The sequence below is a fragment of the Streptomyces sp. bgisy027 genome (genome assembly GCF_057710365.1).
In genome coordinates, this window is record NZ_JBYIVZ010000012.1 from 112,376 (window position 1) to 196,207 (window position 83,832).

76 protein-coding genes, 3 tRNA genes and 3 pseudogenes (1 of these 82 running past the window's edge) are annotated in these 83,832 nt (G+C 70.5%); 58 read left to right on the forward strand and 24 right to left on the reverse strand.

Going from position 1 to position 83,832, the window contains the following annotated elements:
• The 3 genes in view from AC3ETA_RS14895 to AC3ETA_RS14905 are tightly spaced (each overlapping or abutting the next) and all read left to right on the forward strand, a layout consistent with a single transcriptional unit that may run on beyond the window.
• Positions 1-1,048: the final stretch of a bifunctional polysaccharide deacetylase/glycosyltransferase family 2 protein gene (locus AC3ETA_RS14895; RefSeq protein ID WP_432193360.1), read on the forward strand. Its footprint begins 1,232 nt before the window's first position; only the last 1,048 of its 2,280 coding nucleotides appear in the window; its start codon lies off the left edge, out of view; its stop codon occupies positions 1,046-1,048.
• Positions 1,045-2,502, forward strand: coding sequence for an acyltransferase family protein (locus AC3ETA_RS14900; RefSeq protein ID WP_432193361.1), 1,458 nt, complete (start codon positions 1,045-1,047; stop codon positions 2,500-2,502). Before AC3ETA_RS14895 ends, AC3ETA_RS14900 begins: the two co-directional genes overlap by 4 nt.
• Positions 2,499-3,194: a demethylmenaquinone methyltransferase gene (locus AC3ETA_RS14905; RefSeq protein WP_432193362.1), complete on the forward strand. Its 696-nt coding sequence runs from the start codon at positions 2,499-2,501 to the stop codon at positions 3,192-3,194. The genes AC3ETA_RS14900 and AC3ETA_RS14905 overlap by 4 nt, the downstream gene beginning before the upstream one ends.
• Positions 3,195-3,203: 9 nt before the next feature.
• Here the strand turns inward: AC3ETA_RS14905 and AC3ETA_RS14910 are convergent, their stop codons facing one another.
• Together AC3ETA_RS14910 and AC3ETA_RS14915 are read right to left on the reverse strand one after the other, a co-directional pair.
• Complete coding sequence (locus AC3ETA_RS14910; protein ID WP_432193363.1) at positions 3,204-3,518, reverse strand: PASTA domain-containing protein; 315 nt, start codon at positions 3,516-3,518, stop codon at positions 3,204-3,206.
• 155 nt (positions 3,519-3,673) lie between these two features.
• Positions 3,674-4,207 carry a GNAT family N-acetyltransferase gene (locus tag AC3ETA_RS14915; RefSeq protein WP_432193364.1) on the reverse strand — a complete coding sequence of 178 codons (534 nt, stop codon included), beginning with the start codon at positions 4,205-4,207 and terminating at the stop codon, positions 3,674-3,676.
• A 71-nt stretch (positions 4,208-4,278) separates the two neighbouring features.
• Here AC3ETA_RS14915 and AC3ETA_RS14920 point away from each other — a divergent pair, with 71 nt between their 5' ends.
• The 3 genes from AC3ETA_RS14920 (at position 4,279) to AC3ETA_RS14930 (ending at position 9,402) form a co-directional block, all read left to right on the forward strand.
• Positions 4,279-5,583: a geranylgeranyl reductase family protein gene (locus AC3ETA_RS14920; protein WP_432193365.1), complete on the forward strand. Its 1,305-nt coding sequence runs from the start codon at positions 4,279-4,281 to the stop codon at positions 5,581-5,583.
• 135 nt (positions 5,584-5,718) lie between these two features.
• Positions 5,719-7,407 (forward strand): hypothetical protein, encoded by a 1,689-nt coding sequence (locus AC3ETA_RS14925; RefSeq protein WP_432193366.1) that lies wholly within the window; start codon positions 5,719-5,721, stop codon positions 7,405-7,407.
• Between the two features lie 168 nt (positions 7,408-7,575).
• Positions 7,576-9,402, forward strand: coding sequence for a hydroxysqualene dehydroxylase (locus tag AC3ETA_RS14930; protein WP_432193367.1), 1,827 nt, complete (start codon positions 7,576-7,578; stop codon positions 9,400-9,402).
• A 90-nt stretch (positions 9,403-9,492) separates the two neighbouring features.
• Here AC3ETA_RS14930 and AC3ETA_RS14935 read toward each other — a convergent pair whose 3' ends face one another.
• Entirely contained in the window at positions 9,493-10,326 is an 834-nt protein-coding gene (locus tag AC3ETA_RS14935) for a C40 family peptidase (protein ID WP_432193368.1), read from the reverse strand.
• A gap of 713 nt (positions 10,327-11,039) precedes the next feature.
• Between AC3ETA_RS14935 and AC3ETA_RS14940 the strand changes: the two genes are divergently transcribed.
• The 15 genes from AC3ETA_RS14940 (at position 11,040) to recQ (ending at position 29,226) form a co-directional block, all read left to right on the forward strand.
• Entirely contained in the window at positions 11,040-11,399 is a 360-nt protein-coding gene (locus tag AC3ETA_RS14940; RefSeq protein WP_030950624.1) for an NADH-quinone oxidoreductase subunit A, read from the forward strand.
• Between the two features lie 14 nt (positions 11,400-11,413).
• Positions 11,414-11,968 carry a NuoB/complex I 20 kDa subunit family protein gene (locus tag AC3ETA_RS14945; RefSeq protein WP_010041554.1) on the forward strand — a complete coding sequence of 185 codons (555 nt, stop codon included), beginning with the start codon at positions 11,414-11,416 and terminating at the stop codon, positions 11,966-11,968.
• Complete coding sequence (locus AC3ETA_RS14950; protein ID WP_381516788.1) at positions 11,965-12,726, forward strand: NADH-quinone oxidoreductase subunit C; 762 nt, start codon at positions 11,965-11,967, stop codon at positions 12,724-12,726. Before AC3ETA_RS14945 ends, AC3ETA_RS14950 begins: the two co-directional genes overlap by 4 nt.
• Positions 12,723-14,045: an NADH-quinone oxidoreductase subunit D gene (locus AC3ETA_RS14955; protein WP_432193369.1), complete on the forward strand. Its 1,323-nt coding sequence runs from the start codon at positions 12,723-12,725 to the stop codon at positions 14,043-14,045. The genes AC3ETA_RS14950 and AC3ETA_RS14955 overlap by 4 nt, the downstream gene beginning before the upstream one ends.
• On the forward strand, positions 14,042-14,914 hold the full coding sequence (gene nuoE / locus AC3ETA_RS14960; protein WP_432193370.1) for an NADH-quinone oxidoreductase subunit NuoE: 873 nt from the start codon (positions 14,042-14,044) through the stop codon (positions 14,912-14,914). The genes AC3ETA_RS14955 and nuoE overlap by 4 nt, the downstream gene beginning before the upstream one ends.
• Complete coding sequence (nuoF, locus tag AC3ETA_RS14965) at positions 14,914-16,263, forward strand: NADH-quinone oxidoreductase subunit NuoF (protein WP_432193371.1); 1,350 nt, start codon at positions 14,914-14,916, stop codon at positions 16,261-16,263. The genes nuoE and nuoF overlap by 1 nt, the downstream gene beginning before the upstream one ends.
• Positions 16,260-18,764 (forward strand): NADH-quinone oxidoreductase subunit G, encoded by a 2,505-nt coding sequence (locus AC3ETA_RS14970; protein ID WP_432193372.1) that lies wholly within the window; start codon positions 16,260-16,262, stop codon positions 18,762-18,764. The genes nuoF and AC3ETA_RS14970 overlap by 4 nt, the downstream gene beginning before the upstream one ends.
• Positions 18,761-20,125 (forward strand): NADH-quinone oxidoreductase subunit NuoH, encoded by a 1,365-nt coding sequence (gene nuoH / locus AC3ETA_RS14975; RefSeq protein ID WP_432193373.1) that lies wholly within the window; start codon positions 18,761-18,763, stop codon positions 20,123-20,125. The genes AC3ETA_RS14970 and nuoH overlap by 4 nt, the downstream gene beginning before the upstream one ends.
• Complete coding sequence (gene nuoI, locus AC3ETA_RS14980) at positions 20,118-20,747, forward strand: NADH-quinone oxidoreductase subunit NuoI (RefSeq protein ID WP_432193374.1); 630 nt, start codon at positions 20,118-20,120, stop codon at positions 20,745-20,747. Before nuoH ends, nuoI begins: the two co-directional genes overlap by 8 nt.
• Positions 20,744-21,586: an NADH-quinone oxidoreductase subunit J gene (locus AC3ETA_RS14985; protein ID WP_432193375.1), complete on the forward strand. Its 843-nt coding sequence runs from the start codon at positions 20,744-20,746 to the stop codon at positions 21,584-21,586. Before nuoI ends, AC3ETA_RS14985 begins: the two co-directional genes overlap by 4 nt.
• Positions 21,583-21,882: an NADH-quinone oxidoreductase subunit NuoK gene (nuoK, locus tag AC3ETA_RS14990; RefSeq protein ID WP_030946392.1), complete on the forward strand. Its 300-nt coding sequence runs from the start codon at positions 21,583-21,585 to the stop codon at positions 21,880-21,882. The genes AC3ETA_RS14985 and nuoK (AC3ETA_RS14990) overlap by 4 nt, the downstream gene beginning before the upstream one ends.
• 15 nt (positions 21,883-21,897) lie before the next feature.
• Positions 21,898-23,811: an NADH-quinone oxidoreductase subunit L gene (gene nuoL / locus AC3ETA_RS14995; RefSeq protein WP_432193376.1), complete on the forward strand. Its 1,914-nt coding sequence runs from the start codon at positions 21,898-21,900 to the stop codon at positions 23,809-23,811.
• Positions 23,812-23,816: 5 nt separating this feature from the next.
• A complete protein-coding gene (locus AC3ETA_RS15000; RefSeq protein ID WP_432193377.1) occupies positions 23,817-25,388 on the forward strand; it encodes an NADH-quinone oxidoreductase subunit M in 1,572 nt (523 codons plus the stop codon).
• Positions 25,385-27,034: an NADH-quinone oxidoreductase subunit NuoN gene (gene nuoN, locus AC3ETA_RS15005; protein WP_432193378.1), complete on the forward strand. Its 1,650-nt coding sequence runs from the start codon at positions 25,385-25,387 to the stop codon at positions 27,032-27,034. The genes AC3ETA_RS15000 and nuoN overlap by 4 nt, the downstream gene beginning before the upstream one ends.
• Positions 27,035-27,201: 167 nt before the next feature.
• Positions 27,202-29,226: a DNA helicase RecQ gene (recQ, locus tag AC3ETA_RS15010; RefSeq protein ID WP_432193426.1), complete on the forward strand. Its 2,025-nt coding sequence runs from the start codon at positions 27,202-27,204 to the stop codon at positions 29,224-29,226.
• Between the two features lie 152 nt (positions 29,227-29,378).
• Here recQ and AC3ETA_RS15015 read toward each other — a convergent pair whose 3' ends face one another.
• Both AC3ETA_RS15015 and fahA read right to left on the reverse strand, forming a co-directional pair.
• A complete protein-coding gene (locus tag AC3ETA_RS15015) occupies positions 29,379-30,317 on the reverse strand; it encodes a M56 family metallopeptidase (RefSeq protein ID WP_432193379.1) in 939 nt (312 codons plus the stop codon).
• 318 nt (positions 30,318-30,635) lie between these two features.
• Positions 30,636-31,856 (reverse strand): fumarylacetoacetase, encoded by a 1,221-nt coding sequence (gene fahA, locus AC3ETA_RS15020; protein WP_432193380.1) that lies wholly within the window; start codon positions 31,854-31,856, stop codon positions 30,636-30,638.
• A gap of 308 nt (positions 31,857-32,164) precedes the next feature.
• On the opposite strand from fahA, the gene AC3ETA_RS15025 reads away from it, so the two are divergent.
• On the forward strand, positions 32,165-32,995 hold the full coding sequence (locus AC3ETA_RS15025; RefSeq protein WP_432193381.1) for an HAD family hydrolase: 831 nt from the start codon (positions 32,165-32,167) through the stop codon (positions 32,993-32,995).
• Between the two features lie 66 nt (positions 32,996-33,061).
• Here the strand turns inward: AC3ETA_RS15025 and AC3ETA_RS15030 are convergent, their stop codons facing one another.
• Positions 33,062-33,790 (reverse strand): LysM peptidoglycan-binding domain-containing protein, encoded by a 729-nt coding sequence (locus AC3ETA_RS15030; RefSeq protein WP_432193382.1) that lies wholly within the window; start codon positions 33,788-33,790, stop codon positions 33,062-33,064.
• 993 nt (positions 33,791-34,783) lie between these two features.
• On the opposite strand from AC3ETA_RS15030, the gene AC3ETA_RS15035 reads away from it, so the two are divergent.
• From AC3ETA_RS15035 to AC3ETA_RS15055, 5 genes are all read left to right on the forward strand, one after another.
• Positions 34,784-35,794 carry a polyprenyl synthetase family protein gene (locus AC3ETA_RS15035; protein WP_432193383.1) on the forward strand — a complete coding sequence of 337 codons (1,011 nt, stop codon included), beginning with the start codon at positions 34,784-34,786 and terminating at the stop codon, positions 35,792-35,794.
• Between the two features lie 156 nt (positions 35,795-35,950).
• Complete coding sequence (locus AC3ETA_RS15040) at positions 35,951-36,970, forward strand: CHRD domain-containing protein (RefSeq protein ID WP_432193384.1); 1,020 nt, start codon at positions 35,951-35,953, stop codon at positions 36,968-36,970.
• A gap of 302 nt (positions 36,971-37,272) precedes the next feature.
• A complete protein-coding gene (locus AC3ETA_RS15045; protein WP_432193385.1) occupies positions 37,273-38,541 on the forward strand; it encodes a LolA family protein in 1,269 nt (422 codons plus the stop codon).
• 52 nt (positions 38,542-38,593) lie between these two features.
• Complete coding sequence (locus tag AC3ETA_RS15050; RefSeq protein WP_432193386.1) at positions 38,594-39,775, forward strand: ABC transporter ATP-binding protein; 1,182 nt, start codon at positions 38,594-38,596, stop codon at positions 39,773-39,775.
• Positions 39,762-40,664: an ABC transporter permease gene (locus AC3ETA_RS15055; protein WP_432193387.1), complete on the forward strand. Its 903-nt coding sequence runs from the start codon at positions 39,762-39,764 to the stop codon at positions 40,662-40,664. Before AC3ETA_RS15050 ends, AC3ETA_RS15055 begins: the two co-directional genes overlap by 14 nt.
• Positions 40,665-40,727: 63 nt before the next feature.
• On the opposite strand, the gene AC3ETA_RS15060 is transcribed toward AC3ETA_RS15055, so the two are convergent.
• Positions 40,728-41,312 carry a flavodoxin family protein gene (locus tag AC3ETA_RS15060; protein ID WP_432193388.1) on the reverse strand — a complete coding sequence of 195 codons (585 nt, stop codon included), beginning with the start codon at positions 41,310-41,312 and terminating at the stop codon, positions 40,728-40,730.
• Between the two features lie 164 nt (positions 41,313-41,476).
• Entirely contained in the window at positions 41,477-42,970 is a 1,494-nt protein-coding gene (locus tag AC3ETA_RS15065; RefSeq protein WP_432193389.1) for an amidase family protein, read from the reverse strand.
• Between the two features lie 58 nt (positions 42,971-43,028).
• Between AC3ETA_RS15065 and AC3ETA_RS15070 the strand changes: the two are divergent.
• Positions 43,029-43,118, forward strand: a pseudogene (locus tag AC3ETA_RS15070) (GNAT family N-acetyltransferase); the annotation flags it as partial.
• 34 nt (positions 43,119-43,152) lie between these two features.
• Here the strand turns inward: AC3ETA_RS15070 and AC3ETA_RS15075 are convergent.
• The gene (locus tag AC3ETA_RS15075) at positions 43,153-43,674 is read right to left on the reverse strand and encodes a DUF6668 family protein (RefSeq protein WP_432193390.1); all 522 of its coding nucleotides are present in this window, start codon (positions 43,672-43,674) and stop codon (positions 43,153-43,155) included.
• Between the two features lie 270 nt (positions 43,675-43,944).
• Between AC3ETA_RS15075 and AC3ETA_RS15080 the strand changes: the two genes are divergently transcribed.
• Positions 43,945-45,585 carry a tetratricopeptide repeat protein gene (locus AC3ETA_RS15080; protein ID WP_432193391.1) on the forward strand — a complete coding sequence of 547 codons (1,641 nt, stop codon included), beginning with the start codon at positions 43,945-43,947 and terminating at the stop codon, positions 45,583-45,585.
• A gap of 33 nt (positions 45,586-45,618) precedes the next feature.
• Here the strand turns inward: AC3ETA_RS15080 and AC3ETA_RS15085 are convergent, their stop codons facing one another.
• The 4 genes from AC3ETA_RS15085 to AC3ETA_RS15100 form a co-directional block, all read right to left on the reverse strand.
• Positions 45,619-46,566 (reverse strand): M28 family metallopeptidase, encoded by a 948-nt coding sequence (locus AC3ETA_RS15085; RefSeq protein WP_432193392.1) that lies wholly within the window; start codon positions 46,564-46,566, stop codon positions 45,619-45,621.
• Between the two features lie 146 nt (positions 46,567-46,712).
• Positions 46,713-47,189, reverse strand: a complete 477-nt coding sequence (locus AC3ETA_RS15090) for a VOC family protein (protein WP_432193393.1) — start codon at positions 47,187-47,189, stop codon at positions 46,713-46,715.
• Between the two features lie 160 nt (positions 47,190-47,349).
• Positions 47,350-48,303, reverse strand: coding sequence for an EamA family transporter RarD (rarD, locus tag AC3ETA_RS15095; RefSeq protein WP_432193394.1), 954 nt, complete (start codon positions 48,301-48,303; stop codon positions 47,350-47,352).
• Positions 48,304-48,504: 201 nt separating this feature from the next.
• Positions 48,505-49,359: an SDR family oxidoreductase gene (locus tag AC3ETA_RS15100; protein ID WP_432193395.1), complete on the reverse strand. Its 855-nt coding sequence runs from the start codon at positions 49,357-49,359 to the stop codon at positions 48,505-48,507.
• A gap of 89 nt (positions 49,360-49,448) precedes the next feature.
• Between AC3ETA_RS15100 and AC3ETA_RS15105 the strand changes: the two genes are divergently transcribed.
• Together AC3ETA_RS15105 and AC3ETA_RS15110 are read left to right on the forward strand one after the other, a co-directional pair.
• Complete coding sequence (locus AC3ETA_RS15105) at positions 49,449-49,856, forward strand: winged helix-turn-helix transcriptional regulator (RefSeq protein WP_432193396.1); 408 nt, start codon at positions 49,449-49,451, stop codon at positions 49,854-49,856.
• Positions 49,857-50,081: 225 nt separating this feature from the next.
• The gene (locus AC3ETA_RS15110) at positions 50,082-50,639 is read left to right on the forward strand and encodes a DUF6082 family protein (RefSeq protein WP_432193397.1); all 558 of its coding nucleotides are present in this window, start codon (positions 50,082-50,084) and stop codon (positions 50,637-50,639) included.
• 81 nt (positions 50,640-50,720) lie between these two features.
• Here AC3ETA_RS15110 and AC3ETA_RS15115 read toward each other — a convergent pair whose 3' ends face one another.
• Entirely contained in the window at positions 50,721-50,921 is a 201-nt protein-coding gene (locus AC3ETA_RS15115) for a hypothetical protein (RefSeq protein WP_432193398.1), read from the reverse strand.
• Positions 50,922-51,320: 399 nt separating this feature from the next.
• Here AC3ETA_RS15115 and AC3ETA_RS15120 point away from each other — a divergent pair, with 399 nt between their 5' ends.
• Positions 51,321-51,746: a DUF6082 family protein gene (locus tag AC3ETA_RS15120; protein WP_432193399.1), complete on the forward strand. Its 426-nt coding sequence runs from the start codon at positions 51,321-51,323 to the stop codon at positions 51,744-51,746.
• A gap of 59 nt (positions 51,747-51,805) precedes the next feature.
• On the opposite strand, the gene AC3ETA_RS15125 is transcribed toward AC3ETA_RS15120, so the two are convergent.
• The 5 genes from AC3ETA_RS15125 to AC3ETA_RS15145 form a co-directional block, all read right to left on the reverse strand.
• Complete coding sequence (locus AC3ETA_RS15125; protein WP_432193400.1) at positions 51,806-52,885, reverse strand: 2-oxoacid:ferredoxin oxidoreductase subunit beta; 1,080 nt, start codon at positions 52,883-52,885, stop codon at positions 51,806-51,808.
• Positions 52,878-54,806 carry a 2-oxoacid:acceptor oxidoreductase subunit alpha gene (locus AC3ETA_RS15130; protein ID WP_432193401.1) on the reverse strand — a complete coding sequence of 643 codons (1,929 nt, stop codon included), beginning with the start codon at positions 54,804-54,806 and terminating at the stop codon, positions 52,878-52,880. The genes AC3ETA_RS15125 and AC3ETA_RS15130 overlap by 8 nt, the downstream gene beginning before the upstream one ends.
• 272 nt (positions 54,807-55,078) lie before the next feature.
• A complete protein-coding gene (locus AC3ETA_RS15135; RefSeq protein WP_432193427.1) occupies positions 55,079-55,738 on the reverse strand; it encodes a LuxR C-terminal-related transcriptional regulator in 660 nt (219 codons plus the stop codon).
• An 833-nt stretch (positions 55,739-56,571) separates the two neighbouring features.
• On the reverse strand, positions 56,572-57,936 hold the full coding sequence (locus AC3ETA_RS15140) for a sensor histidine kinase (protein ID WP_432193402.1): 1,365 nt from the start codon (positions 57,934-57,936) through the stop codon (positions 56,572-56,574).
• A gap of 173 nt (positions 57,937-58,109) precedes the next feature.
• Positions 58,110-59,318, reverse strand: a complete 1,209-nt coding sequence (locus AC3ETA_RS15145; RefSeq protein ID WP_432193403.1) for a sensor histidine kinase — start codon at positions 59,316-59,318, stop codon at positions 58,110-58,112.
• A 302-nt stretch (positions 59,319-59,620) separates the two neighbouring features.
• Here AC3ETA_RS15145 and AC3ETA_RS15150 point away from each other — a divergent pair, with 302 nt between their 5' ends.
• The 13 genes from AC3ETA_RS15150 to AC3ETA_RS15210 all read left to right on the forward strand — a co-directional run bounded on the left by AC3ETA_RS15150 (position 59,621) and on the right by AC3ETA_RS15210 (position 72,066).
• A complete protein-coding gene (locus AC3ETA_RS15150) occupies positions 59,621-60,043 on the forward strand; it encodes an NADH-quinone oxidoreductase subunit A (protein ID WP_107904177.1) in 423 nt (140 codons plus the stop codon).
• Complete coding sequence (locus AC3ETA_RS15155; RefSeq protein WP_432193404.1) at positions 60,034-60,792, forward strand: NADH-quinone oxidoreductase subunit B; 759 nt, start codon at positions 60,034-60,036, stop codon at positions 60,790-60,792. The genes AC3ETA_RS15150 and AC3ETA_RS15155 overlap by 10 nt, the downstream gene beginning before the upstream one ends.
• Entirely contained in the window at positions 60,789-62,111 is a 1,323-nt protein-coding gene (locus AC3ETA_RS15160) for an NADH-quinone oxidoreductase subunit C (RefSeq protein WP_432193405.1), read from the forward strand. The genes AC3ETA_RS15155 and AC3ETA_RS15160 overlap by 4 nt, the downstream gene beginning before the upstream one ends.
• A complete protein-coding gene (locus tag AC3ETA_RS15165) occupies positions 62,108-63,076 on the forward strand; it encodes a complex I subunit 1/NuoH family protein (protein WP_030947592.1) in 969 nt (322 codons plus the stop codon). The genes AC3ETA_RS15160 and AC3ETA_RS15165 overlap by 4 nt, the downstream gene beginning before the upstream one ends.
• Before the next feature lie 113 nt (positions 63,077-63,189).
• Positions 63,190-63,684, forward strand: coding sequence for a 4Fe-4S binding protein (locus tag AC3ETA_RS15170; RefSeq protein WP_432193406.1), 495 nt, complete (start codon positions 63,190-63,192; stop codon positions 63,682-63,684).
• Positions 63,681-64,301 carry an NADH-quinone oxidoreductase subunit J family protein gene (locus tag AC3ETA_RS15175; protein WP_432193407.1) on the forward strand — a complete coding sequence of 207 codons (621 nt, stop codon included), beginning with the start codon at positions 63,681-63,683 and terminating at the stop codon, positions 64,299-64,301. The genes AC3ETA_RS15170 and AC3ETA_RS15175 overlap by 4 nt, the downstream gene beginning before the upstream one ends.
• A complete protein-coding gene (gene nuoK / locus AC3ETA_RS15180; protein ID WP_432193408.1) occupies positions 64,301-64,690 on the forward strand; it encodes an NADH-quinone oxidoreductase subunit NuoK in 390 nt (129 codons plus the stop codon). Before AC3ETA_RS15175 ends, nuoK (AC3ETA_RS15180) begins: the two co-directional genes overlap by 1 nt.
• Entirely contained in the window at positions 64,687-66,681 is a 1,995-nt protein-coding gene (locus tag AC3ETA_RS15185; protein WP_432193409.1) for an NADH-quinone oxidoreductase subunit 5 family protein, read from the forward strand. Before nuoK (AC3ETA_RS15180) ends, AC3ETA_RS15185 begins: the two co-directional genes overlap by 4 nt.
• 6 nt (positions 66,682-66,687) lie before the next feature.
• Positions 66,688-68,262 carry a complex I subunit 4 family protein gene (locus tag AC3ETA_RS15190; protein WP_432193410.1) on the forward strand — a complete coding sequence of 525 codons (1,575 nt, stop codon included), beginning with the start codon at positions 66,688-66,690 and terminating at the stop codon, positions 68,260-68,262.
• Entirely contained in the window at positions 68,259-69,782 is a 1,524-nt protein-coding gene (locus tag AC3ETA_RS15195; RefSeq protein WP_432193411.1) for an NADH-quinone oxidoreductase subunit N, read from the forward strand. The genes AC3ETA_RS15190 and AC3ETA_RS15195 overlap by 4 nt, the downstream gene beginning before the upstream one ends.
• A 241-nt stretch (positions 69,783-70,023) precedes the next feature.
• On the forward strand, positions 70,024-70,884 hold the full coding sequence (gene htpX / locus AC3ETA_RS15200) for a zinc metalloprotease HtpX (protein ID WP_030947608.1): 861 nt from the start codon (positions 70,024-70,026) through the stop codon (positions 70,882-70,884).
• Positions 70,881-71,276, forward strand: a complete 396-nt coding sequence (locus tag AC3ETA_RS15205) for a YccF domain-containing protein (RefSeq protein ID WP_432193412.1) — start codon at positions 70,881-70,883, stop codon at positions 71,274-71,276. The genes htpX and AC3ETA_RS15205 overlap by 4 nt, the downstream gene beginning before the upstream one ends.
• Positions 71,277-71,499: 223 nt before the next feature.
• A complete protein-coding gene (locus AC3ETA_RS15210) occupies positions 71,500-72,066 on the forward strand; it encodes an SMI1/KNR4 family protein (RefSeq protein WP_432193413.1) in 567 nt (188 codons plus the stop codon).
• A gap of 391 nt (positions 72,067-72,457) precedes the next feature.
• Here the strand turns inward: AC3ETA_RS15210 and AC3ETA_RS15215 are convergent, their stop codons facing one another.
• On the reverse strand, positions 72,458-73,729 hold the full coding sequence (locus AC3ETA_RS15215) for an APC family permease (protein WP_432193414.1): 1,272 nt from the start codon (positions 73,727-73,729) through the stop codon (positions 72,458-72,460).
• A gap of 136 nt (positions 73,730-73,865) precedes the next feature.
• Between AC3ETA_RS15215 and AC3ETA_RS15220 the strand changes: the two genes are divergently transcribed.
• Positions 73,866-74,132, forward strand: coding sequence for a GlsB/YeaQ/YmgE family stress response membrane protein (locus AC3ETA_RS15220; RefSeq protein WP_030947618.1), 267 nt, complete (start codon positions 73,866-73,868; stop codon positions 74,130-74,132).
• 103 nt (positions 74,133-74,235) lie between these two features.
• Here the strand turns inward: AC3ETA_RS15220 and AC3ETA_RS15225 are convergent, their stop codons facing one another.
• A complete protein-coding gene (locus tag AC3ETA_RS15225; RefSeq protein ID WP_380853588.1) occupies positions 74,236-74,724 on the reverse strand; it encodes a YajQ family cyclic di-GMP-binding protein in 489 nt (162 codons plus the stop codon).
• A 227-nt stretch (positions 74,725-74,951) separates the two neighbouring features.
• On the opposite strand from AC3ETA_RS15225, the gene AC3ETA_RS15230 reads away from it, so the two are divergent.
• Together AC3ETA_RS15230 and AC3ETA_RS15235 are read left to right on the forward strand one after the other, a co-directional pair.
• Positions 74,952-75,033: transfer RNA gene (locus tag AC3ETA_RS15230), tRNA-Tyr, on the forward strand.
• An 86-nt stretch (positions 75,034-75,119) separates the two neighbouring features.
• A complete protein-coding gene (locus tag AC3ETA_RS15235) occupies positions 75,120-75,332 on the forward strand; it encodes a hypothetical protein (RefSeq protein WP_150500370.1) in 213 nt (70 codons plus the stop codon).
• Between the two features lie 128 nt (positions 75,333-75,460).
• On the opposite strand, the gene AC3ETA_RS15240 is transcribed toward AC3ETA_RS15235, so the two are convergent.
• On the reverse strand, positions 75,461-76,117 hold the full coding sequence (locus AC3ETA_RS15240; protein ID WP_432193415.1) for an SDR family oxidoreductase: 657 nt from the start codon (positions 76,115-76,117) through the stop codon (positions 75,461-75,463).
• A 237-nt stretch (positions 76,118-76,354) separates the two neighbouring features.
• Positions 76,355-77,617: an amidohydrolase family protein gene (locus AC3ETA_RS15245; protein ID WP_432193416.1), complete on the reverse strand. Its 1,263-nt coding sequence runs from the start codon at positions 77,615-77,617 to the stop codon at positions 76,355-76,357.
• A 230-nt stretch (positions 77,618-77,847) separates the two neighbouring features.
• On the opposite strand from AC3ETA_RS15245, the gene AC3ETA_RS15250 reads away from it, so the two are divergent.
• The 9 genes from AC3ETA_RS15250 (at position 77,848) to AC3ETA_RS15290 (ending at position 83,298) form a co-directional block, all read left to right on the forward strand.
• Positions 77,848-77,920 (forward strand) — tRNA-Thr (locus AC3ETA_RS15250).
• 46 nt (positions 77,921-77,966) lie between these two features.
• Positions 77,967-78,039: transfer RNA gene (locus tag AC3ETA_RS15255), tRNA-Met, on the forward strand.
• A gap of 89 nt (positions 78,040-78,128) precedes the next feature.
• The gene (gene rpmG / locus AC3ETA_RS15260) at positions 78,129-78,293 is read left to right on the forward strand and encodes a 50S ribosomal protein L33 (protein WP_003948671.1); all 165 of its coding nucleotides are present in this window, start codon (positions 78,129-78,131) and stop codon (positions 78,291-78,293) included.
• Positions 78,294-78,482: 189 nt separating this feature from the next.
• Entirely contained in the window at positions 78,483-78,947 is a 465-nt protein-coding gene (locus AC3ETA_RS15265; RefSeq protein WP_147995129.1) for a MaoC family dehydratase N-terminal domain-containing protein, read from the forward strand.
• Between the two features lie 5 nt (positions 78,948-78,952).
• A complete protein-coding gene (locus AC3ETA_RS15270; protein ID WP_432193417.1) occupies positions 78,953-79,381 on the forward strand; it encodes a MaoC family dehydratase in 429 nt (142 codons plus the stop codon).
• Between the two features lie 188 nt (positions 79,382-79,569).
• A complete protein-coding gene (locus AC3ETA_RS15275; RefSeq protein WP_432193418.1) occupies positions 79,570-80,133 on the forward strand; it encodes a TetR/AcrR family transcriptional regulator in 564 nt (187 codons plus the stop codon).
• A gap of 97 nt (positions 80,134-80,230) precedes the next feature.
• Positions 80,231-81,691 (forward strand): MFS transporter, encoded by a 1,461-nt coding sequence (locus tag AC3ETA_RS15280; protein WP_432193419.1) that lies wholly within the window; start codon positions 80,231-80,233, stop codon positions 81,689-81,691.
• A gap of 84 nt (positions 81,692-81,775) precedes the next feature.
• Positions 81,776-82,156 carry a DUF3291 domain-containing protein gene (locus AC3ETA_RS15285; protein ID WP_432193420.1) on the forward strand — a complete coding sequence of 127 codons (381 nt, stop codon included), beginning with the start codon at positions 81,776-81,778 and terminating at the stop codon, positions 82,154-82,156.
• Positions 82,157-82,242: 86 nt separating this feature from the next.
• Entirely contained in the window at positions 82,243-83,298 is a 1,056-nt protein-coding gene (locus AC3ETA_RS15290; protein ID WP_432193421.1) for a UDP-N-acetylmuramate dehydrogenase, read from the forward strand.
• Between the two features lie 36 nt (positions 83,299-83,334).
• On the opposite strand, the pseudogene AC3ETA_RS15295 reads toward AC3ETA_RS15290, so the two are convergent.
• Positions 83,335-83,508: pseudogene (locus AC3ETA_RS15295) on the reverse strand (epimerase); the annotation flags it as partial.
• Between AC3ETA_RS15295 and AC3ETA_RS15300 the strand changes: the two are divergent.
• Positions 83,502-83,812, forward strand: a pseudogene (locus AC3ETA_RS15300) (TetR/AcrR family transcriptional regulator); the annotation flags it as partial. The pseudogenes AC3ETA_RS15295 and AC3ETA_RS15300 sit on opposite strands and share 7 nt — an antisense overlap.
• Between the last annotated feature and the right edge of the window lie 20 nt (positions 83,813-83,832).

Genomic DNA, 83,832 nt, shown 5'->3' on the forward strand with positions numbered 1-83,832 from the left:
GTGCATCGCCAACACCCTCAAGTCGCTGGCGCGCAGCACCCATCCGATCGAGATCGTCGTGGTCGACGACGGCTCGACGGACGGCACGTCCGAGATCGCCCGCGCCGCCGCCCGTGAGCTCGGCATGACCAACGTCCGCGTCATCCGCCAGGAGAACGCGGGCAAGCCCGCCGCGCTGAACAACGGTGTGCGCAGCGCCAGTCACGACATCGTCGTGATGATGGACGGCGACACGGTCTTCGAGCCGGACACCGTACGGCAGCTGGTGCAGCCCTTCGCCGACCCCGGGGTCGGCGCGGTCGCCGGCAACGCCAAGGTCGGCAACCGCAACACCGTGATCGGTGCCTGGCAGCACATCGAGTACGTGATGGGCTTCAACCTCGACCGGCGCATGTACGACCTGCTGCGCTGTATGCCGACCATCCCCGGCGCGATCGGCGCGTTCCGCCGCGAGGCGGTCCTGGAGGTCGGCGGCATGAGCGAGGACACCCTCGCCGAGGACACCGACATCACCATCGCGATGCACCGGGCGGGCTGGCGGGTCGTCTACCAGGAGCACGCGCGCGCCTGGACCGAGGCACCCGGCTCGCCGGCGCAGCTGTGGTCGCAGCGCTACCGGTGGTCGTACGGCACCATGCAGGCGCTGTGGAAGCACCGCGGGTCGCTGACGGACAAGGGGCCCTCGGGGCGCTTCGGCCGGGTCGGCATGCCGCTCGTGGTGATCTTCCAGATCGTCACGCCGGTCTTCGCTCCGCTCATCGACGTCTTCACCGTCTACTCGATGATCTTCGTCGACTTCCGTGCGGCGCTGCTGGCCTGGCTCGCGGTGCTGGCGGTGCAACTGCTGTGCGCGGCGTATGCCTTCCGCCTGGACCGCGAGAAGTACCGCTATCTGCTGATGATGCCGCTCCAGCAGCTGGCCTACCGCCAGATGATGTACCTCGTACTGATCCACTCCTGCATCACGGCGCTGACGGGCGGCCGGCTGCGCTGGCAGAAGCTGAAGCGCACCGGCGAGGTCGGAACGCCGACGGGGGCGGGCCGATGAGCTGGGAGCGGCAGCCGGGTTATCCGCGGCAGCCGGGATACTGGCAGGAACCCTGCGCGCAGCCTGCGTATCCGCAGCCGTACGGGCCGGTGCCCGCGTACCCGCAGCCGTACGGGCCGGTGCCCGCGGATCCGCAGCCGTACGGGCCGGTGCCCGCGGATCCGCAGCCGTACGGGCCGGTGCCCGCGGATCCGCAGCCGTACGGGCCGGTGCCCGCGGATCCGCAGCCGTACGAGCAGCCGACGTACCGGCAGGGGTACGGTCAGGAGTACGGGTACCCGGCCGACGCGCAGCAGGAACCGGCGCCGCAGCCCCTGGCTCCGGCGCCTCCCGCAGCCGCCGAGGCGGAGGAGGAGAAGCCTCCGCCTCGGCCCCCGGGCCGCGACCGCTACTTCGACTCCCTGCGTGCCGTCGCCCTGATCCGCGTCGTCACCTACCACACCTTCGGGTGGCCCTGGGCGGGCATGGTCTTTCCCTCGATGGGGATCATGTTCGCCCTCGCCGGCACCCTCATGGCGAAGTCCCTGGAGCGCCCCGCGCCGAAGGTGGTCCGCGGCCGGCTGCGCCGGCTGCTGCCGCCCTTCTGGTTCTGGGGCTTCTTCGTGGTCGTGGCGATGCTGATCCACGGCTGGATGCCGGGCCGGCAGATCGTCTACTGGATCGTGCCGCTGGGCGACCCGCCGGGCAGCGCGTGGGCCGAGCAGGCCTGGGAGATCCTCTGGTACCTGCGGACGTACCTGTGGTTCGTACTGCTCTCCCCGCTGCTGCTGAAGATCTTCCGGCTGGCCCCGGTGCCGGTGCTGCTGCTCTCCCTGGCCCCGGTCCTCGTCCTCCACTTCCTGTGGGAGCCGCCGGACGACCGCCTCGGCAGCGCGCTGACCGACCTGGCCACCTTCCTGTTCTGCTGGATCCTCGGCTTCGCGCACCGCGACGGGGTACTGGCCCGCCTGAGGCCATTCGCCGTGGCCGTCCTGTCGCTCGCCGCCATCGGCTTCGCCGGCTGGTACGCCTGCACGCACCGGGCCGGGACCGGCTCGTACGACCTGGACGACATCCCGCTCGCGCAGGCCCTGTGGTCGGCCGGGTACGTGACGCTCCTGATGTGGGCGAAGTCGTACTTCGGGATCGACTTCGCATGGCTGACCCGCTTCCGGCGGACCGACCGGATCGTCACGATCTTCAACGCCCGCGCGGTGACGATCTATCTGTGGCACGAGATCGCCCTGATCCTCGCCGTCCCGCTGATCGACCGGTTCTGGAACGTGCCCGCGTTCGCGACCTACCTGCCGCTGGAGAGCCAGTGGTTCCTGTTCGGCGTCGGCTGGATCCTGATCGCCGTCTTCGTGCTGCTGTGCGGCTGGGTGGAGGACGTGGCCGGGAAGAAGAAGCCGACGCTCCTCCCCGGAGGCCGTCCTGCGAGCCCGTGGGGCCGTACTGCCACAATGGGCCCGTGACCCGCGCATCCCTGGACAAGCAGCCGCACGAAGTCGCCTCGATGTTCGACAACGTGGCGGAACGGTACGACCTGACCAACGACGTGCTGTCGCTCGGCCAGGACCGCAGATGGCGGGGGGAGGTCGCGAAGGCCGTCGACGCCCGCCCGGCGCAGAAGATCCTCGACCTGGCCGCCGGCACGGCCACCTCCTCGCTGCCGTTCGCGCGGACCGGAGCCTACGTCGTCCCCTGCGACTTCTCGCTCGGCATGCTCCAGGTCGGCAAGCGCAAGCACACCTGGCTGCCGTTCACCGCGGGGGACGCGACGAGGCTGCCGTTCAAGGACGACACCTTCGACGCCGTGACGATCTCCTTCGGGCTGCGCAACGTCCAGGACTTCGACGCCGCGCTGCGTGAGATGTACCGGGTGACGAAGCCCGGCGGCCGGGTCGTGATCTGCGAGTTCTCGCACCCGACCTGGGCGCCCTTCCGCACGGTCTACACCGAGTACCTGATGCGCGCCCTGCCGGCGGTCGCGCGCTCGGTGTCCTCGAACCCCGACGCGTACGTCTACCTCGCCGAGTCCATCCGCGCCTGGCCCGACCAGCCGGCCCTGGCCGAGCGGCTGCGCAAGGCGGGCTGGTCGAAGGTGGCGTGGCGGAACCTGACGGGCGGGGTCGTGGCCCTGCACCGGGGCTTCAAGCAGGACTGAACGCCGGGTTCAGGCCGAGCTGACCACGGGGTACGAGTCCTCTCCGGGCTCGTCGAGCTCGCGCCTGAGTCCACCCGAGGGCGGTCGCGGTATGCGCGGCTCGCGTATGCCTCCGCCGCCCTCGCCCTCGCCGAAGTCGAACCAGATGTAGACCATCGAGTCCCGCGGCACCTCGGCTCCGGGCTGGGGATACTGGCGTACGACGTAGTCGACGACGGTGAGATGGAAGTCCGGCCGGTCCGGTGTGTTCAGGACGAGGCCGTGCGACTTCGCTGCCTCGCGCGCATCCATGGCCATCAGTCCGACGAGTCTCGGAACTCGCACCTCGGGCGTTTTGGGTGTTATACGCACAGATGTCACCCCCAGCGGTACTGGAAGGGTAACCGCCTGGGGGTGCCGTCCGGAAGCTTCAAGTACCTTTCTGTAACAGTCGGTTACTCGGTGTGACGCATCCGGAATTCCTCCTCCCGGTTACCGGCTCACAGGCCGAGCCGGTAGCAGTGCGCCGTCCGCCCGGCGTCCGGGCCGGTGAACTGCTCCGCCGGCCGCATCCCCAGCCGCCGCGTCACCGCGATCGACCGCGCGTTGCCGGCGTCGACCATGGCGACCACCTCTGGCACCCCGGCCGCCCGCACCCGCTCCAGCGTCAACCGCGCGGCGGCGGTGACGTACCCCTGCCCCCAGTGCTCCCGCCCGAGCCGCCAGCCGATCTCTATCTCGCCCGTCGGACCCCACGGCCGCTCCCAGGGCTGGGCGCCCGTGAAGCCGAGGACCCGCTCCTGCTCGTCGAGCAGGGTCCACAGACAGAATCCCCGCTCGGCGTCGTGCCGGCGCTGGCGGGCGGTGAGCTCCTCGTAGACGGACAGCTCGGCGGCCCGGCCGCCGTGGAACTCCATGACGTCCGGGTGGGCGAACACCCGGTGCCACGCGAGCGCGTCCTCGTCGGTGGGCACACGCAGCCGTACTACGGGGAGAGCTCGGTTCACAGGGCAGCCCTTCAGCCGGGTGATCAATTCTGCTGAATAGACTGCCCATGTCCAGTGCCGGTCGGCACGCAGATTTCGAACCCTGGGGAGATCCAGCCGTGACCGTCGTGACCGAGCCCCACTCCTCCCCATTCACCGAGAACACCGCCGATGTGATCGTCGTGGGCGCGGGGCCGGCCGGCTCCACGACGGCGTACCACCTCGCCAAGTCCGGCCTCGACGTACTCCTGCTGGAGAAGACCGAGTTCCCGCGGGAGAAGGTCTGCGGCGACGGCCTCACCCCGCGCGCCACGAAACAGCTCGTGGCCATGGGCATCGACATCTCCGAAGAGGCCGGCTGGCTGCGCAACAAGGGACTGCGCATCATCGGCGGCGGCGTCCGCCTCCAGCTGGACTGGCCGGATCTCGCCTCCTTCCCCGACTACGGACTCGTCCGCAAGCGCGACGACTTCGACGAGCAGCTCGCCCGCCAGGCCCAGAAGGCCGGCGCCCGGCTCTACGAGCGCTGCAACGTCGGCGCCCCGATCATCGACGACCGCACCGGCCGCATCACCGGCGTCCACGCCAAGCTCGGCGAGGACAAGCGTGAGGTCACCTTCCACGCGCCCCTGGTGGTCGCCGCCGACGGCAACTCCACCCGCCTCTCCCTGGCGATGGGGCTGCACCGCCGCGAGGACCGCCCGATGGGCGTCGCGGTGCGCACGTACTTCGAGTCGCCGCGCCACGACGACGACTACCTGGAGTCCTGGCTGGAGCTGTGGGACCGCCGCGGCGCCGAGGACCGTCTGCTGCCGGGCTACGGCTGGATCTTCGGCATGGGCGACGGCACCTCGAACGTGGGCCTCGGCGTGCTCAACACCTCCGACTCCTTCAAGGAGCTGGACTGGCGCGAGGTCCTCAAGGCCTGGTGCGCCTCCATGCCGGAGGACTGGGGCTACACGCCGGAGAACATGACCGGCCCGATCCGCGGCGCCGCCCTGCCCATGGCCTTCAACCGGCAGCCGCACTACACCAAGGGCCTGCTGCTGGTCGGCGACGCCGGCGGCCTGGTGAACCCCTTCAACGGCGAAGGCATCGCCTACGCGATGGAGTCCGGCCAGATCGCCGCCGACGTCATCGTCCAGGCCCACGCCCGCCCGACCCCCGCGAGCCGCGAACTCGCCCTCCAGCGCTACCCGCGCGTCCTGAAGGACACCTACGGCGGCTACTACACGCTGGGCCGCGCCTTCGTGAAGCTCATCGGCAACCCGAAGGTCATGAAGATCGCGACCCAGCGCGGCCTGACCCACCCGATGCTGATGAAGTTCACGCTGAAGCTGCTCGCGAACCTCACGGACCCGACCGGCGGCGACGCGATGGACCGCATCATCAACGGCCTCAGTAAGGTGGCCCCGAAGGCCTGAGAGGCGGTCGGCGTCGAGGGCGTCCACAAAAATGTGATCTTGCTGTGATCCGCCTGTGGGCAACTGGCGGGCACCGGGTCAGGTCGAAGGGTGTGTGCCCGCCCGGGCACACACCCTTCGACGAGAGAGCACTCGATGACCCTCCAGTCAGTACGGCGGACCTGGCCGCTCAGATCCGTGGGGCTGCTGGCCGCCACGGGGCTGGCCGCCGTCGGTCTCGCGGGCACCGCCCTGGCCGCGGACGCGCCCCTGCCCGTGACGATCACCGGTGAGAACCGGGTCGACCTCTCGCTCGACTCCGACAACGGAGACGTCACGGAGCCCCAGGTCCAGCTGCGGTTGAACGTCCCCGGTGAGGAGTTCGAGGGCGACGGCGAGGTCCCGACCGTCTTCACCGGCGACTACAAGATCCGCATCGACGCCTCCGAACTCGCCGGCGTCGCCTCCGTGAAACTGCCCTGCGACGCCGACGGCCTCGTCGCGGTCTGCGACGGCTACGAGCTGTACGCCGGCCAGACGTACAACCGCGTCGGCGACATCCGGGTCGATGTCGACGACGACAGCGCGGCCGGCGACTTCGGCACCATCAAGGTCACCGGCGAGGGCGAGGGGCTGGACTTCACGCCGCTCGACATCGACGTGCTGGTGGGCGGCGCCGAGTTCGTCAACCGCGAGCTGTCTCTGCCCAAGGGTCTCAAGGCCGGCGGCACCTACGCGGCACCCGTGGGCCTGCGCAACAAGGGCGCCATGGACTCCGAGGGCGCGGTGCTGCGCTTCCACGGCTCCCGCGGCCTGTCCTTCCCCGACTCGTACGGCAACTGCGCCTACGCCGAAGTCACCACCGGACCCCTGCTTCAGCAGGGCACGGAGGCGATCTGCACCTTCTCCGACACCATCAAGGCGGGCACCGCGTACGCGCTGACCGAGCCCCTGAAGGTGAAGACCGCCGACTTCGCGCTGTACGACATCTTCAACTACGGCTTCAGCGCGGTCAGCCCCACCGAGGCGAAGAGCCTGCGCGAGGCCAAGGACTACCGGCCCGGCAGCGGCCCGGACCTGCAGCTGAAGGAGGTCCCCGGCGTAGACCCGGCGGACTACACGCGCTACGCCGAGCTCGACCTGCCCGCGACGAACAAGTACGACCTGGAGCTGACCGGCGCGTCGCTCAAGGGCGCGAAGGGCGACACCGTCACGGCGAAGCTCGGCTTCCGCAACAACGGCCCGGCCTGGATCAGCGCCCTGCGCTCCGGCGGCGAGCCGATCGGCTTCACGGTGGAGATCCCCGAGGGGGCCGAGGTCACCAAGGCTCCCGACGCCTGCCGGGCGACCCAGATCGCCGAGGGCACCAAGGGCTACCTCTGCTTCGTCGACACCCCGCTGCTGGAGGACGCCCGGCTGAGCTTCCCGTTCGACCTGCGCATCGAGCGGGTCGTGGAGAACGCCAAGGCGAAGGTGGCGCTGCCCGACTGGGACAACCCGTCCGAGTCCGACAAGTCCAACGACTCCGCGTGGATCGTGCTCAACGGCACCGGTCAGTCCACGAGCGGCGGCACCGGCACGTCCGACGGCGGCACGTCGAACGGCGGTACGACGGGCGGCGGTTCCTCGTCCGGCACGGACGGCGGCTCCGGCTCCTCCTCCGGCGCCACGGGGGGCGACACCTCCGGCGGTGACACGGGAACCGACACCGACGGCGGTCTGGCCCTCACCGGCGCCGGCGGCGTGACGCTGATCGCCGGTGGCGCGGTCCTCGCGCTCGGCCTGGGCGCGGGCCTCGTGTACCTGCGCCGCCGGGCCGGGCAGGGCGGCGGCACCGCCGTCTGACCCCACGCGAGTGTGCCGAAGGGTGCCGCCCCGAAGGGGGCGGCACCCTTCACGCGTCCAGAGCGCCGTGACCGTTGCGCCCTTCCGCCGTCGCGGGTTGTGAGGATGCTGTGGCGGGCGCGAAACGGCCTTCCGGCCTTGGCGGCCCCTCCCTACCCTCCGGGTCTCATGACAACAGAACACACGCACGAGCCCCAGGAGCAGACACGTCACACACCGTCCGGCCGCACCCGCAGACGCTTCCTGGCAGGCGCCGGCGCGATGGCCGGTGCCGTCGCCTTATGGCCCGCCGACAGTGCCCGGGCGGCCACGGGCAAACGCGTCGCCGTCCTCGGCGGGGGAGTCTCCGGCCTGAGCGCCGCCCACGAACTCGCCGAACGCGGCTACGCCGTCACCGTCCACGAGTACTACGACGCCCTCGGCGGCAAGGCCCGCTCGATGCCCGTCCCGGGGACGGCGGCCGGTGGCCGCGCCGACCTCCCCGCCGAACACGGCTTCCGGTTCTTCCCCGGCTTCTACCGGAACCTGCCGGACACCATGCGCCGCATCCCCGTCCCCGGCAACGCGCACGGCGTCCACGACAACCTGGTCAGCGGCACCGAGGCCCTGTTCGCCCGCTCCGGCGGCCGAGCCGACCTGCACTTCCCGCTGCGCCGCGCCACCACCCCGCCGCGCCCCGGCGACCTCACCCCCGGCTGGATCCGCGACCAGCTCCTGTCGGTGCTGGAGCTCGGCACCCGCCTGCCCGCCCACGAGGCCGCCTACTTCGCCGACCGCGTCCTGGTCCACCTCACCAGCTGCGACGCCCGCCGCGAGGAGCAGTGGGAGAAGGTCTCGTGGTGGGACTTCATCCGCGCCGAGGAGATGAGCGAGGAGTACCGGACCGTCCTCGGCATCGGCCAGACCCGCAACCTCGTCGCCACCCGCGCGGAGGTCGCCTCCACCCGGACCGTCGGCCGCGTCATCATCGAGGCCCTGCTCCTGTGGGGCCTGCTCGGCCGCGGCATGGACGGCGACGCCGACATCGACCGCGTCCTCAACGCCCCCACCAGCGAGGCCTGGATCGACCCCTGGGAGACCCACCTGCGCTCCCTCGGCGTCGAGTTCGCCCTCGGCACCCAGGTCCGCGAGGTCCAATGCGCCGACGGCCGCGTGAGCGGCGTCCGCGTCTCGGACCGCGACGGCGGCGAGGAACGTACCGTCACCGCCGACCACTACGTCTGCGCCCTCCCCGTCGAGCACGCGCGCGGCACCTGGGGCCCCGCCCTGCGCGCGGCCGACCCGCAGCTGGCACGCTGCGACGCCCTCCAGGCCGACTGGATGACCGGCGTGATGTTCTACCTCCGCACACCCACCCCGGTCGTGCACGGCCACATCAACTGCCTCGACTCGCCCTGGTCGGTGACCGGCGTCGGCCAGGCCCAGTTCTGGCCCGGACGGGACTTCTCCCGCGACTACGGCGACGGACGCGCCCAGGACTGCCTCTCCGCCATCATCTCGGAGTGGGACAAGCCGGGCATCCTGTACGGCAAGACGGCCAAGGAATGCACCGAGGAGGAGGTCGTCGCCGAACTCTGGGCCCAGTTGAAGGACGGCCTCAACGACGCCGGCAAGACGGTGCTGCGGGACGAGGACCGCCTCGGCTGGTTCATGGACCCGGCGGTGACGGGCCTGGGCGGCCCGGACCCGCAGAACCGCGAACAGCTCCTCATCCACCCCACGGGCACGCTCTACAACCGCCCCACGGCCCGTACGAGGGTCCCGAACTTCTTCCTCGCCGGCGACTACGTCCGCACCGACGTCGACCTCGCGACGATGGAGGGCGCCAACGAGTCGGCCCGCCTGGCGGTCAACGCGCTCCTGGACGCGGACCATTCGGACGCCGAGCGCTGTGAGATCCGGGAGCTGTACCGGCCCCCGGAGATGGAGCCCCTCAAACGGATCGACGCGGTGCGCCACAGGCTGGGCCTGCCCAACACCTTCGACCTCGGCTAGACATCGCGAGGGCCCCGCGAACAGGACGGAGGGGCCGCTGCCCCCGAGCGGCTGCGGCCCCATCCGTACGCCTGTGCTGTACGGCTCGTGTCAGAGCACGCGCACCGCACCCGACGCCGGGTAGCCGGACAGGTCCTGGATGACGACGCCCTTGGAAGGGTTGGCCGCGTCCAGGTACTGGCCGTTACCGATGTAGACGCCCACATGGTAGGCGGAACCCTTGCCACCCCAGTAGAGGATGTCGCCGACCTGGACCTGCGAGAGCGGAATGTCGGTGCCGGACATCGACTGGTCCTGCGAGACCCGCGGCAGGTCGACGCCGACCTGCTTGTACGCGGCCTGGACCAGGCTGGAGCAGTCCCACGCGTTGGGCCCTGTGGCACCCAGGACGTACGCGTCGCCCAGCTGCGCCTTCAGGAACGCGATGACCGTGCCGACGCTGCCGCTCGCGGGAGCGGACACGTCCGTGCCGGTGCTTGCGGAGGCGGACAGGGTGGTCCGCTCGGCGCTGCGGGAGGCGGCCTCCTCGGCGGCGGCCCGGCGGGCCTCCTCGGCCTTCTTCTTCGCCTCGGCCTTCTTCTTGGCCTCGGCGAGGTCCTTCTTGGCCTCCTTGGCGGCCGCGGCGGCGGCCGCGTCACGCTCGGCGTCGAGCTCGTAGTTCGCCGCCGCCAGCTGCGTGGCGTCGGCGGACTGGGCGAGCTGGTCCGCCAGGTCACCCGTGAGGGTGGGCAGTTCGATGGTCTGCGCCACGGGCTCGGCGGCGTGCGCCGTGGCCGCTGCGCCTGCCGCTGCCATGCTGAGGACGCCACCGGCAACTCCGGCGCGCATCGCGATCGTCGACGACGCGGTGCGGCGGGGCTTCCGGTGGCTGCGTATGTGAGCGGTGTGGGACATGAGAACAACGGGTATCAGGGGCTCCTCCATACCTTCAAGAAACGTGGGCTGCGCCACAGTTGTTCAATCGGCGGCCCGAAATTCGCCCGCGTCACCCTTTATTGACGCCGTAACGGACATTGCGGGCGCTCGCCGTCTGCCCGTGATCACGGACTTTCATCATTAAGTCCGAATTGCTCTCCGCCTACCACCTATTGGGACCGGTGGCCAAGCCCGGTTCTCATGGGTCTCTCATCGATGTGGCGGAGGTCACGCAACGGTTACGGGGTCGTGCGCGTCCGGTGCGTGAATCGCGACCACCGCCGCTCGTGAACGCGTGCACGCGTCCACATCGGCTCCCCGCTCTCCCCCTGATGTGTGAACGGGGTCCTCTAGCAACACATCCGGTCCAACGCCAATTTGCATGCAAGAGAACCCTCTTGATATTGAGACGCCCCCTCCGAGCTGCGCCGATGAGCGAAAATGTCACCTCTGGTGATCACTCGGACGCTTCTCGTGCGAAGATCACCGCTCATCCGTGTTCATGATCCTTCGTCAGGTGGTGGAGATCACAAAGCTTGTGCAATACCCCGTGTCGCAGATCACAGAGCGGCGGGCATAGGATGCGAGGCAGTTGGGCTTGTGACCTGCTTCACATGTTCTCGATCTTCGCCGGGACGAGCGGGGTTCGTGGGACCGGTGGGGCGGCTGGGAGCCCAGTGCAACCGCCAGCAGTCAGTGCCGACTGAGAGGAGCGAGGAGCGGTGAACGCCTATGCGCCCATCCTCGTACTGGGAGCCCTCGGGGCAGGCTTTGCGATCTTCTCCGTGGTCATGGCCACGCTGATCGGTCCGAAGCGGTACAACCGGGCCAAGCTCGAGGCCTATGAGTGCGGAATCGAGCCGACCCCCACGCCGGCCGGCGGCGGGCGCTTCCCGATCAAGTACTACCTGACGGCGATGCTCTTCATCATCTTCGATATCGAGATCGTCTTCCTCTACCCCTGGGCCGTCACCTTCGACTCCCTGGGGATCTTCGGGCTCGTGGAGATGTTGCTCTTCGTGCTCACCGTCTTCGTCGCGTACGCGTACGTCTGGCGGCGCGGCGGCCTGGAATGGGACTGAGGGGCCTTTAAGACATGGGACTCGAAGAAAAGCTGCCGAGCGGATTCCTGCTGACCACCGTCGAGCAGGCCGCGGGCTGGGTGCGCAAGTCGTCCGTCTTCCCGGCCACGTTCGGACTCGCCTGCTGTGCCATCGAGATGATGACCACCGGCGCCGGCCGTTACGACCTGGCGCGCTTCGGCATGGAGGTCTTCCGCGGTTCGCCCCGCCAGGCGGACCTGATGATCGTCGCCGGCCGGGTCAGCCAGAAGATGGCGCCGGTGCTCAGGCAGGTCTACGACCAGATGCCGAACCCCAAGTGGGTGATCTCCATGGGGGTCTGCGCCTCCTCGGGCGGCATGTTCAACAACTACGCGATCGTGCAGGGCGTCGACCACATCGTCCCGGTCGACATCTATCTGCCGGGCTGCCCGCCGCGGCCCGAGATGCTGATGGACGCCATTCTCAAGCTCCACCAGAAGATCCAGACCTCCAAGCTCGGCGTGAACGCCGAGGAGGCGGCCCGCGAGGCGGAGGAAGCGGCGCTCAAGGCTCTGCCCACGATCGAGATGAAGGGGCTGCTGCGGTGAGCGACGCCAACGGCACCAACGGGGCGAACGGGTCGAACGGGGTCAACCCCGAGAAGGACCTCTCCGCCTCCAACCTCCCGGGCCAGCGCGGCCAGGGCGGCGAGGAGATCCGCGTCCAGCGCGGCATGTTCGGCGCCGAGAACGGCGGCGACACCTCCGGCTACGGCGGCCTCGTCCGCTCGATCCGGCTCCCCGGCCCGGCGAGCCGCCCCTACGGAGGCTGGTTCGACGAAGTCGCCGACGAACTCGAGGGTGCGCTGGAGGAGCAGGGCCTCCTGCCCGACAACGCCATCGAGAAGACGGTCGTCGACCGGGACGAGATCACCTTCCACATCGAACGCGAGCACCTGGTCCGCGTCGCCCGCACCCTGCGCGACGACCCGGCCCTGCGCTTCGAACTGTGCACCGGGGTCAGCGGCGTCCACTACCCGAGCGACAAGGGCCGGGAACTGCACGCCGTCTACCACCTGCGCTCGATCACCCACAACCGGCTGATCCGCCTCGAAGTCAGCGCCCCCGACAGCGACCCGCACATCCCGTCGCTGGTCTCCGTCTATCCGACCAACGACTGGCACGAGCGCGAGACCTACGACTTCTTCGGCATCGTCTTCGACGGTCACCCCGCCCTGACGCGGATCATGATGCCGGACGACTGGCAGGGCCACCCGCAGCGCAAGGACTACCCCCTCGGCGGCATCCCCGTCGAGTACAAGGGCGCCCAGATCCCGGCTCCGGACCAGCGGAGGTCGTACTCGTGAGCACGCAGTCAGCATCTGCCCGTGAGACCACCGAGGGCACCGTATACACGGTCACCGGTGGCGACTGGGACGAGGTCGTCGAGGCCGCGGCCCGTGCCGACGACGAGCGCATCGTCCTCAACATGGGCCCCCAGCACCCCTCCACGCACGGAGTGCTCCGCCTGATCCTGGAGATCGACGGCGAGACCGTCACCGAAGCCCGCTGCGGCATCGGCTACCTCCACACCGGTATCGAGAAGAACCTCGAGTACCGGACCTGGACGCAGGGCACCACGTTCGTGACGCGCATGGACTACCTGACGTCCTTCTTCAACGAGACCGCCTACTGTCTCGCCGTCGAGAAGCTCCTCGGCATCGAGGACCAGATCACCGAGCGCGCCAAGATCATCCGGGTGCTCCTGATGGAGCTGAACCGGCTCTCCTCCCACCTGGTGTGCATCGCCACCGGCGGCATGGAGCTCGGCGCCACCACGATCATGATCTACGGATTCCGCGATCGTGAAATGATTCTCGACATCTACGAGCTCATCACGGGCCTGCGGATGAACCACGCGTACATCCGCCCCGGCGGACTCGCCCAGGACCTGCCGCCCGGCGCGGTGGACCAGATCCGCGAGTTCGTGAAGAAGATGAAGAAGAACCTCCCGGAGTACGACAAGCTCGCCACCGGGAACCCCATCTTCAAGGCCCGTATGCAGGACATCGGCTACCTCGACCTGGCCGGCTGCATGGCCCTCGGCGCGACGGGCCCGATCCTGCGCTCCACCGGTCTCCCGCACGACCTGCGCAAGTCGCAGCCGTACTGCGACTACGAGACCTACGACTTCGAGGTCCCGACCGCCGACACCTGCGACTCCTACGGGCGCTTCCTGATCCGCCTGGAGGAGATGCGCCAGTCGCTCGGGATCGTCGAGCAGTGCCTGGACCGGCTGCAGCCCGGCCCGGTCATGGTCGCCGACAAGAAGATCGCCTGGCCCGCCCAGCTCGCCCTGGGCCCCGACGGACTCGGCAACTCCCTCGACCACATCAAGAAGATCATGGGCACCTCCATGGAGGCCCTGATCCACCACTTCAAGCTGGTCACCGAGGGCTTCCGCGTGCCGGCGGGACAGGCGTACGCGGCCGTCGAGTCGCCCAAGGGCGAGCTCGGCGTGCACGTCGTGTCCGACGGCGGCACCCGCCCCTTCCGGGTCCACTTCCGCGACCCGTCCTTCACCAACCTGCAGGCCATGGCGGCGATGTGCGAGGGCGGCCAGGTCGCCGACGTCATCGTCGCCGTGGCGTCCATCGACCCCGTGATGGGAGGCGTCGACCGGTGACCACCTCTTCTTCCGAGCGGGGCGTCAGCCTGGGCATGCCCGCACTGCCCGCGCCCGGCTACCCGGACGACGTCCGGGCCCGGCTGGAGACCGACGCGCGCGAGATCATCGCCCGCTACCCGGACTCCCGTTCCGCCCTCCTGCCGTTGCTGCACCTCGTGCAGTCGGAGGAGGGACACGTCACGCGCACCGGCATGCAGTTCTGCGCGGACGTACTGGAACTGACCACGGCCGAGGTCACCGCGGTCGCCACCTTCTACACCATGTACCGGCGCAAGCCGAGCGGTGACTACCAGGTCGGCGTCTGCACCAACACGCTGTGCGCGGTCATGGGCGGCGACACGATCTTCGAGGAACTCCAGGAGCACCTGGGCGTCGGCAACGGCGAGACCACGGGCGACGGCAAGGTCACCCTGGAGCACATCGAGTGCAACGCCGCCTGCGACTTCGCGCCCGTCGTGATGGTCAACTGGGAGTTCTTCGACAACCAGACCCCCGAGAGCGCCAAGCGCCTCGTCGACGACCTGCGCGAGGGGCGGGAAGTGGAGCCGACGCGCGGGGCGCGGCTGTGCACCTTCAAGGAGACCGCGCGGATCCTGGCCGGCTTCCCCGACGAGCGGCCCGGGGCCGTCGAGGAGAGCGGCAGTGCGGGACCGGCCTCGCTGGTGGGTCTCCGCCTGGCCAAGGGGGAGGCCGCACCCGCGCGCGTGGTCCATCCGCGCGACGGCGGCCCGCACGACGAGCCGCAGGACAGGGCACCGCACGAGCCCTCGCCGACCGAGCACCTCAGTTCGCACGACGCGCCGCATGAGACGTCGGCATCCGACCCCGCCCACCCGGCAGGGCCTGTCGCCGAGGAGGGGGAGTGATGACATTGGCACCAGAGCTGAAGGAAAACAGCCCCGAGAAGCTGCTCGCACCCGTGCTGTCGGCCTTCTGGGACGAGGACAGGTCCTGGACGCTGGACGTCTACCGCAGGCACGAAGGGTACGAGGGGCTCCGCAAGGCGCTCGCCATGTCGCCGGACGACCTGATCGCGTACGTCAAGGACTCCGGTCTGCGCGGGCGCGGCGGCGCGGGATTCCCGACGGGAATGAAATGGCAGTTCATTCCCCAGGGTGATGGAAAACCGCACTATCTAGTTGTCAACGCCGACGAATCGGAGCCCGGAACCTGCAAGGACATTCCGCTCCTCTTCGCGAACCCGCACAGCCTCATCGAGGGCATCGTCATCGCGTGTTACGCCATCAGGTCTTCGCATGCCTTCATCTATCTGCGTGGTGAAGTCGTCCCCGTTCTGCGGCGGTTGCACGAGGCCGTGCGCGAGGCCTACGCGGCCGGCTTCCTCGGCGAGAACATCCTCGGCAGTGGGCTGAATCTCGAACTCACCGTGCACGCCGGCGCCGGCGCGTACATCTGCGGTGAGGAGACAGCACTGCTCGACTCGCTCGAAGGCCGCCGTGGACAACCGCGGCTGCGTCCCCCCTTCCCCGCGGTGGCAGGTCTCTACGCCTGCCCGACTGTTGTGAACAACGTCGAGTCGATCGCGTCGGTTCCCGCGATCCTGCACCGCGGCAAAGAATGGTTCCGCTCGATGGGCAGCGAGAAGTCCCCGGGCTTCACGCTCTACTCGCTCAGCGGCCACGTCGCCAGCCCCGGCCAGTACGAGGCCCCGCTCGGCGTCACCCTGCGCCAGCTCCTTGAGATGAGCGGCGGCATGCGCCCCGGCCACCGCCTGAAGTTCTGGACGCCGGGCGGCTCCTCGACGCCGATGTTCACCGACGAGCACCTCGACGTCCCCCTCGACTACGAGGGCGTCGGCGCCGCCGGCTCCATGCTCGGCACCAAGGCGCTCCAGTGCTTCGACGAGACGACCTGCGTCGTCCGCGCCGTCACCCGCTGGACCGAGTTCTACGCCCACGAGTCCTGCGGCAAGTGCACGCCCTGCCGCGAGGGCACGTACTGGCTCGTGCAGTTGCTGCGCGACATCGAGGCCGGCAAGGGCGTCATGAGCGACCTCGACAAGCTGAACGACATCGCCGACAACATCAACGGCAAGTCCTTCTGCGCCCTCGGCGACGGCGCCGCCTCGCCGATCTTCTCCTCGCTGAAGTACTTCCGCGAGGAGTACGAGCAGCACATCACGGGCCGTGGCTGCCCCTTCGACCCGGCCAAGTCGACGGTCTGGGCCGACTCCCGCACGGAGGTGAACGCATGACCGTGACCACCAACGCTCCCTCGGGCGGGGGAGAGGCGGCGGTCCCGCCGGAAGATCTCGTCTCGCTGACCATCGACGGCGTCGAGATCAGCGTGCCCAAGGGCACCCTGGTCATCCGCGCCGCCGAACAGCTCGGCATCGAGATCCCCCGCTTCTGCGACCACCCCCTCCTGGACCCGGCCGGCGCCTGCCGGCAGTGCATCGTCGAGGTCGAGGGCCAGCGCAAGCCGATGGCGTCCTGCACGATCACGTGCACCGACGGCATGGTCGTCAAGACGCACCTCACCTCGCCGGTCGCCGAGAAGGCCCAGCACGGTGTGATGGAGCTCCTCCTCATCAACCACCCGCTGGACTGCCCGGTCTGCGACAAGGGCGGCGAGTGCCCGCTCCAGAACCAGGCGATGTCGCACGGCCAGGCCGAGTCCCGCTTCGAGGGACGCAAGCGGACCTACGAGAAGCCCGTCCCGATCTCCACGCAGGTGCTGCTCGACCGCGAGCGGTGCGTGCTGTGCGCCCGCTGCACCCGGTTCTCCAACCAGATCGCGGGCGACCCGATGATCGAACTCCTGGAGCGGGGCGCGCTCCAGCAGGTCGGCACCGGTGAGGGCGACCCGTTCGAGTCGTACTTCTCCGGCAACACCATCCAGATCTGCCCGGTCGGCGCGCTCACCTCGGCGGCGTACCGGTTCCGCTCCCGCCCCTTCGACCTCGTCTCCTCGCCGTCGGTGTGCGAGCACTGCTCCGGCGGCTGCGCGACGCGCACCGACCACCGGCGCGGCAAGGTCATGCGACGCCTCGCGGCCAACGACCCCGAGGTCAACGAGGAGTGGATGTGCGACAAGGGCCGGTTCGGCTTCCGCTACGCACAGCAGCGCGACCGGCTCCAGACGCCGCTCGTGCGCAACGCGGAGGGTGAGCTTGAGCCGGCCTCCTGGCCGGAGGCGCTCCAGATCGCCGCGCAGGGCCTGCTCGCCTCGCGCGGTCGCACCGGCGTGCTGACCGGCGGCCGGCTGACCGTCGAGGACGCCTACGCGTACAGCAAGTTCGCGCGCGTGGCGCTCGACACCAACGACGTCGACTTCCGCGCGCGCGTGCACAGCGGCGAGGAGGCCGACTTCCTCGCCGCGCGGGTCGCCGGTCACGGCCGTGACCTCGACGGCAAGGGCGCCACGTACACCTCCCTGGAGAAGGCACCGGCCGTCCTGCTGGTCGGGTTCGAGGCCGAGGAGGAGGCGCCCGGGATCTTCCTGCGGCTGCGCAAGGCCTGGCGCGGACACGGCCAGAAGGTCTTCTCGCTCGCCACGCACGCGACACGCGGCCTGGAGAAGGCCGGCGGCACGCTGCTGCCGGCGGCTCCCGGCACCGAGACCGAGTGGCTGGACGCGCTCGCGAGCGGCGTCGGCCTGGACGAGGCCGGCGCGCAGGCGTCCGGGGCGCTGCGCACCGAGGGCTCGGTGATCGTCGTCGGTGAGCGGCTGGCCGCCGTGGCGGGCGGGCTCACCGCCGCCGTACGGGCCGCGACCGCGACCGGCGCCGAGCTGGTGTGGATCCCGCGCCGGGCGGGGGAGCGCGGCGCCGTCGAGGCGGGCGCGCTGCCGTCGCTGCTGCCGGGTGGGCGTCCCGCGACCGACCCACGCGCGCGTGAGCAGGTCGCCGCCGTCTGGGGGGTGGCCGAACTCCCGCTGCGCTACGGCCGCGACACCGGTCAGATCGTCGAGGCCGCCGCGACCGGCGAACTCCAGGCCCTGCTGGTCGCGGGCGTCGAGGTCGCCGACCTGCCCGACCCGGCACGCGCGCGTGAGGCGCTCGGCGAGGTCGGCTTCGTGGTGTCGCTGGAACTGCGGCCCGGCGAGGTGACCGAGCTCGCCGATGTCGTGCTGCCGGTCGCCGCGGTCGCCGAGAAGGCCGGCACCTTCCTCAACTGGGAAGGCCGGGTGCGCTTCTTCGAGGCCGCGCTCAAGCCCGACCAGATGACGCGCCGCCTGGCCCCGACCGACGCGCGCGTCCTGCAGATGCTCGCCGACGCCATGGACGTACACCTGGGCCTGCCGGATCTGCGCACCACGCGCGCGGAGATCGACCGGCTCGGCGCCTGGGACGGGCCGCGGGCCACCGAACCCCTCCAGACCGGGGCCCAGCTGCCGCGGCCGGCCGCCGGTGAGGCCGTACTCGCCGGGCACCGGCTGCTGCTCGACCAGGGCCGCCTCCAGGAGGGCGACGAGGCCCTCGCCGGCACCCGGCACGCCGCCCACGCGCGCGTGTCGGCCGCCACCGCCGCCGAGGCCGGTGTGAAGGACGGCGACGTCCTCGCGGTCACCGGCGCCGCCGGAACCGTGGAACTGCCGCTGCAGATCACCGAGATGCCCGACCGGGTGGTGTGGCTCCCGCTGAACTCCGTGGGCGCCGGCGTCGCCTCCGACTCCGGGGCGCTGCCCGGCTCACTCGTCCGCATCGGCCCGGCGACCCTCGCGTCCGAGGCCCCCGAGGAGGTGGAGGCATGAGCCCTTTCCTCGCCGCTGAAGACCTCTCGATGTTCGGCCGCGACCCCTGGTGGCTGGTCGTCGTCAAGGCGGTGTTCTGCTTCGCGTTCCTGATGGTGACGGTGCTGTTCTCCATCGTCTGGGAGCGCAAGGTCGTCGCCTGGATGCAGCTGCGCATCGGGCCCAACCGGCACGGCCCCTGGGGCATGCTCCAGTCGCTCGCCGACGGCATCAAGCTGATGCTGAAGGAAGACGTCATCGTCAAGCGCGCGGACAAAATCGTCTACGTCCTCGCGCCGATCGTCGCGGCCATCCCGGCCTTCATGGCGATCGCGGTGATCCCCTTCGGTCCGGCCGGCAACGAGATCTCGATCTTCGGCCAGCGCACCACGATGCAGCTCACCGACCTGCCGATCGCGATGCTCTACATCCTCGCGGTCGCCTCGGTGGGCATCTACGGCATCGTGCTCGCGGGCTGGAGCTCCGGATCCACCTACCCGCTGCTCGGCGGCCTGCGCTCCTGCGCGCAGATGATCTCCTACGAGATCGCGATGGGCGCCGCCTTCGCCTCGGTGTTCCTCTACTCCGGTTCGATGTCGACCTCGGCGATCGTCGAGGCGCAGCAGGACCGCTGGTACATCGTCCTGCTGCCGGTCTCCTTCATCATCTACATCGTCACGATGGTCGGTGAGACCAACCGCGCCCCGTTCGACATGCCGGAGTCCGAGGGCGACCTGGTGGGCGGCTTCAACACCGAGTACTCGTCGATCAAGTTCGCGATGTTCATGCTCGCCGAGTACGTGAACATGGTGACGGTCTCGGCGGTGTCGGTGACGCTCTTCCTGGGCGGCTGGCGGGCCCCGTATCCGGTCAGCACCTTCTGGGAAGGCGCCAACCACGGCTGGTGGCCGCTTCTCTGGTTCGTGATCAAGGTCCAGCTGCTGCTGTTCTTCTTCATCTGGCTGCGCGGCACGCTCCCGCGCGTGCGCTACGACCAGCTGATGAAGCTCGGCTGGAAGGTCCTCATCCCGGTCTCCGTCGTCTGGCTGATGCTCGTCGCGACCGTGCGGAGTCTGCGGAACGAGGGCTACGACTTCGCCGACATCGCCCTTTACGTCGCCGGTGGCGTCCTCGCGCTGCTCCTGCTCTCCTTCATCGCCGACATGTTCCGTGAGAAGGCGAAGGGTGCCGAGGGGGCCGCCGAGGAACCGGCTTCGTTCGACGCGATGGCGGGCGGTTTCCCCGTACCGCCGCTGCCGGGGCAGGAGTTGCCTCCGGTGCCCCGCCGCAGCTCACGCCGCGAGCGGGAGCTGATTGTCAGTGGTGGGCCCGATACTCAGAGTGACGGATCTCTGGATGGAAAGGAGGCGTCCGATGGCTGAGGAACCCAAGGAGACCAAGCCCGGTTTCATGAACCCCGTCGCAGGCTTCGGCGTGACCTTCAAGGCCATGTTCAAGAAGCGGCTGACCGAGCAGTACCCGGAGCAGCAGAAGACCACAGCCCCGCGCTTCCACGGACGGCACCAGCTCAACCGCCATCCGGACGGCCTGGAGAAGTGCGTCGGCTGCGAGCTGTGCGCCTGGGCCTGCCCCGCCGACGCCATCTATGTCGAGGGCGCCGACAACACCGAAGAGGAGCGCTACTCGCCGGGCGAGCGGTACGGCCGCGTCTACCAGATCAACTACGCCCGCTGCATCCTGTGCGGTCTGTGCATCGAGGCGTGCCCCACGCGCGCGCTCACGATGACCAACGAGTTCGAGCTCGCGGACTCCAGCCGTGCCAACCTCATCTACACCAAGGAGCAACTGCTCGCCGGTCTCGAGGACGGCATGGTCGACACGCCCCACGCCATCTACCCGGGAACCGACGAGCAGGACTACTACCGCGGCCTGGTGACCGAGGCCGCCCCCGGTACGGAGCGCCAGGCCGCTGCCTCCAAGGGCGAACGGCATCACTTGGCAGGCCCATCGGGCGCGGCCGAAGACGAGGAGGTGGACGCATGAGCGCGCAGCTCGCCGCCTACTCCACCTCCACCGGAGAGGCCGTCCAGTTCTGGATGCTCGGCACCGTCGCCGTCATCGGCGCGCTGTGCACCGTGTTCATGAAGAAGGCGGTGCACAGCGCGCTGTGCCTGGCCGGGACCATGATCGTCCTGGCGGTCTTCTACCTCGCCAACGGTGCCTACTTCCTGGGCATCGTGCAGATCGTCGTCTACACCGGCGCGATCATGATGCTGTTCCTGTTCGTGGTGATGCTGGTCGGCGTGACGGCTGCGGACTCCCTGAAGGAGACCATCAAGGGCCAGCGCTGGCTGGCCCTTCTCTGCGGGCTCGGCTTCGGCATTCTGCTGATCGCGGGCATCGGGAACGCCTCCGTCACGGAGTTCAACGGCCTCGCCCAGGCGAACGCGAACGGCAACGTGGAGGGCCTCGCCACCCTCATCTTCACCAAGTACGTCTTCGCCTTCGAGATCACCGGCGCCCTGCTGATCACGGCCGCCGTCGGTGCCATGGTGCTCACGCACCGCGAGCGCACCGAGCGTGCCAAGACCCAGCGCGAGCTGTCCGAGGAGCGCGTCCGCGAAGGCAAGCACGTGCCGCCGCTGCCGGCCCCCGGTGTCTACGCCCGCCACAACGCCGTGGACATCGCGGGCCTGCTGCCCGACGGCACCCCCTCCGACCTCACGGTCAGCAAGACGCTGCGTGAGCGCGGCCAGATCCGCGACGTGTCCAGCGAGGCGCTCAACGACCTGCGGGCGCTGGAGCAGCGGGCCGAGGAGCGGCTGGAGCGCACCGCCATCGAGCCGTCGACCTTCAAGCGGGCAGAGGAGGCGTCGAAGTGAACCCGGTCAACTACATCTATCTCGCGGCCCTGTTGTTCACGATCGGTGCCACCGGCGTGCTGATCAGGCGCAACGCGATCGTCGTGTTCATGTGCGTGGAGCTCATGCTCAACGCCTGCAACCTGACGCTCGTCGCCTTCTCCCGGATGCACGGCAATCTCGACGGCCAGATCATCGCGTTCTTCACGATGGTCGTCGCCGCCGCGGAGGTCGTCGTCGGGCTCGCGATCATCGTGTCGCTGTTCCGTTCCCGGCACTCGGCCTCGGTCGACGACGCCAGCCTGATGAAGCTCTGAGGGGTCGGAAGAAACGTGGAGAACCTGATTGCGCTGCTGATCGCGGCGCCCCTGCTCGGAGCGGCCGTACTGTTGTGCGGCGGCCGGCGGCTCGACGCCGTCGGCCAGTGGATCGGCACGCTCCTGTCGTTCGCCTCCTTCGCCTTCGGCGTGGTCCTCTTCGCCGACCTGCTGGGCAAGGACCCCGAACAACGGACCCTCACCCAGCACCTGTTCAGCTGGATCCAGGTCGAGAGCTTCCAGGCGGACGTCGCCTTTCGCCTGGACCAGCTGTCGATGACGTTCGTGCTGCTGATCACCGGCGTCGGCTCGCTGATCCACCTGTACTCGATCGGGTACATGGAGCACGACGAGCGGCGCCGCCGCTTCTTCGGCTATCTGAACCTGTTCCTCGCGGCGATGCTGCTGCTGGTCCTCGCCGACAACTACCTGCTGCTGTACGTCGGCTGGGAGGGCGTCGGTCTCGCGTCGTACCTGCTGATCGGCTTCTGGCAGCACAAGCCCAGCGCCGCCACGGCCGCGAAGAAGGCCTTCCTGGTCAACCGGGTCGGCGACATGGGCCTGTCGATCGCGATCATGCTGATGTTCTTCTGGTTCGGCACCTTCGCCTTCGGGCCGCTGCTCGGCGGCGAGGGGGAGCCCGGCCTGGCTGCCGACGCGAGCGAGGGCAAGCTCACCGCGATCGGTCTGATGCTGCTGCTGGCCGCGTGCGGCAAGTCCGCCCAGGTGCCGCTCCAGTCCTGGCTCGGGGACGCGATGGAGGGCCCGACCCCGGTCTCGGCCCTCATCCACGCCGCGACGATGGTGACCGCGGGCGTCTACCTGATCGTGCGCTCCGGGGCCATCTTCAACGCCGCGCCCGACGCGCAGCTGGTCGTCACCGTCGTCGGCGCCGTCACGCTCCTGTTCGGTGCGATCGTCGGTTGCGCGAAGGACGACATCAAGAAGGCGCTGGCCGGCTCGACCATGTCGCAGATCGGCTACATGGTCCTCGCCGCGGGCCTCGGCCCCATCGGCTACGTCTTCGCGATCATGCACCTGGTGACGCACGGTTTCTTCAAGGCCGGGCTGTTCCTCGGTGCCGGTTCGGTCATGCACGGCATGAACGACGAGGTCGACATGCGCAGGTACGGCGGTCTGCGCAAGTACATGCCGGTCACCTTCGTGACGTTCGGTCTCGGCTACCTCGCGATCATCGGCTTCCCCGGTCTGTCCGGCTTCTTCTCCAAGGACAAGATCATCGAGGCGGCGTTCGCCAAGGGCGGCACCGAGGGCTGGATCCTCGGCGGCTGCGCACTGCTGGGCGCCGCGATCACGGCGTTCTACATGACCCGCGTGATGCTGATGACGTTCTTCGGCGAGAAGCGCTGGCAGCCGGACGAGAACGGCAACGAACCGCACCCGCACGAGTCGCCGAAGATCATGACGATCCCGATGATCGTGCTGGCCGTCGGGTCGGTCGCCGCCGGTGCGTTCTTCAGCATCGGCGACCGCTTCATCCACTGGCTGGAGCCCATCACCGGTCACGACCACGGCCACGCGCCGCTCAGCGCGGGAGTCATCACCGGCGCGACCGTCGCGTGCATGGTCATCGGCGTCGCCATCGCCTACGGCCAGTACGGCCGCCGCCCGGTCCCGGCCGCCGCCCCGCGCGGGTCGGTTCTCACCCGGGCCGCCCGGCGCGACCTGTACCAGGACGACTTCAACCACGTCGTCCTCGTCCGCGGCGGCGAGCACCTCACGCGGTCCCTGGTGTACGTCGACCACACCCTGGTCGACGGCGTCGTCAACGGCACGGCAGCCTCGGTCGGCGGCCTGTCCGGACGGATGCGCAGGCTCCAGAACGGCTTCGTGCGGTCGTACGCGGTCTCGATGTTCGGAGGTGTGGCGATCCTCATCGCCGCGACCCTGCTGATGAGGGCGGTCTGATACCGATGTCCTTTCCTCTGCTGACAGCCACGGCGGTGCTCCCGGCGATCGGGGCGATCGCCACGGCCGCCGTACCGGCCGCGCAGCGCACCGCCGCCAAATGGCTGGCGCTGCTCGTCTCGCTCGGCACACTCGCCCTCGCGATCACCGTCCTGGTCCGCTTCGACCCCGGCGGCGACCGTTATCAGCTCACCGAATCCCACTCCTGGATCGCGGACTTCGGGGTCCGCTACGAACTCGGTGTGGACGGCATCGCGGTCGCGCTGATCGCGCTGACGGCGCTGCTGATCCCGTTCATCATCCTCGCGGGCTGGCACGACGCCGACCCGCTGGAGACCGGCAGCAAGCGGTGGCGGCCGACCCAGGGCTTCTTCGCCCTGATCCTGGCCGTCGAGGCGATGGTGATCATCTCCTTCGAGGCCACCGACGTCTTCCTCTTCTACATCTTCTTCGAAGCCATGCTCATCCCGATGTACTTCCTCATCGGCGGCTTCGGGGACCGTGCCCACGAGCACGGCGAGAAGGTGGCCTCCACGCAACGGTCGTACGCGGCCGTGAAGTTCCTGCTCTACAACCTGGTCGGCGGTCTGATCATGCTGGCCGCGGTGATCGGCCTGTACGTGGTCGCCGGGAACTTCAGCCTCCAGGAGATCGCCGAGGCCCGTGCCAACGGCACGCTCGACATGGCGACCGACACCGAACGCTGGCTGTTCCTCGGCTTCTTCTTCGCCTTCGCGGTGAAGGCGCCGTTGTGGCCGCTGCACACCTGGCTGCCCAACGCGATGGGGGAGGCCACCGCACCGGTCGCCGTCCTCATCACCGCGGTCGTCGACAAGGTGGGCACCTTCGCGATGCTCCGCTTCTGCCTCCAGCTGTTCCCCGAGGCCAGCAAGTGGGCGACGCCCGCGATCCTCGTCCTGGCGCTGATCAGCATCGTCTACGGGGCGCTGCTCGCGGTCGGCCAGCGGGACATGAAGCGCCTGATCGCGTACGCGTCGATCTCGCACTTCGGCTTCATCATCATGGGCATCTTCGCGATGACCAGCCAGGGCCAGTCCGGCGCCACGCTCTACATGGTCAACCACGGGATCTCGACCGCCGCGCTGATGCTGGTGGCCGGCTTCCTGATCTCCCGGCGCGGCTCGCGGCTCATCGCCGACTACGGCGGTGTGCAGAAGGTCGCTCCGGTGCTCGCCGGCACATTCCTGATCGGCGGCCTCGCGACGCTGTCGCTGCCGGGACTGGCGCCGTTCGTGAGTGAGTTCCTGGTCCTGGTCGGCACGTTCACGCGCTACCCGGTGATCGGCATCATCGCCACCTTCGGCATCGTGCTCGCCGCGCTCTACGTCCTCGTCCTCTACCAGCGGACGATGACGGGCCCGGTGAAGCCGGAGGTCTCCGCGATGCCCGACCTCAGGGTCCGTGAACTCGTGGTCGTCGCCCCGCTGGTCGCACTGCTGCTCTTCCTGGGCGTCTACCCGAAGCCCCTGACGGACATCGTCAACCCGGCGGTCCAGCAGACCATGTCCGACGTACAGAAGAAGGATCCTCAGCCCGAGGTGGAGGCGGCCAAGTGAGCACATCTGCCGTCCACAGCCTGTGGACAACCGCGGCCGACCCGATCTCGAAGATCGACACGCCGAAGATCGAGTACGGGCAGCTGTCGCCCGTCCTGATCATTGTCGGCGCGGCAGTCGTCGGCGTGCTGATCGAGGCGGTCGTACCGCGCAAGACGCGCTACTACGCCCAGGTGTTCGTCTCCGTCGTGGCGCTCGTCGCCGCCTTCGCCGCGGTCGTGGCGCTGGCGGCCGGCGGATACGCCACGACCAAGTCGGGCATCGCCGCGATGGGCGCGATCGCCGTCGACGGACCCGCCCTGTTCCTCCAGGGCACGATCCTGCTGGCGGGCCTGGTCGGCCTGTTCACCTTCGCCGAGCGACGGCTCGATCCGGCGGCGCACGGCAACCGGGTCGACTCCTTCGCCGCGCAGGCCGCGTCCGTGCCGGGCAGCGACAGCGAGAAGGCCGCGGTCAAGGCCGGGTTCACCACCACCGAGGTGTTCCCGCTGCTGATGTTCGCCGTCGCGGGCATGCTGGTCTTCCCGGCGGCCAACGACCTGCTGACCCTGTTCATCGCCCTGGAAGTGCTCTCACTCCCGCTGTACCTGATGTGCGCACTGGCCCGGCGCAAGCGGCTGATGTCGCAGGAGGCCGCGGTCAAGTACTTCCTGCTGGGCGCCTTCGCCTCCGCGTTCACGCTGTTCGGCATCGCCATGCTGTACGGGTACGCGGGCTCCGTGTCGTACGCGACGATCGCGCAGGTCGTCGACGGTACGGTCCCGGACGTCACCCCGGCGCTCGCGGACACCATGGGCAACGACGCGCTGCTGCTCATCGGCTCCGCGATGATCGTGATGGGCCTGCTGTTCAAGGTGGGCGCGGTCCCGTTCCACATGTGGACGCCCGACGTCTACCAGGGTGCGCCCACGCCGGTGACCGGGTTCATGGCGGCGGCCACCAAGGTGGCGGCGTTCGGCGCGCTGCTGAGGCTCCTGTACGTCGTCCTGCCCGGCCTCCGCTGGGACTGGCGGCCGGTCATGTGGGGCGTGGCGATCGTCACCATGCTGGGCGGCGCGATCATCGCGATCACGCAGACCGACATCAAGCGACTGCTGGCGTACTCGTCGATCGCGCACGCGGGGTTCATCCTCGCGGGTGTCATCGCGACCACGCCGGACGGGGTGTCGTCCGTCCTCTTCTACCTGGCCGCGTACTCGTTCGTGACGATCGGCGCGTTCGCGGTGGTCACGCTGGTGCGGGACGCCGGCGGTGAGGCCACGCACCTGTCCAACTGGGCCGGTCTGGGCCGGCGTTCACCGCTGGTCGCGGCCGTGTTCGCGGTGTTCCTGCTGGCCTTCGCCGGTATCCCGCTGACCTCCGGGTTCGCCGGGAAGTTCGCCGTGTTCAAGGCGGCGGCGGAAGGCGGGGCGGCACCGCTGGTCGTGGTCGGTGTGATCTCGTCCGCGATCGCGGCGTTCTTCTACATCCGCGTGATCGTCCTGATGTTCTTCAGCGAGCCGCGGCCCGAGGGCCCGACGGTCGCCGTGCCGTCGCCGCTGACGATGACGGCGATCGGCGTCGGTGTCGCGGTCACGCTGGTGCTGGGTGTGGCGCCGCAGTACTTCCTGGACCTGGCGAACCAGGCGAGCGTGTTCGTGCGCTGACACGACGGCCTCGTGCATCACCGCGGCGGCCCGGCGTCCCTTCCGAGGGGTGCCGGGCCGCAGTCGTGTCGCGACGGGGGGCGAGCCTGTGGATAACTCCGGCGCTGTCGGTCCTGGCCCCTATCGTGGAGGCAGTGGTCGAGGGACGACGTACGGGGGACATGACGATGGGCGCGACGGGTGGGATCAGGGAGATGCCAGGGGTGACCGAGACGGCGCAGACCGGCGGCAGTGAGGCGCTGGCCACGCTGCACCGGGTCTTCGGATACGAGGCGTTCCGCGGCGAGCAGGAAGCCGTCATCGAGCATGTGGTGGCGGGCGGCGACGCGGTCGTGCTCATGCCGACCGGTGGCGGAAAATCCCTCTGCTACCAGATCCCGTCCCTGGTCAGACCAGGTACGGGTGTGGTCGTCTCGCCACTCATCGCACTCATGCAGGACCAGGTGGACGCGCTGCGGGCGCTGGGCGTGCGCGCCGGGTTCATCAACTCCACGCTGGACTTCGACGAGCGGCGCGTGGTCGAGGCGGAGTTCCTGGCGGGCGAGCTGGACCTGCTCTACCTCGCACCGGAGCGGCTGCGCCTGGACTCGACGCTGGAACTGCTCTCCCGCGGCAAGATCTCGGTGTTCGCCATCGACGAGGCGCACTGCGTCTCCCAGTGGGGCCACGACTTCCGGCCCGACTATCTGGCCCTTTCGCTGCTCGGCGAGCGCTGGCCGGACGTCCCGAGGGTCGCGCTCACGGCCACGGCCACCCGGGCCACCCACCAGGAGATCACCCAGCGCCTGAGCATGCCGACCGCCCGGCACTTCGTGGCGAGCTTCGACCGGCCGAACATCCAGTACCGGATCGTGCCGAAGGCCGACCCGAAGAAGCAGCTGCTGAGCTTCCTCAAGGACGAGCACGCGGGCGACGCGGGCATCGTGTACTGCCTGTCCCGCAAGTCGGTCGAGGCCACGGCCGAGTTCCTGGCCCGCAACGGCATCGAGGCGGTGCCGTACCACGCGGGGCTGGACGCGGGTACGCGCGCGGCGCACCAGTCCCGGTTCCTGCGGGAGGACGGCCTGGTCGTGGTCGCGACCATCGCCTTCGGGATGGGTATCGACAAGCCGGACGTCCGCTTCGTCGCCCATCTCGACCTGCCCAAGTCGGTCGAGGGCTACTACCAGGAGACCGGCCGCGCCGGCCGTGACGGCCTCCCCTCCACGGCCTGGATGGCCTACGGCCTCAACGACGTCATCCAGCAGCGCAAGCTGATCAACTCGGGCGAGGGCGACGAGGCGTTCCGGCGCAGGGCCGCCGCCCACCTCGACGCGATGCTGGCGCTGTGCGAGACGGCCCAGTGCCGGCGCGGCCAGCTGCTCGCCTACTTCGGCCAGGACGCCGAGCCGGTGGGCTGCGGCAACTGCGACACCTGCGTCACCCCGCCGGAGACCTGGGACGGCACGGTCGCGGCGCAGAAGGTGCTGTCGACGGTGGTGCGGTTGCAGCGCGAGCGCGGCCAGAAGTTCGGGGCCGTTCAGATCGTCGACATCCTGTTGGGGCGGCGCACCGCCAAGGTGATCCAGTTCGATCACGACCAGCTGTCCGTGTTCGGCATCGGCGAGGACCTCGACGAGGGCGAATGGCGGGGTGTCGTACGGCAGTTGCTGGCGCAGGGGCTGCTCGCGGTCGAGGGGGAGTACGGGACGCTCGTGCTGACCGAGGCCAGCGGGTCGGTGCTGCGGCGCGAGCGGGAGGTGCCGCTGCGGAAGGAACCGAAGAAGCCGGCGACCTCGAGGTCGGGCTCGGGTTCCGGCGGCTCCGGGCGCGGGGAGCGCAAGGCGAAGGCCGCGGCGGCCGAGCTGCCGGAGGAGCTGGTGCCGGCCTTCGAGGCGCTGCGTGCCTGGCGTGCCGAGCAGGCTCGGGAGCAGGGAGTCCCGGCGTACGTGATCTTCCACGACGCGACACTGCGGGAGATCGTGACCGTGTGGCCCGCGTCCGTGCGGGAGCTCGGGAGCGTCAGCGGGGTCGGCGAGAAGAAGCTGGCCACGTACGGGGAGGGCGTGCTCGAGGTGCTGGTCTCTGCGCGGGGTGAGTCCGGGGCCGGGGCCGGTTCAGGGGCGGCGCCCGACGCGGCTCCTGCGGCAGGGCACGGGACGGACGACTGGCCCGAGATGGAGCCGGAGCCGGAACCGGAGGACTGGGCCTAGCCGGAGCCGGAGCCGGAGGACTGGGGGGCTTGTGGAGGGCCGCGGCGACACGGGAGAGCCCGGGGAGGCCCGCTCCGGCCCAGGAGGGGCAGCGCCCGGCGCTGCCCGGTGACCTCAGCCCTCGACGAGGGCCCGGCGATCCGGCGCCCCGATCACGTCAGTGCCGTCAGCCCGGGTGCGAACGTGATCAACAGCGGGAGCAGCGGAATCAGCGCCGCCAGCGTCGTCGTGAGCGCGCGGTCGCGGCGGCCCAGGCGGGGCGGGGGCTGGAGGAGGCGGTCGACGCGTTCGCCCAGGAGACGGTGGGTGGACGCGCAGGACAGCACGCCCCGGTGCTGGTTGAGCTCGATCAGGGCCAGGGCCGTCGTCAGGTGACCGCAGCGGCGGGAGGCGGTGTCGTCGGCGGCCAGTTCGACCAGGCGCTGGGTCTGGTCGCAGAAGTGGGCGAACAACGGGATGCGGGGGAATCCGGTGGCGAGCGCGGTGGAGAGGTGCAGCAGCCAGTCGTGGCGGGCGCGGGCATGGCCCCGTTCGTGGGTGAGGACGGCGTCGAGCTGGTGGTCGGTCAGGCGGTGCAGGGCACCGGTGGTGACGATCAGCTGGGCCGGACTGCCGGGCATCCACCAGGCGTCCGGGTACTCGTCCTCCAACACCAGCAGCGGGCCGCGCGCCGAGCCCAGGCCCGCGGGCAGGTCGGGGGCGCGTTCGCGCAGGTGGGCCCTGGCGACGCCACGCCGCCGGCGGGCCTCGACGGTCTCGCGCGCCAGCATCGCGGTCGTCCAGGCGGCACCGCAGGCCAGCAGCAGAGTGAGGGCGGCCGCCCAGGCCGGCGCGGCCGAGAGGTCGTACGCCTCCGTCACCGACGGCGGAGCGGGAGCGAAGAGCTGGGCGCGCACCGTGCCGAAGACGGCGGCCGTGCCCAGGGAGAGGGCCGTAAGGCAGCACAGCAGGACGGTGGCGACCAGGCACTGCCACACCCAGAGCGCGACCACGGGTTCCCGTTCGGGCCAGGTGGCCCGGGTCAGTGCTCGGGGGACGGGTACGGCGGCCGTCAGGGCGACGATGCTCAACAGGAGCATGCAGACGGTCATGCCTTGGTCTCCGGATCCTGGACAGGAAGATGCGCGGGCGGCCGTGCGGGGCGGCGGGCTGCGCATGCCGGACACGGCTCGCATCCCACCGCCAGTCAGGATGACGGCGACCGTCGGCGGAGTCAGGGGGAAGGACGCGCCGAATGCGCGGCCCGGGCGACCGTACGGCCGGGGCGCCGGCGCCACCGCCGCGGATGCGAAACGTCCCGCGGAATCAGCGAGTTGGCGCCGGCCTCGCCGACACCGGCGGTCCTGCCGGCACCGGCGGCCTTCCCGGTGCCGGCCTCGCTCCCGGTCCGCGCCCTGCCGGCCTCGCCGTCACCCCGCCTCGATGCGCCCCGTGACCTCACCCAGCCCCACCCGGACCCCGCCGGGCCCCGGCGCCCAGGCGGACAGCGTCACCACGTCGCCGTCCTCCAGGAACGTCCGCTTGCCGTCAGGGAGTTCGAGCGGATCCCGGCCGTTCCAGGTCAACTCCAGCAGTGAGCCGCGCTCGCCTTCCGTCGGGCCGCTGACCGTGCCGGAGCCGTACAGGTCGCCGGTGCGCAGCGAGGCGCCGTTCACGGTCATGTGGGCGAGTTGCTGGGCGGCGGTCCAGTACATGGTGGAGAAGGGGGGCTCGGAGATCACGTGGCCGTTGACGGCCACCGAGATACGCAGGTCGTAGCCGCCGGGTTCGGTCTCGGAGCCGGAGTCGTCCAGGTACGGCAGCAGGGGATAGGTGCGTTCCGGCGGTGCCACCCGCGCGTCGTCCAGGGCATCCAGCGGAGTGATCCACGCCGACACCGACGTGGTGAAGGACTTGCCGAGGAACGGCCCGAGGGGGACGTACTCCCAGGCCTGGATGTCGCGCGCCGACCAGTCGTTGAGCAGGCACAGGCCGAAGACGTGCTCCCGGTAGTCGCCCAGCGCCACCGGCTCGCCCATCCGCGACGGTGTGCCGACCACGAAGCCGACCTCGGCCTCGATGTCGAGCCGGATCGACGGGCCGAAGACCGGCGCCGGATCGGTGGGGGCCTTGCGCTGGCCCGACGGGCGTACGACATCCGTGCCGGACACGACCACGGTGCCGGAGCGGCCGTGGTAACCGATCGGCAGGTGCTTCCAGTTGGGGGTGAGGGAGTCCTCGGCGTCGGGGCGGAAGATCTGGCCGACGTTCCGGGCGTGGTTCTCCGAGGCGTAGAAGTCGACGTAGTCGGCGACGTCGAAGGGGAGGTGCAGGGTCACCGAGGACAGGGGGTGGAAGAGGTCGCGCACGACCTCCTGGTGCGCGGGCACCGTCACCCATGCCGTCAGCGCGCGCCGCACGTCCGACCAGGTGGTGCGGCCGGCGGCGAGCAGCGGGTTCAGGGAGTCCCGGGCGAGCAGCGGGGCGTAGGGGGAGCCGAGGGCCTGGGCGGCCCTGCCCGCGTCGAGGACGTGGTCGCCGAGCCGGACGCCGACCCGTCGTGCGGAGTCCGCGCCGGGGAGGGAGAAGACGCCGTACGGAAGGTTGTGCGTGCCGAAGGGGTCGCCCTCGGGGAGATCGAAGGGGGGCATGGGGTGCTGCCTCACTCTCATACGCTCCGTATGCCATGTGGTCGGTCGGGCCACACGTTACGTGTGAGCCGCCTGCCTTGGGCAGTGCGAAAACCCGCGTCGCGGGGACCGGTGGAACGGCAGGTCGTCACCCTCGGCGGGGCCCCGGACACGCCGCGCGGCCACGTCGGAGTGAAATCACAGAGGAGGGAAGGCAGTTGTGCGCGCAATAGCACAAATGGAACCGGAACAGGTGTCAACACAAGTGAACCCAGCAGCCGTCCGGTTCAGGTCGAGTCGAAGGGGCTTCCTGTCCGTATTCTCTGATCATGGCTCCACCCATCGCATATTCACTCATCGCCACTGACCTGGACGGGACGCTGCTCCGCGGTGACGACACGCTGTCCGACCGGACCCTCGACGCGCTCGGGCGGGTGGTGGCGGCCGGCGCTCAGCACCTCGTCGTCACGGGGCGGCCGGCGCCCAGAGTGGGGCCGCTGCTCGACATCCTGGGCAGTACGGGGCTCGCGGTGTGCGGACAGGGCGCGCAACTGTACGACGCCGGCGCGGATCGTCTGCTGTGGTCCGTGACGCTGGACCGGGAGCTCGCGGAGACCGCGCTCGGCAAGATCGAGGCGGAGGTGGGGCAGGTGTACGCGGCCGTCGACCAGGACGGCGTCGACGGGCTCACGCTCATCGAGCCCGGCTATCTGATGCCGCACCCCACGCTGCCCGCCGTGCGCGTCAGACGCCGCGAGGACCTGTGGTGCGAGCCGATCAGCAAGGTGCTGCTGCGCCATCCGACGCTGTCGGACGACGAGTTGGCGGCGACGGCGCGTTCGGTGGTCGGTTCGCTGGCGACGGTCACCATGTCCGGGCCCGGCACCGTCGAACTCCAGCCATGCGGCATCACCAAGGCGACCGGTCTCGCGCTCGCCGCCGAGCATCTCGGCCTCGGACCGCGCGACACGATCGCCTTCGGGGACATGCCCAACGACATCCCCATGTTCGACTGGGCCGCCCGCGGGGTCGCGATGGCCAATGCGCACCCCGAACTCAAGGCGGTCGCCGACGAGATCACGGCCTCGAACGAGGACGACGGCATCGCCGTCGTCCTGGAGAGACTGTTCGCGGACACCCTGGCGCATATCGCCCGGTAAGGAGCGATAGGAGCGATATGCGCCGACGGGTGGCTTGCCGCTTCCGGTACGGGTGGCCCGCTGGTCCTAGTAGGGCCCGTTCACGTTGTCGATCGAGCCGTAGCGCGCGGCCGCGTAGTTGCACGCGGCCGCGATGTTCGCGACCGGGTCGTAGGGGTCGTACACGGTCCCCGGCACGTGGTATGCCGCGAAGGTGGGGTCGATGACCTGGAGGAGGCCCTTGGACGGGGTGCCGGCCGCGGCGTTGGAGTCCCAGTTGTTGATGGCCAGCGGGTTGCCGGACGACTCGCGCATGATGTTGCGGTGAATGCCCTCGTAAGAACCGGGGATTCCGTTCTGTCCCATGATGTCCAGGGCGTTGCGGATCCAGCCGTCGAGGTTGTCCGGGTACGTCTTCACGGAGGACTGGGTGGCCTGTGCGACGGAGGACTTCTTGGCGGGCGCGGCGGCCTTGGAGGCCGTCTTGCCCGGCGTGCCGGCCTTCTTGGTCGCCCGGACCTTCAGGTCGGTGCCCGGGTGGATCAGCCGGGGGTTGTCGCCGATGGTCTTGCGGTTGTCCTTGTAGAGCTGCTTCCAGCCGCCCTGGGCGTCGTACCGGTCGGCGATGCCGTAGAGCGTGTCGCCCTTCTTGGTGGTGTACGTGACGGACCCGACCTTGGCCGTGGCGGGCTCCGCGGCGGTTGCGGTGGTCGCGCCCAGGAGGGGAAGGGCGATGGCGGCGGTGCCGGTTCCGGCGATGACGGCACGGCGGGTGAGCGGGGTGGTGCGGGGGCGGCGGTGCTTGCCTCGGGGCATGGCGCTGTTCCTCTCCGACGCCTGCGAGGTGAGCTGTCGGGTTCGGGCGGGAGATGCCCGGCCGGGCCACCGTGCGGCGGCGCGACTTCACCCCTAGCCGGGCCGGTGCGCCATCAAGGCGTCCGGTCCGGCGGCTTACCTGGGTCCCCCGCTCTGCCGTGCGTTTGTGAGTTGCGTGTGGGTGGATGACTCGGGCAGCGGCAGGATTAGGCGTCCGCCCGACGAGCGGGAACGTATGCGAGAGCACATGCCAGGAACAAGTGTCGTCGTCACCTGTAGTGCAGTTTGACCTTGGTCTGAGGCGAATGCGGTACTTGATCCTTTGCGGTTGTTAATCCTCAACTTGCTTTTGGTGCAAGGCGGGAAGGGGTACCCCCGGAAAGATGTGAGACCCGGCGCGAGTGACCCAACTCACTGGCGGGCGCAAGAGTGGCAAATCGGGCAATGGATCCAACTCGCCTTTATCCGGCTGTCCATGGAGTCCGTTTTTCCCGTGTCGGATGGAAAAGTGGTCCTTCGCCCTCTGTGCGGATCGCCGGGGGACGATCTCTGTTCCGCCCAACGCGCTTGCGTGCGGGGGGAGTTCCGGTGTGCCGTGGCCGACGCCTCCGGGCGCGCATGTCGACCCTGAGGGTGGAACCTCGCGTGCGGTGCGAGTCGTTGTCATGGCAGTCCTCCGTCGGGCCGGCGGGGGGTGTGATCGTTGAGCCGGCCGCCGACGAGGGAGGTCAGATGGGTGAGGGTGGCCGGGGTGGCCGGGACGGTGGCGGCACCGGTTCGGGACGCGGGTCGCTACTTCCATATAAGTCGATCGATATCCGGCCTTATCAGGTGATCAAAAACATACCTGCCGTGATCCGATACCGCCCATGGTGGACGGGTGGGCGGCATCGGTGATCGAAACCTGACCGGATACGCTGACTTGAGTGATGGCAGCGACCTATCGACAAACCGTGTAACAGCCAGTGGACACCAGCAGACAGGAGACCCCTCGTGACCGTCGTCGGGCCGTTCGGGCTGAGCGTGCGGGACCAGGCTCTGGAAGCCGATGTCCAGGCCGGAATGGCGGCTGTCGAGGAGGGATTGCTCGAAGCCACCAAGAGTGAGGTCCCCTTCATCACCGAGGCCGCCCAGCATCTGGTGCGGGCGGGCGGGAAGCGGTTCCGGCCGCTGCTGGTGATGCTCGCGGCCCAGTTCGGGGACCCGTACGCGCCGGGGGTCGTCCCCTCGGCCGTGGTCGTCGAGCTCACCCATCTGGCGACGCTGTACCACGACGACGTGATGGACGAGGCGGCCGTACGGCGCGGGGTCGAGAGCGCGAACACCCGCTGGGGGAACTCCGTCGCCGTGCTGACCGGCGACTTCCTCTTCGCCCGGGCCTCGCACATCCTCGCCGACCTCGGGCCCGAGGCGGTCCGGGTGCAGGCCGAGGCGTTCGAGCGGCTGGTCACCGGGCAGATCCTGGAGACGGCGGGGCCGCAGGACGGGCGCGATCCCGTGGATCACTACCTGGACGTGCTCGGCGGGAAGACCGGGTCGCTGGTGGCGGTCTCGTGCCGGTTCGGGGCGATGATGTCGGGCGCCGACGAGACGGTCGTCGACGTGCTGACCCAGTACGGGGAGCGGCTGGGTGTCGCCTTCCAGCTGGCGGACGACGTGCTGGACATCGCGAGCGACTCGCACGAGTCCGGCAAGACGCCGGGGACGGATCTGCGCGAGGGCATCGCGACCATGCCGGTGCTGCGGCTCCAGGAGCGTGCCGCGCGGCTGGGGCTGGCCGAGGACATCGCGCTGTGCGAACTGCTGGAGTCCGACCTGAGCGACGACGCGCGGCTGGCGGAGGCGCTGGCCGGGCTCCGGGAGCACCCGGCGCTGGAGCAGGCGCGACGGGACACCGTCAGGTTCGCGGAGGAGGCGCGGGCCGCGCTGGCGCCGCTGCCGGACATGGACGCGAAGGCCGCGCTGATGGAGCTGTGCGACGCGGTGGTGCACCGGGCGGGCTGAGGTGCGGCCACCCTCGGCAGTATGAACCCCGCCTCAGTATGTGACGTACGCCACAAGTCTGGACTGAGTCCAAACTGAGATCCCTTCCGTATGAATGCCCAGAAGCTGACGCAGGGGGCGTCAGCTGCATTACGGGGAGAAAACAGAATCATGGGCATGAAGACGACGTTCTCGAAGCGCCGTAACAGCCTGATCGTCACCGCCGTCGCGGTGGCCGCCGCCGGCGGTGTCGCCGCCGCGGTGATTCCCGCCTTCGCCGCCGGAGATGACCGCGCCGACCACGCGGGCCACGCCGGAAGCGACACGCAGGGGATCGTGAGCCGGAGCGGGACCGCCGCCGGGGGTATCGGCGGCAGTGGGGGCACGATCCTCGCGGCCTCCCTCCGCGGGGCCAACGAGGTGCCCGTCGAGGGCGGGCCCGCCGTCGGGGACAAGGACGGCGCTGCCCTGGAGTTCGTGAAGGTCAAGGGCGAGAAGGTGTCCGTCGCCGTCACCTGGCGCGGCACCGGCCGGCCGACCGCCCTCCACATCCACCAGGGCGCCAAGGGCACCAACGGCGGCATCAAGGTCGACTTCGGCGGCCTGCTCGGCAAGAGCAAGGGCCACAGCGTCACCGGCAGCGTCGAGGTGAAGGACCCCGCCCTGCTCAACGCCCTCAAGAACGACCCGGGTTCCTTCTACGCCAACCTCCACACGGCCGAGTTCCCGGGCGGTGCGGTGCGCGGGCAGCTCCACAAGGTCACCGTCGCCGGGTTCGGCTTCCGCGACGCGCTCGACAACTTCCAGGCGTCCGTCGTCAAGGGCAAGCAGATCTACGAGTGCAAGCCGGCCGAGGGCGGCGGGTACGCGTTCGCCCAGCGGGACGTCAGCGCCGTGCTCGGCGGCCGTATCGCGCACTCCTTCGTGGCACCCGACTCCGGTACGCCGCAGTGGATCGCGCGGGACGGCAGCGCGGTGACCGGGGCCGTCATCTCCCGGACCCCGAACGGCGACAGGAACATCCCCGAGCTCGACCTGAAGGCCACTCAGTCCGGCAAGCACCACGGCCTGCTCGCCGACACCGCCGAGATCCTGCGGCTGAACACCGTCGGCGGAGTGGCTCCGGCCGGCTCCTGCACGCCCGGCGCGATCGTCGGTGTGCCGTACCAGGCGGACTACGTGTTCCTCAACGGCTGATCCGCGGCGGCTGCGGCCCTTACGGCCGTCCGCGCGGCGCCCACCCGGCGGCGTTCTCCCCGCCGACCCCTACGGGTCGGGGGAGGCGCCGCCCGCGTGTGTCATACCGCAGGTGTACACGGAGTTGGCTCCGGAGGCTGACGAATCTCCCTGGCCGATTTGGTCAGATGGAGACCACGGAAAACACCACTCCTCACCGATTCGGGTGAGAATGGCGGCTACGGGGTGGGCGAGTGCGGGGTCACAGGACTCGCGAGCGAGGGAACGAGACAGCCGCCGCCGACGACGGAGGTAAGGCACACATGGCACCGTACGAATCCGAGGACAGCACGACCGCAGGGGAGGCCGACGACCTGCGCACGGGGCGTCGCAAGGCCGCGCGGTACGTCGTTCCGGTCGCGGTCGTGGGAATCGCGGCGGCGACCATCGGGCTCGTCCCGGCGATCGCCGACTCCGGCGACCCCGATCTGCCGGACATCACCGCGCAGCAACTCATCGAGAAGATCGCGAAGTCGGACGTGGAGCAGCTGTCCGGCACCTTCAAGATCACCACCGACCTGGGGCTGCCCGACCTCGGCGGGCTGGGGGCCGGCTTCGCCTCCGGCGCCATGGCCTCGGGCTCGGGTGACGGATCGTCCGCCGACCCCTCGGCCAAGCTGACCGAGCTGGCGTCCGGCACGCACACCCTGCGCCTCGCCGTGGACGGCGACGACAAGCAGAAGCTCTCCCTGCTGGAGAACGCCTCCGAGTACAGCCTCATCCACAACGGCAAGGACATCTGGGGCTACGACAGCAAGTCCAACGAGGTCTTCCACGGCACCGCCGACGAGGCACAGGCGGACAAGGGCAAGTCCGAGGAGGTCCCCGGTACACCCAAGGAGTTCACCGAGGAGGCCCTGAAGGCGGTGGACGACACCACGTCCGTCACCGTCGACGGCACCGCGCAGGTCGCGGGCCGGGACGCCTACCGGCTGGTCATCAAGCCGAAGCAGTCCGGGAGCACGGTCGGCGCGATCAGCGTGGCCGTGGACGCCGAGACCGGCATGCCGCTGAAGTTCACGCTGACCCCGTCGAGCGGTGGCGCGGCCGTGATCGACGCCGGCTTCACCCAGGTCAGCTTCGCCAAGCCGGCCGCCTCCACCTTCGACTTCACCCCGCCCAAGGGCGCGACGGTCACCGAGGAGGGCGAGCTGGACAAGGCGGCCCGCGAGCACGGCGGCGCGAAGTCCGAGGACGAACTGGGCAAGGAGCTGGAGAAGGAGTTCGGCGGCCCGCTGTCCGGGGGCGCGCTGGGCAAGGGCGCCGAGGGCGGCCCCGAGGTCATCGGCGAGGGCTGGAACTCCGTGGCCGTCTTCGACACCGGCGGCGAGGGCGTCCCGTCCGGCAGCGAGGTCGGCGGCGACATGGGCGGCTTCCTGGACTCCCTGGGCGACAAGGTCACCGGTAAGTTCGGCTCGGGCACCGTCTTCAAGACGCGCCTGATCAACGCCCTCGTCACGGACGACGGCAAGGTGTACGTCGGCGCCGTCACCAAGGACGCGCTCGTGAAGGCGGCCGACTCGGGCAAGTAGCCCACCACCGACCGCCCGACCCGCACCACGAACCGAGGAGCCCGAGGCGCCGATGGAGGAACCGCCCGCGGGGAAGCCCGACGAGACCGCCCGGACGGACCGGAGTCGGCAGGCCGGCGAGGCTGCCCGGACGGACCGGAGTCGGCAGGCCGGCGAGGCTGCCCGGACGGACCGGAGTCGGCAGGCCGACGAGACCGCCCGGACCGACCGGAGTCGGCAGGCCGACGAGACCGCCCGGACCGACCGGAGTCGGCAGGGCGACGAGACCGCGCACGCCGGTGGGTCCGCGGGGCCCGGTGACGGCGGTGCCGTGATCTCCACCCACGGGCTCACCAAGCGCTACCGCGGTGGGCAGCTCGCCGTGGACGGTCTCGATCTGGCCGTCCCGGCGGGCAGCGTCTTCGGCTTCCTCGGTCCGAACGGCTCGGGCAAGACCACCACCATCCGCATGCTGATGGGCCTGATCGAGCCCACCTCCGGTTCCGCGCGCGTGCTCGGGCAGCCCATGCCCCGGGCCGCGCGCGCCGTACTGCCGCACGTCGGCACACTCATCGAGGGACCCGCCCTCTACGGCTTCCTCTCCGGCCGCGACAACCTCCTGCGCTACGACGCCGCCGACCCCACCGCCGATCCCCGTACCCGGCGCGCCCGCGTCACGGCCGCACTGGACCGGGTGGGCCTGACGGCCGCCGCCGGCAAGAAGGCCAAGGCGTACTCGCTCGGCATGAAGCAGCGGCTCGGGCTCGCGGCCGCGCTGCTGCAGCCGCGCAGGCTCCTCGTCCTCGACGAGCCGACCAACGGTCTCGACCCGCAGGGCATGCGCGAAATCCGTTCGCTGATCCGGGAGCTGGCCTCCGACGGCACGACCGTCTTCCTCTCCTCACACCTTCTCGACGAGATCGAGCAGGTCTGCACGCACGCCGCCGTGATGGCCCAGGGAAGGCTGATCACCCAGGGTGCGGTGGCGGAGCTGGCGGCCGGGACGCGCGGCCGGCTCGTCGTGACCACACCGGACACCGGGGACGCGGCCCGGGTGCTCAAGGAACAGGGCGCCGGCGATGTCGTGATCACCGACGACCGGGTGACCGCCGAGCCCCCGGACCGTGATCTCGCTGACGTCAACGCGGCGCTGGTGAGGGCCGGGGTCCGCGTCCGCGGCTTCGGCGTCGAACGGGCCTCCCTGGAGGACGCGTTCGTGGCACTGACGGGGGAGGGGTTCGATGTCGCGGGCTGACGTCGTCGAGCAGGCGGGCGCGATCGGAGCGGACCGGAAGTCCAGCCCCCTGTGGACCCTCGGCCTGTTCCGCAGCGAACTCGCCACGACCTTCCGGCGCTGGCGCACCCTCGCGCTGCTCGCCGTCCTGGCCGCCGTGCCGATCCTGGTCGGCATCGCAGTGAAGATCGAGACCGGCGACGGCTCGTCCGCGGGCGGTGGACCCGAGGGTGGCGGTGGCCCGGCGTTCATCTCGCAGATCACCAACAACGGCCTGTTCCTGGTCTTCACCGCACTCGCCGCGACGCTCCCCTTCTTCCTGCCGATGGCGATCGGCGTCATCGCGGGCGACGCGATCGCGGGCGAGGCGAACGCCGGTACCCTCCGCTATCTCCTCGTCGCCCCCGCCGGCCGCACCCGCCTGCTGTTCACCAAGTACGCGACCACGATGACGTTCTGCCTGGTGGCCACCCTGGTGGTCGCGGTCTCGGCGCTCACGGTCGGCGCGTTGCTGTTCCCGCTCGGCGATCTGACGACCATCTCCGGCACCCGGATCAGCTTCGGCGAGGGCCTGGCCAGAGCCCTGCTGATCGCCCTGGTCGTCGCCGTGTCACTGATCGGCGTGGCGGCGCTCGGCCTGTTCGTCTCGACGCTGACCAACAGCGGCATCGCGGCGATGGCGACGACGGTGGGCCTGCTGATCACCGTGCAGATCCTCGACCAGATCCCCCAGCTCCACGCGCTTCAGCCGTACTTCTTCTCGCACTACTGGCTGTCCTTCGCCGACCTCATGCGCGAGCCCGTCTACTGGGACGACCTGGTGAAGAACCTCGGTCTCCAGGGCCTCTACGCGGCGGTGTTCGGCTCGGCGGCGTGGGCGAGGTTCACGGCGAAGGACATCACGGCGTAGGAGATCACGGCGTAGGACATCAGGGCGTAGGACATCAGGGTGTAGGACATCAGGGCGCAGCGCTCAGTCGGTCTCGTACGGGAAGCGCGCGAGCGGCGCCTCCTGCGCGAAGAACGTCTTCGCGCGGGCCAGTGCCTCGGCGTCGGCGAGCACGTCACCGGGCTTGCTGCCGTTGCCGAGCAGCACTCCGCCGAAGCGCATCCTCAGGTACGCGGCGGAGTTGCTGAGCGTCCCGATCAGCGGATCGGCGACCTCCTGCTCCTCGTGCGCGAGCGCGGTGACGCCCCACAGGGTGCGTCCGGCCATGGTCGCCTTGAAGTCGGCACCGGGCGTGCGCAGCCAGCCCGACCAGTAGTCGAGGTAGCGCTTGACGTGCGCGGACACCGAGTACCAGTACAGCGGCGAGACGATCACGACGTCCGTCGCCGCGAGCGTGGCGTCGAGCAGCAGTGCCACGTTCCCCCGGGTCGGGCGCACATGGTCGCTGTCGTGCCGCAGGTCCTCGAAGTCGGGCAGCGGATGCGCGGCCAGGTCGATCCACTGCTGCTCGACACCCTCGGGCAGTTGCTCGGCGGCCCTGCGGGCCAGGAGCTCGGTGTTGCCGTCGGAACGGCTGCTGCCGAGGACGAACAGGAAGCGGCGGGTCATGGTTCCCCCAAAGAGTCGGCCTTCACAGGGGGCCGGATGGTCGGCGTACGACAACTAATCGCATGTGCATTATATGCGCACGCATGTAGATGTCCAGGGGATCGGATCCTGCAGGTGTCCGGGAGGATCCTGCAGGTGTCCGGCGATCCAGAAGGGCGCAGCGCTCACCAGGGCCCGAGGTGGGCCTCGGCCACGCCCGCGACTTCGAGCAGCAGCGCCTCCTCGCCGTGTGCCGCCACCAGTTGGAGTCCGACGGGGCAGCCGTCCGGCCCGAACCCCGCCGGGATGCTGATCGCCGGATGCCCGCTTAGGTTGAACGCCCAGGTGAGCGCGGTGGAGTAGTGCTCGCCGGGGCCCTCGTGACCGTGCGGCGGGGTGGGCGCCGTCGGCGTCAGCAGCAGCCGGCTGTCGGCGAAGAGGGCGGCCAGCCGGCCGTCGTTGGCGGCACGGATGCGATGGACCTCGGGGGTGGGCCCGGCGCCCGGCGTCCGCAGGGCCAGCCATGCCGGGGCCGGGTCGTGGAGGCGGAGCGCGGAGCGCGGGCGCGTGAGCCGTAGCGCCCCTGCCTCTGCCAGCCGGAGGGCGGCGGCACGGGCGACGGCGACGACGTCCGGGTCGGGGCAGTCGAAGCCGAGGTCGGCAGACCATACGGCGGTCGGCGGACCGGCGGAACGGGACTTGGCTCGGGCTCTGGCGCCGGCCTCGGCCCCGGCTCTGGCGCCCGTCTCGGCCTCGGTCTTGGCTTCGGCCCCGGACTTGCCTTCGGCTCCGGACCTGCCCTCGGCTCCGGACTTGGCTCCAGATCCGGCGCCCGACCCGGCTCCGGACTTGGCTCCGGCTCTGGCGCCCGTCTCGGCCTCGGTCTTGGCCTCGGCCCCCGACCTGCCCTCGGCCCCGGACATGCCCCCAGATCTGGCGCCCGACCCGGCCCCGGACCTCGACCCGGCTCCGGCCCCGGACCTCGACCCGGCCCCGAGGTCGGCCTCCGCGGTGTCGCCTGACATCACCCGCCAGTACGCCGCCGCATCCCCCACCCGCCGCGCCAGCACCCCCGGCACCATGAGCCCGGTGCGGTCGCTCGACGGCAGCCGCCCGTTGCCGACCTTCAGCCCGACGACGCCGCACCACGCCGCCGGGATCCGTACCGAACCGGCCCCGTCGTTCCCGGTCGCGAGCGGCACCAGTCCCGCCGCCACCGCCACCGCGGAACCGGCCGAGGAGCCGCCCGGCGTGCGGTCGTGGCGCCAGGGGTTGACCGTGGGGCCGTGGCGGCCGAGTCCCCAGGTCTGCCAGACGGTCCCCGGTCCCGGAACCGATGTCGCCCCCACCGCCACACACCCCGCTTCGAGCAACGGGCCCGCCGTCCCGAGCCCGCGCCGCCCCTTGACGCCGATCGGTACGCCGGCCAGCGGCAGCCACTCACCCGCCTCGACCCGTGCGTCCACCTCGCCGGCCCGCCGAAGAGCGTCCTCGGCCCAGACCTCGATGAAGGCGGACAGGACCGGGTCGGCCCGTTCGATGCGGTCGAGGGCCTCCGCGACGACGTCGACCGCGCGCAGGGTCCGCGAACGTACGGCGGAGGCGATCTCCTCGGCCGAGAGGGAGGCGGGTGCGGCGGGAGAGGGGTCTGCGTCGGGGTGGTCAGGCGTACGCGTCATGCAGTGATTGTCCGTGCGCCGGGGCGGACCCCGGGGCGACGGATTCACCTCACCGGCACTGAACATCGCCGCCGCGGAGCAGGGCCGGGGCTACGGCCGCTTCGCCGTCGAGTCCGTGGCCACGGAGCTGCGCCGACGGGGCGCCACCGGCACTCACCGGCCGCGGCGGACGTTCCCCGACCTCACAGAGTCCGGCCGGTCAGCCGCGCCAGCGCCTCCGCCTCTCTCGGCCGCTGCCCGCTCAGATCGCCGAGCCGCCAGGCCGGCACCCACGGCACCCGGTACACGTCGATCATCGACTCGATGACCTTGACGCGCTCGGCGAGTGGTCGCGGCAGACGCCCCGGCGCGTCCGCGACCAGGACGACCGCGTCGAGGTCGAGCCCGTGCGGAGCCTCGCCGCGCCGGAAGACCTCCAGGGTGTGCAGCGCGGCGGTCAGCCCGGCCGCGTGGGTGCGGGCCACGAGCAGTACCGACGGCGGATCGGCCGGCCCGGGCCAGCCGCGTCCGCAGTCGTGGCCGCCGTAGACCGCGGCGAGCGTCGACACACCCGCCCCGCCGCACACACCGACCCAGGAGAAACGCCGGGGCCGGAAGGGGCCGGGAGAGGGCGGAGGTTCCTCCGGGAGGGCCACCGGCCCGCGGATCCAGATCTCCGGCCCCGGCTGCGGCCGGCCCTGCTGCACGCGCATGTCAGTCCGCATGCCCGCACTCCTCCCTCGTCACGCCACCGATCTTCGAGCCAGGCATGAGAACGCTGTGACGTGGCACAAGCTCCTGGAACGAGTCTGTGACGTCACGGTGACGTCCGCACCGTGCGCGGCCGGAGAGACTCGAGATTACGTGTACGACGTGTCCGACCTGTACAACCGGACCTGGACGCCGGGGAAGCGGAACCCGACGGCGAGAGGGAGCACCATGGAACCCGAACGCGCCGTCCGCGCACTCCCCGACGCATGCGAGTGAGGGAAGCGATGCCTCGACTGAGCCGCGCGAAGAAGCGGGAACACAAACACGCCGTCGCGGCCCAGGTGGCCGCGCCGATCGACGTGCACGTCCCCGTCGCCGGCCCGGGCGCGGGCGGCGCGTCCATCGGCGGCGTCCCCGTCATGGCGGCCCCGGGGGAGGAGATCCAGCACGTCGTCCTGGCCCACCTGCAGCGCATCGCCCGCGCCGGCGGTCACCCCGTGCACGCCACCGTCCACGACGAGCGCATCGGCTACGTCGTCCCGCTGCTGGTCGAGGAGGACGGCTCCAGCCGCTTCACCGCCGAGCCCGTCCGCACCGGTCCGCCCGCGGCGCCGGCCACAGCCGTGCGGCCCGCGGCGGAGCGGCCCGCGCTCCCCGCCGCTCCGGCGAGCGCCGCCCCCGCCCCTTCGGCGAGCGCCGCCCCCGCCCCGCCGCCGAGTGCCGCCCCCGCCCCTTCGCCGAGTGCCGCCCCCGCCCCTTCGGCAAGCGCCGACCCCGCCCCGCCGCCGGGCGCCGTACCGCACCGGGACAGGCCCACCCATGTCCTACGGCCGCTCTCGGGCCCGTCGCAGGACGCCTCGCCCACCTTCCGGCTGCGTGCCCTACCCGAGCCGGTGCAGGACGCCGCACCCGGCACGGTCGCGCCGCCGCTCGGGGAGTTCGGGCCACCGCCGGTCATGGGCGCTCCCGTGGACACCCCCGTAGGCGCTCCCGTAGGCGCTCCCGTGAACACCCCCGTAGACGCCCCCGTGAACACCCTCGCAGGCGCATCCGCAGACGCCCCCGTGGATACGCCCGGAGAGGCACCGTCGGACGCATCTGCGAGCGGACCCATGCACGCGCCGCCGACCCCGACCCCGACGCCGACGCCGGAACCGGCCGACGCGCCCCTGTCCCCGACCCCGACCCCGACGCCGGAACCGGCCGACGCGCCGCCGACCCCCTCCACCCGCATCCCCGTCTCGGACCCGACCCCCTTGCCGGTCCCGACCCCGGCCGCCAAGCCGGCCCCCGGCTCCGACCCGCACCCCCGCTCCCACCCTCGCTCCCACCCGCACTCCCACCTCCGTCCCGACCCCGTCTCGGACCCCGACCCCAAGCCCGCCCCGCCCCGCGGCTTCGACGCGGTCGCCGAGGCCGTTCTCGGGGACGCACCGGCCGACGCCACCGCCGACGCCTCCCCGTTCGCCGTACCGATGGCGCGGATCAACGACGCCGTCAAGGCGGGGCGCACGGCGGAGGCGGCGGAGCTCGCGGAGCGGACCGTGGCGGAGGCGTCGGCGGTGCTCGGGCCGCAGCACGCCGAGGTGTTGCGGATCCGTGAACTCGGCGCGTACATCGCCTACTTGGCGGGCGACCCGGAGCGCGCCTTCGCGCTCGCCCTCGACGTGGCGCGCAGGCACCACGGTGCCCGCGACGCGGAGGCGGCGTACGGCAGTCTGCACGGCGCGGCCACGGCCTGGCGCGCCGTGCGGGACCCGGCCCAGGGACTGCAAATGGGCCGGGACCTGCTCGGACTGTGGGACGAGATCGCGGCCGAGGGCGGTCCGGCCGCCGACGACGTCGAGGAGCTGGAGGCGGCCCGTGCCCGCATGGACCGCCTGGCCGCCCGGGCCGCCAAGTCGGCCGAACCGCCCACTGGCTGACCGCTCGCCGACCGGTGCCGGCGATCCGGCGTACTACTCCGACAGCTCCCACACCGCGTAGGCGGCGGCGTCGCTGTTGCGGTCGAGGGCGGTGTCGTTGATGTTGGACGTCGTGTCGCAGGACGAGTGGTAGCAGCGGTCGAAGGACTGCCCGGCCGTACCGCCCCACTTGGTCACCTGTGCCGCGGTCTTCGTGCGGCTCGCGCCCGTGAACAGGCCGCCCACCGGCACGCCGGCGCTCTTGAACGGCGCGTGGTCGGAGCGGCCGTCGCCCTCGGTCTCGATCTCGGTCGCGACGCCGAGGCCGGCGTAGTAGTCCTTGAAGGTCTTCTCGATCGCGGGGTCGTCGTCGTAGACGAAGTAGCCGGGGTTGGGCGAGCCGATCATGTCGAAGTTCAGATAGCCGCTGATCTTCGCCCGGTTCGCGGAGGAGAGGTTGTTGACGTAGTAGCGGGAGCCGACGAGCCCCAGCTCCTCCGCGCCCCACCAGGCGAACCGCAGATGCTTGGTGGGGTGGTAGCCGGCCCGTGACACGGCGAGCGCGGTCTCCAGGACCGCCGCCGAGCCGGAGCCGTTGTCGTTGATGCCGGGGCCGGAGGTGACGCTGTCGAGGTGGGAGCCGGCCATGAGCACCTGGTTGGCGTCGCCGCCGGGCCAGTCGGCGATCAGGTTGTAGCCGGTGCGGCCGGAGGACGTGAACTGCTGGACGGTCGTGGTGTACCCGGCGGCGTCCAGCTTGGCCTTCACGTAGTCGAGGGATGCCTTGTAGCCGGGGCGGCCGTGGGCGCGGTTGCCGCCGTTGGCGGTGGCTATGGACTGGAACTGGGTGAGATGGGCCTTGACGCCGGCCACGGGGATGTCGGGGGCGGCGGCCAGGGCCTCGGCTCTGGGCGCCGCGCCGGCTATGGATCCGCTGGTCAGCAGAGTGGCGGCAGCGACGGCGACAGCCGCCGACGTGCGCCAGGAGACGGAGAGTTTCATGGTGGGGGGCTCCGAATTCCTTGGGGAATCACAGGGATTCCTCAGTGAATGGGGTGCCTGGATGGTGAGGGTGGGCCTGACTCTCCGTCAAGAGCGCTATTCGGACGTGGTGTTCGTATAGGGAAAACCCTGAGACTGCCGCGGGCTCAGTGCACGCAGAACTCGTTGCCCTCCGGGTCCGCCATCACCACCCATGCCCCGGACGGTTCCCGCACCTGCCGCAGCACGCTCGCCCCCAGCCCCTCCAGCCGCTCGACCTCGCCCTCGCGCTCCCCGGCCGCCGTGTGCACGTCGAGATGCAGCCGGTTCTTGACCGTCTTCTCCTCGGGAACGCGCTGGAACAGCAGCCGCCGCCCCAGCCCGGTGCCGCTGTCCTTGTCGTACGGGTCGTCGGGATGCCGTACGGCCACCAGGTCCCGGAAGGCGAGCCGGGCGTGGAACTCGACGACGGCCTCGCGCGGCAGCGCGCCGAGCTCCAGCAGCCGGTCGATCAGGGCGTTGTTGTCCTCGACCTCGTAGTGCAGCACGGCGGCCCAGAAGTCGGCCTGGGACTGGGGGTTGGCGCAGTCGATGACGAGCTTCCAGTGCAGGGGCGCCGGTGCGGTCGCGGGTTCCTGTGTCATGCGACCACTCAAGGGGGGTGGGGGAGCGGGGCGCAACAGGAATCGCCGGTCGGTGCACGGCGTGCACTCGGCGCCGGTCCGCACCATCCAGCCCGTCCGGCGTCTGAGGACGAGGCCCGTTCAGGGCCGAAGCGGGGGTCCGGGGGCGGTAGCCCCCAGCTCAGGCGTCCACCACGGCCGACTTCGGCTTCTCGACCCGCGGCACCCTGAACTCGGCGCTCCTCAAGCGCCGCGCCGCGCGCCACGCGTCCGCAGTGAGCAGCGTCAACGCCAGCCACACCAGCGCGAACCCGGCCCACCGCTCGGCCGGCATGGCCTCGTGGAAGTACACGACGCCGATCAGGAACTGGAAGACCGGTGCCAGGTACTGGAGCAGCCCCAGCGTCGACAGCGGTACCCGGATCGCCGCCGCGCCGAAGCAGACCAGTGGCAGCGCGGTCACGGCGCCTGCGGCCGCGAGCAGCGCCGCGTGCCCGAACCCCTCCGTGGTGAACGTCGACTTCCCCTGCGCTGTCAGCCAGGCCAGGTACCCGAGCGCGGGCAGGAACTGGATCGCGGTCTCGGCGGCCAGCGACTCCACGCCACCGAGATTGACCTTCTTCTTCACGAGGCCGTAGGTGGCGAAGGAGAAGGCGAGGACGAGGGAGATCCACGGCGGCCGCCCGTACCCTACGGTCAGCACGATCACCGCGCTGAGGCCGACGCCGACCGCCGCCCACTGCACGGGCCGCAGCCGTTCCTTCAGGAGCAGCACGCCCATGGCGATGGTGACGAGCGGATTGATGAAGTACCCGAGCGAGGCCTCGACGACATGGCCCGAGTTCACGGACCAGATGTAGACGCCCCAGTTGACGGTGATCACACCCGCGGCCACGGCGACCAGCGCGAGCCGCCGCGGCTGCCGTATCAGCTCACCGGCCCAGGCCCAGCGCCGTACGACGAGAAGTACGGCCGTCACGAAGACGAGGGACCAGGCCATCCGATGGGCGAGGATCTCGACGGACCCGGCGGGTTCCAGCAGCGGCCAGAACAGCGGGAACAGCCCCCAGATCCCGTACGCCGCGAAGCCGTTCAGCAGACCTATGTGCCGCTCACCCCTGGACTTCCCGGTCACGGCCCCTCCTTCGTGCTTCGTGCCCTCACATGGCCGCGTCCCTGCGTCGGCCCGCACGAAGGTAACGCCGAACACCCCCGCCTGTCATGCCCGTATTGCCATACGGTCATGACAGGCGGGGGTGGAGCGCCCGGAGGGGCGAGTCCGGAGGGGCCTGGGCCTGGGCCAGAGCCTGGGCCTGGGCCTGGGCCAGGGCCTGAATCAGCCCTTCAGTCCGGCGGCGATCGCCTCGGAGATCGGCGTCGTCGGGCGGCCGGCCAGGCGGGACAGGTCGCCGCTGTCGACGACCAGTTCGCCCTTCTCCACGCAGGCGTCCACGCCGGCGATGATCGCGGCCACGGGCCCCGGCAGCCCGGCGCCGGCCAGGATGCCGGTGAAGGCCTCGACGGAGACGGGGTTCTCGGCGATCTCCTTGCCGGTCTGCCGGCTCAGCTCGGCGGCGTACTCGGCGAAGCTCCAGGCGACGTCGCCACCCAGTTCGTACGTCTGGTTCTCGTGCCCCTCGCCGGTCAGTACGGCGACGGCGGCGGCCGCGTAGTCGGCGCGCGAGGCGGAGGAGACGCGGCCGGCGCCGGCGGCGTGGGTGACGGCGCTGTGCTCCAGGACCGGGGCGAGGTTCTCGGTGTAGTTCTCGTGGTACCAGCCGTTGCGCAGCAGCGTGTACGGCAGGCCGGACTCCAGGAGCGCCTTCTCGGTGCCGCGGTGGTCGTCGGCGAGGGCGGCCGTGAGGCTGCCGGGGGCGCTGGTGTAGGCGAGCAGGGCGACGCCGGCGGCCTTGGCGGCGTCGATGACGGCCTTGTGCTGGCCGACGCGGTCGTTGCCGACCTCGCTGCCCGATATGAGCAGCACCTTGTCGCCTGCGGCGAACAGCCCTTCGAAGGTCGCGGGGGCGCTGTAGTCGGCGACGGCGAGCTTCACGCCGCGTTCGGCGAGGTCGGCGGCCTTCTCGGGGGTGCGCACGACGGCGGTCACCTGGTCGGCCGGGACCTTCTCCAGCAGCTGCTCCACGACGTGGCGGCCCAGATGTCCGGTGGCTCCGGTGACGACGATGCTCATGATCAGAACTCCTAGTGGGGTGCGGTGGCACTAACCCTAGGAGGTGCGCTAACTCAACGAAAGTACCCACTTTGAAGTAAGGTACTGGTATGGCGGTAAGTGATGTGGTGGGCGTGACGGCGGGCAAGTACGACATCGGCGAGCAGATGTGCCCGCACCGGCTGGTGCTGGAGCACGTCACCAGCCGCTGGGGGGTTCTGGTCCTGATCGAGCTCCTGGACCGCCCGTACCGCTTCAGCGAACTGCGCCGGGCGATCGGCCGGGTCAGCGAGAAGATGCTGACCCAGACTCTCCAGACCCTGGAACGCGACGGCCTCGTCCACCGCGACGCCAAGCCGGTGATCCCTCCGAGGGTCGACTACTCCCTCACCGACCTGGGTCGCGAGGCGGCGGAACAGGTGCGGGGGCTTGCGCTGTGGACCGAGGAGCGGATGGGGGAGGTGCAGAAGGCGCGGGAGGTGTACGACGCGCGAAAAGGCGGCTCTGATCAGGGGTGATGTGACTCCCGGCGTCCGGTCGGCAGGAATGCGTACGGCGCCTGGGGGCACACATATGTCAGGGTGTTGGTCGACATGCGAGACACGTCCTTCCATGCGCCCCCTCTCCGCCTCCCACGCCGCCGTTGACTGACGGGCAATGTGGAGGCGGAGTGTCACGCCCACCGCGCATCCACCCTTCCGCCCACCGGGGCGCGGTTACCGGATCCAGGGGGATTGCTTGACATGGCCACACAGACTCCGGCCGCCCGGGCCAGCAGGATCGGTTCTGCGGTCGTGGCGGGACGCAGCCTGATGCGCGCGTTCTTCGCTCGTGGCGCCCGCCGCCGGCGCCAGGAGGAGATCCTGCTGGATCTGCTCCGGCAGCTGACGCTGATGACCGAGGAGATTCATCGAGCGAACCTGATTCAGCAGTACCGGCTGACAGTGGACCAGATGAATCGGACGATCGACGACCCTTCCCTGGCCGACGCCTCCAGCACGCTGACGGGGCTCTCCGAGGGCAAGCGTCGCCAGCTGCTCTTCGCGAACCGTGAGTACGGCTCGCTCCTCCTCGCCCATCGCGTAGGAGTGCTCGACTGGGACGAACTCCTCGGGCACCTGCGCATTCTGTGCCGCAACGCCGTTTTCGCCGAGTACTGGGACCGCACCGCCGAACACCGGCGGAGCATCCCGGGTGCCTCAGCCGAAGGACGGGTTGGGGCGGCCGTGGACGTGATGATGGAGGAACTCGCCGACGATCCGGAGGAGTGGTGGATCGTGGGACCGCCCACGTCCGGCTGACCGCCGTCGCCGGGGTGATGGTGGGCGGGATGTCTGACCTGCGAGTCCGGACCGGACGTCCGCGGCACCTGACGCCGTCGGTCAGGCGTCGGGGATGTCCCGCTTGGCACGGATGAGCGTCTCGCGGCTGATCACGACGATGCGTTCGTAATCGGCACGAGCCGCGTCGGCAGGGAGAAGAGGATCAAGCACAGCGGTGGCCTCCGTGCCGATGACGGCAAAACTGCCATCGCTCAGCTCGAAGACGTCCGGACAACTTTCCGAGGTCTGACTGCCCCTCATTTTCGGTGGGTCTCCGAGACGACGGACCACGTTGACAGCAGGGAGTTCGCGGGGCACTCGGAGCCTCTTCTATACCCGGAGACAGTCCGGACAAGCTACCAAGATCCTCTCCGGGGTGCCCGGTCAACGACACACTTCATAGCGGGAATTGACTCCGTTTGCAGGGCACGGCCGTCGATCCCTTCATGCCCACGCATCCGTGCGCCCCCTGTCCACCTTGTGCCCCGACTTGTGCGGTCAGCCAGGCTGGCAGGCGACGGTCTGGCACGCCGGGCGCCGGCTCAGACACAGGGCGCGCGTGGCGCCGTGGGATGCGGGGGGTGTTTCTGCATGGCCGAACCGGATCACGAAGAGCTGTGACGGGACCTTGTGCGCGCGGTCACCCGGGCCGGCGAAGCCATGGCTGCCGTGGCGGAGCAACTCCGGATGGCCGACAAGATCCGGGTGCGCACTCTTTTCGCGGGGCAGCTGGACCGGGCGATCGACGATCCGGTGCTCGCCGCCGGGTTGAGCACCCTGGGCGACATCTCCGAGGACAAGCGGCGCCAGATGCTCTTGACGAACAAGCACTACGGGTTGCTCCTGCTCTCCTACGAGGTCGGAGAGACAAGCCGCAATGAACTCCTCGGCGCCTTGAAAGTACTCAGCAGGAGCGACAACTTCCTGGAGTACTGGGCGCGAACGTCCACGCACCGGCAGATGCTGCCGGCGGAGTCGTTGGAGGCAAGGACCGGGAGGGCTGTCGACGCCATCCTGGATGAGCGGCTGGGCGACCTGGAGGAGTGGTGGGTTGTAGGACCCGAGTCCGGCACCACGCCTGAGTGACGCCGGGCAGACCTGGGTGCCGCTGGTGCACCCAGGCTCACATGCCTGTCTGTCGGCCGTCAGCCGACGACCGTCCAGGTGTCCCCACCCGCCAGCAACTGCCCCAGATCACCCTTGCCGTTCTGTTCGATCGCCGTGTCGAGCTGGTCGGCCATCTGGGTGTCGTACACCGGCCGGTCCACCGAGCGGAACACGCCGATCGGGGTGTGGTGGAGGGTGTCCGGGTCGGCCAGGCGGGACAGGGCGAAGGCGGTGGTCGGGGAGGCGGCGTGGGCGTCGTGGATCACGATCTGCGACTCGTTCTCCGGGGTGACGTTGACGACCCTCAGGTCGCCGGTCTGCGCGTCGCGGACCACGCCGCGCGAGGAGTCCGTGCCGAAGCGGATCGGCTGCCCGTGTTCGAGGCGGATCACCGCTTCCTCGGCCTGCTGCCTGTCCTTCAGGACCTCGAACGCGCCGTCGTTGAAGATGTTGCAGTTCTGGTAGATCTCGATCAGCGCCGTGCCCTTGTGGGCGGCCGCCTCCCGCAGCACCTGGGTGAGGTGCTTGCGGTCGGAGTCGACCGTGCGGGCCACGAACGACGCCTCCGCGCCGATCGCGAGGGACACCGGGTTGAAGGGTGCGTCCAGCGACCCCATCGGCGTCGACTTGGTGATCTTGCCGACCTCGGAGGTCGGGGAGTACTGGCCCTTCGTCAGACCGTAGATCCGGTTGTTGAACAGCAGGATCTTGAGGTTGACGTTCCGGCGCAGGGCGTGGATCAGGTGGTTGCCGCCGATCGACAGCGCGTCGCCGTCACCCGTGACCACCCACACCGACAGATCCCGGCGCGAGGTGGCCAGGCCCGTCGCGATGGCGGGAGCGCGGCCGTGGATGGAGTGCATCCCGTACGTGTTCATGTAGTAGGGGAAGCGCGACGAGCAGCCGATGCCCGAGACGAAGACGATGTTCTCCTTGGCCAGACCCAGCTCCGGCATGAAGCCCTGGACCGCCGCCAGGATCGCGTAGTCACCGCAGCCGGGGCACCAGCGCACTTCCTGGTCGGACTTGAAGTCCTTCATGGACTGGCGTGCCTCGGCCTTGGGGATGAGCGAGAGTGCCTCGATCGTGCCCGTGCCTTCCGTGGACGTCTCAGGCATCGATGGCCTCCTTGAGAGCCTTGGCAAGCTGTTCCGCCTTGAACGGCATGCCGTTGACCTGGTTGTACGAGTGGGCGTCCACCAGGTACTTCGCCCGGATCAGGGTGGCGAGCTGGCCGAGGTTCATCTCGGGGATCACCACCTTCTCGTAACGTCCGAGTACCGCGCCCAGGTTGCGCGGGAACGGGTTCAGATGGCGTAGATGCGCCTGCGCGATCGACTCGCCCGCGGTGCGCAGACGGCGTACGGCGGCGGTGATCGGGCCGTACGTCGACCCCCAGCCCAGCACCAGCGTCCTCGCCTCGTGCGGGTCGTCGACCTCAAGGTCCGGCACCTCGATGCCGTCGATCTTGGCCTGGCGGGTGCGGACCATGAAGTCGTGGTTGGCCGGCGCGTAGGAGATGTTGCCCGTGCCGTCTTCCTTCTCGATGCCGCCGATGCGGTGCTCCAGGCCCGGCGTGCCCGGGATCGCCCACGGCCGGGCGAGGGTCTGCGGGTCGCGCTTGTACGGCCAGAAGACCTCGCTGCCGTCGTCCAGGGTGTGGTTCGGACCCTGTGCGAACTGCACGGTCAGATCCGGCAGCTCGTCCGGCTCCGGGATCCGCCACGGCTCGGAGCCGTTGGCCAGATAACCGTCCGAAAGCAGCATCACCGGTGTGCGGTACGTCAGCGCGATCCGCGCCGCCTCCAGCGCCGCGTCGAAGCAGTCGGCCGGAGTGCACGGGGCGACGATCGGCACCGGCGCCTCGCCGTTGCGGCCGAACATGGCCTGGAGCAGGTCCGCCTGCTCGGTCTTGGTCGGCAGGCCGGTCGACGGCCCGCCCCGCTGGATGTCGATCACCAGCAGCGGCAGCTCCAGGGAGACCGCGAGGCCGATGGTCTCCGACTTCAGGGCCACACCCGGGCCGGAGGTGGTCGTCACCGCCAGCGAGCCGCCGAAGGCCGCCCCCAGCGCCGCGCCGATGCCCGCGATCTCGTCCTCGGCCTGGAAGGTCCGTACGCCGAAGTTCTTGTGCCGGCTCAGCTCGTGCAGGATGTCCGAGGCCGGGGTGATCGGGTACGAGCCCAGATACAGCGGCAGGTCCGCCTGCCGGGACGCGGCGATCAGCCCGTAGGACAGCGCGAGGTTCCCGGAGATGTTCCGGTAGGTGCCGACCGGGAAGGCCGTCGTCGCCGGGGCGATCTCGTAGGAGACGGCGAAGTCCTCGGTCGTCTCGCCGAAGTTCCAGCCCGCGCGGAAGGCGGTGATGTTGGCCGCCGCGATGTCGGGCTTCTTGGCGAACTTCGACTTGAGGAACTTCTCGGTGCCCTCGGTCGGGCGGTGGTACATCCAGCTCAGCAGGCCCAGCGCGAACATGTTCTTGCTGCGTTCGGCCTCCTTGCGCGTGAGGTCGAACTCCTTCAGCGCCTCGACCGTCAGCGTCGTCAGCGGCACCGGGTGGAGGCTGTACCCGTCGAGCGAGCCGTCCTCCAGCGGCGAGGTGGCGTAGCCCACCTTCTGCATCGCCCGTTTGGTGAACTCGTCCGTGTTGACGATGATCTCCGCGCCGCGCGGCACATCGCCGAGGTTGGCCTTCAGGGCCGCCGGGTTCATCGCCACCAGCACGTTCGGCGCGTCGCCCGGAGTCAGGATGTCGTGGTCGGCGAAGTGCAGCTGGAAGGAGGACACGCCCGGCAGGGTTCCGGCGGGGGCCCGGATCTCGGCGGGGAAGTTCGGCAGCGTCGACAGGTCGTTCCCGAAGGACGCCGTTTCCGAGGTGAAGCGGTCGCCGGTGAGCTGCATACCGTCGCCCGAGTCCCCCGCGAATCGAATGATGACTCGGTCCAGCCGGCGGACGTCCTTCGTCCCTGCCGGTTTGCGCTGCTCTCCCACGACGGCTTCGTCGGCCTGCTCCGATGGGCTACTGACCTGGCTGGTCACTGAACTGGACCTCCTTCGAGGCGGCTGTCTGGGCTGGCCTTCCCGCAAGCCTTCCCAGGATCAACCCTACGTCCGCAAAGGTCGCCCTCCCTGGGCCATTCGCATGACGGACAAGGAATCGAGCCGGTTCGCCACCCTGACTTGTCATGATTCACGCGCCCCCGGCGCTGCCTTTGAAGACGCTTCCCGTTGTTTGTTCGGTTGCCGCGCTCGCGTCCGTCCGGCGGACGCCGCGGAGCGGTCACCCACTTGACTGACACGGGGTCGATCCATCAGGAGTTCAGGTAGGTGAGGACCGCGAGCACGCGCCGGTGGTCCCCGTCGCTCTGGGACAGCCCGAGCTTGAGGAAGATGTTGCTGACGTGCTTCTCTACGGCACCGTCGCTCACCACCAGCTGCCGGGCGATGGCCGAGTTCGTCCGCCCCTCGGCCATCAGGCCCAGGACCTCCCGCTCCCGTGGGGTGAGCCCGGCCAGCACGTCCTGCTTGCGGCTGCGGCCCAGCAACTGGGCGACGACCTCGGGGTCGAGCGCCGTACCGCCCTGGGCCACCCGCACCACCGCGTCCACGAACTCCCTGACCTCGGCCACGCGGTCCTTCAGCAGATAGCCGACCCCGCGGCTGGAACCGGCCAGCAGCTCCGTGGCGTACCGCTCCTCCACGTACTGCGACAGGACGAGTACCCCGAGGTCGGGGTGTGCCTTGCGCAGCAGCACGGCCGCCCGCACCCCCTCGTCGGTGTGCGTCGGCGGCATCCGTACGTCCGCGACCACCACGTCCGGCAGCTCGCCCTGACCGTCCAGCTCGGTGATGGTCTTGACCAGGGCGTCGCCGTCTCCGACCCCCGCCACGACCTCGTGCCCACGGTCGGTCAACAGCCGGGTCAGCCCCTCCCTGAGCAGCACCGAATCCTCGGCGATGACCACCCGCACCCTGTCCTCCACGATCCTCGGCCCCCCGAGCCTTGGCGTTCGGCCGAGCGCGCCCCGGCCCTGTCGTCCTTCGCGACCTCAGTATCCCGCGATCGGCTCTTCCGTACCGGGCCTGTGGATAACCTGCCCGGCGCAGTTCGGATCGCGTGGGGACAAAGGGGGCGACTTCGAGGCGCGTGCTCAGGGAGTGCTTGCAAACTAACGAAAAGCCGGCAAAAGGAAAGCCGGCAAAAGGAAGGCCGGTAAACGGAACCCGCCGACCGGACTCGCCCGACCGGGACCCCGGCCGCCGGAACTGTGGCCGCCGGGGTCCCGGCCGGCCGCTGGACCTCCCGCCACCGGAACTCCGCCGACCGGAAAGCCGGACCCCGGAACTCCGCTGGCCGGAACCCTGCCGCCGGAAAGCCGGACCCCGGAACTCCGCCGACCGGAAAGCCGGACCCCGGAACTCCGCCGGCCGGAACCCTGCCGCCGGAAAGCCGGACCCCGGAACTCCGCCGACCGGACCCCCGCCGACCGGAACCCGGGAAACAGAAATCCGACACACGGAAATCCGGCCCCGAACCAACCGGAGCCGGTTCCCCGCCTCGCCGGGCGCGCGGTCGAACGGCACGCCCAGAACGACACAGGCACGCCGCGAACGACCACGGGGGCCCGGGCACCATGACCAGGGCAGGCGCCGACACCTACGACGACGGCAGGCCCGGGCACCATGACCAGGGCAGGTTGCGACACCTATGACCACGGCAGGCCCCGGCACCATGACCAACGGCAGGCCCCGACACCTACGACCACGGCAGGCCCGGGCACCATGACCAACGGCAGGCCCCGACCTACACGGTCCGCCACGGCAGCTCCGCCGTGACCCGGGTCGGCCCCCCGACCGGTGAGTCCACGACCAGGACCCCGTCCACCGCGTCCAGCCGTTCGGTCAGACCCGACAGGCCCGAGCCGCCGGACGTGGCCGCACCGCCGATCCCGTTGTCCACGACCTGCAGCATCAGCCGGTTCTCCACCCGCCACACATCCACGGCCGCCCACGTGGCCCGCGAGTGCTTGCTGATGTTCTGGAGCAGTTCGGAGACCGTGAAGTACGCGATCCCCTCGATCGCCGGAACCGGCCGCTCCGTCAGGTCGACCTGGACCTCCACCGGCACCGTGCACCGCGAGGCCACCGCCGACAGGGCGGCGTCCAGACCGCGGTCGGTCAGGACCGCCGGATGGATGCCGCGGGCCAGATCGCGCAGCTCCTGGAGCGCTGTCTTCACCTCGCCGTGCGCCTCGTCGACCATCCGCGCGGCGGCCTGCGGGTCCTCCGCGAGCTTCTCCTTCGCCAGGCCCAGATCCATGGCCAGGGCCACCAGCCGGGCCTGCGCTCCGTCATGCAGGTCGCGCTCGATGCGCCGCAGGTCGGCAGCGGCCGTATCGACGACGACCCCGCGGTCGGACTCCAGCTCCACCACGCGCGTGGCCAGCTTCGACGGCCCGAGCAGACCGTGCACCAGCAGCCGGTCCACCGTCGTCAGCGCCCGCACGATCCAGGGCGTGGCCAGTGTGAACAGCAGGCCCACCAGCGCGGTGACGGTGATCTCGAAGGGGTTGTCGAGGTAGAAGCTGTGCGTCTCGTCGCCGTAGATCTGAAGACCGTCCTGGCCGGCCCACATCGGGAAGACCCAGAACCACAGCGGGTACGTCAGCAGCGCCCAGCCGTACACCCACACGTTCAGGGCGACGACGAACGAGAACACCGCCCACGGGAAGTGCAGCACCGCGTACAGCAGGGCCCGCCACGACGTCCCGCTCTTCAGTACGGCGCCCATCCACGCCATGAAGCCGCGCCGGCGCATCCGCAGCGGCTCCGGGTCGGCCACCTCCAGGTCGAGCAGCGCACGCGCGCGTACCCGCTCCAGCGCCCCGAAGCCGCGGCAGCCCACCAGGCCCGCCGCGAGCACCGGGATGCCGAGGAACGTCACCAGCAGACCCGCGCCCAGCGACACCATGGTGATGGCGTAGACGAACAGCATGATGCTGATCGGCAGGCTCAGCAGCACATACCCGAACTCGCGCCAGCTGCGTGCCTCGAACGGCGCCCGCAGCCCGGCCGGCAGCCGGTGCCGTCGCCCGCCGCCGTGCTCGGGAAGGCCGTGCTCGTGGAGACCGAGCCCGTGCCCGTAACCCTGTCCGTACTCCGTGGCCATCGGCTCGTCCGTTCTCCTCGTCCCGTAGCCCCGCTGGGGCTGTTCGTCCCGCAGCCCCGCCGGGGCTGTTCGTCCCGGAGCCCCGCCGGGGCTGTGCCGTCGTACCTCCACCCTCCTGGGCCGCAGGTCCACGCGACATGGAGGCCGTCGGCGTCTTGAACGGGGGGTTTTCCCTACCCCTGCCCGGGGGTGCGGTCCCGCCAGGGCAGCTCGGCCGTCACGGTCGTGGGGCCGCCGCGCGGCGAGTCGATCACGAACAGCCCGTCCACCGCGTCCAGCCGGTCGGCGAGGCCGCGCATACCGCTGCCGCCGTCCAGGCTCGCGCCGCCGCGGCCGTCGTCCCGCACCTGGATGAGCAGCCGGTCGTCCGACCGCCACACGTCGACCGACGCCGACTTCGCCGCGCTGTGCTTGCTGACGTTCTGCAGCAGCTCGGAGACCGTGAAGTAGGCGATGCCCTCGATCGCAGCGACCGGTCTGGCGAGCAGATCGACGGTCACCTTCACCGGCACCGTGCAGCGCGAGGCCACCGCCGACAGGGCGGCGTCCAGGCCCCGGTCGGTCAGGACGGCCGGATGGATGCCACGGGCCAGATCACGAAGTTCCTGGAGTGCGAGCTTCACCTCGCCGTGCGCCTCCGCGACCATCGAGGCCGCGGCGTCGGGGTCCTCCAGGAGCTTCTCCTTGGCCAGGCCCAGCCCCATGGCGAGGTTGACCAGTCGGGCCTGCGCTCCGTCGTGCAGATCGCGCTCGATGCGCCGCAGATCGGCGGCCGCCGTGTCCACGACGACCCCCCGGTCCGACTCCAGCTCGGCGATACGGCGCTCCAGCTCGTCGGAGGGCGACAGCAGGCCCCGCACCATCGCGCGGTCCGCGTTCGTCAGGCCCCGCGCGATGAACGGCAGCACCGGCCACAGCACGAACAGCGAGGTCAGCGCGACAGTGAAGGTGAGGATGCCCCAGGGCAGGCGGATGAAGTCGTACAGGATCGTGCGCCAGCCGACCGGGTCCTTCAGCGCCTGCCACAGCTGCGGGAAGAAGCCGTCCCGGCCACCGCGCAACGGCAGCGGGCTCGGCTCGGCCACTTCCACGTTCAGCAGCGCACGCGCGCGTGCCCGTTCCAGCTTGCCCAGCTGCCGGGCGCCCACCAGGCCCGCCGCGAGCAGCGGGAAGCCGATCACCGTCAACGTCAGCATGGCGCCGGTGAACAGCACCACCGCGACATAGGTGAAGCCGAGCAGGGCCAGCGGAAGGTTCGCCAGGAGGTGCGCGATCTCCTTCCAGGTCTGCCGGTCGTAGGCGAAACGGGCCGGCGGCAGCGGCTGCTGCTCGCGTTCGGGCCGCCGGGAGGCGTCCCTGACGGGGCTGGGGCGTTCGGTCATATGGGCTAGCGTGCCGCGCGCCGGGCCGCCACGCCATGGAGCGGACCGCCGCGGTCCCCGGGGGAAAACCCCACCCCGTGCCCGACCGGGCGCAGCCGTCGCGAACCGCGCGGTGTCACGTCGCGCGTCTCGACGAGATCTCAACGCGTGACGGGCTGCTTACGGTCTCTTTAGCAGGGCCTAGACTCCCGTGCGTACAGATCGTCGAACAGTGGTGTTCACGAGATCACATATCGCAGGACACTGGTCCCAGGGCCCGTTCCTGGGGCATCGGTCACGAGGTCAGGGAGCGAGGGGCGGACGTGTCGGATCAGACCGTCGTCGTCGCGGCGGATGCGCACAACGTCGTCGTCTCGGCGGACTACTTCCAGTCCTACTCGGTGGTCGGGCTGCTCGCCGTCATCGGCGTGCTGTTCGTCGCCGTCGCGTTCGGGGCGGGCCGCCTGCTGCGACCCGTGGTCCCCACACCCGAGAAGCTCATGACGTACGAGTGCGGCGTCGACCCCGTCGGCGAGGGCTGGGCACACACCCAGGTCCGCTACTACGTCTACGCCTTCCTGTACGTGATCTTCGCCATCGACTCGATCTTCCTGTTCCCCTGGGCGACGGTCTTCGCCGACCCGGGCTACGGCGCAACCACCCTCGTCGAGATGTTCGTCTTCCTCGGCTTCCTCGCCGTGGGCCTGCTCTACGCATACAAGAAGGGCGTTCTGGCATGGACGTGACGCCAGAAGTGAATTCGCCGGAGCGCGCGGAAACGAACTCGTCCGAGCCCGTACTGCTCCCGGAGCCGAAGCGGCTGGGCGCGCTGGCCCGCCTCGCACCCGAGCCGATGAAGGTGATCCTCAACTGGGGACGCCGCTACTCCCTCTGGGTCTTCAACTTCGGCCTCGCCTGCTGCGCGATCGAGTTCATCGCCGCGTCGATGGCCCGCCACGACTTCATCCGCCTCGGCGTGATCCCGTTCGCGCCGGGCCCGCGCCAGGCCGACCTGATGGTCGTCTCCGGCACGGTGACGGACAAGATGGCCCCGGCCGTCAAGCGCCTGTACGAGCAGATGCCCGAGCCGAAGTACGTCATCTCCTTCGGGGCCTGCTCGAACTGCGGCGGCCCGTACTGGGACTCCTACTCCGTCACCAAGGGCGTCGACCAGATCATCCCCGTCGACGTCTACGTCCCCGGCTGCCCGCCGCGCCCCGAGGCGCTGCTCCAGGGGATCCTGAAGCTCCAGGAGAAGATCGCGCGGGAGTCGCTGGGGGAGCGGTACGGACACGGTTCGGCGCGACCGTCTACGGCGGCGTTGCAGAGCGGGTTGGTGCGCGGGCCGCAGGCGCCCGGTTCCGGCGATGCGGGTGCCTCCGGCGTGGAGTCGACGGGCCTGGATGCCGCTGGCGTGGAGTCGACGGGCCCGGGTGCCGCTGGCGTGGAGTCGACGAGCCCGGATGCCTCCGGCGCGGGGGAGGCCGCCCGATGACGACGACCGGCTGGCTGCCCGCTCCCGTCGAGGACCTCTTCGGCCCCGAGGCCACGGCCGAGGAGTCCTACGAGGTCCTGACGGTCGACGTCCCCCCGGCCTCCTGGCTCGCCGCACTCGAGGCGGCCCGCGACCGGCTGGGCTGCACCTATTTCGACTGGCTGAGCGCCGTCGACGAACCCGGCACCGGCTTCCGCGTCGCCGCCCACGTCGTGGCCCTGTCCCCGGTACGGCGCCTGCTGGTCCGTACGACCGTCCCGCACGAGGCACCGACGCTGCCCTCGGCGGTGGGCGTGTACGCGGGCGCGGCCTGGCACGAGCGCGAGACGCACGAGATGTTCGGCGTGGTCTTCGCCGACCACCCGGCCCTGGACCACCTGCTCCTCCCCGAGAACTTCGAGGGCCACCCCCTCCGCAAGGACTTCGTCCTGGCCGCCCGCGTCGCCAAGGCCTGGCCCGGCGCCAAGGAACCCGGCGAGTCCGAGCACGGCGGCCCCAAGCGTCGCCAGATGCTCCCGCCGGGCGTCCCCGACCCGAACGAATGGGGCCCTCTGAAGGGCCAACTCCCCCCTGCCCCGGCCCGCCCGGCCAGAGGCGCGGGCCGCGCGGCGGGAGACCGCCCGGCCCGAACCGCGGGGGAGCGGCCGACGAGGGCAGCGGGCGAACGACCGGTGCGCCGCGCTCGTACGGCGGCGGAGGGTTCGGCGAGCCAGGCGGTGCCGGGGGCCGGGGCGGCGGAGGGTGCTGCGCCTGCGCCTGCGCGTCGTGCTCGTACGGCGGCGGAGGGTTCGGCGAGCCAAGCGGCACGGGCCGCCGGAGCGGCCGAGGGCACCGCTGCTCCGTCCGGGCCTCGTCGCTCGCGCAGCGCCTCGCAGGGTTCGGCGAGTCAGAGGACCGTGCCGGAGGCGGCGGCCCCCGAAGCAGCCCCTCCCGAAAAGTCGGCACCCGAGCCTGCCGCAGTTGCCGACGCGGCGCCCGATACGGCCACCTCCGAGGCGGCGACCCCCAAGGCGCCCCGTAGCTCGGACGCTCCGTGGCACCACGCCCGCCCGGCCTTCGACGAGCCGGAGCCCGAGCGCCCGTCCGAGCCCGAGCCACAACCGGAGTCGGAGTCGGAGTCGAAGTCGGAGCCGGAGGCGGCACCGGAGTCGGAGGCGGCACCGGAGCCGGATGCGTCCGACGGCGGTGAGTCGGAGCCCGTCGCCGAGCCCGCCCCCGAAGCAGACCGCGCAGACCGCAGCGATCCCGCAGACCGTAACGATCGCGCAGACCGCAACGACCCCGCAGACCGCAACGACCCCACAGGAGGCCCGCAGTGAACGACGCGCTCGACGTCACCCTGCGACTCCTGATCGTCTTCGTCGTCTTCCTCACGTTCCCGCTGATCATCGGTCAGACCGAGCACAAGGTGATGGCCCACATGCAGGGCCGGCTCGGCCCGATGTACGCCGGTGGCTTCCACGGCTGGGCCCAGCTCGTCGCCGACGGCGTGAAGTTCGCGCAGAAGGAGGACGTCGTCCCGGCCGGCGCGGACCGCCGTATCTTCCAGCTCGCCCCCGCCGTGGCGCTGCTCCCCTATCTGCTCGTCCTCCTCGCCATCCCGATCGGCCCGAGCGAGGGCGCGGTCGGCGAGGTCATCGACGCGGGCATCTTCTTCGTCCTCGCCGTGATGGGCGTCGGCGTCCTCGGCTCGCTCATGGCCGGCTGGGCCTCCGCCAACAAGTTCTCCCTCCTCGGCGGCCTGCGCACCGCAGCCCAGCTCCTCGCCTACGAACTCCCGATGCTGCTCACCGCCGCCTCCGTGGCGATGGCCGCCGGCACCGTCTCCCTCCCCGGCATCCTCGACGCCTTCGAGTGGTGGTGGCTGCCCTGGCAGATCGTCGGCGCGATCGTCTTCTTCGTCGCCGGTCTGGCCGAACTCCAGCGCCCGCCCTTCGACATGCCCGTCGCCGACTCGGAGATCATCTTCGGCGCCTACACGGAGTACACCGGCCTGCGCTTCGCCCTCTTCCTCCTCGCCGAGTACGCCGGAATCGTCGTCCTGTGCGGCCTGACCACCGTCCTCTTCCTCGGTGGCTGGCACGGCCCCTGGGGCGCCGACGGGCTCGGCTGGGTCTGGACCCTGCTGAAGACGGCCGTCCTCGCCTTCATCGTGATCTGGCTGCGCGTCACCTACCCCCGACTGCGCGAGGACCAGCTCCAGAAGCTCTCCTGGACCCTCCTCGTCCCCCTCTCCCTCGCCCAGATCGCCCTCACCGGCGTCGTCAAGGTGGTGATCCAGTAACCATGTCCCGCCCGTCACCCGACCACCGCCCCTCAACGACGCCCTCCGGGCGCCCCCGCCTGTCGATTCCCGGCTCTGGGCTCGCCAAAGGCCTGGCCGTCACCCTGCGCACGATGACGAAGAAGTCCGTCACCGCGCAGTACCCGGACACCCAGCCCGACCTCCCGCCCCGCACGCGCGGCGTGATCGGCCTGTTCGAGGAGAACTGCACGGTCTGCATGCTGTGCGCCCGCGAGTGCCCCGACTGGTGCATCTACATCGACTCCCACAAGGAGACCGTCCCGGCGGTGACCCCGGGCGGCCGCGAGCGCAGCCGCAACGTCCTCGACCGCTTCGCCATCGACTTCTCCCTGTGCATGTACTGCGGTATCTGCATCGAGGTCTGTCCTTTCGACGCCCTGTTCTGGTCCCCGGAGTTCGAGTACGCCGAGACCGACATCCGCGAACTCACCCACGAGCGCGACAAACTCCGCGAGTGGATGTGGACCGTCCCGGCCCCGCCCGCCCTGGATCCCGCGGCCGAGGAGCCCAAGGAGATCGCCGCCGCCCGCAAGACCGCCGAGAAGCTGGCGGCCGCCCAAGCGGAACCGCAGGAGGGAGAGTCGTGAGCCTTTCCGCCGCCGCCGCGACGGCACACGCCTCCACCACCACTGCCGCAGAAGCACACGGCTTCCTCTCGCCGACCGGCGTCGAGATCACCTTCCTCCTCGTCGGCCTGGTCACCTTCGGCGCCGCCCTGGTCACCGTCACCACCCGGCAACTGGTGCACGCCGCCCTGTGGCTGGTCGTCGCGCTCGGCGGCCTCGCCGTCGAGTACCTCCTGCTCACCGCCGAGTTCATCGCCTGGGTCCAGGTCCTCATCTACGTCGGTTCGGTCGTCGTCCTCCTTCTCTTCGGTCTGATGCTCACCAAGGCCCCCATCGGCCGCTCCCCGGACGCCGACTCCGGCAACCGCTGGGCCGCCCTGACCGTGGCCGTCGTCGCAGCGGCCACCTTGGTCTGGGTGGTCGTCGACGCCTTCCGCGCGACCTGGATCGACCTCGACGGCCCCGCCGCCGGCTCCACCCGGACCACCGGCGAGAGCCTCTTCCAGAACTGGGTCCTCCCCTTCGAGGCCCTCTCCGTCCTCCTCCTCGCCGCCCTGGTCGGCGCGATCGTCCTGTCCCGCAAGGCGAAGGAGACCGCCCCCGAGCCCGGTGCCCCGAGCGAGAAGGAGCCGCGCTGATGCATCTCGCCTATCCCGCCGTACTCTCCGCCCTCCTCTTCTGCACCGGCCTGTACGGCGTCCTCGCCCGCCGCAACGCGATCCTGGTCCTGATGTCGGTCGAGCTGATGCTCAACGCCGTCAACCTCAACCTGGTCGCCTTCGACGTCTGGCTCAGCCGGGCCGCCGAGGAGACCCTGCACTCCGGTCAGGCGCTCACCCTGTTCACCATCACCATCGCCGCCGCCGAGATCGGCATCGGCCTGGCGATCGTGCTCGCCGTCCACCGCAACCGCGGCACCTCGGACATCGACAAGCTCCGCGACACCGCCGAGGGCCACGAGTCCGACGGCTCCGACCACGACGCCCTCACCGCCGGGCAGGCCGAGAAGGCTGAGGCCACCGCGTGACCACGACCACCCTCGCCGTACTCGTCCCCCTCCTTCCCTTCCTCGGCGCCGCGGCCGGCCTGCTCCTGGGCCGCACGGCCCCCGGCTTCGTCCGCCCCCTCGCCGTCCTGCCGACGCTCGCGTCACTCGTGCTCGCCACGGTCGTCGCCGCGCGCCAGGGCGGCGACCAGGCGATCAACTCCGCCACCGAACTCACGCCCACCGGCTCGGTCCCGATCGAACTCGCCCTGCACATCGACGGCTTCGCCGCCCTTGTCGCCGTCCTCGTCGGCGTCGTCGCCACCTGTGTGCAGATCTATTCGACCGGCTACCTGCGCGACGACCCGCGCTACCCCTCCTACGCCGCGCTCGTCTCCCTGTTCACCTCCGCGATGCTGCTCGTCGTCTACTCCGGCGACCTGATGGTGCTGCTGGTCGGCTGGGAAATCATGGGCATCTGCTCGTACTTCCTGGTCGGCCACTACTGGGAGACCCCGGAGGCCCGCGCCGCCTCCATCAAGGCATTCCTGGTGACCAAGCTCGGCGACGTCCCCTTCCTCATCGGCCTGTTCGCGCTGGCCACCGACGCCGGGTCCTTCCGCATCACGACGATCCTCGACACCGTCGCGGACGGCGGACTCGACAACCCGACCCTGGTCGCCCTGCTGCTCCTGGCGGGCGTGGCCGGCAAGTCGGCGCAGTTCCCGCTGCACACCTGGCTCCCCGACGCGATGGCGGGCCCCACGCCCGTCTCCGCGCTGATCCACGCCGCGACGATGGTCGCCGCCGGTGTCTACTTCGTCGCCCGTCTCCTTCCGGTCTTCGAGGCCTCCCAGGCCGCGATGATCGTCCTCGCCGCGATGGCCGCGATCACGATGATCGGCTCCGGTCTCGCCGCGCTCGCCCAGGACGACATCAAGCGCGTCCTCGCCTACTCGACGATCGGCCAGCTCGGCTACATGACCGGCGCCCTGGCCGTCGCCGACCGCGGTGCCGCCGTCTTCCACCTCCTGTCGCACGGCGCCTTCAAGGCGCTGCTGTTCCTCGCGGCCGGCGTGATCATCCACGCCTCCGGCACCAACTCGCTGGCCGCCATGTCCCGCATGGGCCATCTGCGCGACCGCGTCCCGGACGCCTTCTGGACGATGACCGTGGCGCTCCTCGCGCTCGCCGCGATCCCGCCGTTCAGCGGCTTCTTCTCCAAGGAGTCCGTCCTCGGCGCCGCCGAGCACGTCGTCACCGGCCACACCGAGCACGCCCCCGCCGCCACGGGCTGGCTCGTCCTCGTCTCGGGCCTGGTCACGGCCCTGCTCACCGCCGCGTACGCGATGCGCCTGTGGCTGCTGGCCTTCCACGGCCGCGGTGCCGAAGCCCCCGACCACGGCAGGCAGCCGCTGACGATGACCGTCGTGCTGTGGGTGCTCGCCGTGCCGTCGCTCGCCGTCGGCGCGTTCGCCTACCGGGTGCTGCCCGACTGGTTCGACGGCCGCGATCTCACCCCGACCCTCACCACCTCCGTCCTCGGCACAGGTGTGGCTCTCGTCGGCGGCATCGTCACGTACGCGGCCTGGCGGCACACCACCTCGGTCGCGGCCCCATTCCCGCTGGGCGCGGTCGCCGCCCACCCGGAGGGCGACGCCGGACTCGTCGAGGCCGAGGCCATCGCCAGCCACGCGCCCGTGTACGGGGGAGTGGCCTACGCACCGGACCCGGCGGACCCCGGGCGGCTGCTGCTCGGCCCCCTGCACCGGCACGCGGCCGTCGGCTTCCACCTCGACGCCGTGTACCAGGCGCTGTTCGTCCGCCCGGTCCAGGCCGGCGCGAGTCTCGTCCGGTTCCTCGACCGAGAGGTCGTCGACACCTACGTACGCGGCGCGGGCGCCCTACCCCGCTGGCTCGGCATCGCCGTACGGCGCGCCCAGACCGGCAATGTGCAGACCTATGTGAGCGCGCTGCTCGCCGGCACCGTCGTCCTCGCGGTCGCCGCCGTCCTCGTCGCCACGGGAGCGTGAGCAGGCGTGATCGATATCAACGAGTCCGTGATGCAGTTCCTTCTGGCGTTCGTCGTCGTCGGCCCGCTCCTCGGCGCGGTCGCCGCTCTCCTGCCCGCCCCGCCCGGGCTGAAGGGGAAGTCCCCGGAGCAGGCCGTGCTCCGGCACGGCGTCACCGTCACCGGCGCGGTGCTCGTCGCGGCGATCGTCCTGGCGCTCGGCTTCGACCACGACCAGCCGTCGAAGATGCAGGCCAGCACCGATATCAGCTGGATCCCCGCACTCGACGTGCGCATCCACCTCGGCGTCGACGGCATTTCCCTCCCCCTCGTGGTCCTGACCGCGCTGCTGACCTTCCTCTGCGCGCTCTACTCCTACTTCAAGATGCCTGCGGGCCCGACCCCGAAGGCATTTGTCGCACTCGTGCTCGTCCTGGAGTCCGGCACCCTCGCCACCTTCGCCGTCCTCGACCTGCTTCTGTTCTTCCTCGCCTTCGAGATGGTCCTCGTCCCGATGTACTTCCTCATCGCCCGCTGGGGCGGCGAGGGCAGGACCGCGGCGGCCTGGAAGTTCATCCTCTACACGCTGCTCGGCTCCGTGGTCATGCTGCTCGGCCTGCTCCTGATCGGAATCAAGGCGGGCACATTCGACATGGTGGCACTCGCCACTGACAACGGCCGGTCGCTGACCACATCCGTGCAGGTCATCGCCGTTCTTTCGATCGGGATCGGGCTCGCAGTCAAGACGCCGATGTGGCCGCTGCACAGCTGGCTGCCCGACGCCCACACCGCCGCCCCGACCGTCGGCTCGGTCCTGCTGGCCGGCGTACTGCTGAAGATGGGTACGTACGGGTTCGTCCGCATTCTGCTGCCGATCACCCCGGACGGCTTCGCCGACTTCGCGCCCTACCTCGCCGCCTTCGCCGTCGTCGGGATCATCTACGGATCGCTGGCCTGCCTCGCCCTGGCCAAGCAGGGCGCGAAGGGCGATCTGAAGCGCCTCATCGCCTACTCCTCCGTCGGCCACATGGGCTTCGTCCTGCTCGGCATCGCCACGATGACCCCGACCGGCGTGAACGGCGCCCTGTTCGCCAACATCGCCCACGGCCTCATCACCGGCCTGCTGTTCTTCCTGGTCGGAGCCCTGAAGGACCGTACGGGCACCACCGACCTCGACGCCCTCGCCGAGCAGACCGGCGCTGCCCTGTACGGCAAGGCCCCGCGCCTCGGCGGCCTGCTCGCCTTCGCCGCGGTCGCCTCGCTCGGGCTGCCCGGGCTCGCCGGGTTCTGGGGCGAGATGCTCGCGCTGTTCGGCGCGTTCGAACCCGCCCCCGAACTCAGCCGCCCGGCGTTCCTCACCTTCATGGCGATCGGCGCCTTCGGCACCCTGCTCACCGCCGCGTACCTGCTCGTCGTGGTCCGCCGCGTCTGCATGGGCGCCGCACCGCAGGACGCCCCGAAGCTCGCCGACGTCCAGAGCTACGAGTTCGCGGCCTGGACCCCGCTCGTCGCCCTCACCGTCGTCGCCGGACTGTGGCCGAAAACCCTGCTCGGCCTGACCGACCCGGCCGTGCAGCAGCTCCTCTCAGGAGGCACCCGATGAGCTCCCTGGCCCATCCACTGGCCGCGAACCTCGTCCAGTCAGTCGACTGGCTCGCCATCGCGCCGCCCACCGTCGCGGCCGTTGTCGCACTCGTGGTGCTCGTCGCCGACCTGTTCATCGCGGAGAACAAGAAGGCGGTGCTCGGCTGGACGTCCGTGGCCGGCCTCGCCGCCTCCGCGCTTGCGCTGCTGCCGCTCCTGGACGGCGACCGCTCCACCTTCTGCCTGGCCGGCGACGCCGAACTGTGCAGCTACACGGCCGACCGCTTCACCCTCGTCATCCAGTTCCTGGTCCTCGGCGGCGCCCTCCTCGCGGCCCTGCTTTCGGTCACAGTGCTCAAGGACGCCAACAAGGGGCTTCCCGAAGGGGAGTTCTGGTTCCTGCTGCTCTCCTCCGCGGCCGGAGCCGCCCTGCTGCCCGCCTCCCGGGACCTCGCGACCCTCATCGTCGCCCTGGAAGTCGCCTCGCTGCCCGCCTTCGCCCTCGTCGGCCTTCGCCACGGTGACCGCAAGTCCTCCGAAGCGGCACTGAAGTTCTTCCTGTCCTCGGTCACCGCGACCGCGGTCAGCCTCATGGGCATCAGCTTCGTGTACGCCTCCACGGGCACCCTCTACCTCACACAGATCGCCGACCGCGTCCAGAACGTCGACGGCCAACTGCAGACCCTCACCCAGACCGGAGTCGTCCTCACCCTGGTCGGCTTCGCCTTCAAGACGGCCGCCGTGCCCTTCCACTTCTGGGTGCCGGACACCTACGTAGGAGCGCCGCTGCCGATCGCCGCCTATCTGTCGGTCGTCGGCAAGGCGGTCGGCTTCACCGGCCTGATCCTCGTCACCGTCATTGCCCTGCCCTCGTACGCCGACGTCTGGGGCCCCGCCCTCGCGGCGCTCGCCGCGCTCACCATGACCGTCGGCAACGTCGGCGCCCTGCGCCAGCAGGCCACGCGCGCGTACAGCGCGGTACGCCTGCTCGCCTGGTCCTCCGTCGGACAGGCCGGCTACCTCCTGGTGCCGATCGCCGCCGCCGCGTACTCCGACGACGCCGAGCGCTCCATCGGCTCCACCGTCGCCTACGCCCTCATGTACGCCGCCGTGAACCTGGGCGCCTTCGCGGTGGCCGCCCTCGTCGGCCGTACGAAGACCCTCAACCGCATCAGCGACTACCGCGGCCTGTACGCGCGCAACCCGCTGTCCGCCCTCGTCCTGGCCTTCTTCCTGCTGTGCCTCGCCGGACTTCCGCCGGGCATCATCGGCCTCTTCGCCAAGGTCACCGTCTTCTCCGCCGCTGTCGACGCAGGGCTCGGCTGGCTCGCCGTGGTCATGGCCGTCAACGTCGTGATCGCGCTGTTCTACTACCTCCAGTGGACGGCCCTGCTGTTCCGCGCCCCCGAGGGCGAGCCCGTCAGGTACCTCGCGCCCGCGCCGGTCACGGCCGCGATGGCGCTCACCGGGGTCATCGGCATCGCCCTGTCCGGAGCGCCTCAGCTGATCCTGCGGTTCACGGACACCGGGCTTTTCTGAGCCCAGGAGCGGAACCCTGGGGAGCGTTCCGTACGCGCGCGTGGAACAACCCGCCCTCCACACGCGCGGGCGCGTTCACCCGTACGGCCCACGCCCGCCGCCGCACGGACAAGGGAACCCGGGGCCCTCGCCTGGCGTTGACCAGTACGGAAGGGTCCACTGGACGTGTCACCACGGCACCAGTGGCATCGGAGATCGACCAGCAAAGGGTTCCCCTGCCGCACCACTTGGAGGGCGTACCGTGCACCGCCGGCACAACGGGCTCAGGACCGCAGTCCTCCTCGGGGGACTGTCCGCAATCATCATCGTCATCGGCAGTTTCTTCGGCCGCATGGGGCTCGTCATCGCGGTGGTCATCGCGCTGGGCACGAACGCCTACGCGTACTGGAACAGCGACAAGCTGGCGCTACGCGCGATGCGTGCCCGCCCGGTCAGCGAGTTCGAGGCTCCCGGGCTGTACCGCATGGTCCGCGACCTCTCCACCCAGGCCCGCCAGCCGATGCCGCGCCTGTACATCTCACCGACGGAGGCCCCGAACGCCTTCGCGACGGGCCGCAACCCGCGCAACGCCGCCGTGTGCTGCACCGAAGGAATCCTGCGCATCCTCGACGAGCGGGAACTGCGCGGCGTCATCGGCCACGAGTTGAGCCACGTCTACAACCGCGACATCCTGATCTCATCGGTCGCCGGGGCCCTCGCCTCGGTGATCATGTTCCTGGTCAATTTCGCGTGGCTGATCCCGATCGGCCGCTCCGATGACGACGACGGCCCCGGCATCCTCGGCCTGCTGCTGATCATGATCCTCGGGCCGCTCGCCGCCTCGCTCATCCAGCTGGCGATCAGCCGCTCCAGGGAGTACGAGGCCGACGCGTCGGGCGCCCAGCTCACCGGCGACCCGCTCGCCCTCGCCAGCGCGCTGCGCAAGCTCGACGCCGGTACGAAGCAGCTCCCTCTGCCGCCCGAGCCGCGTATCGAGACCGCCAGCCACATGATGATCGCCAACCCGTTCCGCCCAGGTCAGGGGTTCTCCAAGATGTTCTCCACCCACCCGCCGATGGCGGATCGTATCGCCCGGCTAGAGAGGATGGCTGGTCCTCGGTGAAAACCATCCTGAACGTCATCTGGCTCGTCCTGAGCGGCTTCTGGCTGTTCCTCGGCTACCTGGCCGCAGGGCTGCTGCTGTGCATCACCATCATCGGCATCCCCTTCGGCATCGCCGCGTTCCGCATCGGCGTCTACGCCCTGTGGCCCTTCGGCTACACGACGATCGAGCGCCACGACGCGGGAGCCCCGTCCTGCGTCGGCAACGTCCTGTGGCTGGTCCTGGCCGGCTGGTGGCTCGCCATCGGCCACATCGTCACGGGCCTGCTGCTGTGCGTCACGATCATCGGCATCCCGTTCGGCATCGCCAACTTCAAGCTGATCCCGGTGTCGCTGTTCCCGCTGGGCCGCGAAATCGTCCCGACCGACAGGCCGTTCGCGTCGGGCTGGTAGAACGGGCGGCCGTGCGGGCCGTGCGGGCCGTGCGGGACAACCACGACGACCGGCGGGACGACGGCAACGACCGTGCGGGACGACGGCAACGGACCGTGCGGGATGACTGCAACAACCGGTCGAGGGGACGTGCCGGGCGGGAGCGGCAGCCGAGGGTTTTCCACAACCCGGCGGTTGTCCACAAGCCGGCCCGACTGTCAGTGGCGGCTTGCATCATGAACGCATGACCGAGAACGAGCAGTTGCTGACGAGCGTGGCCGACAAGGCCCGCAACACCCGACCGTGGGGCTGGACTTCGCTGCCCGAGCCCGTGGACGCGGCCACCGTGGCCCGTGCCGAGGCCGCCCTCGGCTTCCGCCTGCCGCCACTGCTCGCCGACCTCTACCTCCGGATAGGAGACGGCGGATTCGGCCCGGAGTACGGCCTGTTGCCCCTGCTCGACAGCCCTCCGGCAGGCGAGCCCGCCGCCGTCACGCAGTACCTCGCCAATCGCGAGCACGCCCGCCAGGACCCCGACTGGCCCTGGCCCGAGGGCGTCCTGCCGATATCCCACTGGGGCTGCGCGATGTACGCCTGCGTCGACTGCCGCGGCCCCGAGCCCACCGTCCTGCTCTTCGAACCGAACGCCGACGACGCGGACCACGCCTGGTACGTGGACGCCCCGAGCCTCGCCCACTGGCTGCGCGCCTGGACCGACGGCACGGGCTGGTACGAGGAGATGAACGAGGAGCTGGAGATGGCCCCTTGGACCGACTTCCGCATACGCACGGCGGCAGCACCGGCGCCCTGACCGGCCCGCCCTCGCGATTTGCTCTCACCCTGCGACTCGGCGCCGTCGCCCCTTCGTCGCGGGGCCCCACCGCCTGTGGGCCAGCGCCCGCCCGCCCACTCAGGGCGGCAACATCCACGCCCCGACCGCCGCGCCGCGTGTTTGCTCCCACCTGACCGCCGCGCCCCGGCGCCCGCCGTCCCCTGCTGGCCAACGCCCCCGCGAGCCCGCATACACACAGCGGCAGCCCTCACGCCCTGACCGCCGCGCCCCGAGGCTTGCTCCCAGGCCGCTTCGCCACGACACCTGCCACGCCCTGACCGCCGAGCCCTGACCGCCGAGCCCCGCGATGCACTCTCACCGCGATGCACTCTCACCGCGACCGCTTCGCCCCGGCGCCCGCCGCCCCCGGCTATCGCCCCCGCGCGTCCGCCCGACCCGCCACCCATCGCCGTACGCCGTACGCGACCACGCCCACCGCCAGCACCCCCGCACCGACGGCCACGGAGACACCCGGAAGGGAGAAGGCCAGCACCACACAGCCGAGGAGCCCCACCGCGGGGACGACGCGTGCAGCCGGCGCCGAGCCGAGAGTCCAGGCCGACGCGTTGGCCACCGCGTAGTACGCCAGCACGCCGAAGGAGGAGAACCCGATCGCGCCGCGCACGTCCACCGTGGCGGCCAGGACCGCGACCACAGCGCCCACGGCGAGTTCGGCCCGGTGAGGCACCTGGAACCGCGGATGCACGGCCGCCAGGGCGCCGGGCAGATGCCCGTCACGGGCCATGGCCAGCGTCGTCCGTGAGACGCCCAGGATCAGGGCGAGCAGCGAGCCGAGTGCGGCGACGGCGGCGCCCACCCGTACCACCGGAGTCAGCCCGGGCACCCCGGCCGCCCGCACCGCGTCGGCCAGCGGTGCGCTCGCCTGTCCGAGGCCCTCCGACCCCAGCACAGAGAGGACAGCCACCGCCACACACGCGTACACCACCAGCGCGATGCCCAGGGCCAGCGGAATCGCCCGGGGGATGGTCCGCGCGGGGTCCCGCACCTCCTCGCCCAGGGTCGCGATCCGCGCGTACCCGGCGAAGGCGAAGAACAGCAGCCCCGCCGCCTGAAGCACCCCTCCGATGCCATCTGACGTCCCGATGTCCAGCCGCGCGGCATCGGACTGGCCGGACCCCAGACACACGACCGCCACACATGCGAGGACAGCGAGGACCACCCCCACGATCGCCCTGGTCAGCCAGGCGGACTTCTGGACGCCGCCGTAGTTCACCGCGGTCAGTGCCGCCACGGCCGCGACCGCCACCGCGTGCGCCTGCTCCGGCCAGACGTAGGCCCCCACGGTGAGTGCCATCGCCGCACAGGAGGCCGTCTTGCCGACCACGAACGACCAGCCCGCGAGATACCCCCAGAACGGCCCGAGCCGCTCACGCCCGTACACGTACGTGCCGCCCGAGGCGGGATACAGGGCGGCCAGGCGCGCCGACGACGTGGCATTGCAGTAGGCGACCACGGCCGCGACCGCCAGCCCGAGCAGCAGTCCGGTACCGGCCGCGCGTGCGGCGGGCCCCAGCGCGGCGAAGATCCCTGCCCCGATCATCGAGCCGAGCCCGATCATCACGGCATCCCCGATCCCCAGGGTGCGCCGCAGCTCGGGGGAGGCGGAGCTGGGCTGTGTCATGGCCGGAACCCTACTGATCGCTGCAACCGAGGGGTGCCCCGGTGACGTCCTGTTCATCAACAGAGCACGAACAAGCGCGCCCGAGATCACAGTGCCGAAGAAGTGCAGGCACAGCGCGGAGGGGCAGGTTCAAGGCATGACGATCATCAGCTGGATCATTCTGGGGCTGTTGGCCGGGGCCATCGCCAAGTTCCTGCTGCCGGGCCGCGACCCGGGCGGCTTCATCGGCACGACGCTCATCGGCGTCGCGGGCGCGTTCATCGGCGGCTGGATCTCGTCCCGCTGGCTGGACCACCCGATCACCAAGGACTTCTACGACGGTGCGACATGGGCCTCGGCGATCGGCGGCTCCCTCGTGCTCCTGATCGCCTACCGCATCCTGTTCGGCCATTCCCGCAGCTGACCGGGATCAGCCGCAGAGCGACACCTCCGGACCGCAGCCGGCAGACGAGAAGGGTGGGCACCCACAGCGGAGTGCCCACCCTTTCTCGCGCCTCTGAGGTCGCTTACCGGTAGTTCACGAACTGGAGCGCGAAGTCGAAGTCCTTGCCCTTCAGCAGGGCGATGATGGCCTGGAGGTCGTCCCGGCTCTTGGAGCTGACGCGCAGTTCGTCGCCCTGGACCTGGGCCTTCACGCCCTTCGGGCCCTCGTCGCGGATGATCTTCGCCACCTTCTTCGCGTTCTCCTGGGAGATGCCCTCCTGGATCGACGCGAAGATCTTGTACTCCTTGCCCGAGAGCTGGGGCTCGCCCGCGTCCAGGGCCTTCAGGGAGATGCCCCGCTTGATCAGCTTGGACTGGAAGACGTCGAGGACGGCGTTCACCCGGTCCTCGGAGTTCGCCTCCATCAGGATCTTCTCCCCGGACCACGAGATCGAGGCACCCACGCCCTTGAAGTCGTAGCGCTGCGAGATCTCCTTGGCGGCCTGGTTGAGGGCGTTGTCGACCTCCTGCCGCTCGACCTTCGAGACGATGTCGAAACTGGAGTCGGCCATGTCCTGTGGCTCCTTGTATCGGGGTGCGTGTGGGGTGCGATTCGGCGGGCGTGGGGGTGGCCGCCGAGCCCGGGGCAGGCCCCGGACCGCATCCGGACAAGCCTAGCCACCCCACGTCCCCCGGGAGGCGATCAATCGGGTGGCGAAGCACCCCTCCGCATCGGGTATTGTTTACGTCGTTGCCAGGGAGCACCGCCGACAGAGCGGTTCGAACGGCAGCAAACCCCGGCGGTGTGCCCGAGCGGCCAAAGGGAGCAGACTGTAAATCTGCCGGCTCAGCCTTCCCAGGTTCGAATCCTGGCGCCGCCACACTGGGGAAAACCCCTCCGATCTACGGAAGCGTAGAGAGGAGGGGTTTTCGCGTTCCCGGGGTGTGCCGGGGGCACACTGATCTCATGAGCACGCGTCGCAGAAGCTGCCCCGAGTGCCGACGGGACATCGCCGTCGTCGCCGGCCGGTTCGCACGGCACGACCCGCCGGGTGCGCGGGAGCACGGGGAACTCGTGTCGTGCCCCGGATCACGGCGGCATGCGGAACTCGGAGCAGCGCAGCCCGCGTTGGACGGGTATGCCGTGCCCGACTTCCCCGGCCAGCTTCCGCTCTTCTGAACCTCAGTTCCCCGCGACCGGCTGAACCTCAGCTCTCCGCCACGGGCTGAACCTCAGTTCGCCGCCACGGGCTGAACCTCAGTTCCCCACCATCGACTGAATCTCAGTTCCCCGTCACCGACCGAACCTCAGTTTCCCGCCACCGACTTCACCGCCACCGCAACCGGGGCCGAGCCGCTGATGAGTTCGAGCGTCAGGCCGTGCGTCGCCGGGGTGTCGAGCAACTCCGCGATTACGGCGGCCACGTCGTCGCGCGGGATCGGGCCGCGGCCGGTGTGGGCCTCCAGGCGCACCTGGCCGCTCCCGGCGTCGTTCGTCAGCATTCCTGGGCGCAGGATCGTCCAGTCCAGGGCGTCCAGGCCGCGGACGTACTCGTCGGCGGCGCCCTTGGCCCGCAGATAGACGTCGAAGATCTCGTCACCCTTGTGCTGCGGGTCCGCGCCCATCGACGACACGACGAGGAAGCGCCGTACGCCCGCCCGGACCGTCGCGTCCGCGAACAGGACGGCCGCGCCCTTGTCCACCGTGTCCTTGCGGTCCGTTCCGCTGCCCGGGCCCGCGCCGGCCGCGAAGACCGCCGCGTCCGCGCCCTGGAGATGGGAGGCGACCTCCTCGACCGAGGCCGACTCCAGGTCCAGCACGACGGGTTCGGCTCCGGCCTCCCGCAGATCGGCGCTCTGTTCGGCCTTGCGGACGATCCCCGCGACCTCGTCTCCGCGCGCGGCGAGCAGCTTCTCCAGCCGCAGCGCGATCTGACCATGACCACCAGCGATGACAATGCGCATGGTTCCGACCGTACGCCCGGACAGCCGCATCCGCCGCACGACTTCAGCCACGCCTCAGTGCTTTGGGAGCGCGTGCCTCACATACGGGCGTCAGGGGGCGCGACATCCGGCGTCAGGGGCGCGGGTCATCGGCGTACGTGCGCGGTCGCGCACCCGACCGCCCATCCGGCCGCGCACCCGGCCGCGCACCCGGCCGCGCACCCGACCGTGCGCCCCTCGAGTCCCGCCCGCACCGCCTCACGACAACTCCCCGCGGCCCTGCCGGGGCAGCCCCAACTCCGCGGCCACGGCCGAGTTGCAGTACTCCCGCACCGCGCTCGTCCGCGCCACCACGCGCCCGCGGTGCACCACGATGCGGCTGTAGGCCAGCGACAGCGCGCCCGAGAGCCGGTCGCCGCGCACCGCCAGCAGTTCGGCCGGGAAGCCCGCCTCCACCCGTACCTCGGGCAGGCCCAGCGCCGCACGGGCCGAGGCGCTGACGCAGTCGTACGCGTCCTCGGGGCGCAGCCCGTGACGGGAGGCCAGCAGGTACGCGGCCTCCAGCGGGTCCCCGCGGCCGACCGGGTTCGACACGTCCCGCACGGCACCGCTCCCGGCGGCGACGCGTACGCCGGCGGAGCGCAGCAGTCGTACGGGCGCCGTCGCCCGTCGCTCCACGCCCCCGCAGCCGCCCTGCGGCAGGCACACGACCGTCACGCCGGCCGCGGCGAGCTGGTCCGCGGCGCGGGAGGCCACCTGGGCGGGCAGCCGCCCCAGGCCGCCGCACGGGCCGAGCGTCACGCCGGGGCGCAGACCGCCGGCCATCGCGGCGACGCGGGACAGCCGTGCCGGGTCGGTGGCGTCGGTGTGCAGGTCGACGGGGCAGCCGTGCTCGGAGGCGACCTCCAGGACGGCCTCCACATAGCCCGTCGGATCCGGGTCCAGGTCGGGACAGCCGCCGACCACCGAGGCGCCCATCTTCACGGCGTCCCGCAGCATCGCGAGCCCGTCGGCCCCGGCGACGCCGGTCAGCAGCCGGGGCGTCGCCACGGTCGTCAGCTCCGTGAGCCCGCGCAGTGAACGCCGTGCCTGGAGTACGGCGGCGAGGGCGTTCAGCTCCTGGATCTCGTCCACGCGCACGTGTGCCCGCAGCACGGTCGCCCCGTGCCCGAGCTGGAGCAGAGCGGCCTCGGTCGCCCGGCGCTGCACGTCGTGGGGGTCGTAGGAGACCGGTCCGCCCTCGTCGGCGGAGAGCGCGGTGTCGCCGTGGGCGTGCGGTTCGGCCGGGGCCGGCAGGAGCAGATAGCCGCCGAGGTCCACGCGCGTCCCGCACGCGCGTGTGCCGCTCGCCAGGCTCCCGGCCGTGCCGACCGCCTCGATACGTCCGCCGTCCAGCCGTACGTCCACCGTCCGGCCGTCGGTGAGCCGTGCCCCGCACAGCAGCAGAGCACCCGGGTCGGCCGGTCCGGACGAGCCCGACGAGGAGGACGAATGGGGCGGCTGGGGGTGGCTGTCGGGCATCGCACTCCAGAGGCAAGATCACGCAGAGTGAGTCGAGCCTAGGGTGACGACGGGGCGGCGGAGCGCAGGAGCGCAATAGTCGTACCGGTGTGGTCCGCCGAACGGGAGCGTGCCCGCGGTACCGCGGTGGCCTGCGAGGTGTCCGCGTGGCTCCGCCGATCGGCCGCAGAACCGGGCCGCGAAACGGATTTGGGTGAACGGCGGCTGAGCGTGTAATGTCTTCATCGCTCGCCCCAATAGCTCAGTCGGTAGAGCGTCTCCATGGTAAGGAGAAGGTCTACGGTTCGATTCCGTATTGGGGCTCTGGTGTGAGAGGTTCCCGCCGCGAGGCGGGAACGGATCACATCAAAGCGGTGTAGCTCAGTCGGTAGAGCAAGCGGCTCATAATCGCTGTGTCACCGGTTCAAGTCCGGTCACCGCTACTGACAGTAGCCGATTGCGGGGTCGGTCCTTCGATCGGCTACTCTTTCTTGCGTTAAATCATCCCATCCGTTCGTCAAGGAGCACTCACGTGGCTGCCACCGACGTCCGCCCGAAGATCACGCTGGCCTGCGTGGAGTGCAAGGAGCGGAACTACATCACCAAGAAGAACCGGCGTAACAACCCGGACCGTCTTGAGATGAAGAAGCACTGCCCGCGTTGCAACGCGCACACCGCGCACCGCGAGACGCGATAAATCAGGCTCGTACGCGAGGCCGCCCCCCGACAGTGGGGGCGGCCTCGCGTCGTTTCGGGCTCGGTTACCGGTCGGTTCCGGCCGGGTCCAGGTCCATCAGCCCGGCGCATCGGCCCGGCGCACCAGTCAGGCGCATCAGTCAGGCGAACCAACAGCTCAACCGCAGCAGACAGCAGGAGGTACCGGGCCATGGCGCTCGACCAGTCCTTCGTGGGGCGGAGCTACCCGCCCACCGAGCCCTATGAGGTGGGCCGGGAGAAGATCCGTGAGTTCGCGGAGGCCGTGGGGGACACCAACCCGGCGTACACCGACCCGGAGGCCGCCAAGGCGCTCGGTCACCCGGATGTGATCGCCCCGCCGACCTTTGTCTTCTCGATCACCTTCAAGGCGGCCGGACAGGTCGTCGAGGACCCCCAGCTGGGCCTGGACTACAGCCGGGTCGTGCACGGTGACCAGAAGTTCGCGTACACCCGGCCGGTGCGCGCCGGCGACCGGCTGTCCGTCACCTCGACCATCGAGGCCGTGAAGTCCATGGCGGGCAACGAGATCGTGGACATCCGCGGCGAGGTCCACGACGAGGCGGGCGAGCACGTCGTGACCGCCTGGACGAAGCTCGTGGCCCGTGGGGCGGACGCCGAAGAAGGGGAGGGCTGAGCGTCATGACGGCGAAGATTGCGTACGGTGACGTCGAGGTCGGCACCGAGCTGCCCGCCCAGAGCTTCCCCGTGACCCGTGCCACGCTCGTCCAGTACGCGGGCGCCTCCGGGGACTTCAACCCGATCCACTGGAACGAGAAGTTCGCCAAGGAGGTCGGGCTGCCGGACGTCATCGCGCACGGCATGTTCACCATGGCCGAGGCGATCCGGGTGGTCACCGACTGGACCGGAGACCCGGCGGCGGTCGTCGAGTACGGCGTCCGTTTCACCAAGCCGGTCGTCGTGCCGAACGACGACCAGGGCGCCACGATCGAGGTCAGCGGCAAGGTCGCGGCCAAACTCGACGACAACAAGGTCCGCGTGGATCTGACCGTGGTCAGCGAGGGCCGCAAGGTGCTCGGCATGTCCCGGGCGGTCGTACAGCTGGCGTGAGTCGTACAGCTGGCGTGGGTCGTACAGCTGACGTGGGTCGTACAGCTCGCGTGAACGGCACGCGCGTGCCGTGAGGTAAGGGGCGTCCTCCATGGTGGGGCGCCCCTTACTCATTCCGGTGGGCCGGCACTCATTCCGGGGACCGACCCCCTTGACCTAGTTAGTGATTGAGTACTAACTTACTTCTCATGGTCAGGATGAGTGCAGAGGAGAGGCGCGAGAGTGTCGTCCGTGCGGCGATGACCGAGTTCGCCCGCGGCGGCTACTACGGCACGTCCACGGAGGCGATCGCCAAGCGGGTCGGTGTCTCGCAGCCGTATCTCTTCCGGCTCTTCCCGGGCAAGAAGGCGATCTTCCTCGCCGCCGCCGAACGCTGCGTGGAGGACACCATCCGGATGTTCGAGGACGCCTCCGAAGGGGTGGAGGGCGAAGAGGCCCTGCACGCCATGGGTGACGCCTACCGGAAGGTCGTCTCGGAAGAACCCGAGCGGCTGATGATGCAGATGCAGATGTACCTCGCCGTGGCAGCCGCCGAGCAGGAGGGTGATCGCGAGTTCGGCGAGGCGGTGCGGGGCGGCTGGACCCGGCTGTGGGACACCGTCCACGTGCCGCTGGGGGCGGACGTCGGTGAGACGACGACCTTCATGGCGTACGGGATGCTCATCAACTGCCTGGTGGCCATGGGTTTTCCGCCGGATCACCGGGTCTGGGCGGGGATGGACCCGGCGGGGCGGGACGAGGAGCGGGAGTAGGAGCGGGGTGGCGAGGGTCACCCTGCCTTTTTACGTCCGGCAAAGTTAGTGATCGATAACTATCCATTTAGCGGAACGCATCACCCCAGGGGGAGCGATGTCACACCACACCGATCAGAACGCGCGGGCAGCCCGCCCGGGCGGGGCCGTATGGGCTCTCGTCATCACCAGCGTCGCCGGGTTCATGGCCGCGCTCGACAACCTCGTCGTCACCACCGCACTGCCCTCCATCCGCGAGGACCTGGGCGGAGCGCTGCATGACCTGGAGTGGACGGTGAGTGCGTACACACTCACCTTCGCCGTCCTGCTGATGTTCGGCGCGGCCCTCGGTGACCGCTTCGGCCGCCGCAGGCTCTTCCTCGTCGGCATCTCGATCTTCACCGTCGCATCCGCCGCCGCGGCCCTCGCGCCCGGCATCGACTCCCTGATCGCCGCCCGCGCGGTGCAGGGTGCCGGCGCGGCGATCATGATGCCGCTGACGCTGACCCTGCTGACGGCGGCCGTGCCGGCGGCCAAGCGCGGGATGGCGTACGGCATCTGGGGCGCCGTCAACGGGCTCGCGATCGCGTCCGGGCCGCTCATCGGCGGCAGCCTCACCGAGCACATCTCCTGGCAGTGGATCTTCTGGCTGAACGTTCCGCTGGGCATCGCCCTGCTGCCGCTCGCCCGCCTGCGCCTCGCCGAGTCGTACGGCACCGGCGCCCGGCTCGACATCCCCGGCACCCTGCTCGCCAGCGGCGGCCTCTTCGGGATCGTGTACGGCCTGGTGCGCGGCCCCGCCGACGGCTGGACCGGACGGCTGGTCCTGACCGGCCTGTTCGCCGGAGGCGCGCTGCTCGTCGGGTTCGTCCTCTACAGCATCCGCGCCAAGAACCCGATGCTGCCGATGCGGCTGTTCCGCTCCCGGGCGTTCTCCGGGATCAACGCCGCGAGCATGCTGATGTTCCTCGGGATGTTCGGGTCGATCTTCCTGCTCAGCCAGTACATGCAGGGCGTGCTCGGCTACTCGCCGACCGAGGCGGGGCTGCGGATGCTGCCGTGGACCGGCATGCCGATGCTGGTCGCGCCGATCGCCGGCATCCTCGCCGACCGCATCGGCGGCCGCCCCGTCGTCGCCACCGGCCTGTTCCTCCAGGCCGCGGGCCTCGCCTACATGGCGTCCGTGGTCACCGTCGACGTCTCCTACGCCGCCCAGCTGCCCGGCCTGATCATCAGCGGCGTCGGCATGGCCCTGTTCTTCGCCCCGGCATCCCACCTGGTCATGTCCAGCGTCCGCGCCTCCGAACAGGGCATCGCGTCCGGTGCCAACAACGCCCTGCGCGAGGTCGGCGGCGCGCTCGGTATCGCCGTCATGGCGTCGATCTTCTCCGCGCAGGGCGGCTACGAGACCGGCCAGAGCTTCGTCGACGGTCTGCGGCCCGCCCTGGTCACCGGCGCCGGCGTCGTCGGCCTCGCCGGCGTGGCGGCCCTGATCATCCCGTCGCACCGGCGGGCCGACGCGCCCGCGAACCCGGCCGAGCAGGCCCCGGAGCGGGTGCTGGAGACGGCCGCCGGCTGATCGCGCCCGCCCCGGCCCCACCCCGCCGACGGCACCAAATCCGGACCACGAGGACACGAGGACACGAGGACACGAGGAGCAGTCATGCCCACCCTTCCCTGGACCGTCCCGAACCCCGCACCGCCCGGCGCCGAGGCGCACGTCTTCGCCTCCCGCTTCGAGACCCGCACGCTCTGGGGAGCGCTCCGCTTCCTCGCCCGCACGCCGGGCGTGTGGTGGCAGGTGAGCCGGGCGCCCGGCGCGTACGGCGCCTCCCTGAAGGCCGAGCCCTTCAAGCGGACCTTCTGGACGCTGTCCGCCTGGGAGTCGCCCGCGGCGCTGAAGGACTTCGCCCGCTCCGGCACCCACGCCCCCACCTCACGGGGCCTGGCGGCGCAGATGCGGGACGCGAAGTTCGCCACCTGGCAGGTGCCCGGCGAAGATCTCCCGCTCGACTGGACGGAGGCGTTCCGGCGGCTGACGTGAACGGCACGCGCGCGTGGAGCGCGCGTCGGCCCCGGCACTCCACAGGGGTGCCGGGGCTGTCGGTGCCGTCTCGTAGTCTTGAGCGCGTGCAGGAACTCCACGACGCCCCCCTCGCCCCCTTCACCACCTTCCGGCTGGGCGGCCCCGCCACCCGTCTGGTCACCGCCACCTCCGACGCCGAGGTGATCGACGTCGTGCGCGAGGCCGACGCCGCCGGGACCCCGCTGCTGCTCATCGGCGGCGGCTCGAACCTGGTCATCGGCGACAAGGGCTTCGCGGGCACCGCACTCGTCATCGCCACCAAGGGCTTCGAGCTGGACGGCACCGCGCTCGAACTGGCCGCCGGCGAGGTGTGGACCGACGCCGTCGCCCGCACCGTCGAGGCCGGGCTCGCCGGGGTCGAGTGCCTCGCCGGAATCCCCGGCTCCGCGGGCGCCACGCCGATCCAGAACGTCGGCGCCTACGGCCAGGAGGTCTCCTCGACGATCACCGAGGTGATCGCGTACGACCGCCGGGCCGGCGAGACGGTCGTCGTCCCGAACGCCGAGTGTGCCTTCTCCTACCGCCACAGCCGCTTCAAAGCCGACCCCGAGCGCTACGTCGTCCTGCGCGTCCGCTTCCGGCTGGACGACGCCGACGGGCTCTCCGCCCCCGTCAAGTACGCCGAGACCGCGCGTGCCCTCGGCGTCGAGGTCGGCGACCGCGTGCCGCTGGCCACCGCCCGCGAGACGGTGCTGAAGCTCCGTACCGGCAAGGGCATGGTGCTGGACCCCGAGGACCACGACACCTGGTCGGCCGGATCGTTCTTCACCAATCCGATCCTCACCGACGAGCAGTTCGCGGCGTTCCACGCGCGCGTGCGCCAGCACCTCGGCGACGGCACCGAGGCGCCCGCCTACCCGGCGGGGGAGGGGCACACCAAGACCTCCGCGGCCTGGCTCATCGACAAGGCGGGCTTCACCAAGGGGTACGGCACGGGCCCCGCCCGCATCTCCACCAAGCACACCCTCGCCCTCACCAACCGCGGTGAGGCGACCACCGAGGACCTTCTCGCGCTCGCCCGCGAGGTCGTCGCCGGCGTCCGCGAGACCTTCGGCATCACGCTGGTCAACGAGCCGGTGACGGTCGGCGTCAGTCTGTAGCGCGCCCGTGCGGGGCTTCGGCCCCCGCGGGCGGCCTCAGTGGGCGACGCCCACGCCCTGCTTCACCGTGGCCGGGTCACCGACCGCCGCCAGCATGGCGTGTGCCGCATCGGCGCGCCCCAGGATCCGGCCCCGGACCGGGAACCCGCCCACGACCTTCCGGTACGAGCCGGTGAGCGGCTTGTCCTGGAGGCGGGGCGGACGAGTGGAGCTTCCCGATCGCCGCGTCGCTGTACGCCCAGACCGAGCTCAAGCGGCGGCACGACGACGCCGTACGGCAGACGGGCGCCGGTCCGCACGTGCCGATCCAGGACTCGACACCTACCTGCGGGCCGAGCAGGAGCTGGGCCGGGTCCGCACGGACGCGGACACGTTCGCGGCGGCTTCGCTGCTGACGGGGGCCTGCGCGCAGCGGGCGTTCGACTACGACGCGACCAAGGAGGCGGTACGGCCGCCGGTGGACGAGTTCGCCGCCCGGCCGGCCCGCAGGCTCCTCGCCGGCATCGCCGACTGACTCCGTCGAGCCGGACGGGT

Bases quoted from the DNA above. Each gene is read 5' to 3' on its own strand.
- AC3ETA_RS14900 (WP_432193361.1), top strand. From the start codon at position 1,045: ATGAGCTGGGAGCGGCAGCCGGGTTATCCGCGGCAGCCGGGATACTGG.
- AC3ETA_RS14925 (WP_432193366.1), top strand. From the start codon at position 5,719: ATGACCCTCCAGTCAGTACGGCGGACCTGGCCGCTCAGATCCGTGGGG.
- AC3ETA_RS14930 (WP_432193367.1), top strand. From the start codon at position 7,576: ATGACAACAGAACACACGCACGAGCCCCAGGAGCAGACACGTCACACA.
- AC3ETA_RS14935 (WP_432193368.1), bottom strand. From the start codon at position 10,326: ATGGAGGAGCCCCTGATACCCGTTGTTCTCATGTCCCACACCGCTCAC.
- AC3ETA_RS14945 (WP_010041554.1), top strand. From the start codon at position 11,414: ATGGGACTCGAAGAAAAGCTGCCGAGCGGATTCCTGCTGACCACCGTC.
- nuoF (WP_432193371.1), top strand. From the start codon at position 14,914: ATGACATTGGCACCAGAGCTGAAGGAAAACAGCCCCGAGAAGCTGCTC.
- AC3ETA_RS14970 (WP_432193372.1), top strand. From the start codon at position 16,260: ATGACCGTGACCACCAACGCTCCCTCGGGCGGGGGAGAGGCGGCGGTC.
- nuoH (WP_432193373.1), top strand. From the start codon at position 18,761: ATGAGCCCTTTCCTCGCCGCTGAAGACCTCTCGATGTTCGGCCGCGAC.
- nuoI (WP_432193374.1), top strand. From the start codon at position 20,118: ATGGCTGAGGAACCCAAGGAGACCAAGCCCGGTTTCATGAACCCCGTC.
- AC3ETA_RS14985 (WP_432193375.1), top strand. From the start codon at position 20,744: ATGAGCGCGCAGCTCGCCGCCTACTCCACCTCCACCGGAGAGGCCGTC.
- AC3ETA_RS15000 (WP_432193377.1), top strand. From the start codon at position 23,817: ATGTCCTTTCCTCTGCTGACAGCCACGGCGGTGCTCCCGGCGATCGGG.
- recQ (WP_432193426.1), top strand. From the start codon at position 27,202: ATGGGCGCGACGGGTGGGATCAGGGAGATGCCAGGGGTGACCGAGACG.
- AC3ETA_RS15015 (WP_432193379.1), bottom strand. From the start codon at position 30,317: ATGACCGTCTGCATGCTCCTGTTGAGCATCGTCGCCCTGACGGCCGCC.
- fahA (WP_432193380.1), bottom strand. From the start codon at position 31,856: ATGCCCCCCTTCGATCTCCCCGAGGGCGACCCCTTCGGCACGCACAAC.
- AC3ETA_RS15025 (WP_432193381.1), top strand. From the start codon at position 32,165: ATGGCTCCACCCATCGCATATTCACTCATCGCCACTGACCTGGACGGG.
- AC3ETA_RS15030 (WP_432193382.1), bottom strand. From the start codon at position 33,790: ATGCCCCGAGGCAAGCACCGCCGCCCCCGCACCACCCCGCTCACCCGC.
- AC3ETA_RS15040 (WP_432193384.1), top strand. From the start codon at position 35,951: ATGAAGACGACGTTCTCGAAGCGCCGTAACAGCCTGATCGTCACCGCC.
- AC3ETA_RS15045 (WP_432193385.1), top strand. From the start codon at position 37,273: ATGGCACCGTACGAATCCGAGGACAGCACGACCGCAGGGGAGGCCGAC.
- AC3ETA_RS15050 (WP_432193386.1), top strand. From the start codon at position 38,594: ATGGAGGAACCGCCCGCGGGGAAGCCCGACGAGACCGCCCGGACGGAC.
- AC3ETA_RS15055 (WP_432193387.1), top strand. From the start codon at position 39,762: ATGTCGCGGGCTGACGTCGTCGAGCAGGCGGGCGCGATCGGAGCGGAC.
- AC3ETA_RS15060 (WP_432193388.1), bottom strand. From the start codon at position 41,312: ATGACCCGCCGCTTCCTGTTCGTCCTCGGCAGCAGCCGTTCCGACGGC.
- AC3ETA_RS15065 (WP_432193389.1), bottom strand. From the start codon at position 42,970: ATGACGCGTACGCCTGACCACCCCGACGCAGACCCCTCTCCCGCCGCA.
- AC3ETA_RS15075 (WP_432193390.1), bottom strand. From the start codon at position 43,674: ATGCGGACTGACATGCGCGTGCAGCAGGGCCGGCCGCAGCCGGGGCCG.
- AC3ETA_RS15080 (WP_432193391.1), top strand. From the start codon at position 43,945: ATGCCTCGACTGAGCCGCGCGAAGAAGCGGGAACACAAACACGCCGTC.
- AC3ETA_RS15085 (WP_432193392.1), bottom strand. From the start codon at position 46,566: ATGAAACTCTCCGTCTCCTGGCGCACGTCGGCGGCTGTCGCCGTCGCT.
- AC3ETA_RS15090 (WP_432193393.1), bottom strand. From the start codon at position 47,189: ATGACACAGGAACCCGCGACCGCACCGGCGCCCCTGCACTGGAAGCTC.
- AC3ETA_RS15100 (WP_432193395.1), bottom strand. From the start codon at position 49,359: ATGAGCATCGTCGTCACCGGAGCCACCGGACATCTGGGCCGCCACGTC.
- AC3ETA_RS15105 (WP_432193396.1), top strand. From the start codon at position 49,449: ATGGCGGTAAGTGATGTGGTGGGCGTGACGGCGGGCAAGTACGACATC.
- AC3ETA_RS15110 (WP_432193397.1), top strand. From the start codon at position 50,082: ATGGCCACACAGACTCCGGCCGCCCGGGCCAGCAGGATCGGTTCTGCG.
- AC3ETA_RS15115 (WP_432193398.1), bottom strand. From the start codon at position 50,921: ATGAGGGGCAGTCAGACCTCGGAAAGTTGTCCGGACGTCTTCGAGCTG.
- AC3ETA_RS15120 (WP_432193399.1), top strand. From the start codon at position 51,321: ATGGCTGCCGTGGCGGAGCAACTCCGGATGGCCGACAAGATCCGGGTG.
- AC3ETA_RS15125 (WP_432193400.1), bottom strand. From the start codon at position 52,885: ATGCCTGAGACGTCCACGGAAGGCACGGGCACGATCGAGGCACTCTCG.
- AC3ETA_RS15140 (WP_432193402.1), bottom strand. From the start codon at position 57,936: ATGGCCACGGAGTACGGACAGGGTTACGGGCACGGGCTCGGTCTCCAC.
- AC3ETA_RS15145 (WP_432193403.1), bottom strand. From the start codon at position 59,318: ATGACCGAACGCCCCAGCCCCGTCAGGGACGCCTCCCGGCGGCCCGAA.
- AC3ETA_RS15155 (WP_432193404.1), top strand. From the start codon at position 60,034: ATGGACGTGACGCCAGAAGTGAATTCGCCGGAGCGCGCGGAAACGAAC.
- AC3ETA_RS15160 (WP_432193405.1), top strand. From the start codon at position 60,789: ATGACGACGACCGGCTGGCTGCCCGCTCCCGTCGAGGACCTCTTCGGC.
- AC3ETA_RS15170 (WP_432193406.1), top strand. From the start codon at position 63,190: ATGACGAAGAAGTCCGTCACCGCGCAGTACCCGGACACCCAGCCCGAC.
- nuoK (WP_432193408.1), top strand. From the start codon at position 64,301: ATGCATCTCGCCTATCCCGCCGTACTCTCCGCCCTCCTCTTCTGCACC.
- AC3ETA_RS15195 (WP_432193411.1), top strand. From the start codon at position 68,259: ATGAGCTCCCTGGCCCATCCACTGGCCGCGAACCTCGTCCAGTCAGTC.
- AC3ETA_RS15210 (WP_432193413.1), top strand. From the start codon at position 71,500: ATGACCGAGAACGAGCAGTTGCTGACGAGCGTGGCCGACAAGGCCCGC.
- AC3ETA_RS15215 (WP_432193414.1), bottom strand. From the start codon at position 73,729: ATGACACAGCCCAGCTCCGCCTCCCCCGAGCTGCGGCGCACCCTGGGG.
- AC3ETA_RS15220 (WP_030947618.1), top strand. From the start codon at position 73,866: ATGACGATCATCAGCTGGATCATTCTGGGGCTGTTGGCCGGGGCCATC.
- AC3ETA_RS15225 (WP_380853588.1), bottom strand. From the start codon at position 74,724: ATGGCCGACTCCAGTTTCGACATCGTCTCGAAGGTCGAGCGGCAGGAG.
- AC3ETA_RS15235 (WP_150500370.1), top strand. From the start codon at position 75,120: ATGAGCACGCGTCGCAGAAGCTGCCCCGAGTGCCGACGGGACATCGCC.
- AC3ETA_RS15240 (WP_432193415.1), bottom strand. From the start codon at position 76,117: ATGCGCATTGTCATCGCTGGTGGTCATGGTCAGATCGCGCTGCGGCTG.
- AC3ETA_RS15245 (WP_432193416.1), bottom strand. From the start codon at position 77,617: ATGCCCGACAGCCACCCCCAGCCGCCCCATTCGTCCTCCTCGTCGGGC.
- AC3ETA_RS15265 (WP_147995129.1), top strand. From the start codon at position 78,483: ATGGCGCTCGACCAGTCCTTCGTGGGGCGGAGCTACCCGCCCACCGAG.
- AC3ETA_RS15270 (WP_432193417.1), top strand. From the start codon at position 78,953: ATGACGGCGAAGATTGCGTACGGTGACGTCGAGGTCGGCACCGAGCTG.
- AC3ETA_RS15275 (WP_432193418.1), top strand. From the start codon at position 79,570: ATGGTCAGGATGAGTGCAGAGGAGAGGCGCGAGAGTGTCGTCCGTGCG.
- AC3ETA_RS15280 (WP_432193419.1), top strand. From the start codon at position 80,231: ATGTCACACCACACCGATCAGAACGCGCGGGCAGCCCGCCCGGGCGGG.
- AC3ETA_RS15285 (WP_432193420.1), top strand. From the start codon at position 81,776: ATGCCCACCCTTCCCTGGACCGTCCCGAACCCCGCACCGCCCGGCGCC.